We start from the raw sequence: 114,517 nt of genomic DNA, 5'->3' as shown, positions 1-114,517 counted from the left end.
AAGACGCCGGAGAAGGCGGTCTCCTTGACGCCGCCCCGGTAGGCGGCGCCGAGCACCAGCACCCCGACGTCGGTCAGGTCGCCGTACGCGGCGGCGAGCAGGTCGACCGCGTACTGCGGCATCGCGGCGTTGGCCTCGCGGGCCGAGCGCACGACGGTGGCCGCCGGGTCGTTCCACAGGTACATCCGCGGGTAGATCGGGATGCAGTGACCGCCGACCGCGATGCCCGGCGAGTGGATGTGGCTGTACGGCTGGGTGTTGCAAGCCTCGATCACCTTGGTGACGTCGACGCCGACGGTGTCGGCGAAGCGGGCGAACTGGTTCGCCAGGCCGATGTTGACGTCCCGGTAGGTCGTCTCGGCGAGCTTGGCGAGCTCGGACGCCTCGGCCGAGCCGAGGTCCCACACGCCGTTGGGGCGGTTGAGGTCGGGCCGCTCGTCGAAGTCCAGCACCGCCTCGTAGAAGCGCACACCGTGGACGGCGGACCCCTCGTCGACGCCGCCGACCAGCTTCGGGTAGCGGCGCAGGTCGGCGAAGACCCGGCCGGTGAGGACCCGCTCCGGGCTGAAGACCAGGTGGAAGTCCTTGCCGGCGGTGAGCCCGGAGCCCTGCTCGAGCATCGGCGCCCACCGGTTCCGGGTGGTGCCGACCGGCAGGGTGGTCTCGTAGCTGACCAGCGTGCCCGGCTTGAGGCCGGCAGCGATCGCGCGGGTCGCGTCGTCCATCCAACCGAAGTCCGGCACACCCTCGAGGTCGACGAAGAGCGGTACGACCACGACGACCGCCTCGGACTCGGCGACCGCCGCGGCGGTGTCCGTGGTGGCGCTGAGCAGCCCGGCGGAGACGACCTCCTTGAGCTTGGTGTCCAGGTCGGTCTCGCCGGGGAACGGCACCGCGCCGTCGTTGACCAGCTGTACGACCCGCTCGGAGACGTCGGCCCCGATCACCCGGTGCCCCTTCGACGCGAACTGCACGGCGAGCGGCAGTCCGATTTTCCCGAGGGCGACGACGCAGATGTTCATGACTACTACTTTCCTCCTAGTGGAAGCCTGCGCCGCAGGCGGGCCATCAGCCGGCGCGGCGTCACAGGTGCTACGGCGATCACGAGCTGACCCTTGTGGTTCGTCGTGGTGGTGATGACGTGCAGACGGGGACCGCGACGCACAAGGGTACGCTGCGGCACGGGCCGCGCCGTGCCACGCAGGGCCGCCCCGCCGCGGGTGCCGAGGGCCTCGACCTCGGCCCGGATGAGCCGGAGCTCGCCGCCCAGGGCGTTGTCGGCCAGCAACCCGGCCAGGGGGATCCGGGCGCGGACCGTGGTGCCGGTGGCGTCCGCGGTGAGGTCGACGGTGACGCCGACCGTGTCCCCCGCGCGGAGCCGGATCCCGGGCGCGAGCCGCGGGAGGTCCGAGCGCGGGCTGCGGGCGGTGACGGAGAGCGCCCGGTTCCCGTCGAGCGCCACCGAGATGGTGTCCAGCCGGGCGATCCAGTCCGCAGCCGTGTCGGTGATCTCGAACCAGCGGTCGGGCATGCCGAGCCGCTCGTCCCGGAAGCCGGGGTAGCCGGCGTACCAGCGGTCGCCCTCCACGACCGCCGGCGGGATGCCCACCTCGGCGTCCTGCCGGATCACCGCGAGCAGGTCATCCAGCCCGCCGTGCCAGGCGGCGCCGAGGCGCACCCGTGACTCGACGGGCAGCCGGTCGCGAATCTCGTCGGTCAGGTGGCGCTCGCCCAGGTGGCGGACGCCGAGACGGACCTGCTCCTGGGTCTGCCGGTCCAGCGACAGGAAGTCGTTCTCCAGGAGCTTGGCGACCTCCCAGGTGAAATGCCGCAGCAGCACGGCGTCGCGGCGCTTGCCCGGCTCGACGAGGCCGGCCACGAACTCGATGATCGACTCGGCGCAACGGAGGCGTTCCAGGTGCCGGCTGCGGTAGGTGATGTTGCGGGCGTTCAGCCGGCGGACCGCGTAGTAGTAGTCGTAGTCGGCCAGCACCGAGATGCGACGGGCCCGTACGCACGCCTCGATGGTGAACGGCTGGTCGCTTCCGACCGGCATGTCCTCGGGGTAGCGCAGGCCATACCGCTCGATCAGGGCCCGCCGGAAGAGCTTCGTGTTGGACAGCGACCACGGCAGGGCGGAGTCGAAGAGGTCCACGTCCGGCTCGGTGGTGGCGAAGATGGCCTGGTGGATGTAGCGGCTGTTGACCCCGACCGTGCGCCCCAGCACGACGTCCGAGTCGTACCGGTCGGCCGCCCCGACGAGCCGCTCCAGCGACTCTGGGCCGAGGTAGTCGTCGGAGCCGATGAAGAAGACGTACCGGCCGGTGGCCTGTTCCAGGCCCCGGTTGCTCGGCGCGGCCGGGCCACCCGAGTTGGGCTGGTGGATCACCTTGACGGTGCCCGGGTGGAGCCGGGCGAACCGGTCCAACTCCCGGCCGCTGCCGTCGGTGGAGCCGTCGTCCACCGCGATGACCTCCAGCCGGTCCCGGCCGATGGTCTGCTCGACGAGCGAGGTCAGACATCTGGTCAGGTAGGGCATGGTGTTGTAGACGGCGGTGATGACGGTCACGTCAGGCACGGTCACGTGCTGACCCCCACCGCCGGCTGCGCGCCGGTCGTCCCCGCAGTCGTGTTTCCGGCTGCCTCGGCGCGGATCGGCCGGGGCAGGCCGGGCAGCAGCCGGCGGTAGACGTCGTCCATCACCTTGGCCTGGGCCTCCCAGGTCCAGCTCTCCAGCAGACCCGGCTGGTCGTACACCGCGCGGTAGCGTGCGGGGTCGGCCAGCACCGCCCGGACGGCGCGCACGTAGTCGGCCACGTCCTCGGCCCGGAACACCTCGCCCTGACCGGTCGACCGGACGGTGCCGGCCATCGTCTTCACGTCGCTGACGATCAGCGGCAGCAGGGCGTGCGAGTACTCGAAGAACTTGGTGATCAGCGCGATCTCGTGGTTGGGCCAGTGATGGATCGGGATCACCCCGGCGTCCGCCGCCGACAGGAAGGGCACCACCTGCCAGTGCGCCACGTACGGCAGGGCGTGCACACGGTCGGCGACCCCGAGCTTGGCCGCCCGGGCGAGCACGTCGGAGACGTACGGGCCGGTCGGCTTGTTGACCACCAGCGCGACGTGCACTCCGGGCAGCTGCGGGAGCGCGTTGATCATGATGTCCAGCCCCCGCTGCCGCGCGGCGGCCCCGCTGTAGACCAGCAGCGGAACGTCGGCGCCGATACCGCAGAGCGCCCGCAGATCCGGCGCGGGAGCGTCCGGGACCAGCTCGCCGTGATCGGCGGCCGGGGCGTTGAGCACCACGTCTGGCGTCGTGGTCAGTCCGTGCTCACGCTGCAGCAGCTCGGCCAGACCGTCCGAGACGGTCATCACCGCGTCGGCGTGGCGGGCGTACTCCCGCTCGTGCGCCATGTGCGCGGGCAACCAGCGGGCGTTGTCCTGCCATGGCTTGAGCCCGGGCAGGAACTCGTGGGCGTCCCAGACCAGCTTGATCTCGCGCCCCTCGGCGGCGGCGCGGATCTTGGCGCGGGCGCCCACCCCGAGCATGCGGAAGTCGTTGGCGTGGATCAGGTCCGGCCGCAGCTCGTCGATCACCGGCCCGTAGGCGAGTTCGTAGTCCCACAGCCCCGGTTCCAGCCGCCGCCAGGCACCGTCACCCTTGACCGCCTGCCAGAACAGGGTGTACGCCCGGTCCCAGGGGTTACGGAAGCGCCGCCGGCGGTGCGCCTGCGTCAGCATCCAGTAGCGCAGGGAGACCCACTTGCCGACTGCCCGCGCGGCGAGCTCCTCGGCCCGCAACACGCGCCGACGCAGGCCGAGTCGCGGCGTCGCCGAATCGGCTACGGCGAGCTGCGCCGCCCGCACCGCCAGGTCCGCCCGCCACGCCTTGACGCTCTGCTGCCGGTGCGCCGCGATCCCGCTGGGCGGGTACGCCAGCGGCCAACGCAGCCAGGCGCGGCGGAACTCGTGCCGGCGGCGGGCGAGCGGGGCGGGCATGGCCAGCAGGCGCACCTCGGCGCGGCCGAGCTGCCACGTCTGCGGCAGGCTGCCCGGCGATCGGCCCAGCAGGACCACCTCCCAGCCGGCCTCCGCGGCCGAGCGGGCGGCCTTCTGCACCCGAGAGTCACCGTTGACGCCGTTGTCGACCAACATGACAACCCGCCCGCACGGCTGTGCGGCAGCGCGGTCCATCGCCATCGTGCCCGTTACCGCCTCTCTGCGAACCTCTGGTTTGCCTAGGGGACGGCCCGCGCCGACCGGGGCCGTCGACCCCACACGCCGCAGCCGGCCCGCGAGCCCCCGCGAGTCTACGCGAGGCTCTCCCCGACCTGCCTCCACCTCACCTCGCCCTTTGCGGACGATTCGTCGCAACCGGCCTCCCGGTCCGCAGCGGCGCCCGCCACGGACCGGGAGGCGGTCAACGCGACACGGGCTCCGGCGGCACGAGGGATGTGGTGACCATCAGGTCCGGCCGCAGGCGCCCCAACTGCCACGCGATCGACACGCCGAAGACCCCGGCCACCACCACCCGCTCGGTCCGCGAAAGGTCCAGCTTCGGCAGCACGTCCCGGCGCACGATCCGCCACAGCACGTGCGAGCGCACCACGCGGTAGCCGGGGTAGAAGACCGAGGTGTGGAACCACCGGGCGAACGAGCCGTGGGTGCGCTCCAGCCGGGAGACGAACAGCTCCGGCCAGAGCGACTCACTCGCGCGAGCCCGCTTGCGGGTCACGGAGAGGGCCTTCCCCGGCGCCCGGTAGACGAACAGGTGCTCGGTCCAGAGCACCGGCCGCCGGCGCTCTGCGGTGTCCAGCCGCAGCAGGCGGACGCGCTCGTCGACCTCGGAACGGCGCCACTGCAGGGGGTCATTGGTGATCACGTCGACGCCGTAGCCGCGCTCGACGAGGCGCCGGACGTACTGCCGAACGACCTTGAACTGCGGCGGGCTGATCGCCACCAGCACCACCCGCGGTGCGGCCGGATCGTCCGAGCTGGTCGGCGCGGCGCCGGCGATCACCGGGGCGGTCGGCGCGGCCACGTGGCCCGCAGCGGTCGGGACGGAGGCCGGGACGGCCACCTCGACCGGTGCGAGCTCCGGCGCCGCGTACACCTCCCTGAGCCGGGCCGCAACCGCCTCCCGCCCGTACCGCTGGACCAGGCTCGCCCGGGCGGCCGGCAGGTCCAGCTCGTCGATCCGCTTGCGGAGTTCCCGGAAGCCCTCCACGAGCACCGCCGGATCCTCGCTGATCTCGACTAGGAGGCCGGCGCGCCCGTTCAGCCCGCTCAACGTCTCCTGCGGCCCCTCGCTCGCCGCCACCAGGACCGGCGTGCCGCAGGCCACCGCCTCCACCACGGTCATCCCGAAGGTCTCGGCCGGGCTGGCGTGCACCAGCAGGTCGTGCGTCCGCATCAACTCGGGCACCTCGGAAGGCGCGACCGCCGGGCGGAGGTCCATCCGGTTTCCGTACGGGCTACGCGTGATCTCCTCGCGGATGTGCTCGACCAGCGGTCCAGCGCCGACCAGCGTCAGCGTGGCCTCCGGCTCTTCGGCCGCGACCGCGAGGAACGCGGCGAGCAGCCGGTCGACGCCCTTCTGCGCGCTCAGCCGGCCGACGTACAGCCAGCGCAGCAGATCCCGTGGCGGCTTCGGCCGCGGCGCGAATTCGGTGAAGTCGATCGCGTTCGGGATGACGCGCAGCTTGTGGGCGTGGTGCGGGAATGCGTCGCGTACCTGGTCGTGCAGGTGCCGGCTGACGCAGAGGAACACGTCAGCCCGGTGCAGCGCCTCCTCGTAGAGCCGGCGCGCGGCGGGCTGCTTGAAGATCGCCTCCAAGAAGCTGGCGTGCTCTGTGACGACGACCCGGGCGTCGGGCCGGGCCAGCCGCTGGGCAACGACCCCGCCGTAGATGCCGGTGTGGGCGTGCACGAGCGGGGCCTCGATCTGTCCCGTCGGCAGGGTCCGCCGCATGGCCTCGACGTGGCCGAGCGCCCAGGCGGCGTAGTCGCGCCGGGACGAGATGGGCACCGGAACCCGGGTGACCTCCCCCGCCGCCGTGTCCTGAATCAGCGGGCCGACGCGGTCGGTCAGCCGGCGGGCCGCGACGGAGATCGCCTCGACATTCGGTGCGTCGTAGCGGTAGGGCCAGTCCTCGGTGTGCAGGACTGAGATCCGGGGGTGGTCCCGCCGCACCGCCCCGATGGTGGCCTGAACGAAGGCGCCAGCCAGCGCGTTGTTGGCCGACGGGTACCAGGGCGTGACGACGGCCAGGTCCGCGGGGGCCGGGCGGCGCCGCGGCTCCGCCGTCGGTTCGAAGGCGACGGTGAGGTCTCCGCGCCGCGCGGCGGCGTCCCAGGCCGCCGGGAAGGCGTACGGGTCGCCGACCACGAGCAGGTCGGCGTCGTGCAGCGGCCCGTTGCGGTCGCGCAACAGCCGCCGGGCGGCGCGTGACGCGGCGCGCGAGTCGGGGGCGTCGACCGGGTGCACCGGCACGTCCCGCGGCACCTCGACGTCGCTCCACTCGGGCAGGTCGGGCGCGACGAGCACGACCTGCGCACCGTCGGCTGTAAGCTGCGCCATGTGCCGCTCGGCCGCCCGGACCCGGTGCGGGCCCAGCGCCATGAAAACGACCTTACCGGGATTCGCACTCAACGGGACTCCTCCACCAGCGCACGCATCCGGGCCTCCCACGGCTGCAGGGTCGCGGTCCGGGTGTACTTCTCGGCATGGGCCTGGGCGGCGGCGTGCCGGGACGGGTCCAGCTCGCGAGCCGCCTTGGCCGCGGCCACGAACGACTCGGCCACGGACTCCGCATCGAGCCGTTCTGCGGCGAACCAGAGCGGGTAGCCCTCCAGCACCTCGGCGGCGGCGATGTCCGGCCGGTGCACTGAGACGATCGCTTTGCCCGAGGCCATGTACTCGAACACCTTGCCAGACGTGACGTACTTCGCGCCGGGGACGCAGAAGACCAGCGCGTCCGTCTCCCCGTACACCCGTGCCACGTCGGCCTTCCCGAACGAGCCGCGGTAGCGGACCCCGACATCCTCGTGGACGGCCAACTGCTCCCGCAGCGTCTCCGCGGTCTGGGCGAAGAAGCCGAGGTGGCCGTGCACGTGCAGTTCGGCGTCCGCCAGCAGCGGGTCCCTGCGCGCCAGACGCCACCCCTCGAAGAGCTCGTCGAGTGGCAGATACGGGGTCACGGTGCCGAGGTAGCCGAAGCGCAGCGGACGATCCGGCACCGGCGGCTGGAACGCGGGGCGGCCGACGAACTCCGGCTCCCAGCCGTTCGGCACCACGGTCATCCGGTCGGCGGCGAACGGGTACTGCTCGGCGTACCACTGCCGCATGCCGTCGTTGACGAACACGACCTCGGCGGCGTCCCGCACAATCCGGGACTCCCAGCTGGCGGTGCGCGTTCCGGGGCCGAACCGGACCTGCTCGGTGAACTGGTTGAACGTCCACGCGTCGCGGTAGTCGACCGAGTAGGGCACCCGCCACGCCCGGCCCAGGAACCAGGCCGCGGCGAAGGACACGAACGGGTTGCCGGTGGCGATGACCAGGTCGAAACGGCGGCGGGTGTGCAGCTTGAACGCCCGGCTCAACAGACCGGGGATCCACCCGATGTAGTGCTCCGGCAGGAACCATTTCTGCATCCGCCGGTAGAACCGGTCAGCCACCACGGGCACGGCCTTGCGCAGCCGGCTGAACCGGCGGACGTCCGTCTCCCAGTGGTAGTTGTTCATCGGGGGCCGCTCGACGCGCACCCGGGGGTCGACCGTCGCCTCCAGGGTCTCGTCGGCACCACCATCCAGGTAGTAACTGAAGAACTCCCGGGGCGCGGTGATGACGGTCACGTCCCAGCCCGCCTCAGCGTAGTGATTGGCCGTGGCCCGGGCCCGGAAGACACCACTTCCCCGGCTGGGCGGGAAGAAGAAGGCCAGGTAGAGCAGGCGGGGACGGCGACCCTCGCGCCCCGCGGTCTCCTGCGGGCCGGCAGTCGGCGCACTGTCGTCACCGGCGGATCCTGTCGACAGCTCGGCCGCGCTCACTTGTGTGGGGCCGGTCGACTTCACGTCTCGTCGCATCGCGCTTTCTTTGGTCGGTGTCATGGCCGCGGCGGGAACCGGGCCGGCGGTCGGCGAACTCAGGCGGAAAGCGTGCTCCCAGTCTCGACATGGTGCCGCACGTTTGCCGCACCGGCCTCGGCGGCGGGTCCGGTGGAACCGTCGGCCGCGGCGGGCAGGAGCCGCGAGTACAGGTCGTCCAGCACCCGCGCCTGCGCCTCCCAGGTCCAGCCCGACAGCAGTCCGGGCTGCTCGTACGCCGCCCGGTACGGCTGCGGGTCGGCCAACACGTGACGGACCGCACGAACGTAGTCCGCCACGTCCTCCGCCCGGAACACCTCACCCTGGCTCGTCGACCGCACCGTCGACGCCATTGTCTTCACGTCGCTGACGACCAGCGGCAGTCGGGCGTGCGAATACTCGAAGAACTTCGTGATCAGCGCGATCTCGTGGTTCGGCCAGTGGTGGATCGGGATCACCCCGACGTCGGCGCCGGCCAGGAAGGGTACGACCTGCCAATGCGGCACATATGGCAGCACATGCACCCGGTCGGCCACCCCGAGCTCCGCGGCCCGGGCGAGCAGCCCCTGGACGTAGGGCCCGTCCGGCCGGTTGACGACGAACGCGGCGTGCACGCCGTCGAGCTGGGGCAGCGCCTCGACCATCGTACCCAGCCCACGCTGCTCGGCCGCGGCCCCGCTGTAGACCACCAGCGGCACCGTCGGCCCCACCCCGCACCGGGCGCGCACGTCCGGCACCGGTTCGCCGTCGTCCGCCGGCTGATCGGGCTGCGCCTCCGGGGCGTTCAACACCACCGTCGGCAGCTCGGGGAGGCTGTGCGTGGAGCGCAGCAACTCGGCCAGCGAGTCCGAGACGGTCAGCACCGCGTCCGCGTACGGCGCATACTCCCGCTCGTGGGCGACGTGCGCCGGCAGCCACCGGGCGTTGTGCGCGACCGGCCGCACGCCGGGCAGGAACTCGTGGGCGTCCCACACCAGCTTGATCTCGCGCCCCTTGGCGCGGGCCCGGACCTTGGCGCGGGCCCCCACCCCGAGCATCCGGAAGTCGTTCGCGTGGATCAGATCCGGCGCCAGTCGGTCGACCAGCGTGCCGAACGCCAGCTCCCAGTCCCACAGGCCCGGCGCCAGGCGCCGCCACGCCCGGTCACCCATCACCCGCTGCCAGAAGGCCGTGTACGTCCGGTCCCAGGGCCCGTCCAGCCGCCGGGGCGAGCGCTTGTGCTGGGCGACGCGATAGTCGACCCAGCGCTCCAGCAGCCCGGCCGCGAACTCCTCCGCCCGCAGCCGCGGCGACGCGCCGGACCGCGCCGTACGCAGGCGCAGATCGGCCCGCCAGGCGCGCACCCACTGCATGCGGTGGCCGGCCAGCCCACCCGGCGGGTACGCCAGCGGCGCGCGCAACCAGCGGCGGCGGTACTCGTGCCGGTGCTTGGCCAGGGTGGCCGGGACGGGCAGCAACCGGACCTCAGCGTCCCCCAGTTGCCAGCTCTCCGCGAGCCCGGAGGGCGACCGGCCGAGGAGGGTGACGTCCCAGCCCGCAGCGGCGGCGGACCGGGCGGACTTCTGGACCCGGGAGTCACCGGTGACGCCATTGTCCACCAGCATCACGATTCGTCCGCGCCGGGCGCCGTTGGCACCTGTGGACATCATCCGGCCCGCGTCCCTCCCCGTTGTCTCCCGCCCCAGCGGGGGCCTGGCGAGTCTACGGTAGCCACTCCCCGGACTGGCTAGACTCCCACTGTAAGGTAGCCGCAGCGCATGATCAGCGCCGGCCCGCCCACGTCGGGGGCCGGGACGCGCGGCACGACATCGGCCCCGTGCCCGCCCGCAGGACTTGGAGTACCGCCACGTGAAGGTCGTCAGCATCGTCGGCGCCCGACCCCAGCTGGTCAAGCTGGCACCGCTCGCCGGCGCCTTCGCCGGCACGGAGCATCGGCACGTCATCGTGCACACCGGCCAGCACTACGACGCCGACCTGTCCGACGTGTTCTTCACTGGTCTCGGCATCCCCACGCCCGACGTCCACCTGGGGATCGGCTCGGGCAGCCACGGAGCGCAGACGGGGCACGCGCTCGCCGCCCTCGACCCAGTGCTGGCCGCCGAGCGGCCCGACTGGGTGCTCGTGTACGGCGACACCAACTCGACGCTGGCCGGAGCGCTGTCCGCGGTGAAGCAGCACCTGCGGGTCGCTCACCTGGAGGCCGGGCTGCGCTCGTTCAACCGGCGGATGCCAGAGGAGCACAACCGGATCCTCACCGACCACGCCGCCGACCTGCTGCTGGCGCCCACTGAGGAGGCCATGCGGCACCTCGCCACCGAGGGCCTCGCGAGCAGGTCGGTGCTGGTGGGTGACGTCATGGTGGATGTCTGCCTTACCGTGCGGGACACCGTGCTCGCCGGCGGCCAGCCCGCGCCGGCGCTGCCCGCGGGGATCGACCCCACCGAGCCGTACCTGGTCGCCACCCTGCACCGGGCGGAGAACACCGACGACCCCGAGCGGCTCGCCGCCCTGGTCGACGCGCTGGCGGCCCTGCCGGTGCCGGTGGCGCTCCTCGCCCACCCGCGGCTGACGGCCCGGGCCGAGGAGTACGGCGTGAAGCTGGACCAGGGAGCGCTACGGGTCGGCCGGCCGCTGCCGTACGCGGGCATGGTGGCCGCGGTGCTCGGCTCGGTGGGCGTGGTCACCGACTCCGGTGGGCTGCAGAAGGAGGCGTACCTCCTCGGCCGGCTGTGCACGACCCTGCGCCCACAGACCGAGTGGCCGGAAACCCTCAGCGGCGACTGGAACCGCCTCGTTCCCGACCCCCACCTGCTGGGGACGGCGACCTTGGCGGCGACGGCCACCCGCCCGACCCCGACCACCGCCCGCGGCGAGCCCTTCGGCGACGGGCGGGCCGCCCACCGGGTGGTACGGGTCCTGGCCGACGCCCTCGCCTGACCCCGCGCACGACGCCCCTCACCCCAGCCGGAAGAGATCCCCAGCGCACGATGCAGAGCAGACTTCCCCCCCTCGCCGCCCTGACCCTGGCCGGCCGCCGTCGGCCCCGTCGGGGCGCCCGGCCGCATGTCATCTACCTGGCCATCGGCTTCCCGCCGGCGGCGAAGAGCTCCGCCTACCGGATGCGCGAGACCGCCAACCAGTTCGCCGCGGCCGGCTGGGACGTCACGGTCATCACCCTCGCGGACGAGTCCTGGGAGCGGGAGTACGGGCTCGACCACACCCTCTCCGAGGGCGTCGACCCGCGCATCGTCATCGAACGGCTGACGCTCGCCCGGGCGGATCTGGAGACCGACATCCGGGCGTTCTCCGAGGCCCGCTCGCTGCACCCGCAGCAGTGGATCGAGCAGCAGCGCCGGCAGGAGCTGCAGACCTTCCCGGAACCGGTCTTCGGGGGCTGGCGCCCGGAGCTGGAGAAGGCGGTGCTGCGCGTCCACCGGGACCACGCGGCGGACCTGCTCATGACGACCTGCGCCCCGTACGTCAACCTCGCGGCGACCTGGCGGCTGTGGCAGGAGTACCGGGTGCCGTACGTGGTGGACTTCCGCGACGGTTGGTCCGTGGACGTGATCGGCGGCGGGGCGGCCTTCGCCAAGGACTCGCCAGCGGGCCGCTGGGAAGAGAAGGTGCTGGCCGAGGCCCGGGCGGTGTGGTGCGTCAACGAGCCCATCGCCGACTTCTACCGCGAGCGGTACCCGACGCTGCGCGACCGGGTGCGCGTCGTGCGCAACGGCTACGACGAGGACTGCGTTCCGGGGAGCACCCACCGCGCCGACCCCGCCGCGGGGCTGACCTTCGGCTACCTCGGATCGATCAACTTCTCGCCCGCGCTGCTCGACTCGGTGCTCACCGCATGGCGTATGGCCCGCCGGGAGCATCCCCTGCTCGCGAAGAGCCGGTTCGAGGTACGCGGGCACATCGGCGCGGGCGCGCTGCGCGAGGCGAACGCGCACATGGAACTGCTGCGGGCCGCCGCGGGCGACAGCGTCGAGTTCGGCGGGCCGCTGGCCAAGGCGGAGGTCGCCGCCGCCTACGGCCGCTGGGACGCGCTGGTGCTGATGCTGGTGGGTGGCCGTTTCGTCACCTCCGGCAAGGTGTACGAGTACGCCGCCAGCGGGCTGCCGGTGGTGTCGGCGCACGAGATCGACCATGACGCCGCGACCGTGCTCGCCGGCCACCCCCTCTGGACCGGGGCGGTGGGACTGGACCCGCGCCGGCTCGCGGACTCGTTCGCCGTGGCGGCACGGCTCGCCGTCGAGGCGACGGACGAGCAGCGGGCGGCCGCCCGGGCGCACGCCCGCCGGTACACCCGCCGCGCGCAACTCGCCCCCGCCGTCGCCGAGGCGACCGCGGTGGTCACCGGTGCGGCGGCCACCGGCCACGGCAGTGACGGCACCTCCATCGAAGGCGGACAGGCATGACGAAGGTGCTCATCGTGGTCGGTGAGCGGCCACAGCAGAAGTCGGTGCTCCTCGAGGCGCTGCGTCGGTTCCGTGACCAGGGCGCCTCGATCGGCATCGTCGGCGACGTCGACTCTGACGCGCTGGCCCTGGACCCCGGCCTCGCCGACGTCCGCGCGCTCCCCGCCGAGCCGGCGGACCCGCGGCTGCGCCGGGCCCTGGCCCGGATCCCCCAGCCGTCCCGTGCCCTGTGGCTGCGGGCCTGGGCTGATCCGTGGACCCGCCGCTGGGTGCGGACCGCCGACGTGCTGGTCGCGCTCGATTCGACGGCCGTCCACGCGGTCTGGGAGATGGCGCAGCGGCAGCCCCGGGCGGACGCCTGCAACGGGATCGGGGCGGCTGGGCGGATCGTCCGGGCCCGGCAGGAGGGGACGCACCGGGTCGCCCGGCCGGCGTCGGAGCGGCTGTCGGCCCGGGCGGGCATCGTCGTACGCGGGGCGCGGCGGGCGGCGGTGACCGGGGCCCGCGAGTCGCTGGAGGCGGCCATGGCGCCGGCGGTGCTCCGCAGCCGCATCGGCGGTCGGCTGTGGCGCTCGGCGGTGGCTGCCCCAGGTCTGCCGGAGCGGGTACGGGTTGCCCTCGCGTACCGCGTGCACCTGCGGTCGGTGCAGGCGGGTCGCCCCAGCCTCGCGGCCGCGACGACCGCCGCCGCCGCGGATCGGATCGGCGGCCGCAAGAGCCGGGCCGACCTGCTGTCCAGAGAGGCCGCCGGGGAACTCGACCTGGGTCAAGTCCCGGTCTGCCTCACCGAGGCGGTCGCGGCCGAACTCGCGCTCGCCGACGAGCTCCTTCCCCGGCAGAAGGCCCGCGCGGCGAAGTCGTTGTACAAGGCGATGCGGTTGCTGTTCCACCGGGTGCCGCACTTTGATCAGCTCTCCTCACCGCTGGCCGAGCGGCCGGCCGAGTTCCTGGCCCCGCTGCGGGCCAGCGCGACCGCCCGGGCACTGGCCACCCCGCGCGGCCGGGCGACGCCCGCGGCGACGCCCGCGGCGGACCGGCCGCTGCGCCTGCTCCTCATGACCAACGGCAACGCCCATTTCCTGCAGGAGATCAAGCAGCGGTACGCCGAGACGCCCGGCGTCGAGCTGCGCTACCTGCACCTGGCCGACGATCCGGTCGCCGCGCCGCTGACCCGCAACCCGGCCGGCATCGTCGAGCATCTCGTCGCCGGCCAGAGCGAGTACGGCAACCGGGTCGAGGAGTGGCTACGCCCGCACGTGGACTGGGCGGACACCCTCTTCGTCGACTGGTGCGTCGCCGCTGCCGCGATGACCACTCTGGTTGATCCCGGCGACACCCGGGTGGTCATGCGGCTGCACAGCTTCGAGGCGTTCAGCTACTGGCCGCACCTGATCGACTTCTCCCGGGTGGACGACCTGGTCTTCGTCTCGGACCACCTCCGGGACCTGACCTGCGAGGTGGTGCCGGCGCTCACCGGTGAGCAGGCCCCCCGCCTGCATGTCATCCCGAACGCGATGGACCTGCGGCGCTTCGACCGCCCGAAGGCCCCGTCCGCCCGGTTCGCTCTGGGTCTGATCGGCACCAGCGCCGTGGCCAAGGACCCGCGCTGGGCGATCGAGGTGCTCCGCCGGCTGCGGGCGGACGACGAGCGGTACCGGCTGATGCTGGTCGGCGGCGGCCTCGACCCGAAGGCGAGCGAGTCCGTCCGCCGCTACCAGGCGGCGTTGTCGGCGGATCTGGCCGAGCTTGAGCCGTCCGGCGCGGTGATCCGGATCGGGCACGTCGACGACGTTCCCGGGGTGCTGAGCGACCTCGGCGTCATCCTCAGCAGTTCGGTGCGGGAGAGCTTCCACTGCGCACTGGTCGAGGGCGCGGCCAGTGGCGCCGTCCCGGTCGTGCGGGACTGGCCGTTCTTCGCCGGCCGGGAGACCGGAGCCCGGACGCTGTTCCCCGCCGACTGGGTGGTCGGCACCCCGGCGGAGGCGGCGGAGCGGATCCGGGCGGCCACCGCCAGCGAGGACGTCTGGCGGGCGGAGGGCGCCGCCGCGGCCGGACACGCGACGAAGACCTGGGACTGGAGCGTCGTTCAACACGACTTCGACGAGCTGTTCCTGCCGGGCGGCCGAGGGTGAGTGCCGGCCCGACGGGCCGACTGCGGCCGGTCGGGCCGACTGCGCGGAGGCACCACCGGCGGCACGGGGCAGAGTCCTTGCCGGTGACCCGTCAGCCCGCGGCCACTGCCGCCCCGGCGCGCCCCGCGGCCGGCAACGCCAGGTCGGGTCGGACCCGGCGGTAGACGCCTTCCAGCACCTCGGCCTGCGCTTCCCAGGTCCAACTGTCCAGCAGGCCGGGGCGGTCGTATGCGGCGCGGTACCGCGCCGGGTCGGCGAGCACCGCCTGCACCGCGCGGATGTAGTCCGCGACGTCCTCGGCGCGGAAGACCTCGCCCTGGCCGGTCTCCCGGACCGTGTCGGCCATCGTCCGGACGTCACTCACGACGATCGGCAGCCGTGCGTGGGAGTACTCGAGGAACTTCGTGATCAGCGCCAGCTCATGGTTGGGCTTGTGGTGGATCGGGATGACCCCGGCATCCGCGCTGGCCAGGAAGGCCGGTACCCGCCAGTGTGGTACGTACGGCAGCAGGTGCACCCGGTCGGAAACCCCGGCCTCGACGGCCCGGGCCCGCAACGCCTCGGAGGCCGCGTTGCTCGCGGTGGGGTGCAGGGTGACCAGGGCGACGTGCACCTTCTCCAGCTGCGGCAGCGCATCGATCATCAGCTCGACGCCCCGGGACGGGTTCACCCCGCCGCAGTAGACCAGCAACGGCGTCTCCGCGTCGATGCCGCATCTGCTGCGGACGTCCGTGCCGTCGTCGTCGAGGACGCCGGCGACCGGTCGGGGCGGGGCGTTGAGCACCACGTCGGGGCGGACCGGGAGTCGATGGGTGCGTTGCAGCAGCTCAGCCAGGGTTGCCGAGACGGTGATGACCGCGTCCGTCGCCCCGATGTACTCCTCCACGTGCGCGACCTGGGCGGGCAGCCAGCGGGGATTGTCGGCGCGGCCGAGCACGCCGCCGACGAACTCGTGCGCGTCCCAGACCAGTCTGGTGCCGAGCCCGCGAGCCCGCGCCCGCCGGGCCGCCCGGGCGCCCACGCCGATCATGCGGAAGTCGTTGGCGTGGATGATGTCCGGCGCCAGCTGGTCGATGACCGGGCCGAACGCCAACTCGTAGTCCCACAGCCCGCGGTCCAGCCGCCGCCAGCTTCGCGGGCCGAGGACCGCCTGCCAGAACCGGATCGACGTGCGGGTGATGAGGTCGTCGGGGTTCTGCTGACGCAGCCGGAGGCGGTGCAGCTCACCGCCCCGGAACTTGGCCCAGCGGCCGAGCGCCTTGGCGGCCAGCGAGGCCGGAGGGGCGAGGAGGCCGCCGAGGCGCTGGGTGAGCGACGCGGTGCCGGAGCGGCGGGCGACCGCGAGGGCCACCCGCCGTTCCTCGACCGCCGCTTGCGAGGCCTTCATCCGCTGGATCCGGTAGCCGCCGTGCCGCCCGGGCGGGTACGCCAGCGGCCGGCGCAACGAGCGGTGGAACTGGCTGGGGTGCTGGCCGAGTGACCGGGGAACGCGGATCAGCCGGACCCGCGCGTCCCCGATCGACCAGCTCTCCTGCGCACCGTTGCTGAGGGCGGCACCGAGCAGCACGACGTCCCATCCCGCCTCCGCTGCCGAACGGGCCGCCTTCTGGACCCGCGAGTCGCCCTGCACACCGTTGTCGACGAGCATGACGACGCGGCCCCGGGTTGGACGCGACGCACTACCGGCTTCCATCAGTTGCCCTGTCTCCTCGTGCCGTCCGCCGTCAGGACGCGACGGCGGCCTGCAGCGGGTTGGCGCTGTCCGTCGGCGCGACCGAGACGGTCACCCCGGCCGACGCCGACTCCAGCAGCGCGGCAGCAACCTGCACGGTCCGCAGGCCCTGCCGCAGGGTGACGATGTCGCTCTCTTTGCCTTCGACCGCGTCACGGAAGCGCTCATGCTCGACCAACAGCGGCTCCCGCTTCGGAATCGCGTAGCGGATCATGTCGCCGGTCGCGACGCCCCGGAACGTCCGCAGCGCCTCCCACTCCATGTCGATGGCCGCGTTGGCGTAGAAGGTGAGATCGGCGGTGAGCGTGTCCGCGACGAAGCAGCCCCGGTCGCCGGTGATCACGGTGGAGCGCTCCTTGAGCGGGCTCAGCCAGTTCACCAGGTGGCTGACCATCGTGCCGTCGGACAGCTGCCCGACCGCGGAGACCATGTCCTCGTGCAGCCGGCCGCTGCGGGACACCGTCCGGGCCGACACCGAGGTGTACTCCCGCCCGGTCACCCAGCCGGTGAGGTCGATGTCGTGGGTCGCCAGGTCCATGACCACGCCGACGTCGGCGATCCGGTGCGGGAACGGGCCCTGCCGCCGGGTGACCACCTGGTACATCTCGCCCAGCTCACCGGCCTCGAGGCGCACCCGCAGGCTCTGCAGCGCCGGGTTGTACCGCTCGATGTGGCCCACGCCGGCTACGAGGCCGGCCGTCTCGAACGCCTCGACCAGGCGGACCGACGCCTCCACCGACTGCGCCAGCGGCTTCTCGATCAGGGCGCTGACACCGTTGCGGGCCAGCTCCACACCGGTCTGCTCGTGCAGCGCGGTGGGGCAGGCGACGACCGCGTAGTCGATGCCGAGGGCGAGCAGGTCCTCCAGCGCGGGCAGCACCGGCGCGCGCAACTGCCCGCTCGAGTCACCGGCCGGGTCGACGATGCCGACCAGCTCCACGCCGTCCAGGCCGGAGAGCACCCGGGCGTGGTTGCGCCCCATCGCGCCCAGGCCGATCAGGCCGGCGCGCAACCTCTTGCCGCGGCTCATCGGGCGCCCCCGGCGAGGTTCGCGCCGCCGGCGAGGTTCGCGCCCTCGGCGATCCGCTCCAGGTCGTCCGAGCTCAGCGACGGGTGCACGGGCAGCGAGACCACCTCGGCGGCGGCCCGCTCGGTCTCCGGCAGCTCCCAGGGACCGGGCTTGCCGTCCTCCATCAGGTACGGCTTCAGCCGGTGGATCGGGGTCGGGTAGTAGACGGCGTTGCCGATGCCCAGCTCCGTGAGGCGCTTCTGGGCCGCGTCCCGGTCGCTCCGAACCCGGACCGTGTACTGGTGATAGACGTGCACCGCGCCGTCGGCGACCGGCGGGGTCACCATGCCGGTGATCTTCGAGTCGAGGAACTTGCCGTTCGCCTGGCGCTGCGCGGTCCACTCCGGGAGCTGGCGCAGCTGCACCCGGCCGATCGCCGCCGCCACGTCCGTCATCCGCATGTTGGCGCCGACGACCTCGTTGGCGTACCGCTGCTCCATGCCCTGGTTGCGCAGCAGGCGGAGGGTACGCGCGAGACCGGCGTCGGCGGTGGTGACCATGCCGCCCTCAAGGCTGTGCATGTTCTTCGTGGGGTAGAAGCTGAAGCAGCCGGCGGTGCCGAAGGCGCCCACCGGCGTGCCGCCCAGGGCGGCCGCGTGCGCCTGGGCCGCGTCCTCGACCACGGCCAGGCCGTGCCGCTCTGCGATCGGCATGATCCGGTCCATGGCGGCCGGGTGGCCGTACAGGTGGACCGGCATGATGGCCACCGTGCGGGGCCCGATCGCCGCCTCGACGGCCGCCGGGTCCACGCAGAAGCTGCCGGGCTCGATGTCCACGAAGACCGGTGTGGCGCCGACCAGGCGGACGGCGTTGGCGCTCGCGGCGAACGAGAACGAGGGCACGATGATCTCGTCACCGGGGCCGAAGCCGAGCGCCATGAGGGTGAGCTGCAGGGCGGACGTGCCGGAATTGACCGCCACACAGTGGCGGCCGGCGACGAAGTCGCCGAACTCCTGCTCGAAGGCCGCCACCTCAGGGCCTTGGACGACCATCCCGCTTCGCAGGACCCGCACAGCCGCCTCGATCTCGGCCTCGCCGATCACCGGCCTGGCTGGGGGGATGAACTCTGCATTCGGCCCAGACATGGGCTTCCTCCTGTCGGTTGGAACTCGTCCGGCCGCGATGCTAACCGGTACGGATTGGGGTGGGATGGGCGGTACGGATGGGACGTGGCTGCCGTGCGCGTCACTGCTGCTGGGCAAGGAGCCGCCCCTCGTCACCCTGGCTCGGTATGGGCATCTGGCAGGCGGCCTGGAGTGCGCCGGCGACGGCCGCGGCGAGCCGTGGCATATCGGCGGGGTCGAGCGGCACCCGCGCGATGGCCAGCCGCCAGTAGAGCGGGCCGACGATCAGGTCGGTGGCGGCGACGGGGTCGATCGCCGTCAACTCGCCCCGCGCCACGGCGAGTCCGATCAGCCGCTCCCCCAGCGCCTGCTGGTTGTTGCGCAGCACCTGCTGCAGGGTCTGCCCGATCTGCGGGTTGCGGGCGGCCTCGGCCAGCAGATCCGGGATGATCTGTGACGCCAGCGGGTGGCGTAGGGCGCGTGACATGATCATGTAGAGCACCTCGAGGTCGCCGTTGAGACTGCCGGTGTCCGGCAGCAGCAGGCGCTGACCGGCGACCGACGCGACGATCTCCAGGACCAGGTCAAGCTTGGAACTCCAGCGGCGGTAGACGGCGGCCTTGCTCACCCGGGCTCGCCGGGCCACCGCCTCGATCGACAGCCGCGCGTAGCCGCCGACGGCGAGTTCGTGCATGACGGCGTCCCGGATCGCGCTGGTGATGTCGTCTCGGAGCACCGCCGCGCCGGCCGGAGCACGCCTCTTCTCGGTCGCCACGTGGAACAATGTAGCGCAGCGACGGAACGGTTGCGTCGCGACGTGACGATGGACTACCTTGCGTCCAGCGCGAGCGGGCGGGGCGAGGGCTGCCGCGCCCCGCCTTCCGTTGTCGCGCTCATCCCGCACACCGAAAGATCGGAGCGCCTACCCATGGCCCACACGGCGGTGGCCGACCCCGACTCAGGACTGACGCAGGCGCAGCTCGCCGCGCGGTACGGCCTGAGCTTCGCCGGGGCGAGGCCTACTCTGGCCGCGTACACGCGGCAGCTGTGGTCCTACCGACACTTCATCGCGGCGTACGCGAACGCCAAAGTGGTGGCGTCGTTCAGCACTGCCCGGCTCGGCCGGCTCTGGCAGGTGCTGACACCGCTGACCAACGCGGCCGTCTACTTCCTCATCTTCGGTGTGATCCTCAACACCAGGGCCGGCGTCAGCAACTTCATCGGCTACCTCTGCATCGGCCTCTTCGTCTTCACCTTCACGTCGGCCGCGGTCTCCGGTGGGGTGCAGGCCATCAGCGGGAACCTGGGCATGATCCGGGCGATGCACTTCCCCCGGGCCTGCATGCCGCTGGCGGTCGTCCTGACCCAGCTCCAGCACCTGCTAACCGCCATGGTGGTCCTGGTCGGCATCGTGTTGGTGACCGGCGAGCCGATCACCGTGGAATGGCTGCTCGTGCTGCCCGCGATGGCGCTGCAGTCGATCTTCAACGCCGGGCTGGCGCTGGGGATGGCCCGGCTCGGCGCCAAGATCGTCGATTTCAAACAGCTGATGCCGTTCATCATGCGGACCTGGATGTACGCCTCCGGCGTGCTCTACAGCGTGGACAAGTTCGCCCAGAACATCCACAACCCGGTACTGATCGAGATCGTGCACGCCAACCCTCTGCTGATCTACATCGAGCTCATCCGGCACGCGCTGATGGAGACCGCGCCGCTCACCTCGTCGCCCCCCCAGATCTGGGCCCTCGCGGCCATCTGGGCCCTCGTGGTCGGCGTCGGCGGCTACCTCTACTTCTGGCGCGGCGAACAGGAGTATGGCCGTGGCTGAGACCACCATCGCCCCATCCGCCACCACCACGTCCGACGGGCGGCGCATTCCCACCGTGGTGGTCGACGACGCACACGTGATCTACCGCGTGCACGGCGCCGGCTCGGCCGGCACCAACACGCCGGTGGGCGCACTGAAGCGAGTCCTGACCCGGGTCCCCGCCCCCACCGTGCGGGAGGTCCACGCCGTCAAGGGCGTGACCTTCACCGCCTACCGCGGTGAGGCGATCGGCCTTATCGGCAGCAACGGCTCGGGCAAGTCCACCCTGCTGCGTGCGATCGCCGGCCTGCTCCCGGTGACCAGCGGCGCCGTCTACGCCCAGGGCCAGCCCGCCCTGCTCGGCGTCAACGCGGCCCTGCTCAACGACCTCACCGGTGAGCGGAACGTGGCGCTGGGTCTGCTGGCGATGGGCTTCTCGCCGGAGGTGGTCAGGAAGCGGACGGCGGAGGTCATCGAGTTCTCGGGCATCAACGAGCGCGGCGACTTCGCCTCGCTGCCGATGCGGACGTACTCCTCCGGCATGTCGGCCCGGCTGCGCTTCGCGGTCTCCTCCGCGAAGGACCACGACGTGCTGCTCATTGACGAGGCGCTCGCGACCGGTGACCGGAGGTTCCGCCGACGCAGCGAGCAGCGGGTCCGCGAGCTGCGCGAGAGCGCCGGCACCGTTTTCCTGGTCAGCCATCAGCTCAGCACCATCCAGGAGACCTGCGAGCGGACCATCTGGCTGGAGTCGGGCGAGATGCGGGCCGACGGACCGACCGACGAGGTCATCGCACAGTACGAGGGGTACACGAACGGCAAGTAGGCGTGACGGGCACCCCGGCCGGAGGCCGGGGTGCCCGTCACGCGTGGTTCGGGCCGGGCCGAGAGCTATGGTCGTACGACCCGGCGCTCGGCGGACCCGCTCGAACGCGCCCGCACGCCAACTCCGTAATCGCTTGAGCAACATCTGGTGAGGCCCACATGACGCAGCATCCGGCCACGGCGCCGGCCCACGCCCCGTGGCGGCCCAGCCGGACCGTGGCGGTGATCCTGGCCGGCGGCACCGGCACCCGGCTCGGTCTGGGCATTCCCAAGCAGTTGCTCAAGGTCGCCGGCAAACCCATCATCGAGCACACCCTCGCGGTCTTCGAGGCCGCGCCGGAGATCGACGAGATCATCGTGCTGATGGCGGCCGGTCACGTCCACGATGCCGAGCGCATCGTCGAGCGGGCCGGCTGCCGCAAGGTCACCTTTATCGCCGAAGGCGGCGAGACGCGCAACGCCACCACCCGGCTCGCGCTGGACGTGATCGGCCCCGAGGACTGCAACATCCTCTTCCACGACGCGGTGCGACCGCTGGTCAACGGCCGGATCATCCGCGAATGCGTCAACGCGCTCTGGACCTACTCGGCGGTCGACGTGGCCATCCCGTCGGCCGACACGATCATCCAGGTCGACGAGGACGACTGCATCACCGGCATCCCGGCCCGCGCCACCCTGCGCCGCGGGCAGACCCCGCAGGCGTTCCGCTCCGGCAGCATTCGGGAGGCGTACCGGCGGGCCGAGGGCGACCCCGACTTCGCCGCCACCGACGACTGCGGCGTGGTGCTGCGCTACCTGCCCGGCACCCCGATCAAGGTGATCGACGGCGCGGACGAGAACATCAAGGTCACCCACCCGGTCGACGTGCACCTGGCGGACAAGCTCTTCCAGCTCGCCGCCGCGCAGGCGCCCCGGCTCACCGACCACCGCAGCTACACCGAGGAGCTGACCGGCCGGACCATCGTGGTCTTCGGCGGCAGCTACGGCATCGGCCACGACCTCACCGAGCTGGCCCGGAGCTACGGCGCCCAGGTCTTCCCGTTCAGCCGCTCCACCACCGGCACCCACGTGGAACGGGCCGAGGACGTGGCGGCCGCGCTGAAGACCGCCTTCGACGCCACCGGCCGGATCGACCACGTGGTGGTCACCGCCGGCATCCTGGAGAAGGGCGCCCTCGCCGAGATGGACGAGGAGACGATGGACCGCCTCCTGCACGTCAACTTCGTCGGCCCGGTCACCATCGCCCGGCAGTCGCTGCCGTACCTCCAGCAGACCAAGGGTCAGCTGCTGCTCTACACGTCCAGCTCGTACACCCGGGGCCGGGCCCGGTACGCGCTCTACTCGGCCACCAAGGCCGCGCTGGTCAACCTGACCCAGGCGCTCGCCGACGAGTGGGCGGAGTTCGGCGTACGGGTCAACTGCGTCAACCCGGAGCGGACCGCGACCCCGATGCGGACGAAGGCGTTCGGCGAGGAGCCGGAGCACACCCTGCTCACCTCCGAGGCGGTCGCCCAGGCGTCGCTGGACGTGCTGATCTCCGACCTGACCGGCCAGGTCATCGACGTCCGCCGGGCGCCCGGCGAGCAGGTCGCGGCGGTGCCCGCCCAGCCGGGTGCGCACCCGTCCGAGCAGCTTCCCGCCGACGTCGACGCCTGACCCACCGCAACCAGCGAACGGACGACCGACATGCGTGGTGACCTGGTCCGGAAACTGCTCGCCCGGGTGCTGACCACCGGGCTGGCGGTGCTGGCGTTCCTCGTCGTGGCGCTCACCGGGGCGACCGGGTGGGGGCTGGCGATCGCGGTGGCCGCGCTCGCCGCCGCCGCGGTGGAACGCCGGATCCGGCCGGGTGCCGACGGCGTCGCCGAGTCGGTGCTGGTCGCCGCGGGCATCCTGGTCGGGTACGCCCGCCGGCTCGACGACGGCTTCGACCCGGCGCTGGCCGCCACCGCGCTGGTCCTGCTCGGCCTGGTCCTGCTGGTCGGGCCACTGCGCACCGCGGGCGCCCTGGAGATCCGCGCCGCCAACCTGCCGGTGCGCACCTGGACGCCGCTGGTCGCGGAGCGGCTCGGCGACGCGCTGCTGGCGCTGCTCGGGCTCGTCGCGGTCGGCGCCGGTCTCGCCCTGCCCGCGTGGGTGCCGCTGGTGGCCGCCCTGCTGGTCGGGGCCGGCTGCGCGGCGGTCGGCCTGGACCTGGCCCGGCGGCGGTTCCGGCCGCCGGCCGGTGGTGGGCCGGTGGGCCGGGCGCTGCGCCGCCACCAGCCCGAGTTCGTGCTCTACTTCTCCGCCCCGCCCGGGTCGGAGTACCAGGTCACCATGTGGCTGCCCTACCTGGAACGGATCGGCCGGCCGTTCCTGGTGGTGTTGCGCGAGCCGGAGTTCCTGCCGACCATCGCCGCCGCCACCCGCGCCCCGGTGGTGTTCTGCCCGACGCTGAAGACGCTGGACGAGGCGCTGGTGCCGAGCCTGCGGGCGGCGTTCTACGTCAACCACGGCGCGAAGAACAGCCACTGCGTCCGCTTCTCCCAGCTCACCCACGTGCAGCTGCACCACGGCGACAGCGACAAGGCCCCCAGCGCCAACCCGGTCTCGGCGATCTTCGACCGGATCTTCGTGGCCGGGCCGGCGGCGATCGACCGGTACGCCCGGGCCGGCGTGGAGATCCCCGCGGAGAAGTTCGTCGTGGTCGGCCGCCCCCAGGTGGAGGCGATCGAGGTACGCCGGGAGCCGGCGCGCGGCGTGGCCGCCGCGACGGTCCTCTACACCCCGACCTGGACCGGGCACCACGCCGACGCGAACTACTGCTCCCTGCCGGTGGCCGAGACGGTGATCCGTCGGCTGCTCGACCGAGGTGCCACGGTGATCCTGCGGACCCACCCGTACACCGCGCAGAACCCGACCTCGGCCCGGCAGTTGGCCCGGCTGACGGAACTGCTCGCCGCCGACCGGGCGAAGACCGGCCGGGCGCACCTGTGGGGCGCGGCGGCCGCCCGCGAGCTGACCCTGACCGAGTGCGTCAACCGCTCCGACGCGCTGGTCTCGGACGTCTCCGGGGTCATCTCCGACTACCTCTACTCCGGCAAGCCGTACGCGGTGACCGACATGGGCGTCGACGGCGAGCACTTCGTCGAGCGGTTCCCGCTGGCCGGTTCCGGTTACGTGCTGCGCCGCGACATGTCCAACGTGGACGAGGTGCTGACCCGACTGCTCGACACCGACCCGAAGGCGGGGGACCGCTGGGCCACCCGGAGTCGCTACCTGGGCGATTTCCCGGCCGACTCGTACGCGGAGGCATTCCTCGACGCCGCCCGCCGGCAGCTCGAACCGGACTGGAACCTGCCGGCGCCCCGGGCCGCGGACGCCGTCGCCCAGGACGAGTCGTCCCTGTCCGCCACGCCCTGACCGGCACCCCGCCGGGAGGCGGGCGTCAGCGGAACGGGTCGAGGAGGGCGAGGACGGCCTCCGGGTCCTCGATGTGGGCGTTGTGCCCGACGCCGGGCAAGGTGGCCACCGGGACGCCGAACTCCTTGAGCTGAGCGTCGGTCACCATCGGGTCCTGCTCGCCCCGGGCCAGCAGCACCGGCACGTCCGTCGCCGTGAGCAGGGCCGGCAGCGGCGGCTCCCCCACCCCGAACGCGGCCGGATCCATCGCCAGCCGTCAACGGCCGTCCTCCCGGCGCAGCCCGGCGTCGACCACCGGGTGGTCCGGGGCGAAGAGGCCGGCGAGGCCGGAGACGCGCAGGTAGCGGCGGGCGGCCTCGTCCCGGCTGGCGAACCAGGTCACCGGCCGCTCGGCCAGTTCCCGGGCCTTGTCCAGCTCGGCGGGAGACCAGACCGCCTTCACGCCGAGCCCGACCACCGCGTCGACGGGCAGGCCGAGGTGCCGCGCGGCCAGCGCCAACGCCACCACCCCGCCGAGCGAGTGCCCGAGCACCACGAGCCGGTCCCGCGGCCCCAGCCGGTCCGCGACCGGTCCCAGACCCTCCACCACCCGGCGGGCCAGTGCCGCGAAGGTGTAGGCCGGCAGCGGCGGCGACCACCCGTGCCCGGCCAGGTCGGGGGCGAGCCAACGCCCCGCCCACCGGCGCTCCAGCAGCGGCGCCCAGGGCAGCCACACCTCGCCGGTGGCGCCGAGGCCGTGCAGCAGCAACAGCTGGCGGATACCCGTCTCGTCGCCCATACGGCGCAGTGTGCCACCGCTCGGACACGACGCGCGAGAGCCGACGGCGGGCCGGTCCGTCGGGCATACGACGTCGGGCTCGTGCGCGGGGGCCCGACGGGTGGAGCGGGTGGATCAGGCGGAGTAGCCGCGGGTGGCCATCCAGTTCGCCAGGTCGATGGTGCTGACCCAGTACCCCGGCAGCGACGGGTTCGCCGAGTCGGCGATCCGCACGGTCCGACCGTCGTTCTTGTAGCCGACCACGGCGATGTAGTGGCCGCCCGGGAAGGAGTGCCAGCCGCCGTCGGTGTCGGTGGCGTCGCCCGCGATGTTGGCGACGACGCCCCGCCCGTCGGTGATCGCCTTCACCACGTCGGCCTGGAGCTCGTCCATCTGGGCCGGGGTGGCCGCACCCGGGATCATGTGCGTCCGGTACGGGTTGCCCTTGACCATCTGGTTGAGCCCGCGGGTGGTGTCCTCGGCGGAGTTGGTGCCGTTCTCGGTGGCGCCGAGCGGGGCGACCATCGCGTCCTGGGTGGTCTCGACGCCGCTCGCGCTGAGCGCGTTCCGGACCGCGGCCGGGCCGCAGTTCCAGTAGGCGGTCTGCGCCTCGTAGGTGTAGTCCAGGACCTTCGTCGACGGCGGCTTCGGCGCGGCCTTGCGGGTCAGGTCCGGGTCCGGCTTGGCCGAGGTCGCCTTCGCCGACGGCTTGGGGCTGGGCGAGGTCGACGGGGAGGCGGCGATCCGCTGCTGGTTACGGGTGGCCACCTCGCCGAGGCGCGGGGCCAGCTCGGCGACGGCGACGGTGGTGGTCTGCTCGCGGACGGGCGCGTCGTCGGTGTTGGCGAGCAGGGCGCCGGTGCCGGAGGCCAGCACGAGCGCGGCGGCGGAGCCGGCGACGATCTGGTACGGGCGCTCGGTGGCGAGACGCCGCAGCTGCCGCTTCAGGTGATGCTTCACGTTGGTCCTCCACGGGGGGCGGGAGCGGCACACGCCAGCCCGACGCGCGGAGGAACTCACGCGCGACGACGGATCGTGGGCGGGCTGGGCCGCTGGGTAGGGGGCGCGCCCGGTCAACCGGGCGGCAGGGCGGATGCCGGGATCGGCTCGCCGGTCAGGCGAGCGACGGCACCGCGGCGCCGTGGAGGCGGGGGGACGAGCGGGGAATGGGATCGGGTTGCACGAGGAAGAAACTCCTTCCGACACCGCCTACCGGGTTAGCTGACGGATTCGGGCGGGAAGATCGCCCTACCGCGGGCCGAGGCTCGCGGATTCACCCCGGACGTGCACTGGGTCCCCGGTTCGTAAGATCACGATTGAGCGGGTCGGCGCGGCGTCGCCTCTTGCGATCGAAAACCGCACCGGACGCGACGAGACTACCGATGGGTAGCCGCCCTGCCAAGCCGTCCCACCTGCTTAAACCTCGGTCATCGTTACTCTGACCGGAACAGCACGTCACTGACGTCACTCAATGGGACGAGCAGTTATCACGGAACCGTCGGGCGACAATCGGACATCGGGTCGCGAGCGACCCGGAATTGCGGGGGTCGGTGGCCCGAGCTGCTCCGGATGACCGTTTCCCGGATCGGGTGACCCGGCTCACCGAATTTGAGGTCACGATTCAGCCAACCCGCGCCGGCCGCCAACGCGCCGGGCCGGTCGGGGCGGTGCCGGCCACCACCGGGGTGCGGGTCTGGGTCACCGCCTCCGAGCGGCGTACCGGGGCCGGGCCGGGGCGCAGCGCCGCCGCGGCGGCGTACGCCTCGGCGGTGAGGGCGCGGGCCGCCTCGGCCGCCAGCTCGGCGTCCCGCCAGGCCCGTTGCTCCCGCTCGGCCGCCGTGCGGTAGCCGGCCAGCCGGCCGTCGCGTACCGCCCGGGCGAGGACGATCTCCTGCTCCGCCGGGTGCCGGCGCGGGTCCCACCCGTGCCGGTCCGCGAGGACATCGGCGAGCTGCCGCGCCGACAGCTCACCCCGCCAGTGCGCCACCATCGCGGCGTGGTGCAGCCATCGCTCCCGGGCGGCGTACTCGGCCGGGGTCCGCGGGGTACGCGGCGCGGGCAGCGCGGCGGCGCCGGCGAACCGACGGGCGGCGCTCTCCGCCTCGTCGTACGCCCGCCAGGCCCGGTCGACCTCGCCCTGGGCCCGCAGCCACTGTTCCCGCCGTCGACGCGCGGTCTGCGCGGCGCCGGCGGCGGCGACCGCCACCTCGTCGGCGTACCGGCGCAGGTCGGCGAGGCGGGCCGCCTCCTCGACGGCCGGGTCGGGAACCGGCTCGGCGTCGGACGTGGCCTCCCGCTCCGGACGGGCGACCAGCGCGGCGAGCAGGGCCAGGGGGAGCAGGAGCAGGGCCGACCAGATGGCGGCGGCCTGCGGAACCTCGATCAGGAACTGGTAGAGAACGGTTCGCATGGTCGGCACCTCACGGGAGCGATGTGGCGGAGGGGTCCGCACGCCCCGGCGCGGCGGGGCGCGACCGGAACGGGCGCCACCGGGCCGCCGACGGGCGGGTGCGGGGGTGAGGTTCGTGGAGAGCGGCTGCGGGCGCGGCCCGCCGTTCGATCAGCGCGCCGGCGGGGCCCGCGAGCCGAGGGCCGCCGGGGTGAGGCCGACCGGGGCGCGCTCCCCGGAGACCGGGACCACCGCGGTACGCGGCGCCGCCGGCGGGGAGGCGATGCCGACCGGCAGGGCCGGCTGGCCGGTCCCGGTAACGAGGTCGAGGGCCGCCGAGCCGGTCAGGGCCGGGCCGGCGGCGTCGGACTCGGAAGCGGCACGGGCCCCGACGAGGGCCGGCGGGGTCGTGGACCAGGAGGATCCCGGTACGGCGAAGGTGACATCGGCGACCGGGGCTCCGTGAGCGGCAGCGGCCGCGCCGACGGGCAGGGCGGCGGCGCCGAGCGAGCAGGCGACGGCGACGGCGAGCCTGGCCAGCATGCGGGCGGTCCAGCGCGCCACCCACCACAGGGGACAGGTGAGTGCGACCGGAAGCACGGTGCCACGTTACCGCCGACGCCGCCGCGCCGCATCGCCGCCGGGCGGGTCGCCACGAGCCGGATCGGGGCGGCGACCCGGGTGGACACGGCGCGGCGACGCATCCACGTCAGCAGCGCCGCAACGCCGGACGCTCCCACCTCGGCGAGGTGGCGACGATCATCGCCCGCCCCCGGACCGGCGGCCGGAGAGCGCGCGCCGCTCAGGCCGGGTCGCGCCGCCCGGCGTACTCGATCGGCCTGGCCTGCCGGTCGGCCGCCCAGGCGGGTCCCACCTGGGTCGGCACGACGCCGGCCGGGACGGCCTGCGCGCGGGCCCGGCGGGGCGGTCCCAGTCGGCGCATCATCGGCGTCTCGACGTACCGGTGCAGGGCCCCGGCGAGCACCAGGTTCACCAGCAGGAAGCCGAGCACGGCGAGCGGACCCCACCAGCCCGGCAGCCCCACCCCGTAGTGGCCGGTCAGCCGGAGCACGGTGACCATCACGAAGACGTGCACCAGGTAGAAGGCGAAGGAGACCTCACCGAGCCAGATCATCGGCCGGGACCGCCACGGGGTGCGCCGGCCGCGCACGTCCGCGTCGGCCGCGGCCGTGATGACCAGCAGGTACGCCACCGCCAGCAGGCCCGCCCAGAGCTCCGCCCGGATCCACTGCGCGGTCACCGCCCAGGTGGCCACGAAGATCAGACTGGCGGCGGTCAGGCCCGGCCCCCGCCAGCGCCCGCGACGCATCAGCTCGGCCGCGGCCACACCCATCCAGAACTCCAGGGACCGCACCACCGGGAAGACCTGGGTGAGCCACCACCGGCTCTCCTCCGGCACCAGGTGCTGACCGGGCCACAGCGCGACGATCAGCAGCGGGGCGGCGACCACCACCGCCCACAGGGCGGCGGGGCGCAGCCGGCGCAGCACCGGCAGCACGAACGGCAGGCAGAGATAGAAGAACAGCTCGCAGGAGAGCGACCAGCTCACCGTGTTGACGCTGTAGAAGTAGCCGGGGGTGGGGTTCCACGCCTGCACCAGGGCCAGGTTCCCGAGCGCCGCCCAGACATCGACCGGGTCGGCGAACCAGAGCCCGACGAGGAGCACCACCACCCACATCAGCAGGTGATTCGGGTAGATCTTGGCGAGCCGCCGGCGCAGGAAGGTCCGCCGGCGCTCGCCGTCCCGGTACGACCAGACCAGCACGAATCCACTGAGGATGAAGAAGAACTCCACGCCGGAGAGTCCGAGGGTGAACAGCCAGTCGACGACCGCCTTGTAGTCCGGCTCGGCCACGATCCGCATGGTGCCGACGTGGAAGCCGAAGACCAGCAGGGCGGCGACCCAGCGCAGCCCGGTCAGCGACGGTAGCCGGCCGGCGACCGGGGGGGCCGCGGCGGCGCCGGTGGTCGGGGCGCCGGTCATGCCGGAACCCCGACCGTCACCAGGGTCACCAGCATGCGCGTCTCCTCCTCGGCGGGGTCGTCGGCGGGCGGGCGACCGGGACCGCCCACGACGGCGCCCCAGGGTCGACGCCGCCGCCGGGCACCCTACCGGCTGGTATTCCCGACCGCCTCCGGGCCGACTGGCGGTCGGCACGCGGGACGCCAGCCGGGCGTGGAGGTGACATGGGATTTCCGCTCCTGCACGGACCGGCACTCCGCGCGCAGCCGCTGCGCGAGCGGGTCAAGCAGGCGGTGGGCGGCCGGGTCCGCCGGATGCTGCGGCGCTGACCGTCGTACGCCTGTTCGACAGCGGGGTAGGATCGGCGGCGTGTCCGACGTCGCGTACCAGCCCTCGATGCTGGATTTCGCCGAGCAGGGCGCCAGCCTGGGCCCGCTGGCCGGCCGGCTGCGTCGGCACGAGCTGAGCCCCGGCGCCTGGGTCGACCACCTGCCCGGCTGGGTGCGGGGCTCCGACACCGTGCTCGACGCCCTGCTGCACCAGGTGCCGTGGCGGGCCGAGCGCCGCACCATGTACGACGCCGAAGTGGACGTCCCCCGCCTGCTCTGCTGGTACGCGGCCGGCCGAACGCTGCCCCACGCCGTGCTGACCGAGGCCCGGGAGGCGCTGACCCGGCACTACGCGTCCGAGCTGGGCGAGCCCTTCGTCACCGCCGGGATGTGTCTCTACCGCACCGGGCGGGACAGCGTCGCCTGGCACGGCGACACCACGGGCCGGTCCGCGCACATCGACACCCTGGTCGCCATCGTCTCGTTCGGCTCGCCGCGTCCGCTGCTGCTGCGCCCCCGTGGCGGCGGGGCCAGCCTGCGCTTCCCGCTCGGCCACGGCGACCTGGTGGTGATGGGCGGCTCCTGCCAGCGCACCTGGGAGCACGCCATCCCCAAGACCACCCGCCCGGTCGGCCCGCGGGTCAGCGTCCAGTTCCGTCCCGCCGGCGTCGCCTGACCCGCAGCCGGCCCCAGCTGCGAACCGGGGTCGTGCTAGAAACAACCCTCAGGGTCGATCACGCCCCCGTCACCTGACGACGCGAGGGCGCACCATGACCCAGTCCCCCACCGCACCGCGGTCCCGCCGGACCCCGTGGAGCCTCCACGGCGACGGCCGGTCGATCCGACCGGGCGACGTGGTCCACCCCGGCGAACGGCTGTCCTGGCCGCGTACGGTCGGGGTCGGCGTGCAGCACGTGGTCGCGATGTTCGGCGCCACCTTCACCGTGCCGCTGATCACCGGCTTCCCGCCGGCCACCACGCTCTTCTTCTCCGGGATCGGCACGCTGCTGTTCCTGCTGATCACCGGCAACCGACTGCCCTCGTACCTGGGCTCGTCGTTCGCGTTCATCGCGCCGGTGCTCGCCGCGAAGGCCGGCGGCGACATCGGCCCGGCGCTCGGCGGCATCGTGGTGGCCGGCGCGGCGCTGGCGCTGGTCGGTGTGGTGGTGCAGCTCACGGGGGCCCGCTGGATCGACGCGCTGATGCCGCCGGTGGTCACCGGCGCGATCGTCGCGCTGATCGGTCTCAACCTCGCGCCGGTCGCCTGGGACGGCGGCGGCAGCGGCACCGGGGTGAAGGCGCAGCCGCTGATCGCGGTGGTCACCCTGGTCGCGATCCTGGTCACCACGGTGGCCTTCCGGGGCTTCCTGGCCCGGCTGTCGATCCTGCTCGGTGTGGTGGTCGGGTGGGTGCTCGCCGCCGTCCTCGGCCAGCTGGACCCGAAGGCGGTGACCGGTCTGAAGGAGGCCGCCTGGGTCGGGCTGCCGCAGTTTCACGCCCCCAGCTTCAGCCTCCGGGCGGTGGTGCTGGTCATTCCGGTGATCCTGGTGCTGATCGCGGAGAACGCCGGGCACGTCAAGGCGGTGGCCGCGATGACCGGTCGCAACCTGGACCGGCACCTGGGCCGGGCGTTCCTCGGCGACGGCATCGCCACCGTGCTGGCCGGCTCCGGCGGCGGTTCCGGCACCACCACGTACGCGGAGAACATCGGCGTGATGGCGGCGACCCGGGTCTACTCGACGGCGGCGTACTGGGTGGCCGGGCTGGCGGCGGTGCTGCTCGGGCTCAGCCCGAAGTTCGGCGCGCTGATCCTCACCGTGCCGGCCGGGGTGCTGGGCGGCGCCACCACCGCGCTGTACGGCCTGATCGCCGTCCTCGGGGCCCGGATCTGGATCGAGAGCCGGGTCGACTTCCACGACCCGGTCAACCTGATGACCGCCGCCGTGGCGCTGATCATCGGTGCCGCCAACTACACCCTGACGGCCGGCGACCTCTCCTTCAACGGCATCGCCCTGGGCACGGCCGCCGCCCTGCTCATCTACCACGGCATGCGCCTGATCGCGCACCTCCGCGGCACCACCCCCGACTCCCGCCGGGGCCCCGAACCCGAACTCTGACCACCCCTGCGGGTGATCAGTCGCGTTCCACCAGGTGGCCGACGACCGTGGGGCCGAGCATGACGGCGAAGCCGGAGCCGTCGCGGCGCGGATCCGCCGGCGGCAGCTCGACCGGGTCGCCGGTGGCCGTCGCGCCCACCGGACGTGAGCCGATCCAGCCCACGGCCAGGTCCAGCTCGCCCTTGAGCAACCGCTGCGCGCGGACCCCGCCGGTCGCCCGCCCCTTCGCCGGGTACGCCTTGAACGGCGTCACCTTCACCGTGGCCCCGGTCGAGGTAACCACCATCGGCTCGCCGTGCCCCGGGTCGTCGGTGCGAACCGCGGCGAAGAAGACCACCCGCGCCCCGGCCGGCAGGTTGATGCCGGCCATGCCGCCGCCCTTCAGGCCCTGCGGCCGAACCACGGACGCGGCGAAGCGCAGCAGCGACGCCTCGGAGGAGATGAAGGCGAGGGTCTCCGCGCCGTCGGTGAGCCAGGTCGCCCCGACCACCTCGTCCCCCTCGCGCAGGGAGATCACCTCGAACTCGTCGGAGCGGACCGGCCACTCCGGCGCGCAGATCTTGACCACGCCCTGCCGGGTGCCCAGGGCCAGGCCCGGCGAACCCTCGGCCGCGGTGCCGAGCGGGGCCAGGCCGACCACCGTCTCCCCCGGCTCCAGCGGCACCAACTCGGCCGCCGACATCCCGCCGCGCAGCGAGACCGTGCCGGACTGCTCGGGCAGCACCGGCAGCGGCAACACGTCGATCTTGAACGCCCGGCCGGCGCTGGTCACCAGGAGCACCCGGCCGCGCGCCGTGGAGTGCGCAAGCGCGCGTACCGCGTCGTGCTTGACCCGGCCGCTGCGTCGCCGCCCCTCGGCAGCCTCCTCCGACTCGGCCGCGGTCCGAGCGACCAGCCCGGCCGCGGACAGGATCACCTGGCAGGGGTCGTCGGCGACCTCCAGCGGCCCGGCCGGCGCGGAGGCGGCCAGCACCTCCTTGAGGTCGCCGTCGACCAGCCTGGTTCGGCGCGGGCCGCCGAACTGCTTGACCACGGCGGCCAGCTCGTCGGAGACCAGCTTCCGGAGCACCTTCTCATCGTCGAGGATGGTGGTGAGCTCGGCGATCTCCGTACGCAGCTTCTCCTGCTCGGCCTCCAGCTCGATCCGGTCGTACTTCGTCAGCCGGCGCAGCGGAGTGTCCAGGATGTAGGTGGCCTGGATGTCGGAGAGCTTGAACTGGCGCATCAGGCCGTCCTTGGCGGCCTGGACGTCGTCGCTGCCCCGGATCAGCTTGACCACCTTGTCGATGTCGAGCAGGGCGATCAGCAGGCCCTCGACCAGGTGCAGCCGCTCCTCGCGCTTGCGGCGCCGGTACGAGGTGCGCCGGGTAACCACGTCATACCGGTGGGCGAGGAAGACCTCCAGCAGCGCCTTCAGCCCCAGGGTCCGCGGCTGGCCGTCGACCAGGACCAGGTTGTTGACACCGAAGGACTGCTCCAGCGGGGTGAGCCGGTAGAGGTCGGCCAGCAGCGCCTGCGGGTTGACGCCCACCTTGCACTCGATGACCAGCCGGGTGCCGTTCTCCCGGTCGGTCAGGTCCTTGACGTCGGCGATGCCGGTGAGCCGCTTGGTCTTGTTGACCTCGTTGGTGATCGCCGCGATGACCTTCTCCGCGCCGATCCCGTACGGCAGCTCGGTCACCGTGATGGCCTGCCGGCCCCGGCTGCCCTCGAGCGGGCCGATCTCCACCCGGCCGCGCATCCGAACCACCCCGCGCCCGGTCTCGTACGCCCGGCGCACCTCGTCGAGGCCGAGCAGCACACCACCGGTGGGCAGGTCGGGGCCAGGGACGAACTCCATCAGCTTGTCGAGGTCGGCGTCCGGGTGGTTGATCAGCCACCGGGCGGCGGAGACCACCTCGCCGAGGTTGTGCGGGATCATGTTGGTCGCCATCCCGACCGCGATCCCGGACGCGCCGTTGACCAGCAGGTTGGGGAAAGCGGCCGGCAGCACGGTGGGCTGGGTCAGCGAGCCGTCGTAGTTCGGCTCGACGTCGACGGTGTCCTCGCCCAGCTCGCCGACGAGCAGCATCGCCTCGCGGGACATCCGCGCCTCGGTGTTGTGATTGACGAAGCCACCGGCGAGGAACGAGTGATCGTTCGTGTCGACCCGAACCGAATAGACCTCGGCTGGCTCGCAGCTGGTCACCTCGGTGATTCGCTCGAACCTGTACCCCGAATCCATGATCGGCAGGATCGTCGCGAGGACTTCGGGCTCCTTGATCCGATCGATGATTCGAAGGCGTTCGGTTTCCCAACGCTCAGCACGGTCGAAGTTGTGCTGGGTAAGCCACGTTCGGCCGCTCCCTCTCCGATCGAAGTCAAGCGCGCCTCGAACATAGTCGGCAACGAACGGAACGTGATCCTTGCTGAGGCGGTGCGGGCGCAGAGGCGAGTGAACCAACACCTTGTGCAACTGCGCTTGCTTGGTACGAAGGAAGCCGACGCGGTTCGCGAACGCCTTGATGTTCCGTAGTCCCGAGACGATCAGGCGATGCTCCACGGACCCGCTCGGACGGGTGTACTGGCGTCGGCAGGCGATGACACCGAACTCCGCCAGCAGCTCCTGAACTTCCCGAACAAGCCGTTCGCTGTAGCTGGTGTACTGGATGGTGAAGCTTTCCTTCGCTACCCGGACACCGCCGTCGCCTTCGAAGAGGGCCATCAGGAAGGCCCGCTTCACACCCCATCCACCGGTCCAGACGAACTGCGGAACAAACTTGTCCCGCGCCTGATGGCCGATGAACTCACGAAGTGGGCTCGCCCGGAAGGCATCCATCCCCCCGGCGTACTCCTGGACGTCCAGCTCCTGGATGCGCTTGCGGTCGCGACGGGTGTGTCGTTCACTCACGTAACGGCGACCGCCCACGATCTGGTCGTAGGCGTGCAGCACCTCGCCAAAGAAATGTTCGTCGGTGTTGTTGAAACCGGCCCGCGACTCGCTTGCCCAACCCTCGGAAGCCCACGCACCCCCAAGGACCCCGAGCATGTACTCCCTCGCCGTGGGGATGACCTGTGACCACGCGTTCCGCGCAATGCACACGACCATGTCCGGCGTGATCTCGTCGAGTCGCCGCCATTGAAAGATCGGTACACCCAGCGGGGCTTCGAGGCAGAGCACGAGGTGGTTCTCGCTGCCCTGCAACGAGAAGCCCGCCTCTGTACCGATTCGGATGGTGGGATGTACACCGGAGTTGAACACCTTGCTCACCCGGACGGCCTTTCCGTCCCTGTCGAGCACCTCGAAGTCGACGTCAGCCTCGCTGTCCGCCGCAAGATCAACCAGATCCGCGATCTGAGGACTCGATCCGTCAGCCAGGCGGATCCGGGTATCCCCCGTGACGCAGTACCGCGCCGCAGCCGGTCCATCGTCCGGACTTCCAAAGTTTCCATGTCCGTCGATGAGCGGTGCGTTGAGGGAGAAGTCCTGAGCCAGGCGGACCATGGCGTCGTAGATCGCCGTGTCACCGTGCGGGTGATAGCGACCCATCACGTCGCCGACGACCCGGGCCGACTTCACGTGCGCCCGGTCGGGGCGGTGCCCCGCCTCGTGCATGGAGTAGAGGATGCGCCGGTGCACGGGCTTGAGCCCATCCCGCGCGTCGGGCAGGGCCCGGGAGTGGATGACCGAGAAGGCGTACTCCAGGTAGGAGTCGGAAACCTCGGTGACCAGCGGGTTGTCGAAGACCCGCGCGCCGGCCTGGTCGAAGGTGGACAGGTCCGCCTTGGTGCGGTCTTCCTTGCGGCGTGCCATGACTCAGCTTTCCTTCCGAACGAACCCGGTGCTCATGCGTCGATCGCCTCGCGGTCGATCCGGTCGGCTGAGTCGATCAGCCAGTTGCGGCGGGGCTCGACCTTCTCCCCCATCAGCAGTTCGAGGATCCGCTCGGCGGCGTCGACGTCGTCGAGGGTGATCCGACGGACCGCCCGGGTGGCCGGGTTCATCGTGGTCTCCCACAGCTCGTCGGCGTCCATCTCACCGAGACCCTTGAACCGCGGGATCGGGGTGACGATCTGCTTGCCGGCCTTCTCCAGCTTGTGCACCGTCGCCGCCATCTCCGCCTGGGTGTAGGTGTAGATGGTCTGCGGGTTGCGCCCCTTCGTGGTGATCTTGTGGAGCGGCGGCATCGCGGCGAAGAGCCGGCCGGCCTCGATCAGCGGGCGCATGTAGCGGGCGAAGAGCGTGATCAGCAGGGTCCGGATGTGCGCGCCGTCGACGTCCGCGTCGGCCATGATCAGCACGCGGCCGTAGCGCAGCGCGGAGAGGTCGAAGGTACGCCCCGAGCCGGCGCCGAGCACCTGGACGATCGCCGCGCACTCGGCGTTGTCCAGCACCTGCTGGAGGTTCGCCTTCTGGACGTTGAGGATCTTGCCGCGGATCGGCAGTAGCGCCTGGTATTCAGAAGAGCGAGCGAGCCGGCCCGTCCCCAGTGCGCTGTCGCCCTCGACGATAAACAATTCACTTCTGTCGATGCCCGTGGTGCGACAGTCGACCAGCTTGGGCGGCATCGACGCGCCCTCCAGGGCGGTCTTGCGCCGGGCCGCGTCCTTCTGCTGCTTCTGGGTCAGCCGGACCCGGGCCGCGTCGACGATCTTCTGCAGCACCGTGCGCGCCTCGGCCTTGGTGCGCCGGTCCTCCAGCCAGACCTTGAGGTGCTGCTCGACCAGGCCCTGGATCACCTTGGTGATGCCGGCGGTGGAGAGCTCGTCCTTGGTCTGGGAGGTGAACTGCGGCTCTGGGATGCGGACGTGCACCACGGCGGTCATCCCCTCGAGGACGTCGTCCAGGGTGGGCGCGTCCTCCTTGGGGCGGAGCATGCCGCGGGTGTTGCGGGCCGCCTCGGCCAGGGTGCGGACCAGGGCCCGCTCGAAGCCCTTGCGGTGGGTGCCGCCGTGCGCGTTGCGGATGGTGTTGGTGAAGCACTCCACGGTGCGCTCGTAGCCGGTGCCCCAGCGGAGCGCCACCTCGATCTCGGCGCGACGCTGCACGTTGGACTGCATCACTCCGTTGGCGTCGGCGGCGTTCTCCCGGTAGGTGCCCTCGCCGGTGACCAGCAGCGTGCCGGAGACCGGCCGGTCACCGGCCGGGGCGAGGAACTCCACCATGTCGCTGAGGCCGTTGGGGTAGTGGAAGCCCTCCTCGGTGCGCTCCTCCCCCGTCTGGTCGCGCAGCAGGTAGGCCACGCCGGGCACGAGGAACGCCGTGTTGCGGAGCTTGAGCCGGACCGTCTCGGTGTCCAGCCGGGCTCCGGTCTCGAAGTAGCGGGTGTCGTGCCACCACCGGATCGAGGTGCCGGTGCGCTGGCCGCGCTTCATCGCTCCGACGATCTGCAGGCCCGGACCGGGGGTGAAGGGCGCGTCGGGGCCGGGCCCGTCGAAGATCCCCGGTACGCCGTGCCGGAACGACATCGCGTGGACCTTGCCGCCGCGCCGGACGGTGACGTCGAACCGCCGCGAGAGGGCGTTGACCGCCGAGGCGCCCACGCCGTGCAGACCGCCGGAGGTCTTGTAGCCCGAGCCGCCGAACTTGCCACCGGCGTGGAGCCGGGTGAGCACCAGCTCGACGCCGGAGATGCCGGACTTGGCGTGCACGTCGGTGGGAATGCCCCGGCCGTCGTCGTCGACCTGCACCGAGCCGTCGGCGTGCAGGATCACCTCGATCTTGGTGGCGTGACCCGCGACACCCTCGTCGGTGGAGTTGTCGAGGATCTCGTTGACGAGGTGACCCACGCCACGGCTGTCGGTCGAGCCGATGTACATGCCGGGGCGCTTCCGGACCGCGTCTAGGCCCTCCAGGTGGGTCAGGTCGTCGGCCCCGTACCGGGTCTCAGGCTGTGCGGTCAACTGGTCGTACTCCCAGGTCTCGGCGGTGTGGTGCCGCTCACCGTCTCGATCAAGCCCACTCGATCGCCAGGCGCGGCGCGCCGCAGCGAGCCTAGCCCGGCGCTGTGACAACGCCGTGGCACCCGCCGGGTGCGCCGTTTCGCGCCCTCTCGCCGGCACCGCTCCGACCGCCGAGCGGCGGACGGTCGCCGGGGGCGGGGGGGGGGCGTCACTGCACGTCAACGACGCGCCCCGGCGGTGTCTTCCCGTCCGGGGCGGCCGGTGACGGCGGGCCGGACGAGCTCCGCCGGCCGCTCAGCCGCGCCGCAGCCGCGGCCGGGCGAAGTCGGCGTTGTCGACGACCACGTCGGCCCGGCGGACCGGGTCCGCCTCGGCCAGGTAGACCCGGGCGGCGGCGAGGTAGCGGTCCCGGTGCAGCCGTTCGGCCGCCTCGGCGCCCTCCCGGTCGGCGTCCCGGGACGTCCCCCGGCGCACCGACAGCTCGGCGGGCACCTCCAGCCAGATCCGGTGGTCCCAGAGCTCGTCCAGCTCGGGGCGGAACGCGAAGACCCCGTCGACGATCAGCACCGCGTCCGCCGCGGCGAGCGTGACCACGTCGGTGTGCTCGCGTTGGGTGAGCGGGTCGCGCAGGCAGAGCACGCAGCGGCCGGTGCCGGCCGGACCGGCCGGCTCGAGCAGCAGGTCGCGGATCGCCGGGAGATCGAAGGCGTTGCGGTAGTACCCGGGCCCGGAGAGCCGGTCGTACTGGTGGCGCTCGCGCCAGGGGCGCTTGAAGTCGTCCAGGCTGGCCCGCAGGACCGGCCGGCCGGCAGCGGCGATCCGCGCGGCGAGCTCTTGCCCGAAGGAGGTCTTGCCGGCGGCGGTGAACCCGTCGACGCCGACCCGCAGCCGGCCGGGGCCCAGCGCCAGCATCCGGGCCGCGAGCAGGTCGACCAGGGCCCGCCGGGCCGGCGGGGCCGGCGGCGGCGCCGGCTGCTGCCAGGTGGAGACCGACCGGTGTATGAGGGATGCCATGGAGCGACCCTATTGCCGGGAGGTTTACGCCCGTCACACCCCCGTGATCTGATCGCCCATCCAGGGGATCTTCCATACTTCCATTCCTGGATGGAGGCCGCGGATGTCCAACAACAGCGCCGCCGACGGGACGGTCAGCGTCGGTTGATCGCGCGGCGGGTGGGCCCGAGAGCCCACCCGCCGCTCACGTCAGGCGGTCACGACCGCGGACCCGAGGGGGCCGGAGCCCCGGGGCGGTGTGCTCTCGGCCGCTTCCGTCGTGCGGCCCCGGGTCACGGCCGCATCGCCGTGCCGAGCACGTGCGGCGAGGCCGGCATCGGGATGCCGGTCGGTGGGAAGCGGAACCGGTCCAGCTCGACGACGGTGAAGCCGGCGGCGCCGATCGCGCCGACGGTGTCCCGCCCGGTGTGGCACCCGCCGCAGACGGCGGGCCAGATCGTGGCGTCGGCCCAGCGCTGCGCCCGGCGCAGCCTCGGGGTCTCCGCGACCACGTGCTCGTAGAAGCGCAGCTGCCCGCCGGGGCGCAGCACCCGACGGGCCTCCCGCAGGGCGACCGCCTGGTCCGGCACCGTGCAGAGCACCAGCGACAGCACCACCGCGTCGGCGGCGGCGTCGGCGGCCGGCAGCGCCTCGGCGAGCCCGGCCACCACGGTGACCGGCACCGGGGCGTCGGCCGCCGCGGCGTGGGCGGCGGCCCGCAGCCGGGGCTCCGGCTCGACGGCCAGCACCTCGGCCACCGTCGGCGGATAGTGCGGGAACATCCGGCCGTTGCCGGCGCCCACCTCGACCACCCGGCCGGTCAGCCCGGCGACGAGCCGATGCCGGTGCTCGGCGGCGCCGGCGCGGTCCATCGCGACGCTGGCCCGCGCGAAGACCCGCGCGAACACCGGATGCGAGACGGACATCGATCCTCCTCACCGCCGGGACCAGTCACCCCGCAGCCTATGCCGGGAGGCCTCAGCCGTGTGCCCCCGGCGCGTCGAGGGTGAGCAGCAGGGGACCGACGGGGCCGTCGACGAGGTCGCCGAGGCGTACGTCGTCGAGGAAGGCGAGGAAGGCGGCCTGGGCACGGCGCAGCTCGCCGCGCAGCCGGCAGCCGGCGACCAGCGGGCAGGCCGGCTGCTCGCAGGCGACCACCTCGTCGTCGCCCTCGAAGGCCCGGACGACGTGGCCGACGGTCAGCTCGCCGGCGCGCTCGGCGAAGGCCACCCCGCCGGAGCGTCCCCGGATGGTGACCAGGACGCCGATCCGCTGGAGCCGCTGGACGACCTTGGCGACGTGGCTGCGGGGCAGCGCGAGCTGGGTGGCCAGCTCGTCCACCGTGGTACGCGCCGGGGATGCGGCGGTGAGCATGGCGATCCGCAGGGCCATGTCGGTGGACCGGTTGAGCTTCACGGCACCGACCCTAGCCAGCGTGAACGGCTCGCGACACGGGCCGATGGACCGGTCCGCGGATGTGACCCTCGCGACCCCCAACCCGGGACCTTCGACCCTGAAGAGGAATTTCAGATTCCTGTTCAGTGGAGATCGCCAGAACGGATCACTGAAGGAGTAGTCGTGCTCTCGGAATCATCAGCAGCAGTGGTGAAGGCGACCCTGCCGGTCGTGCAGGCGCATGGAGAGGCGATCACGGGCCGCTTCTACCAGCGGATGTTCGACGCCCACCCGGAGCTGCTCAACATCTTCAACCGCGGCAACCAGGCGACCGGGCAGCAGAAGGCCGCGCTCGCCGCCGCCGTCGTGGCGTACGCCGAGCACCTGGCCGGTCCCGAGACGATGCCGTGGGGGCCGATCCTGGACCGGATCGCGCACAAGCACGTCTCCCTCGGCATCACCGCCACCCAGTACACGATCGTGGGCCGGCACTTGATGGCGGCGATCGGTGAGGTGCTCGGCGACGCCGTCACCCCCGACATCGCGGCGGCGTGGGACGAGGTGTACTGGCTGTTGGCCTGCGAGCTGATCGCGCGGGAGGCGCGCCTCTACACCGAGGCCGGGGTGGCTGAGAGCGGGTCGGTATGGCGCGCCTGGCGGGTTACCGGGAAGGCCCAGGAGACCCGGGACGTCGTCTCGTTCACCCTGGTCCCGACCGACGGGGGCCCGGTGCCCAACTTCACTCCCGGCCAGTACACCTCCGTCGCGGTCGACCTCGACGGCGACCGCGGCCAGCAGATCCGGCAGTACAGCCTCTCCGGACGTCCCGGCGCTGACCACTGGCGGATCACCGTCAAGCGGGTACGCGGCACCGGAGGCGCACCCGACGGAATGGTCTCCGGTCTGCTGCACGACCGGGTCGCGGTCGGTGACACGCTGCGGCTCAGCCCACCCTTCGGCGAGGTCAGCGCGGTCGCCGGGGACGGCCCGCTGCTGCTGGTCAGTGCCGGCATCGGGCTCACCCCGGCGATGGCCGCGCTGCAGCACCTCGCGGTCGCCGAGCCGGAACGCCCGGTCGTGCTCGTGCACGCCGACCGCACCAGCGGCGCGCACGCCCTGCGCGAGGACCTGCCCCGCCTCGGCGACCAGCTGCCCAACCTGCGGATGAAGCTCTGGTACGAGGACACCGCCGACGCCGAGCTGGCCGGGCTGGAGGCGGAGATCGCGAGCGGTCTGGTCGATCCGGAGCTGATCCCGCTCTCCCCCGACGCGCACGTACACCTCTGCGGCCCGCTGCCGTTCATGAACGCGGTCCGCGGTGGCCTGCTGCGCCGGGGCGTACCGGCGGAGCGGATCGCCTACGAGGTCTTCGGCCCGGGCATGCTCCGCGGCTGACCGCCGTCGGTCCGGCGGCGCCCGTCGGTCGCTGGGCGAGCTCGTCCATCCCCGCTCCGGCGCCGCCGGCCCGCTCCACGTACTACCGGCTGCTGGCCGACGGACACCGGCAGCGCTGGCGGGAAGTGGTCACCAACCCGTCGCTGGAGTTCCGTACCCCGGACTCGGCGTAGCTTGGACGCTCAGCCGCGGGCGACGGTGAGCAGCACCACCGAGTCCTCGTCGGCGTGCAGGGCGTGCCGGGCGTCCGGGATCACCAGCAGGTCGCCTGCCACGCCCGGCCAGGACCGGTCCTGAGCCACCAGCCGGACCCGGCCGCGTAGCACCTGCAGGGTCGCCGCACCGGGGCTGGCGTGCTCCGCCAGCGCGTGCCCGGCGACCAGGGCGATCAGGGTCTGCCGCAGCGGGGTGTCCAGGCCGCCGTGCACCGTCCGGGCGCTGCGCCCGCTGCCGGACGCCTCTTTGCCCAGCTTCGTCGTTTCACGCGGCCCTGGCCAGGGGCTTTGGTCCCGGACCCGGTCGCCCGGACCGCCGCCGGCCAACCTCCAGAGCCGACGATCGGCTCCGGCGGAGAAGTCGGTGATCTACAGGTTAGGGCGCGAAGGCGAGGGTAGGGACTGCTCATGCGCGTCCTTGAGATCAACGCGATCTTCGGCAACCCGACGGCCGCCCCGGTGGTCGACGGGCCGATGGTGGCCGCCGCCGAAGGGGAGCGGTTCAGCCGCCGCAAGGGCGCTGTGCCGATCTCCGAGGACCGCGACGGGGCGTACCGGCCGGGGGCGCGGGCACGTGAGGTGACGAAGGAACGCTTCGGGCTCGACCGGATCCGCACCCACCGGGACCGGCTGATGGAGGAGGAAACATGCGCATCGCGATGATCTCGGAGCACGCCAGTCCGCTCGCCCTCCTCGGCGAGGAGAACGCCGGCGGGCAGCACACCCACGTGGCGGAGCTCGCGTCGGCGCTGGTCGGCGAGGGGCACGACGTCCGCGTCTACACCCGCCGGGACTCCCCCAGGCTGACCGAGTCGGTCTCCACCGCGGACGGCTACCAGGTCTGGCACGTGCCGGCCGGCCCGGCCCACCGGGTGCCGAAGGACGAGCTGCTGCCGTACATGGGCGAGTTCGGCGGCTGGCTCGCCGACCGGTGGCGGCACGGGGACTGGACGCCCGACGTGGCGCACGCGCACTTCTGGATGAGCGGCCTGGCGACCGTGCACGCCGGTCGGCGCGCCGGGGTGCCGACCGTGCTGACGTATCACGCCCTCGGAACGATGAAGGGACGGCACCAGGGCGGTGGGGACACGAGCCCACCAGGGCGGGCCGGCTACGAGCGCGCCCTGGGTCGGGCCGTCGACCGGGTCATCGTGCAGTGCGCGGACGAGGTCGCCGAGCTGGTCCGCCTCGGCGTGCCCCGGTCCCGGATGGCGCTGGTCCCCTCCGGCGTGAACCAGGACGTGTTCCGCCCGGACGGCCCGGTGGCGCCGCGCGACCCGGCCCGGCCGCGGATCCTTTCCGTCGGCCCGATGGTGGAACGCACCGGCTTCCTGGACGTGGTCCGGGCGCTGCCGGCCGTGCCGGACGCCGAGTGCGTGGTGGTCGGCGGACCACCGGCCGAGCTGCTGCCCGCCGACACCTTCGCCCGCCGACTGTCCGCCCTCGCCGAGTCCTGCGGCGTGGCCGACCGGCTCAGGTTGGTCGGTGGGATGCCCCGCGCGGAGACGGCCGCCTGGTACCGGTCGGCCGACGTTCTGGTCGCCGCCCCCTGGTTCGAGCCGTTCGGGCTCACCCCGCTGGAGGGCATGGCCTGCGGCGTGCCGGTGATCGGCACAAACGTCGGCGGCATCCCCGACACGGTCGTTGACGGGCTCACCGGCGACCTGGTCCCGCCGCGCGACTCCCGCGCACTGGGCGCGGCGATCCGCCGGCTCCTCGCCGACAAGGTCCGCCGCTTCACGTACGCCACGGCGGCGGTGGACCGGATCCGCAGCCGCTACTCGTGGAAGCGCTGCGCCGAGCAGCTCGGCGCGATCTACGCCACGCTGGGCACGGTCGCCCGTCCGGCCGCGGCGGCGGCGGCCTGACGATCGGGCAGCTCGCCACCCTCGACGCGCATCTGTCCGAGCCCGCGACGGGAGCCCGTCGGCGCAGCGGTGGAGCTGTCGACGCCCGTGCTACCCGCGGTAGCTTGCGGTCGTAGGCTGAGCCGGTGAGCGGGGAGCCGGAGTACACCCAGGAGTTCATCGACGTCGACGGCGCCCGGATCGGCGTGCAGACGTACCCGGATCCGGCGGGCGCGCCGGACGCGCCGGTGGTGGTGATCTGGCCGGCGATGGGCGTCCGGGCTCGCTACTACCGCCCGTTCGCCGCCGCGCTGCGCGCCGCCGGCCTCGGCGTCGTCGTGGCCGACCTGCGCGGCACCGGGGCGAGCACCCCGGTCCCCAGCCGCTCCTGCCGGGACGGCTACGCCGAGCTGGCCGGCGACGTCGGCGCCGTGCTGGCGGCGCTCAAGCCCCGGCTGGACGGGCGGACCCGGCTGCTGCTCGGGCACTCCCTCGGCGGGCAGGTGGCGGTGCTGCACCAGGCGCTGCACGACGCCGACGCCGTCGACGGGCTCGCCCTGGTCGCCGTCGGCCTGCCGTGGTGGCGCGGCTATCCGGGCCTGCGCGGCTGGGGCGTGCTGCCGTACACCCAGGGGATCGCGGCGACCGCGCGGCTGCTCGGCGTCTGGCCGGGCTGGGGGTTCGGCGGCCGGCAGGCGCGCGGGGTGATCCGGGACTGGGCGCACACCGCGCGGACCGGCCGCTTCCCGACGCTCGACGGGGTGGACGCCGAGGCGGCCGTCCGGTCGGTGCGTACCCCGGTGCTGGCGATCAGCGTGGACGACGACCAGTACACCCCGCACGCGACACTCGACCACCTCTGCGCCAAGCTCACCGCCGCGCCGGTCACCCGGCACCGGTACACCGTGGCGGAGGCGGGGGCGGCGCTGGACCACTTCACCTGGGTCCGCGCCGCGACGCCGCTGGCGGCCCGGGTCGCCGGGTTCGCCGCCGGACTGCCCGCTCGCTGACCCACCCGAGCCCCGACCCCGGTCCCGATCATGCCCGCTTTCCCGGCGTACCAACCCCGCATGCCTCGACACCCGGCGAACCTGGGTGCGTAGCGCCCCCGATGGTGGGTAAGCGGCACCGCCCGAACACCGCGGAGGGGGATGCAGATGTCAGAACGGCACACCGCACTGCGCTCGATGCACGACCTGGGCCTGGCGGCCTGGTTCGGCGGCTCGCTGATGGGAGCGCTCGGCGTCAACGGCGCGGCGGCACAGGTCAACGATTCGACGCAGCGGCTGCCGGTGGCCTCGGCGGGCTGGGCCCGGTGGACCCCGGTGAACGCCGCGGCGATCGGCGCCCACCTGGCCGGCTCGGTGGGCGAGCTGGTCACCGAGAGCCCACGCATGGCTGCCCAGTCCGGGGTGGCGAAGATGAGCGCGGTGAAGACGGCACTGACGGTCGGCGCGCTCGCGGTGACCGGGTACAGCCGGTTGCTCGGCATGAGGTTGCAGAAGGCCGGCGGTCCGCCCGTCGAGGGGGCCACCGAGCCGAGCTACCAGACGCCGGCGAACGTCGCCTCCTGCCAGCGGCAGATGAAGATGCTGCAGTGGGCCATCCCGGCGCTGACCGGCGCGCTGGTGGTGGTGACGGCGTACATGGGCGAGCAACAGAAGCCCGGGCAGGTGTTCCGGGGGATGCTCGACCGAGCCAGTGGCCTGATGGCCGCGCCGAAGACAATGGGCAAGGTGGCCGCCGTGGCCAAGGCCAAGCGGCGCATGGCGATGTCCGGCCACTGACCCGACCGGGGCGCAACGGCCGGCAGCCCCGCCGGGATGCCGGCCATCCGGCGCTCCGCCGCCGCCGGCGACCGCCGTCGAGGTGGGCGGCATGACCGGCGCGATGGCGGGCAATCAGCGCCGGCAGGGGCTGACCGACCAGGCGAGGTGGCCATGAACAGCAACGACGGACCGGGCACGGGTGGCGAGCGGCGGGGGCCGGAGTCGACCGAGCCGTGGGGCACCACCGACGGGTACGACGCCGACGCGCCGTGGGGCGCGGGCGAGGACTCGCCGATGGACGAGGGCAGCGAGGAGAGCGCGGTGCCGGAGGGCCTGCGCGGCGAACGCCGGGCGGGTGCCCCGGCCGCCGACGGGAACCCGGCCGGGCGGCACGGTTTCGGCCCGGTCGAGCCGACCCGTACGGCGGAGGCGGGGCCCGGCGCGCCGCCCGACCCGGCGCCGAGCAGGCGGACCTTCCCGGACGACCGGGCCGGCGAGGACCTGCCGGACAACGCCCTGGAGGAGTCGACCGGCATGCACCCGGAGGGGGTCAGCTGGCGCGGCTGAGCGGGCCCGGAACAGGCAACGGCCCGACCACGCCGACGGTCGGGCCGTCATCGAGCCGGTCCCGGCCGGCGTCCGCGAACGCCAGGAAGACCGCGACGGCCAGCAGGCGGGTCAGGAGCCGGTCCCGTCTTCCCCCGGCGTCCCCATCGCGGATGGCTCGGGCGCGGCTTCCGGCGACGACCCGGGCCGGATCTCGGGCGAGGTCTCCGGCGCGGGCGCCTCGGTCACCGGGTGACCGGTGTCGTCGACCAGGCCGGGCGCCATGCTGCCGCCGTGCGCCTCCTCGGCTTCCCGGGTCCCTCGGGGGTCCCGGTCGTCCGGCCGACCGGTCGCCGCCTCGTCCCGCTCGCTCACGCGCTCCCCTTCCGTCGTGCCTCGGCACCGCCGGTACCCGTCCCGGTACCGGGGAAACCTCCGGCGACGGCGTCAGGAGGCGGCGGCCCGCGCTCGGGTGACGTCGACGCCGAGCAGCCCGGCGAGCCGGGCGGCGTCGCGTTGGGCCTGGTCGCCGCAGCAGTTGTTCATCAGCACGTGCAGCTCGGCGCACTCCCCGGCCAGCTCGGTCAACAGCACGGACCAGCGGCGCAGCTCCTCCTCGCCGTAGGCGTACCGGAACTTGTCCTGCTTGTCGCCGCTCTCCCAGGCGGTGCTGTGCCCATGGAACCGGACGACGGCGAGATCGGCGGTGGCGACCAGGATTGGCGGCACCGAGGAGGCGTGCCCCTGCGGCATGTCGACGCAGACGTAGGTCAGCCCGTGCTCGCGCAGGAAGGTCACCGTGTCCACCAGGGCGTCCTCGGTGAACCAGGAGGAGTGCCGCAGCTCGACGCTGACCCGCCAGGGCCGGCACCGCCGGGCCAGCTCGGCGATCCGCCGCTTCGCCGCCTCGGTCCGGGCCAGCCACGGCGGGAACTGGAGCAGCACCGCACCGAGCCGGTCGGCCGCCGCGATCGGCGCCAGCGCCGCCCGGAACCGGTCCCAGAGCTCGTCGTACGCCCCGGCGGGCAGGTCCCGCCAGCGGATCCGGCTCGGGCCGCCGGCCGGCCGCAGGTCCGCCGGCAGCGCCGCCACGGGCGTGTGGTGACCGGTGAAGAGGCTGAACGCCTTGACGTCGAAGGTGAATCCCGGCGGGGTGGCCGCCACCCAGCCCTCACTGGTCTCCGGCAACGGAATCGCGTAATAGGAGGTGTCCACCTCCACCAGCCCGAACCGCTCCGCGTACCAGCCGAGGCGACCGGCCGGCGTGTTTGCCGCCCGCGGGTACCAGCCCGAGCGGACCAGCATCTGGTCGGCCCAGGACGAGGTTCCCACCTTGACTACACCCATGTAGTTCAGTGCACCGCGTACCGGGCGGATCGGCAACCGCTGGGGACACGTGGGCGCGTCCGCTGTGGAACGGCCCGGGACTGTCGGTGGCCGGTCATATCGTGGTCGCAGTCGTCGACGAAGGGCAGGCATCATGAGCGTCTCCGATCAGGTCGTCACCGGTGAGCGGGCGGATCTGCTCGCCACGCTGCGGCGGCACCGCCGCTTTCTCCGGCAGACCGTCGACGGGCTGACCGACGAGCAGGCGGCCCGGCGCAGCACGGTCAGCGAGCTCTGCCTCGGCGGCCTGATCAAGCACGTCGCGATCGTCGAGGAGCGCTGGATGCGGTTCGCGGTCGGCGGCGCCGAGGCCATGCAGAGCCAGCCGGTCGACTGGGCGGGCCAGTTCCGGATGCAGGAGGGCGAGACGCTCGCCGGGCTGCTCGACGAGTTCGACCGGGTGGCCGGCGCGACGGACGAACTGTTCGCCACCCTCGACCTGGACGCCGCGCATCCGCTGCCGACCGCCCCCTGGTTCGAGCCCGGCGCGAGCTGGTCGGTGCGCCGGGTGCTGCTGCACCTGATCGCGGAGACCGCCCAGCACGCCGGGCACGCGGACATCCTGCGCGAGTCGATCGATGGGACGAAGACGATGGGCTGAGCGCCCCCGATCCGCCGGACCCCGGAGGCGCGTGATCGATCTCACCTGCGAATACACCGCGTAAGCGGTGTTCCGATGTGACGTCGCGTCGAGCGGCGGCGCTGAGGGACACGAGATGAACGCACACCGCATGGACCAGGAGACCGTTGAGCGACTGCTCGTCGGTCCCGTCGCCGACGCGCCGGACGGTCGCGGTCCGGAGGCGCTCGTCCGGCTCCTCACCGCAGTCCGGGCCGCCCCGCGCCCGCACGAGCTGACCGGCGAGCTGGCCGCCATGGCGGCGTTCCGGACGGCCCGGGCCGGTTCGGTTCCGGCGGTGGCCGCCCGCCCCGAGCGGCGGATCCTCGCCGGACTGCTCGGCGCGAAGATCGCCCTCGCGGCCCTGGTGGCCGCCGTGGCCACCGGCGGCGTGGCGGTGGCCGCGGCCACCGGCAACCTGCCCGGCTCCCTCGGTGGCCACGGCGGGAGCACGACGGCACCGAGCGCGAGCGCCGGTGGGCGCCCCACGCCGACCCGCGGACCCGACGTCTCCCCCACCGCGGGCCCCGGCTTTTCCGCCCGGCCGACCGGATCACCCGCCCTGTTCGGGCTCTGCACCGCCTACCAAGCGGCGGAAGCCGGCGACCGCCACAAGTTGTTGGAGACTCCCCGCTTCGCCGAGCTGGTCTCGGCCGCCGGCGGGCGGGAGCAGGTACGCGACTGGTGCGACCGGCTGCTCGCCGGTCGGGACGACCAGCATGTTCCGGCGACCGATGCGACGGACCGCCCGGGCGGCGCCCCGACCGGCCGGACCACCGGCCGACCGGACCACGCATCGTCCACACCGGACGCGACCGGCAACCCGGCCGGGCGCGCCACCGGCCCGGCGGCGAAGCCGCCGGCAACGACCGGCCCGCGTCCGCGCTGAGCCGACCCGCGCTGAGCCGACCCGCGCTGAGCCGACCCGCGCTGAGCCGACGGGGAGCTGGTCGAGGTCCAGCCGGGCGACTTCCACGGCGGCTGGATCACCAGCGACGTCGCCGCCCGTCCAAGGGTGGCCCTGGCAGCTCCGGCTGGTGACGGCGCGGGCCCGCGGTCACCGGCCGCTTCGGCTGGTGACCGGGACGGGCGCGGCTGATAACTTGCCCCGATGAGTGTGCGGCGTCGACGGCTGGCGGTCATCCTCCGCCTGGCGATCGTGATCAGTGTGCTGGCCGGGATCGTGCTCACCGCGCTCGGTCCGGCCACGGTGACCGGCCTGCTGCCGTACTTCACCATCCAGAGCAATGTGGCGGTAGGGCTGTTCGCCGGCTACGCCGCCTGGCGGGCGTGGCGGGACCGCCCCGAGCCGCCCTCGGCGCTCAAGGGCGCGGTGACCCTCTACATCACCATCACCGGTGTGGTCTACCACCTGGTGCTGGCCAACCCGGCCAGCCCGTTCGCGATGGTCCAGCCGGACCGCGCGTTCGGCGAGGCGCTGGGCAACCAGTTCCTGCACACCGTCGTGCCGCTGCTCGCGGTCGCGGACTGGGCGCTGTTCGACCGGCGCGGCCGGCTGCGCCTGCGGTACGCGGCCTGGTGGCTCGCCTTCCCGCTGGCGTACCTCGGGTTCGCCCTGGTACGCGGGCTGATCGTGCACCGCTACCCGTACCCGTTCATCGACGCCGGGCAGCTCGGCTACGCCGGTGTCGGGCTCAGCTCGCTCTTCTTCGCGTTCACGTTCTGGCTGCTCGGGCTGCTCTTCGTCGGCGTCGACCGGGGACTGGCCCGGCGCGGCACCCCGGGCGCGACGACCGTCGACGACGCAGCGGTCACCGATTCCGTCGCGTCCGCCGTCGAGGGCTGACCGGCCGCTCCCCGACGAACCGCAGCCCGGGGGCCCGCTCAGCGCAGCCGGGCTCGGCGGCCGGCCCGGTCCCGCCCGTAGGCGTCGGCCCGGCCCCAGCGGCCCGGCACGTCGAGCAGCTCGATCCGGCCGAATCCCGCCGGCAACGACGGGTTGACCAGCAGGTCGTCCCCACACGGTCGCAGCCCGAGGATGGTGCCGAGGAGCATCAGCAGCGCCCCGGACGACCACGACTGCGGCCGGCCGGCGGCCGGGAGCTGGACCGGGTACTTCGTGACCGGGCGGGGGTAGCCGGCGATCACCTCCGGCAACGAGCCGCCCAGCGTCTCCACCACCGAGAAGATTCCGGCCGCGATCCGGGCCGCCTCGGCGTCGTACCCGTAGCGGCGCAGGCCTGTCGCGATCAGCGCGTTGTCCGCCGGCCACACCGCGCCGAGGTGCGCGCCGACCGGGTTGTACGGGCGCTGCCCGGCGGCGTACGTCCGCACGCCCCAGCCGTTGAACAGTTCCGGGCCGCACAGGTGGGCGGCCAGCGCGGCGCCGCGTTCCGGCTCCACGATCCCGCTCCAGAGCAGGTGGCCGAGGTTCGAGGTGAGCGCGTCGACCGGGGTGCCGTCCGGCTCCAGCGCCAGCGCGTAGTACTCCCGGTCCGGCAGCCAGAAGTCCCGGTTGAACCGCTGCCGCAGCCGCGCGGCCTCGGCCTCCAGCCGGTCGGCGTACCCCGGGTCGTCCCAGAACTCCCGGGCGAGCCGGGCTCCCCGGATCTTCGCGTCGTACACGTACCCCTGGAGTTCGCAGGTGGCCCGGGGGAACCCCGGCTGCCGGCCGCGCCGGTCCACGATCGCGTCGGGCGAGTTCCGCCAGACCTGGTTGACCAGCCCGTTGCGCGTGTTGCGGCGCTGGTAGCGGAGGTAGCCGTCGCCGCACGTGTCGCCGTAGGAGTCGATCCAGTCCAGCGCCATCCGGGCCGGGTGGCGCAGCTCCCGGACCAGCGCGGCGTCCCCGCTCCAGCGCTCGTACTCGTCGAGCAGGATGACGAAGAGCGGGGTGGTGTCCGCGGCGCCGTAGTAGAGCGCGGTCGGCTGCTCGTCGAAGGCGGCCGCCTCGCCGTAGCGCAGCTCGACGAGGATCTTGCCCGGCTCCTCGTCGTGGTAGTCGTCGAGCTGGCCACCCTGGAGCAGGGCGAGCAGCCGCAGCGTGGCCGGGGTCAGCTCCGGGGTGAACGGCAGCGTCTCCAGGCAGGTGATCATCGCGTCCCGGCCGTACAGCGCCATCGCCCAGGGCAGGCCGCCCACCGGCACCCGCTCGCTGTAGGCCAACGGCGCGTACCGAAGCACCGCCAGGTCGGTCAGCGCGCGCTCGTACGCCGACACCATCGACGCGCGTTCGGCGACGAGCTGCGGCGCCCGGTCGCGCCACCCCGCCAGGTCCGCACCCGTCCCCTGCCGCATCTCGCGCCGATGCGAATCCAGGCTGGCCCGCAGGTCCCGCCCGCCCGCTCCGGCGAGCACCGTGTCGACGTGCAGGTCGGTGCTCCACTTGCCGTTGGCCGCGACCCGGATCCGGAACGTCATCCCGCCCTGGTCGACGTTTCCGGCGGCGGTGCTGGAGACCAGGGTCTCCCGGGTGAACCGCTCCCGCTGGTAGCGCAGCCGCAGCTTGCCTCGGTCGGAGTCGGCGGTGGTCGTGATCCGGCGCGGCGCGGGATTGCGGATCTCGGCGGTGTCGGCGAAGTCGCTTCCGATCGCCATCCGCAGGACGAACTCGGCGGGCTCCGCCGAGTGGTTGAGCACGGTGATCCGCTCGTGGAAGCTGTCGGCGATGGACCGGTGCCGGATCACCGACACGTCAACGTTGACGTAGGGGCTGATGGTGCCGGGCACCAGCACGAACCGGCTCTCGAAGTGGGCCAGGTCGTCCCGGGAGAGGGCGTGCAGCCGCTGCCCGTCGAGGGTGAGCACCCAGCGGGACAGGAACCGGGTGTCGAAGGAGAAGAGCCCCACGGGGGCGTGCGGGTCCACCTCCATGTCGCCCTGCGCGTCGCTGACCGCGAAGGCGTTGCCGGCGATGACGTGCACCCGTTCCTGCTTCATGCCGTCCCGCCCGGCCCGCCGGCCGCCTCCCGCGGGTGCCGGGCGCCGGGCGGGCCCGGGAAGAGCCGCCGCAGCGTCATCAGCAACCGCATGTTCCCCTGCACGGTGAGGTCGTTGCGCAGCAGCGCCGCCGCCACGTGCAGCTGGCCGGCGGCCAGCCGGTCGAAGACCTCGCGGTCGGCGCGGACGATCAGCTCGGCCTCCTCGGCGGAGCGGGCCACCTCGACGTTCTGATGGTCGATGGTCAGGTACCAGTGCTCGGTGTGCACGCCCTCGCGCAGGTCGAGGCGGAGCGTGCCGCCGGTGGTCTCCGGCAGCTCGGGATGCCGGCCCGCGACCCGCCGTTCCAGGTGCTCCACCGCCGAGCCGCTCATCGCTCCTCCTCCCGTCCCCGGTCGTCCCCGCAGGGTGCCCGGTGGTCGGGTGAGTCCAACTCACCCGATCCGGGTGAGTCCTGGCGGTCAGGGGGCTGTGACGGGGGCGGGTTCCGGGTCCGCGACGATGAGCCCCCGGGCGTAGCCCGCCTGACCGGCGTGTTGGAGGTCGTCCTCCAGCAGGCTGACCAGCCGGACGCCGGCGGTCACCGGCGGGTCCCAGTTCTCGTCCACCACCCGGTCCAGGTCCGCCGGTCGCAGCCCGCGCAGGTACGCCCCGGTCCGCTCGGCCACCGCGCGGTGGTAGTCGACCAGCGCCCGCCCGCTCTCCGGCCGGACGGCGAGGACCTGCTCCGTCGTGTACCCGAAGCCGGTGTCGCCCGGGTCGCCGGTCAACCCGAACCGGCCCGCCCAGTCCCCGGTGACCCAGACCTGCTCCGCGCCGAGCAGGTCCGCGACGCCGCTGTCCTGGATCCGGGTCAGATGCCAGACCAGCCAGCCCACCGTGTTGGCCCCCGGCGCCGGGGGCCGCCGCAGCTGTTCGGGGCTGAGCCCGTCCACGGCCGAGTCGACCAGGTCGGGCAACCGGCCGTACGCCTCGGCCAGCAGGTCGTTCACGTCCACGTGCACGCTCCTCCACGTCGGTGCCACCTGGGCGTACCGCCCACGCGGCCGGGCAACCCTCACCTCTAGGGTGAGCGACGTGGTCGCGGCGCTGGAGCTGTATCTCGACACCGACGCCACTCGGCGGATCCGGGTGCTCTGGGACGCGCTGGAGGCCGAGGGCGTGCAGAGCATGCGGTCGCTGCTGGAGCAGCGGCACCGCCCGCACGTCTCGCTCGCCGTCGCCGCCCGCTTCGACCCCGGCCAGGTTGCCGACGCCCTCGCCGGGATGGTGGTGGCCGCGCCGCTGCGGCTGGAGTTTCAGCACGCGGGCCAGTTCGTCGGCCGGGTGCTGTGGCTCGGGCCGACGCCCACCGCCGAGCTGCTCGCCCACCACGCCCAGGTACAGCACCGGCTGGCCCGCGCCGGCATCACGCTGGTCGAGCATTACCAGCCGGGGCGCTGGGTGCCGCACTGCACGCTCTCCATGCGGGTACCGAACGCGCTGATGGCCGCGGCGGTGCGCCGCTGCCTGGAGATGCTGCCGCTGACCGCCACGGTGGTCGGCGCGGCGATCACCGACCACGCCCGGGGCGTCTCCCATCCCCTGCCCTGAGCGTCGCCCTCCCCTGCCGTGAGCGTCACCGCGGCCCGAAGTCGACGAGGAACGTCGGGTAATCCGGCTGCGGGCAGGGCTCGCCCCGGTGGCCGATCCGCTCGTAGAAGGGCGCGGCGCGCTCCCGGTGGGCCTGCCACTCCAGGTAACGGGCCCGCCCGGCGGCCCACGCCGACACCGCCGCCAGCAGCGCCCGCCCCACGCCGTGGCGACGCCGGTCCGGGCGTACGTAGAGGTCGTGCAGCCGGGCCACCCGGTGCGCGTCGCCGGAACGCAGGTGCGGGCCCTGGTCCTGGCCGGCGGCGTAGCCGGTCAGCCCGTCGCCGCCGACCGCCCCCAGCAGCGCCCAGCGCGGGTCGGCGAGCAGGCGCAGGAACCGGTCCCGGTGGGTCTCCGGCGGGTCGGCGCCGACGCCCATGTCGCGCAGCATCGGCCACAGCTGTGGCCAGTCGTCGGCGGTCAGCTTTCGTACGGCGGTCGTCACAGCGGCCAGGATGGAGACCCGCCACGACCCGCGCCAGCGGATTTCGGCCCGGGCGGCCCGCCGCAGCGCATCACCAGGCCGTCCGGTCCGCGCACCAGCGCCGGCGGGTGCCCAGCGTTGGACCAGCGCAGCCGCCAGCCGTCCGCCGTCGGTTCGGGCCAGCACCGCGGTGGCCAGCACGCGCACCTGGAGGCCGCGCGGCCACTCCGGCCGGACCGGAGCCCCGCCGGGCGGCCACGAATGGCGTTCCGCCGGGCGGCATAGACTGGCGCCATGAGGCATACCGCGTGACCAGCCGCGGCGCGCCGCCGACGGCGTACGGTCACGTCTGCTGGGCCTACGACGACCCGGCGGCGCTCGACGCCCGCGCGGTGGCCTTCCTCGCCGCCGGCCTCGCGGCCGGCGAGCGCGTCTGGCTGGCCGCGGCCGGCACACCCGACTCGCTGACCCGCCGTTTGGACGGCCTCCCCGGCCTCGGCGACGCGCTGCGCCGCGGGTCCGCCCGGATGGTCTCCGTCGACGACGCCTACGGGGTCGACGAGGTCATCGACCCGGAGACCCAGGTGCAGCACTACGCGGCGGCGACGGACGGTGCCCTGGCCGACGGCTACACCGGGTTCCGCGTGATGGCCGAGGCGACCCCGCTGGCCCGCACCGCCGCCCAGCGCGACGCCTTCACCCGGTACGAACACCTCATCGACCGCTACATGCGCACCCGGCCGATGTCGGCCGTCTGCGCCTACGACCGGCGGGAGCTGGGCGACCCGGCGATCGCCGAGCTGGCCTGCATGCACCCCGAGACCAACGCCCAGGTGCTGTTCCGCCTGCACGCCGCCGATCCGGACGAGGGCGCGGTCGCGCTGGCCGGCGAGCTGGACCCGTCCAACCAGCGGCTCTTCGCCGCCGCGCTGGAGCGCGCCGACCCGCGCCCGGTCGACGGCCGGCTGGTGATCGAAGGGACCGGGCTCCGGTTCATCGACCACCGCGGCCTGATCCGCCTGGGTGAGCACGCTCGCCACCGCGGCGCCACCGCCGTCCTCCGCACGACCGGGTCCGCCGCGGCACGCCTGGCCGAGCTGCTGGACCTCCCCGACGTGCGGGTGGAGGTCGTGCGATGAGAACGGGCGCCGCCGCCGACCACGTCGGCTACTACCACGAGGCGATCCTCTTCGACTCGGACGAGCACCTGCTCGCCGTGGTGCTGCCCTTCCTGCTCGGCGGGATCGAGGCCGGTGAGCCGGCGGTGGTGGGCCTCGGTGAGCGCAACGCCGAGCTGGTCCGGCGGGCCCTGCCCGTCGACTCGGGCGTGACGTTCCTGCCCGGCGGCGACGTGTACGCCCGGCCGACCGCCGCGATCCGTTCCTACCGCAAGCTGCTCGCCTCGTACGTGGCCGACGGCGCCGCGCAGATCCGGATCGTCGGTGAGCTGCCCCGGATCGCGCTCGGGGCGACCTGGGACTGGTGGGCCCGGTACGAGTCGGCCATCAACCACGCCTACGACGACTTCCCGCTCTGGAGCATGTGCGCGTACGACACCCGGGTCGCCTCGGCGCGGGTGCTGGCGGACGTGGCGCGCACCCACCCCCGGGTGGCCCGGCCGGACGGCAGTCACGTCCCGACCGGCGTCTACACCGAGCCGACGAGCTACCTCGCCGAGCAGCTGCCGATGCTGCTGGACCCGGCGCAGCGGACGGCGCCGGTGGTCGAGCTGACCGACCCGACACCCGCGCAGGCCCGCGCCGCCGTCTACGCCGCGGACCGGGGGCAGCTCCCCGTCGACGACGTCGAGGACCTGGTGGTGGCGGTCAGCGAGATGGTGACCAACGCCATGCGCCACGGCCTCCCACCCACCTTGATGAGGCTGTGGAGCGGCGCCGACCGCATCGTGGTCACGGTGAGCGACGGCGGCGACGGACCGAAGGAACCGTTCGCCGGCCTCCTTCCGCCGGCCAACCGCTCCGACGGCGGCCTGGGCCTGTGGATCTCCCACCAGTCCTGCAGCCACGTGGCGATGCACCGCGGTCCGGACGCCTTCACCGTGCGGCTGACGGCGGGCAACCCGCACTTCCCAGTCTGACCCGGCCCTCCCGCGACGACCGGTCACCGGTCGCCACGCGACGACCGCTGGTCCGCAGCCATGCGACGACCGGTCAGCCGTCGGTGACGACGACGTGCAGGCGGCGGGGGCCGTGCACGCCCTCCACCCGGTTCAGCTCGATGTCGCTGGTCGCCGAGGGGCCGCTGATCCAGGTCAGCGCGCGGCCCGGGGTGAGCCGGGCGACGGCCTCCGGCACGGTGGCCACCACCTGCTCGGCGCGGACCACGCAGACGTGCAGGTCGGGCAGGAGGCTGATGACCCGCCGGCCCTGGTCGGCGGCGGCGTCGAGGACGATCGTGCCGGTCTCGGCGACGGCGACCGCCGCCGCGGTGACCACGGCGTCCAGCTCGGCCAGCCGGCCGGCGGGCAGCTCGTCGTCGATCAGCACCTCGACCTCGCCGGGCCGCCAGCCGGCGGGCAGCCCGGGCGGCACCACGACCGTCGTGGCGCCCTCGGCGGCGAGGATGCCGGCGACCGTTTCGGCCACGGCGGTGTCGGCGGCCCGGTGGACCCGAGCCCGGTAGTCGGTCAGCCGCTCGGCGAGCAGGTCGACCAGCTCCGGGTGGCCGGGCGGCAGCTCCCCCTGCCGGCGGTGGGCCGGCCGGTGGCGTACCGGCACGGGTGGCGCGGCCGCCAGGGCGGTCCGGAGCCGGGCCAGCACGGTGTCGCGGGCGGTCACGACCGGCTCCGCTGCGACCACCACTGCCGGAAGGTCTGCGGCGGGGCGGCCGGCACGTCCCGGCTGGCGGTCCAGCCGCTCAGCGGCGGCGGCAGGGCGCGCCCGGCGACCCGGCCGAGCCCCGCGGCGCGCTGCGCGGCCGCGTACAGCCGGGGATGGTCCATCGTGTACGCGGCCGCGGCCATCGCGATCGCCTCGGCGCTCGGCGTCCGGTGCGCCGCGCGCTGCTCGGCCACGTGCCGGGCACGCAGGTGGACCAGGACGGACGGGATGTCGATCATCACGGGGCAGGCATCGAAGCAGGCCCCGCAGAGCGACGACGCGTACGGCAGCGAGGCGTTCTCCTCGACCCCGGTCAGCTGCGGGGAGAGCACCGCCCCGATCGGCCCCGGATAGACCGACCCGTACGCGTGCCCGCCGGTGCGCTCGTAGACGGGACAGACGTTGAGGCAGGCGGAGCAGCGGATGCAGTGCAGCGCCTGCCGGCCCACCTCGTCGGCGAGCACCGCGCTGCGGCCGTTGTCCAGCAGCACCAGGTGCACCTGCTGCGGGCCGTCGCCGGGGGTGACCCCGGTCCACATCGAGGTGTACGGGTTCATCCGCTCCCCGGTCGACGCCCGGGGCAGCAGTTGCAGGAAGACCCCGAGGTCGTCCCAGGTGGGGATGACCTTCTCGACGCCCATCACGGTGATCAGGGTGTCCGGCAGGGTGAGGCACATCCGCCCGTTGCCCTCGGACTCGACCACGGCGAGGGTGCCGGTCTCGGCGACCGCGAAGTTCGCCCCGGAGACGGCCACCTTGGTGCTGAGGAACGTCTCGCGCAGGTGCCGGCGGGCCGCGGCGGCGAGCGCGGCCGGCTCGTCGGTCAGCGCCGGGTCCACACCGGGCATCTCGCGCAGGAAGACCTCGCGGATCTCGGCCCGGTTACGGTGGATCGCCGGGACCAGGATGTGGCTGGGCCGGTCCCGTCCGAGCTGGACGATCAGCTCCGCGAGGTCGGTCTCGACCGGTTCGATCCCCGCTGCTTCGAGCGCCTCGTTGAGTCCGATCTCCTGGGTGGCCATCGACTTCACCTTCATCACCCGGTCGGCGCCGGTGGCGCGGACCAGGTCGGTGACGATCCGGTTCGCCTCGACCGCGTCGGTCGCCCAGTGCACGGTGCCGCCGGCCGCGGTGACCGCCGCCTCCAGCTGTTCGAGCAGCTCGGGCAGGCGGGCCATGGTGTCGCTCTTGATCGCCCGCCCGGCGGCCCGCAGCTCCGCCCAGTCGGGCACCTCGCCGATCACCGCCGCCGACTTGGCCCGGATGGTGCCGGTGGCGTGCCGCAGATTGCGGCGGAGCTGGGCGTCGGCCAGGGCGCGCCGGGCGGCGACCGGGAACGGCTCGTCGCCGCGCAGGTTGCCGACGCCGGCCGGGGCGGTCGCGGGCAGGCCGAGGAAGGTCTCCGTCATCGCCGCGCCTCCCGCGCCTCGTCCGTCGCCCTCACCGGGCCACCCCCTCGACGTTCCGGCCGGTCCGGTCGCCGGCCGGCCCGGCCTCGGTGCTGGCCAGGATCTCGGCCAGGTGCACGGTCCGTACGCCGGCCCGCAGCCGGGACAGCCCGCCGCCGATGTGCATCAGGCAGGAGGCGTCCCCGGCGGTGCAGACGTCGGCCTGGGTGGCCAGCACGTGGCGCATCTTGTCGGCCAGCATCGCCGTCGAGGTGTCCGCGTTCTTCACGGCGAAGGTGCCGCCGAAGCCGCAGCACTGCTCGGCCTGCGGCAACTCCACCAGGTCCAGGCCGCGGACCTCGCGCAGCAGCCGCAGCGGCCGGTCCCCCACCCGGAGCATCCGCAGCGAGTGGCAGGTCGGGTGGTAGGTGACCCGGTGCGGGAAGTACGCCCCCACGTCGGTCACCCCGAGCACGTCGACGAGCAGCTCCGACAGCTCGTACGTGTGCCGGGCCACCTCCTCGGCCCGGCTGGCCAGCGGCTCGTCGCCGGCCCGTCGGGCCACCATCGCGTGCTGGTGCCGCACCGAGCCGACGCACGAGCCGGACGGGGCCACCACCACGTCGTACGGGGCGAAGGTCCGCACGTGCCGACGCACCAGCCGCAGCGCGTCGTCCGGGTAGCCGGTGTTGACGTGCATCTGCCCGCAGCAGGTCTGCTCGGCGGGGAAGACCACCTGGTGGCCGAGGCGTTCCAGCAGCCGTACCGTCGCCTTGGCCGCCTCCGGGAAGAGGGTGTCGGCCAGGCAGGTGACGAACAGGGCGATCCGCATGTCCAGCCCTCCCAGGTCGCGTCCCGGTGGCCCGCCGCGCGGCTGTTCCGCGATCCGTCGAGTGTCCCTCAGGGACCCGGCGGACGCCACCGGATGCGGCGCGGCGGTTAGCCTCGGATGGTGAGCCCGCGCCGCGGTCCCGGCCCGGACCGGCCTTCCCTGGGGCGGGACCGCTCCTTCGTCACGTACTGGATCGCGCAGGCGGTCTCCGCGGCCGGGGACTCCTTCGCCTATCTGGCGGTGCCGCTGCTGGTGCTGCACGCGACCGGGTCGGTGGCCCGGATGGGCCTGCTCACCGCGGTGGCCGGCGTGGCGTCGGTCGGCGCCGGCGTGTTCGGCGGGGTGCTCGTCGACCGGTGCGACCGGCGGACCCTGATGATCGTCGCCGACCTGGTCCGGTTGGTGCTCTACGGGCTGATCCCGCTGGCCTGGCTGGCCGGCCCGCAGGTCTGGCTGCTCTTCGTGGTGCTGCCGGTCTGCGCGGCGGTCGGCATGGTCTTCCAGGTCGCCTCGGTGACCGCGGTGCGCAACCTGGTCGACCGGGAGCGGATCACGGAGGCCAACGGCCGGCTGCACGCGACGTACGCGGCCGCCGCCGTGGTCGGGCCGCTGCTGGCCGGCCTGGTGTCGGCCCGGTTCGGTCCCACCGCCGCGATCGGCGTCAACGCGGCCAGCTTCGCGCTCTCCGCCGTCGGTCTCCGGCTGGTAAGGCTCCGGCGGCCGGACCCCGGCGCGGCCGCCCCGCCCCGGGGACGGCCGGTGGCTGAGTTCCTGGCCGGCGCGCGGTTCCTCTGGCGGCAGCCGATGCTGCGGTCGCTGACCGTACTGCTGTCGGTCTTCATCTTCCTGACGTTCGGCCTGACCGACGTGCTGATCTACCACGTCACACACGACCTCGGCGGCTCGGACCGCACGGTCGGCACGGTCCTCGGCGTCGCCACCCTCGGCACGGTCGCCGGGGCGCTGCTGGTGGCCCCACTGCGCCGCCGGCTCGGCTTCGGCGTCACCTGGATCGGCGCGATCGGCGTCGGCGGCCTCGCCGTCGCCGCACTCGGGCTGGCCGGCACCGTCCCGGCCCTCACCGTGGCGGCCGCGGTCCACCTCTGCTGCGTCAGCGTGGGCGGCATCTGCTCGATGTCGCTGCGCCAGGAGATCACGCCCGATCACCTGCTGGGCCGGGTGACCTCCGCCTTCTGGAGCACCCACTTCTCGCTCGGACCGGCCGGAGCCGCGCTGCTGACCTGGGCGGCCGGCCGGTACGGCGCCGCCGTGGTCTGCCTGGTGGCGGGAGCCGGCTGCCTGCTGGTGGCCGTCGGTGGGCTCTGTGGCCCGGTCCGCCGGGCGGGAGCGGTGCCGGCGGCCGGCGAGCGGGACCTGCGGCCGGTGCCGGGCTGAGCGGGACCCGACCGAACGGCCACGGCATCCCACCGGGACGGTGGTGGGGCACGCCTACACGCCGTTCCGGGGTGGCGGTACCGTTGCGCCTCATCATGCCCTGCGGGGCGGTCATCCGCCGGCCTGGCGCTGGCGAACCGACGGAGGATGGCGCATGTCCAACGGCGAGGACCCGTTCGCACCACACGACGACGTGTCCGCCCGGCCGAGTTTCGAACTCGCGCTGCGCGGCTACGACAAGCGTCAGGTGGACCGTTACGTCAAGCGGCTGGACGGCGAGGTGTCCACGCTGACCGCCGACCGGGACCGGGCGTACCGCCAGATCCAGGAGCTGACCGTCCAGTTGCAGCGGGCGCAGACCGAGGTGGCGGAGCTGCGGCAGCGCCCGGCGCAGGTGGACCGGGCCTCCTTCCGCGACCTGGGCCCGATGGTCGAGCAGATCCTCGACCTGGCCGAGAAGCAGGCCGGGGTGATCAGCGAGACCGCCGCGAAGCGCGCCGCCGAGCTCCATGTCCAGGCGGAGAAGGCCCTCACCGCGACCCGGGAGCAGGCCGCCCAGGAGCTGCGGGAGCTGGACGAGGAGTTGGACGCCCGGCGCGCCGAGCAGGAGCAGGCGCACGAGGAGCGGCGGGCCGCCGCGCAGGCCGAACTCACCGCCACCCGCGAGCTGGCGGAGAAGCTGCGGACCGAGGGTCAGGCCGCCCACGAGCGCGCCCAGCAGGAGGCCAAGCGGATCACCGAGCAGGCCACCCAGCAGGTCGAGCAGGCCCGCTCCGCCTCGGAGGCGCTGGTAAAGGCGGCCCGTACGCAGATCCAGCAGGAGGTGCAGGCGAACCGCGGCAAGGCCCAGCAGGAGCTGGCCCAGTGGCAGGCAAACATGGCCCGCGAGCTGGAGGAGCAGCGGGCCGCGGCCGAGCAGGAGCTGGCCGACCGGGCCACCGCGGCCGAGCGGGACATCGCCGCGCTCGTCGCCGAGGCCCAGCAGTACGCCACCGAGGTCCGGGACCGCGCCGACGAGCAGACGAGCGCGCACCAGGAGCAGCTCACCACCGTGCAGCAGGAGCTCCAGCAGCGGCAGGAGACGCTGGACCAGCTCCGGGCCGAGCTGGATACCGTCGGCCAGCAGCTCGACCGGTCCCGGCAGGAGATCGCCACCATCGAACAGGAGGGCGCCCAGCTGGAGGAGCGCCTGGTGGAGGTCCGCCGCGACCTGACCGCCGAGACGAAGCGGCTGGAGGACGCCCGCCGGGCCGGTGACCTCGCCGAGCAGCACGCCAAGGAGGTACGCGCCCGGGTGCAGCGCGAGGCGAAGCGGGTGGCCGAACTGGCCTCGGCGGCAGTGATGGCGGCCGCCGCAGGCGGCGGCGAGACCGCCGAATATCCCCAGGTGGGCGTCCGACCGGCCGCCGACCGACCGCCCGCCCGGCCGGTGATCGTCGACCGCGTGCCCGCGCCTCGGGAACCCTTCGACGCTTTCGCTGTGCGGACGCCCGTTGAGGCGACGACCGCCGAGCGGGCCGCCGAGGAGCGGGCCGAGCAGCCCGGCGCGGAGGTTCCGGCCACCGCCTGAGCCGGGATCCCGACCGAACCTGTGCCGCCCTACCTGAATGAACCGCTGCCCGAGCGCCGCTATTCGCCTGCGGCGCTCGGGTGACGCCGCGGCGGGTGAAGAGGAGCGCGGCGCTCACCATGGACACGCCGCTGCCCACCAAGTTGACGAATGAGGCCAGCGCGAGAATGCGCTGAGGTCGCGCGACGGCTGGCGGAGAGCAGGAGCCGCCCGCCGAGTTGGTGAAGACGCTGCGCGCGCTGCTGGACCGGTAAACGCGTTGACGCGCGCCCGGTCTGCCAGCATGCTGCCCGGCATGACAGCGCCGCGCAGCCTCCCGTTCCCCGGTGCCGTGCGTTTCCGCCAGGGCCGCTGACCTCGCAGTAGCGGATCGCACCTCCGGCACCGGGCGCCGATCGGCAGCCCGGGAGTCCCCGCGTGTCCGCGTACCGTCTCTTCCTTGTCGTCAGCGGTGTCGGCGCCTTCGCCGGCAACACCGCCTTCACCCTCAATCTCGTCTACCAGAGCCAGGTCGTCGGCCTGGGCCCGTGGCAGCTGATCCTCGTCGGCACGCTGATGGAGGTCGTCTGCTTCGTGGCCCAGGTGCCGACCGGAGTCCTCGCCGACCTGCACAGCCGCCGGCTCTCCGTGGTGGTCGGCCACCTGCTGATGGGCGTCGGGCTGCTGCTGTGGGGGCTGCTGCCCAGCTACGCCGCGCTGCTGGTCGCCACCGCGGTCTGGGCCGTCGGCGCGGTCTGCGTCGACGGCGCCCAGGAGGCGTGGGCCGCCGACGAGATCGGCGCGCAGCGGGTCGGCGGGGCGTTCGTCCGGGCCGGTCAGCTCGCCCAGGCCGGCACCCTGCTCGGCATCGTCGCAGCGGTGGCGCTGGCCGGCGTGGACCTCGCGCTGCCGATCCTGGTCGGCGCCGGCTGCACGCTGGCCCTCGGCGCGACGCTGGCCCTGGTCATGCCGGAGCGCCACTGGACGCCGCCGCCGGCCGGGCAGCGGACCACCCTCGGCTCGATGCGGGCCCAGGTGGTCGCGGGCGGCTGCGTCGCGCGACGCAGCCGGATCATCCGGTACGTCCTGGTCGGCACCCTCTTCCTCGGCCTGAGCAGCGAGGGTTTCGACCGGCTGGGGCAGCCCCGGTTCGTCGCGGAACTGACGCTGCCGGCGGCCCTGAGCCCGCCGGTGTGGCTCGGCGCGTTCGCCGCCGTGGCGGCTCTGGGCTCGATCCTGCTCACCGGGCTGATCGGTCGGTGGGTGGACGCGACCCGTCCGCGTCGGGTGGGGCTGCTGCTGGTGGCGGTGGAGACGTCGGCGGCAGCCGCGACGATCTGCTTCGGTCTGACCGGCGCGATCTGGCCCGCCGTCTCGGCTTACCTGGCGGCGTCCCTGCTGCGGCACGTCGCCGCGCCCGTGCTGAGCGTATGGCTGGTCGCCGGCACCTCGTCGGGTACCCGGGCGACGGTCTTCTCCATCCAGTCGCAGGTCGACGCGCTCGGCCAGATCGCCGGCGGCCCGCCGGCCGGCGGGGTCGCCCAGCGGGTGTCGATGGGCGCGGGGGTGGTCACCGCCGGCGCGTTCCTGCTGCCGGCGGTGGTCTGCTTCGCGCTCGCGGCGCGCCGGACCCCGGCCGACGCCGGGCCGCCGACCGCCGAGGCGACCCGGGCCGTGGAACCGGTCACCCCTTGATCGACACCACGACACATGGGAATGAACATGCGGACCGGCCCGCACACGTCCTGCGCCCTCCTGGACCGGCTGGGCAGCGGCATCGCCTGCTGACAACCACCGGCGGGCCGCCCCCCGACCCGCGGGCGCTTGGGTCAGGCCAGCAGCAGGTGCCGGACGGCGTCGCCGATCACCGGGTCCACCGGGAATCGCGCCTCCAGCCAGGCCAACGTGGCCCGGGCGGCCTCCCGGTTGGCCCGGTAACCCGGCACCATCGCGGCCAGCGGCAGCACCTCCGGCGGGTACGCCTGCTCCACCCGTCGGCTCGGGTCGAACGGGTCGCGCCGGTGCGCGGCGCCGGGCGAGGTGAGCCGCAGCAGGGCGAGCACCCGGTCCACCGCGTACGACTGGATGAAGCGCGCCGCGGTGAGCCGTTCGCCGCGCAGCTCGCGGTGCAGGCCGACGTAGAGGTTGGTCAACGCCTCGTTCAGGTGGAACTCGACCGTGTCGTACGGCGTCGCCGGCCGTGGCGGGGGCCCGCACTCGACCAGCCCGGCGGGCGCGTCGGGCCGCTGCCAGACCACCCGCGCGCCGGCGATCGGCAACCGGGCCAGCTCGTCGACGGTGAAGACCGCGTACTCGACGAAGATGCCGTCGGCGTAGAGCGCCTTGCGGCCGTTGCGCTCGTTGGCGAAGCTGTACGCCACCGGGCCGGGCGCCACCAGCCAGTCGATCGAGTCGACGTAGCGGGGCACGGCGCCGGCCGCGACGACGACGAAGAAGTCCAGGTCGGAGTGGGCGTCGAGCCGGTCGTGCTCGGCTCCGGCGGAGCCGAGGCCGAGCAGGGCCACCGCGTCCGGCCGGGTGGCGAGGTGGGCGGCGAGGTCGTCCAGACGTCGGAGCATCGGGTGCATGCCGTCGTCCCTTCCATGAAGAGTCGACGTTTCAGCCCGTACGGTCCTGATCACCGCCGGGGTCGCGACACCGATGCCGCCATTGTGGCGGTTGCGGGGGTGGTGGACCAGACCGGCCCGGAGCCGGTGGCGGGCGCACCCGGCTGAGTAGGCGGTCAGCACCGTCGCGTCCGGCAGCGGCTCGACGACCTCGCGGAGGCGCTCACGCGCCCTGGTCAGGGCCGTCGGTCAGCGCCGGGCTGACGGCGGCCGGCAGCAGGTGGCGGACCTCCGGTTCGCCGTCGGCTAGTTGCCGGGCCCGGTCCTCGGCCTGCTGGTCGGCTTCCGTCAGCCGGCCCCCGTGCTGGCGCAGGTGCTCGTCCCAGGACGGCACCATGTAGACCTCCGCGAACCGGACCGGGGTCTCGCCCTCGCGGAACAGTCCCCACCGCATCGCCCCGGTACGCTGCCGCGACCCACGCACGTGCTCCATCGCGTCCAGGAACGCGCCCTCCCGCTCCGGCCGGACGGTGTAGGTCACCACCACCAGCACCGGGCCCACCCGGGGATCCGGTTGGAGCGCCAGTTCCAGGGGCGGCCGGTAGGCGGTCGGGTCCCGGTTCACCCCGCGCAGGTCGGGCAGCGGCCAGATCTGGGACGTCACCGCGCCGATCAGCATAAACGCGGCCGCCACGAAGAACGCGGGGACCAGCCCGGCGGTGTCGGCCACCACGCCCCAGCCGAACGCCCCCACGGCCTGCCCGCCGCCCTGGACCACCTGGTACACGGCCAGGCCGCGGGCGCGTACCCAGCCGGGCAGGAACAGCTGGATCTCGGCGTTGACGTTGGCGAGGACGGTCACCCAGGCCACCCCGGCCGGCAGCAGGGCGACCAGCACCACCGGGACGATCCGGACCGACGCCACCACGATCAGCGTCCCGCCGTAGAGCGCCCCGGCCACCAGCAGGAACTGGTTGGCCGACATCCAGGTCCGGATCTTCGGCAGCAGCAGGCCGCCGGTGATGGCGCCCACCCCGAGCGCGGCCAGCAGCAGGCCGTACCCGCTGGAGTTCATGCCGAGCCGGCGGGCGGCCACCAGCGGCAGCAACGCCCACAACGCGCTGGCCGGGATCACGAAGACCAGCGCGCGGCGCAGCAGCCGACGCACGATCGGCGAGTGCCGCACGTACCGGCCGCCGGCCCGCAGCGCGGCGGTGAACCGCTCGGGCACCTCGACGGCGCGGGCGTCGCCGGGCCGCCACCGGACCAGCGCCAACGCGAAGACCAGGAACGCCACCGCGTTGAGGGCGAAGACCGGGGCCACCCCGGTGCGGGCGATCAGTACGCCGGCCACGGCCGGTCCGACGGCCCGGGCCACGTTGACGCTGATCGAGCCCAGCGCCGAGGCCGACCGCAACTGGTCCCGGGGCACCAGCTCAGGGATCACCGACGCCCACGCCGGCAGGGTCAGGGCCTGCCCCACGCCGAAGGCGAAGGTGAGGGTGAGCAGCAACGCCGGCGGCATCCGGCCGGTCGCGGTGAGCACGGTGAGCGCCACCGCCACCGCGACCAGGAAGAGCTGCACCGAGATCAACAGGTGCCGGCGGTCGAAGGTGTCCGCGAGTGCGCCCGCCGGCAGGGCCAGCAGCAGCGTCGGCAGCAGGCTGGCGGTCTGCACCAGGGCGACCAGCGTCGAGGCGTTCGACTGATGGATCAGCAGCCACTGCGCGCCGACTGTCTGCATCCAGGTGCCGATGTTCGCGGCGAGCAGGGCCAGCCACAGGTTGCGGTAGACCGCCGTCCGCAACGGCGTCCACGCCGAGACCGTGACCTCGGCCGTGGCACCTCCGGGCGTCACCACCGCCCGTCCGCGCGCAGCACCCGCTCGCCGGAGACGTACAGGTCGTCCGGGGCGAGCAGCAGCAGCCGTACGACCTCCGCGGCGACCTGCTCGGGCTGGGCGTAGATCTCGTCCAGGAACTCGTCGCCGACCCGTTCCTGCAACCGGGTCGGCATCGGCCCGGGATGCAGTTGCATCACCTTGATCCGGTTGCTGTGCTGGGCCTCGGCCACCGACTCGACCAGGCTGCTGCCGTAGCTCTTGGTGGCCCGGTAGATCGGGATGCCCGGCCGGGGCTTCGTCACCGCCATCGCCCCGATGTACACCACGTTGCCGTGATCCTGTCGGTGCAGGTGGTACAGCGCCTCCCTGAGCACGTACGTGGCACCGAGCGCGTTGATCTCCACGGCCCGCCGGATCCGCTCCGGGGACAGGTCCGCCAGGTCACCGCCCGCCCACATCGAGGCGCACGCCGCCACCCCGTCGATCATGTCGTACAGGTCGACCACCTCGACGAACGCGTCCCGGACCTGCTCATATGAGGAGACGTCGCAGACCGTGCCGGCGCAGCCCAGGTCGTCGGCCACCGCAGCGACCTCGTCCGGCACGTCGCCGAAGACGGCGACCTGGTGCTCGTCGACGAGCAGGCGGGCCACCGCCAGACCGAGGCCGCTGGTGCCGCCGACCACCACGAAGGTTCTGGCGCCCATGTCCCTCCCGCCCACCGGCTGCCCAACGGCCCTTCCTTCCCGCTGTCGGCGCTTCCACACGTCATGCCCACGGGACGGCGTGTTCGGCCGGGCGGGTCACACCGCAGTGTCCGGTTACTGATCGCGGTCGCCCGAACGCGCACATATGGTGACCGCCGAAGGTCCGCAGCGAGCCCAGCCGGGAGGCACGATCGGCATGACCCTGACCACCTGGGCGTACGCGGGCGGCGGCGAGACGGAGGACGACCTCGTCCGGCTGGCGCACCAGCGCCACGAGGTCGGTGGGCCGCGGGGCGTCCAGCAGTTGGGCGCGCACCGCGATCGGCCGCGCCTCCGACGATCGAGTCGGTGAACCGCCTGGGTCGTGGCTAACGAGTCGCGTCCCGATCTCACACGCCCGTTCCGCCCGCACGCCGAGATCGGCCGTCAGCCGTTTCCGTCAGTCGTCGGCTCGCCAGCGGTAGAACTCGTTGGCCACCGCGTCGTCCGGGCCGTGCCAGGTGTCCGGGTTGTACGGGCTGATGAACGAGCTGAGGTCGTCCATGATCTTGGCGAAGGCCGGCTGGTCGTGGTCGTCCCCCGTGCCGGCGGCCAACGCCGCGTCGGTGCGCTCCAGCAGATGCACGTAGACGTCGTCGATCGAGTACAGCCAGCGCCCGGTGACGCCCAGCTCGACCGGCAGCGGCCCGGCGTCCGATTCGGCGAAGACACGCGCGACGTTGGGCTCGGCGCCGGGCTTGATGTGTCCGACGATGACGGTGAGGTTCCTGCCGGCCGATTCCGGCGCCGGTGCCGAACTCTCGGCCGGCACCCAGCGGTAGAACTCCTTGGCGACCGAGTCGGACGGGTTCTGCCAGTTCCTCGGGTACGGCGTCACGTACGGCGCGATGGCTTCGGCGATCTTCTGGAACGCGGGCAGTCCGCGGGTCTGACCCGACACCCTCGGGTCCTCCCTGCGTTCGATCACGTGGAGGTAGAGGTCGTCGAGCGACAGCAGCCTTCGCCCGATCACCCCGAGGTCCTGCGGTCGGGTCGTCTTGTCGTAGTAACCGAAGACATCGCCGACGATGTCCTCACTGCCAGGAACCATGTGACAGACGATCACGTTTCGGAAGACCATGACTGCTCCTCGGGTGAGTGGGCGTTGACTGAGTGGACGTCGATCTCTTGTGGTGGATCGGAGAGACTGTCGGGCGGGTCAGGCGTTGAAGCGGACCGGAAGCTCCAGCAGGCCACGGAACGGCGACGCCGCCGGCAGCCGGCGCAGCTCGGCGACCGGCACCCCGAGCCGTAGCTCCGGCAGCCGGCGCAGCAGCGCCCCGATGCCGATCTGTGCCTCCATCCGGGCCAGCGAGACCCCCAGGCAGTAGTGGACGCCGTGGCCGAAGCCGATGTGCGGGCCGCGCTCGCGGCAGAGGTCCAGCCGGTCCGGGTCGGCGAAGTGCTCCGGGTCGTGGTTCGCCGCGTTGATCACCACGCCGACGATCGACCCGCGCGGGATGTGCACGCCCTGATACTCGACGTCCTCGGCGGCGATCCTGGGGCTGGCCACCGGCAACGGGCCGTCGAACCGGAGCAGCTCCTCGATCGCCGCGGGCAGCAGTTCCGGCTTGCCGCGCAGCAACTCGAGTTGGTCCGGGTTGGTCAGCAGCGCCACGGTCGCGTTGCCGATGAAGTCCGCGGTGGTCTGGTGCCCGGCGAACAGCAGCAGGAACGAGGTGGTGACGAGCTCCGGTTCGGAGAGCTTCCCGTCGTGGTCGCAGGCCTCGATCAGCGCGCTGATCATGTCGTCGGCGGGGTGTGCGCGCTTGGCCTGCACCAGGTCGGCGAAGTAGTGGTGCAGCCGTAGCTGGGCCTCCTGCACGGCCGCCCGGTCTTCCTGGGGACTACGGCCGGACGACCCGGACGTCCTGATCACCTGGGTCCAGTCGAGGACCCGCTCGTGGTCGGCCTCCGGTATCCCGAGCAGCTCGCTGATCACCTTCATGGGCAGCGGGATCGCGAAGTCGTGCATCAGCTCGGACTGGCCCTGCGGGATGATCTTGTCGAGCAGGTCGTCCACGATCTGCGCCACCCGGGGCCGCAGCGCCTCGATCCGGCGAGGCGCGAACGCCTGTGACACGATCCGGCGCAGCCTGGTGTGCTCCGGCGGGTCCGAGTTGAGCATGTTCTTGTTCAACCCCTCGGAGTTCGGCCCGAAGATCCGGAGGTAGTGCTGGTCGGGGCCGTAGAGATCCTTGGAGAGCCTGGGGTCGGTCAGCGCCGCCTTGGCGTCGTCGAAGCGGGTGATCAGGTAGGAGTCGAACCGCGGCGAACTGACCGGGCAGACGGGTGCGTCCCCCCGCAGCCGCGCGAAGGTGGGATAGGGGTCGGCGGCGAACTCGTCGGTGTACAGCTCCGACGCGGGTACGGCATCATCGGTCATCGCGACTCCTCGGGCTCGCTCCGCACGGTGTGCAGAACCTGGTAGGTGTGCCGTTGCGCGGATTCGCGAAGCTCACGGATCATGCGCAGCAGCCGGTCACGGTGTTCGCTGCGGCCGAAGGCGTCCAACCGCTCGCGGTCCGCCCAGTCGCTGATGATCAGGTAGCTGCGCGGGTCCTCGGCATCGCGGACAAGGTCCTGGTGCAGGCAACCGTCCAGCGTGCGGATCTCTTCAGCCGCCGAGAGCCACTCCGCTTCGAACCGTTCCTCACAGCCTTCCCGGGTACGCATCGCGAGCACGGTGCGTACGGTCGTCATCGCGCGCCTCCGAACACCAGCTGCAGGTTCTTGCTGAGCGCGTCGGCGTCGATCGGCTGGCTACGGAACCCGACATGCCCGTCCGGGCGGACCAGGTACAGGGCGGTGCCGGTGAGGCCGTACGCGGCGCGGAACTCGCCCTCGCCGTCCCGCACCATCGGTGGATCGAGCAGCCGCGGCGCCCGGGCATCCGGGCTGAGCAGCAGGTACACGTCGATCTGCCCGGACGTCTGCCGGCGGACGTCGGCGCACAGTGTCCCCACGGCGGTCAGGGCCGCCTCGTCGGCCGACGCGTCCGCGTAGACCAGCAACGTGTGCCTGGCGCCGCGGGTCAGTTCGTGCAGGCGCAGCGGATGCCCGACGCCGCGCCGGCGCAGGCCGCCGACATCGGGTGCGCGGTCGCCGGGCCCGGGACCGTTTCGCAGGGCGTCGGGAGCGGACAGGGACTCGCCGACGAGCGGGCTGTCCGCGTAGCTGAGCAACATGGACATCTCTTGCAGGAACTGCCGTTTCAGGTCTTCGCGGTCCAGCTCGTCGGTGAAGGCCATCCGCACCGCGCGCCCCACGATCTCCTCGCCTTCCGGGCGCCGTTCGGTCTCGTAGCTGTCCAGCAGCCCGGGCGCGGCGATCCCCCGCACCGCCAGCGCCAGCTTCCACGCCAGGTTCCAGGCGTCCTGGATCCCGGTGTTCATGCCCTGGCCGCCCGCGGGCGGGTGCAGGTGCGCCGCGTCGCCAGCCACGAACACCCGGCCGTCGCCGTACCGGTCCACGATCCCGTGACTGATCCGGAACACCGACGACCAGCGCAGGTTCGACGCGCGGGTGCCGGGCGGGGCCAGTTGGTCGATCGCGGCCTGGACGTCGGCGAGGGTCGGTTCGGCGAGTTCCTCGCTGAACCCGGGCGGGGCGTCCTGCCCGCCGGTCTGCGCGAAGAACCGGGGCGGCGCCAGCGTCGCGATCCGGTACCGGGACTCGCCGCGCAACGGGACGCATACCAGCATGCCGTCCATCCGGCCGTCGGTCTCGTGCATGAACCGGAGCAGGTGGCCCTCCGGCATGTCCCAGTCCACGTCCACGTCGCCGAGCATGAACAGCTGCGGGAACCGGCCCAGTCCACCCGAGAACGTCAACCCGAGCAGCTCGCGGACCCTGCTGTGCGCGCCGTCGCAGCCGACCAGGTACTTCGCGCGCACCGTCTCCTCGGCCCCGCCGGCGGTCGCGAGCGTGGCCAGCACGCCGTCGCCGTCCTGGGTGAACGCGATCAGCTCGGCACCGCGTTGCGGGCGCACGCCGAGCGTGGCCAGCCGTTCGGTTAGGATGCGTTCGGTCTCGTACTGGGGCAGGCCCAGGTGCGCGTACGGCAGCTCCGGCAGCTCCCAGCTCATCCGGTGGGTCTCCGCACCGTTGACGAACACCATGTTTCCGGTCAGCCAGATCCCGGCGTCCATCGCGTCCCGCACGATGCCCTGGTCCGCCCAGATCTCCATGGTGCGGCAGTGGATGCCGATCGCCTTGTCGGCCTGCCCGGGCGGGGTGGCCAGCTTCTCGATCACCCGGCACTCGATGCCGCGCCGGGCCAGCTCGACGGCGACGGTCAGCCCGGTGGGCCCCGCTCCGACGATGAGTACGTCCGTTGTCGTGTGCACGTCGATCTCCCTGCCCGTACTCGGTTCTCGCCTGCTGTCGGGATGGGCCGCGCTGCGGAAGAGGCGGCGCCGGAAGTCGCGGAGCAGAAACGGCGCGATCGGTCCGGCCTCCTCCTGCGCGTGTGCCGGGTTGCCGATCCAGCGGAAGAACTCCGCGTCGGTGGCCCACTCGGCGAAGATGTGGAAGATGTCCGAGCCGGGCTGGCGCAGCAGGTCCTCGCGCAGATAGCCGGGCACCCCCGCCATCCGCGCCCTGACCTCGGCGTACCCGCGTTCGAACTCGGCGAGCCGGGAGGCCGGCACGGTGACCTCGACGTCCACGAAGGCGGTCGACCCCGCGCCGCCGGGATCGCGCATCACCAGGTAGCTCTCCGGCGCGGACCTCTCGCACAGCGGTCGGACGGCGTCGGCGAAGCGCGCGGCGACCGGTCCGTTCTCGTAGTCGCGCAGCGCGGACTCGTCGGTCCACTCGGTGACGATGACGAACGAACGCGGGTCGTTGGCGTCGAGCAGCAGATCCTGCAGAAGGTTGCCGGCCAGCCCGCTGATCTGCCCGGCGACCGTCCGCCACGCGGATTCCACGGCGGGTGCGACGCCCGGGCGCGCGCGTATCCGAAGCATCGTCCTGATCATGGCTTCTCCTTCGACGACCTGCGGAGGACGATCGGGCTGATGAACCCGCCGTGGCCGCGCGCACCGGCCAGGAAGACGTCGACAGCCATCCGGCAGGACTCGCGAACGACGAGCAGCAGGGTGCGGATCATCACGGACCTCCTTCCTGATTCCCGCGGAAGTTCTTGCTCCTTGTGCCAGCAAGGTCCCGACCGCTGGCGTCCGGACCACGACGACGTCGTGCTGCGACCCTGCCGGACGTCGCGTCACCCGGCCGTCATCGGAGATCGGTGCCGGGTCCGCGGCCGTTGACGCCGGGGGGACGGGGCCCCGGCACACTGGTGGCTGCGACGACGCGGCGACCGCCGGCGTCGACGGGAGCGGGTCCGCCGTCCCCCAGGGGCACGCAGGGTGGCCCGGCCGCCTGGGTCCACGAAAGCGGGCGGCCCGCGACACGCGGGTCCGGGCGGGTCGGGGGCGACCCAGGACGGACCGAGCCCTCGGCCGGGCCCCACTAGGCGGGCGCGTGGATCGGCGCGAGCACGTCGTTGATCAGCGCACACATCGCCGTGGAGGGCGCCAGCTGCAGCTCGCGCAGCAGTAGATCCCGATAGGCGAAGAAGGCGTGCAACGCCTCGTACGCGTTGCCCTCCGCCAGGTGCGTCTCGACCACCAGCCGGTGCGGCGTCTCCCGCAGCGGATCGACCGCCATCGCCTCGAGCGCGGCCTGCAACGCCTCGCCGTGCTCGCCGGCGCGCAGGTGTGCCCGGGCCAGCTCGTCGAGCAGGTGCAGCCGCAACCCTCTGAGCCGTTCCCGCTCCAACAGCACCCAGTCGTCGTACCAGCCGGGCAGCAGGTCGTGGCGTCCGGCGGTGAGGATCGCCGCCGCCGGCCGCGGGTCGCCGCCCTGGCTCACCCGGGCGGCGACCCGGGCCAGCTCGTCGACATCCAGGTCGACCACCGGGTGCAGCCGGACCGTGTCGCCGAGAGTGATCACCGGGCAGGACGGGTCTCGGCGCAGCCGCCACAGGGCCGTCCGCAACGACGACAGGGCACGCTCCTCCGACACCTCCGGCCACAGCAGGCCGGCCAGTTGGGTACGGGTGGCACCCGGGCGCAGGCCGATCAGGGCGATGGTGCGTTGCAGCCCGCGCGGCACCACCACCGGCCGCCTGCCGTGCAGCAGCCGAAAGCCGCCGAGCAGCAGGAGTCGGACCGTCGGCTCCACGTCGGAGATTGGCTGTATTCGCCTGCCACCTGTCACGGACAACCGCGTGCGCTGATCAGCGGTCACGATCGAACCCCCTGCACCGGGACCCTGGTCGGTGAGATCCGCGCCTGCCCGAGTGGCCGGTCCGCGACTCCGCTGTCGTGGCGAACCGCGGGCGTCCTCACCGGACCACTCGCCTAGCTGGGAGTCTGTGGGACCGGCGTCACCCCAGCGTCACCGCGCGCCAAAATCTGTGAGCCTCCTGTGACGGTCCGTTGACCCCCACTGTGGGGCGAAGCGAGCGATCGGGTTGGTCAGCGTGCCGGCCAGCTGCAGGCTGGTGGCCGGGTCGGCGAGGTCGGCATCGAGGGCTTGGTCCTACCCGGGCGCTCATCGGAGCTGAGGGATCAGGAAGCGGTCACGCTGGCACCCGTCCTGCCGGCGGGATCGGCGTCGGCCGGGGACGGCGGCAGGGCATGGGACGCCTAATCCTTGAGCTCGGTGCGCGGGAGCATGGCCGGCGGCCAGGTGACCTGGTAGCGAGGGGCGGCGACCCCCTTGGCGAAGGCCTTTGCCACGGCCGGTGAGCTCACGATGCGCCAGTCCAGCTCCTTGTCCACCTCGAACCAGATGAGGCCGATGATGTCCTTGTGTCTGGACAGCATCTGGAAGGTCTGCTTGATCCATTCGGCCTTCCGCCCGTTGGCGTCGGAGGCACCGGTCTCGGTGATGACCATCGGTTTGCTGGTGAAGGTGCGGATTTCGGTGATGGTGGGCTTGAAGATCTCGTCGAAGGACCGGTAGTTCGAAAAAGCCCCCGTGCCGTAGTAGCCCGTGGCGCCCACCCAGTCGACGTAGTCGTCGCCGGGGTAGAGCCCGGCGAGGTTCGCGGTCGTCGTACTCCATCTGGCATTCGGGCTCCACACCCAGATCACGTTGGAGACCCCGGCGGCCCGGAACAGGTCGTGTACGTGGCGCCACGCCTTGACGTACTCGCCCGGCCTGTTGGCGTTGGTCGCCTCGGACCACGGATACCAGTCACCGTTCATCTCGTGCGCGAACCGGATGGCCACCGGGTAGCCGAGCGACTTGATCCCTTCCGCCCAGGAGCGCAGGTAGGGGTCGAAGTCCCCGCGTGTGATGTGGGACAACCGGTAGGCAGGTTGGTTGGACCGAATCTTGTCGATCTTGCGGGCGGGCAGCTTCTCCTTGCGGGCCGCCTGGTCCACCTTGTAGTTCCATGGTTCCCAGCCCAGCATCGGCAGCATGCCCCGGCCACGGATCCGGTCGAAGAGCGTCCGGTCGAACTTGTCGGACGCCCACCCCGAGCTGAAGAGCATCACCTGCGGCTGGTGTTTCGCGGCCGCCGTGAACATGTTCGTCGCGGTGAAGTCGTGCGGGCCCTTCTCGGTCATCACACCGATGAACGCCTTGCCGGCCGGCGGGAAGAGTTCCGCAGCCGGTCGGGGCGGCGCGGCCGGTGCAGCCGTTGCCACCGCCTTGGCTTCGGCCGTCACCGCCGCACCCGACTCGGCCTTCGCAAGCCGGTCGGACGGGCCATCCTCCCGGCCCCCAGACGTGGTGGTCGGTGCGATGGCGAACGCGCCGATAAACAGCAACGCGCCGATCAGCACCATCAGGACCCGCGGAACGGTCAACCTCATCATTACAGAACCCCCTCAGCCGCCACCCGTGACTTCGGCGGGCGGCGTTCCTCGCTCTCGGACGGCCAGCAGCCCCGCGGCGACCCCGGCGGGGGTGTCGTACAGCTTCCGGCCCTGCAGAGCGAGCGCGCCGGCCGCCACCGCCGTGCCGACGATCGAGGGGAACCGCAGCACGAGCGTGGACTCGCCGAAGGCCGTGGTCCAGCACCGCATCGCCACGTAGACACCGGCGCAGCGGGTCCGCTCACCGGGAGGTCGCCTGGCACCGGCGTCGCAGTCACCGTCGTACCCGGGCGCTCACCCGGGTTCAAGGATGGGAAGGTCATCACGTTGACATCCCACCTGACCGGGTGGTCGGCATCGGTCGGGGACGACGGCCAGGGCAACGGCATGCCTACTTCTCCAGTTCCTTCCGCGGGAGCACGGACGGCGACCAGCTGAAGTCGTAACGAGGGGCGGCGGCCCCCTGGGCGAAGGCCTTCGCCACGGCGGGGGAGCTCACGATGCGCCAGTCCAGCTCCTTGTCCACCTCGAACCAGATGAGGCCGATGATGTCCTTGTAGCGCGGCAGTACCCGGAACGTCTCCGTGATCCATTCGGCCTTGCGCCCCTTGGCGTCGGAGGCACCGGTCTCGGTGATGACCATCGGTTTGCTGGTGAACGTGCGGATCTCGGTGATGGTGGGGCCGACGATCTCATCGAAGGACCTGTAGTCCGTATAGACCCCGATGCCGTAGTAGCCCGAGAGGCCCACCCAGTCGACGTAGCCATCGCCGGGGTAGAGCCCGGAGAGTTTCGGCGCCGAGTCGTCCCATCTGGCATTCGGACTCCACACCCAGATCACGTTGGTGGCCCCGGCCGCCCGGAAAACATCATGTACGTGCCGCCACGCCTTGACGTACTCGCCCGGCCTGTTGGCGTTGCTCGCCTCGGACCACGGATACCAGTCACCGTTCATCTCGTGCGCTAACCGGATGCCCACCGGGTAGCCGAGTGACTTGATCCCTTCGGCCCAGGACCGCAGGTAGGGGTCGAAGTCCCCGCCCGTGATGCGGGACAACCGGTAGTTCGGTTGATTGGACCTAATCCTGTCGATCTCGCGGGTGGGCAAACCCTTCTTTCGGGCCGCTTCGTCCAATTTGTTGTCCCATGGTTCCCAGGCCAGCACCGGCAGCATGCCCCGGCCGCTGATCCGGTCGAAGAGCGTCCGGTCGAATGTGTCGGACGCCCACCACGAACTGAAAAGCATCACCTGCGGCTGGTGTTTCGCGGCCGCCGTGAACGTGTCCAGCGCCGCGAAGTCGTGCGGGCCCTTGTCGGTCATCACACCGATGAACGCCTTGCCGGCCGGCGGGAAGAGTTCCGCAGCCGGCCGGGGCGGTGGACCCGGCTCGGCCTTCGCAAGCCGGTCGGACTGGCCGTCCTCCCGGCCCCCAAACGTGGTGGTCGGTGCCATGGCGACCGCGTAGGTCAGCAGCAGCGCGCCGATCAGCACCATCAGGATCCGCGGAACGGTCAACCTCATCATTGCAGAACCTCCTCAGCCGCCACCCGTGACTTCGGCGGGTGGCGTTCCTCGCTGCCGGCGCGAGCGACCGGCTCGGTCTGATCTGGCCGGGCGTGACCTGAGTGGACAGCCCGGCTCCAGGTCGCCCGTCCTGCCGGTGCGGTCGTCGACATCGGTCGGGAACGAGGCAGGGCACGGGACATCTAATTCTCCAGTTTCGTGCGCAGGAGCATGTCCGGCGACCAGGTGACCTGGTAGCGAGGGGCGGCGACCGCCCCGGCGAAGGCCGTGGCCACGGCCGGGGAGCTCACGATGCGCCAGTCGAGTTCCTTGTTCACCTCGAACCAGATCAGCCCGATGATGTCCGGGTAACTGCGCAGTGTCTGGAACGCCTCCTTGATCCATTGGGCCTTCCGCCCGTTGTGGTCGGAAGCACCGGCCTCGGTGATGACCATCGGCTCCTTGCTGAAGGTGCGGATCTCGGTGATGGTCTTCTTGAAGATCTCGTCGAAGGAGAGGTACTGGGCGAAGTCCCACTTGCCGTAGTAGCCCGTAACGCCGAGCCAGTCCACGTAATCGTCGCCCGGGTAGTAAGTGGAGAGCTTGGGGGTCAAGTCGGTATACCTGACGTTCGCGCTCCACACCCAGGTGACGTTCGTGACCCCGGCCGTCCTGAACACATCGTGTACGTGGCGCCAGGCTTTCACGTAGTCACCCGGCTGGTTGCCGTTGACCAGCTCGCACCACGGGTACCAGTAGCCGTTCATCTCGTGGGCGAACCGGATGGCCACCGGGTAGCCGAGTGACTTGATCCCTTCAGCCCAGGACCGCACGTAGCTGTCGAAATCTCCGCCCGCTATGCGGGACAGCCGGTAGCGAGGTTGATCCGACCGGATCCTGTCGATCTCGGCGGCGGTCAGCTTCTGCTTCCGAGCCCCTTGATCCAGCTGGTAGTCCCATGGTTCCCAGCCCAGCATCGGCATCATGCCGCGGTCACGAATCCGGTCGAAGAGGGTCCGGTCGAACGTTGCGGACGCCCAACCCTCGCTGAAGAGCATGACCTGCGGCTGGTGCTTGGCGGCCGCCGTGAACCCGTCCACCGGCTTGAAGTCGTGGGGGCCCTTGTCGGTCATGATACCGATGAACGTCTTTCCCGCTGGCGGGAAGAGTTCTCGAGGTCGGGGCGACGCACTGGGTTGGGCGGGCGCCTTTGCTTCGGCCGTTACCGCCCTGCCCCGGCCCTCGGACGTGGTGGCGGGCGCTATGGCGAAGGCATAGGTCAGCAGCAGTGCGCCGGTCAACACCATCATGACCCGCGGAACGCTCAACCTCATCATTGCAGAACCCCCTCAGCCGGTACCCGTGACTTCGGCGGGTGGCGCTCCTCGGTTGCAGCGGCGCGAGCGGCGGGCTCGGCCGTGTCGTCGTGCTGCTCACGGTTGGCCCGGATGTTCGAGACGAGCGCGATCAGTGGCGGACCGAGACCGGTCAGGAGGGTCAGGACCGGCCACACCCGGAGCAGGGGAAAGCTGTTGTCCAGCACGAAACTCGCGCCGAGCAGGCCAGCCGCGAAGGCCGCCCACCAGAAGTGCAGACGGAAGGTGCCGAGCGACTCGATGGTGCGCAGCTTCCCCTTGGCCGTCACCACGAACCCGAGCTTGCGTCGCAGCAACGCACCGACGCCGGCGGCCACGTAGATCGGCCCGGCGAACAGCGCCAGCGCCATGCCGACCATGCCGATCTCTTCCCGTTCGTGTGGCGCGATGTTGAAGCGGCGGAGCCAGAGCCACAGCAGGAACCAGGTGCCGATGGTCGAGCCCCACAGCACCGACCACACGGTGGCGTCGAGCTGGCTCGAACTCACGCCGGTGAGCAGGTACAGGGCCGTGGCGAGGTTGCCCAGCAACAGGCTGACCGCGACGCTCGGGTAGTAGAACTGGAGCAGGCGGTAGTGCCAGCGCCGTCGTGACCCCAGTTCGCGCGGCGCGCGCAGCTCGGGGCGTACCAGGATCTCGCAGATGCCGGCCGCCCAGCGCTTCTGCTGATTGAAGTAGTCCGCCCACGACGTCGGGCCTTCGCCGATGGCCACCACGTCCGGCGTGTAGACGCCCTTCCACTGGTTGCCCGTCTGCGGGTTGACCGCGGCGTGGATCCGGATGCTGGTCAGGTGGTCCTCGATGATCGAATCCTGGTAGCCGCCGATGGTCCGCCAGGCCGACGGTCGGTAGAGGTGGCCGGTGCCGGTGAGCAGCGGCGCGTCCAGACCGTTTCCGCCCCGGGCGATGAGCCCGTTGTAGAGGTACTGCTGGACCGAGGCGCCGTGCGCGACGAAGTTCTGGTGCATGTTGCCGTAGACCTGCGGCGTCACCACGAAGGCGACGTCCGGGTCGCGGAAGTAGCCGAGCGTCCGTTCGAGGAAGTTCGGCAACGGCACGTGGTCCGGATCGACGTTGGCCACCACGTCGTACTGGTGCTCGTGTTCGGCCCGCCAGGCGTTGTGGTTGCCCGACTTCGTCCGGGCGCGGAACTCGCCGCTCGGCTGGTTGTACCGCGGTTGGTCCTTGCGGCTGAAGTGATGCACCCCGAGCCGCGCGGCAATCTCCCGCACCGCCGGGTCGTCACCCTCGTCGAGGATCCAGACATCGACCCGGCCGCAGTACACGATCTCCCGCAGCCTGCGCAGGGTCCGCTCGACGACGTCGAGCGGCTCCTTGCTGGGCACGATCGTGGTGAGCAGGGCCACCCGCAGGCCGACCGGAGGATCGACCGGGACCGGGTCCTTGGCGTGGAACGCGAACACCCAGACGACCACGTTCTGCGCGAGGCGGATCAGCTCGACGCCGACGACCACGCAGAAGCCGATCCGGGCCGCGATCGTCTCCCAGCCGCCGAGGCCCATCACGCCCGATCCGGGCACGTGCTGAGGCAGCAGCAGCCAACCGAGGAACAACAGCCCGGCCGCGCTGTTGACCAGGACGAGCAGCGTCAGGACCAGCCGTGCCGCGGGCGAGGCGACATGGCGGAACTCGACCGCCGCCTGCGGGTGCCGCGGCGCGACCAGGGGTCCGGCGGTCGCCCCGCATTTCGCGTACGCGAGACGAGCCCGGATGTTGCGTTGACGGCGATCGGGGCTCTGACCGCGTGGCGGCTGAGCCGAGGTGACCACCGGAGGTTCGCCGCTGGACGTCCCCTCCGTTGTGGCTCGAGACAGGCGTGTATCGGCTATGACGCCCACGTTGCTCCCAAGTGTCTGAGTGGTTGCCACTCGACTGTGGCTGATCCTAAGCGTGCGATAATGGCCAAAAGGTGTGGCTTGCTCGAATCACCGCAAAGGCGACGGCGATCCGGTTCCGGGCTGAGTCACCGGTCAGAGATCCGTCCGCTCGTTCACCAGCAGAGCCAGCGTGAGCCCCGTCGGCTGCCAGACCTGCGCCACCCGATACCTCGTTCGCAGCAGCCCCTCCTTCGCGCCACCGATGCCATGCACCGGGTCGGTCCGCTCACCGAGTCGGATCACCCACAGTCGCCGCGCGCCCTGCAGGCACCTGGCGACATCGGCACATTCGGCGACCGGGAGTCGACCGTCGACGCGTTGTGGACCGGCGGCGAGCACGTCTCTCGGCCGACGGTCGGCGGGAAGATAGTGCGCAACCACGTTCCGGCCGACCCATCCACCGCCCGCGTCGGTCGAGCCGTAGACGACACCGTCGCCGGGTTGCAGCCGAGGTTCGATGATCTCCGCGAGCTGACGGGTGGCCTGCCGATGTCCATCAGGTTCCCGGACGGCAAGCTGTGCCGGTGCAGCGAACAAGGCGACTGCCGCCAGCACAGCCGCGGACCATCGAGCGCCAGTCCGGGCGAGGGCGACCGCGCCGAGCGTCGCCCAGGCCGGAAGCGTGAAGAGCAGGCCCTGCGGCAGCCAGATCGGCGCCGCCTGCGCGATGAGCAGCAGCACGAGCGGCGGCACCACCGCCCAGGCGGTGTAGAGGGCAGCGGAGTGCCGCAGCGGGAGGCTGAACAGCGCAAGCGTGAGCAGCACGGCCCCCAGTGCGGCGACGCCGAACAGTTCCCCGGGGGTCGCGGCCAGCACCTTCAGGCTCGGATGCGAAGCCTGCGCGATCCGCCCGCCGTGGGCCGTGGTGAGCCAGAGCAGCGCGGCCGCGGGTAGCGCGCCCATCAGCGCGGCGACCAGCCATCGGACGGCCCCATGGCGCCGGAAGGCGAACACGGCCCAGCCGTGGCCGACGAGCAACAGCAACGCGACGACGTTGCACAAGCCCAGAACCACCACCGCCCCGCCGTAGCCGGCGAAGCGCCAGAACGTCGGCCGGTCGATGGCCGCCACCAGGAGCGAGGTGGCGAGCACCGCAGCGAGCAGGGTCAACGCGTACGGCTGGGCCTCCTGCGCGTACCGCGTCGAGGTCGGCAGCAGCGCGAAGATCAGGCCGGCCAGGACGCCGGTGCCCGGCGCGAACATCCGGGCCGCCAGCGCTCCGACGAACGCTGCCGCAGCGGTCATGGCCAGGAGGGAAGGTGCGCGCAGGGCAAGGTCGGAGGTGCCGAAGACGTCCGCCCACGCGCGCATCAGCAGGTGGTAGGGCGTGGCGGTGACATCGCCGCCGCGGAGCATCGACCAGTTGTCCCGCCAGGACGACGCGGCCCTGCCCCAGGTCGCGAGTTCCTCCGTCCGCAGCCCGGGTACGCCGGCCCGGACCACGCTGAGCGCGCCCATCAGAAGCGCCGGCACCAGCCAAGCGGCGACCCGCCACCGGGCAGTGTCAGTCGCCGGGCGGCCGGGCACGGCGCCGTGCTCTTCTCCCCAGGGGTCCTCAACGCCGATCTCCGCCGGCCCGAGCCGGGGTAGGACCATGGTTTCCGCGTCCATCATCGTGTCTCACGCATCTCCGTGGGCTCCGGCGATCGAGGCCCGGAGCCGCCCCACGGCGACGCCAGACCGGTGTCCTCATGGTGTGCGGACCGAGCAGCTCAGACCGCGCCAGGAATCCTGGGTCGAGTACTGATGTCCTCTTCGAGAATATTGAGGAAGCTTCGACCGAGTGCCGGATGCCACAAAAGATGTGAAACAGGCATTAGTGCCGCAAAGCCGACGCTACCGGTGGTATTCGCCGGGCGATTGACGCAACCAAAGAGTTGCTATACGTTGAATCGCAACCAACTGGTTGCGATAGGAGCTGATCATGCCCATCCCCAACACGATCACCCGCACCCTCGACCTCGCGCACCCGCAGGAGAAGGTCTGGGCCGCCCTCACCACCCTCGACGGCATCACCGGCTGGTTCGGCAGCGACGCCGACGGGGAGATGACTCCCGGCCACGACGTGCGCATGCGCTGGGAGCAGTACGACGACGGGAAGAGGACCCTCGCGATCAAGGTGGTCGACCCGATGTCGGTGTTCGCCTTCAGCTGGGGGATCTCCGGTGCCCCCGAGGGCGATCCGCGCCAGACCTACGTCGAGTTCGCCCTCGAGCCGACCGCGTCCGGCACCCGGCTCACCGTCACCGAGAGCGGCTTCGCCCAGCTCCCGGACGAGTGGTTGGAGCCCAGCTACCAGGGCAACGTCCAGGGCTGGCGGTCGGAGCTCGACGAGCTCGTGGCGTACCTCGATGCCGCCTGATCCTGAGGAGGTGGCGACCGGCGTCTTCACGGCGCTGGCCGACCCCAACCGTCGGGCGATCCTCGCCTCGCTGGCCGAGCACGGACCGAGCACCGCGACCGATCTGTCCCGCCGGTTGTCGATCACCCGGCAGGGCATCGCCAAACACCTCGCGCTGCTCGCCGACGCGGGCCTGGTGACCAGCGACGCCGGCGGCGGGCGACGGGTGCTCTACCGGCACCGGTCGGAACCGATCAAGGTCGCGCAGTCCTACCTGGCCGCGCTCGCCGCAGACTGGGACGGCTCGCTCGACCGGTTGTCGGCCTTCCTGGCCGACCCACCCCGCTGACCGGCGCGGTCAGGCCCACGGGCGGAACGCCTCGATCAGCGCGGCGGTCCCGAACTCGCCCCGACCGCGATCGGTCCGGCCGTCGAGCAGTCGACACACCAGCCGGCCGGGCCGACACGCGCTGGACACCCCCGGCGGCGCATGCCGCAGGTCCGGCTGGGGTGGGTGCGCTGGATCGGGCCGTGGCATGTGAGGATGCGGCGCATGCGTGCCGTGATCTACGACGAGTTCGGTGTCCGACCCGAGGTCCGCGAGGTCCCGGACCCGGCGCCGCAGCCCGGGGGCGCGGTCATCCGGGTCGAGGCGACCGGGTTGTGCCGCAGCGACTGGCACGGTTGGCAGGGGCACGATGCCGACATCCGCCCGCCACACGTCCCCGGCCACGAGTACGCCGGCGTCGTCACGGCGGTCGGCGCCGGCGTACGCGGCTGGCGGCCCGGCGACCGGGTCACCGCGCCCTTCGTCTGCGCGTGTGGGCAGTGCTCGGCCTGCCTCGCGGGCGACCAGCAGGTCTGCGAGCGGCAGACGCAGCCCGGCTTCACCCACTGGGGCTCGTTCGCCGAGTACGTGGCGGTGCAGAACGCCGACGTCAACCTGGTCCGGCTCCCCGACGAACTGGACCACCCGGCCGCGGCGGCGCTCGGCTGCCGCTTCGCCACCGCGTTCCGGGCCGTGGTCAGCCAGGGGCGGGTCGCCGCGGGCGAGTGGGTGGCGGTGCACGGGTGCGGCGGAGTGGGGCTCTCCGCGGTGATGATCGCGGCGGCCTGCGGCGCCCAGGTGGTGGCGGTCGATGTCGCCCCCGGCGCGCTCGAGCTGGCCAAGAGCTGCGGGGCCACGGTCTGTCTGGACGGGAGTGCCCTCACCGGTCCCGGCGCGGTGGCCGCGGCCGTACGGGAGGCGACCGGCGGCGGCGCCCACCTGTCGCTCGACGCGCTGGGCAGTCACGCCACCTGCACCGCCTCCATCGAAAGCCTGCGGCGGCGCGGATGGCACGTGCAGGTCGTACTCCTGCCCGCCGCCCAGGGCCGCCCCACTCTGCCGATGGACCTCGTGATCGCGTTCGAGCTGGAGCTGCGGGGCAGTCACGGCATGGCCGCGCACGCCTACCCGGAGCTGCTCCGGCTGGTCAGCGCCGGCGTACTGCGCCCCGCCCAGCTGGTCACCCGCACCATCGGCCTCGCCGAGGTACCCGACGCGCTGGCCACGATGGATCGGCCCGCTCCCGGCGGAATGTGCCTCATCCGCCCCCGGTGACCAGGCGCCGCAGCAGCGACCACCCGGCTGCCGGTGCCGCGCGCTGCACACCGACCGGTGCCGCGGACAACGCTCTCCGAGTGGGATGCGCTGCTGCATCGATGACCGCGGAGCGGTTTGGCGACGGCAGCGGTTTCCGGGCCCCGCAGCGTGACGGTATCTAGTGTCGGCCGGTCTCGTCAGCCGTTCCGGGGCCGGTGTCCCCGGACACGAACGGGGTGCGCAGGCGGGTCATCGTGGCTGCGCTCACGTCTGCGGCCTGCCCGCGGTCGCGGTCGGCATCGCCTTCTCGCTCTGAGCCGAAGGGATTCAAGGCGGGCGGCGTCATCTCTGCCAAAACGCACTCCAGGATGGACAGGGCAGCGCACAACGGATTCATCGGCAGCTGCAAATCGGGGCGGGGAGCGGGCGGCTGGGCTGGGCCAGCGGCCAGAGGTCATCGCATACCCGCTTCGACAGCCTACCGCTCGCACGCCCCTCTGCAGGCGGTGAGGTGTGACCGGGCGATGGACCATCGCGCCACACCGCACAGCGGGCATCGGATTGGGATGGGGCAGTTGTGGGGCAAGCCCGAAGGAAGAGCCCCGGTCCTTCATGCTGCGGCCACCGACCGGCCACGCGGCGGCCACCGGTGCGGGGTGGCAGGCGGCACGGAGCGTCTCTGGTTTCCTATGCGATCCTCGGCGAGCCGGACATCCGGCTGGCGCTGCCGTCCTGGTCGGTTACGGGGGTGGCGTGCACGTGGCGGTGGAAGCCGCGGCCGAGGGCTGCCCCGCGGACCCGGTGAGGGTGTCGCGGAGCGGTGGTGGGAACCGTGTGCGGCACCTGGCTGACCGGCCTTGACGGGTTGGTCTCCTGGGGTGTCCGTCCCGCCGGACGCTGACCGGCAGATCCCGATGGGGCGTCTGCCGGGGCGGGAACCTGCCGTCGCAAGGGCAGCAGGCGTGAGGTCTTGACCGTTGCAGGTCGGGTCTGCTTCGGGGTGGGTACGGTTTTGCGCCGATCCCGCACCGGCGGGATCGTGGCGGTTCGGGTTGGTCGACGCGTCCGGTGACGGACCGGTGTATCGGTGACTGTCCGGATCGCGGTGTTGCCGTTACGGCCGCGGCGGGTGTTGGCCTGGTTGGCTAGGCCCCGGGCGGCGATCCGTTGCGCCGCGGCGTGGTCACGGTCCATCGACAGGCCGCACGGGCAGGTGGCCCACCGGTACCCGGCGACGCTCCGCTGCGGCGTTTTGACGTGCTTGACCGCACCGCCGCAGCGGGGACAGCCGGACGAGGTACCACGCGCCGGCACAGTGACGACTGCGGTATCTACTTTCGCGGCGAGGTGGGCGATGGCGGTGAACACGGTCCCGCGCACCGCACCAGACAGTCGCCGGTTGAGGCTGCGTGACCCACCACGCCCCTCCAGCGTGGCGAGGTCCTCGACGTAGATGACGGTGCCGCCGACCGCGGTCGCGTGGTCGACGAGCCACCGCGCCGCCGACCAGGCAAGAGCCTTGTTGAGATGCCGGATCCGGGCGCACACCGCCGAGTGCTCGGCCTCCAGGAGGACAAGCTTCGCAGTCAGTGCCGCCTCGGCTGGGGCGTAGGCAGGCCGGCCGTCACGCAGCCGCGTCAATTGGTCAACTTTGGTGTTGAGGTGTTCGCGGTGGCGGCGTAGCCGCACCAGTTTCGCCGACACGCCGGTCGCGTCGAACCGCAACGGGCGGCCCTGCACCACCACCGAGCCGTCCTGGTCGAGGTCGGCCACGGTCGCGGTCAGCAGGGTGTTCACACCCCAATCGACACCAAGCGCCCGAGTGTGGCCGTCCAACGGCGGCCGAGTGCTCGGGGTCTGCCAGGGCAGGTCAACGCGAACCTTGCCATCGCGGGGCCGCAACGTCGGGCTACACACCTTTACCTCGGCTGGCACGATCGCCGGCAGCACCACCTCGAAGGCATGCCACCCCCAGTCGCGGTACGAGGCCGGGGCCGCGCACACCGGAAGCTGCGACCACACCCGCACCCTGCTGTCGTCGACCCGGTCAACGACGACCTGTTGCCGGTCGGCCGCAGCGAGGCTCACCTGCCGAGCCACAGCCGGCGGACCCTCCAACTCGCACAGGTCCGCCGGCAGCCGACCATGCACGCCGATGTATCCGGTGATCTGCCGCGTGCGGTTGCGGACCGTCGCGCTATCGGTTCCTTCGGGTAGCGCCGCCCGCAACGCCGACCATTCCTCACCGGTACGGGCGGACGGATCGGCCGGCCACGTCGCCAGCAGCGCGGCAACGGTCCCACGACGGTGGCACGCCAGACGCAGAACGCGGGCCGCTTCTTCCTCGGCGATCCGACGAACCCGGTCCGACACCACCACCCCCGCCGGCGGCACCGCACCCCAGCCGAGCCGGCGCAGCGCCATCCACCCGTTGCCCGGCAGACGCCTCCCATCAGGGCCGACCCCACCGGCAAGCTCCGCAAGGTCAGCATCCGACCAACGCGCAACGATCACCTCGTCGGCCATGCCCCGAACCAGGTCCGCCAGCCACCCGACCCGTTCGGCGAGCATCCGCCCCGTCACGGGCGCCTGCACGCCCGGCGCGTCGGGCTTACCGCCGCACACCGCCCGGTACGCGGTGCAGGTCGCGGTCGACGTCAGCCAGGAACCAGCCACTACCCCACGCCTTTACCCGCGGCCGCCAGCAGTCGCCGCTTGGCCTCACGGGACCGCAGGCCGTACATCCGGCCGGCGAACGTGGCGACCAGAGACATGAAGTCGTCCACCAGTTCCTCGACCCCACCGGCCGAACCCTTCGCGTGCAGCACCTCGACAGTCACCCCGTCACGGGCGAGCAGAGCGGTCAACCACGCCGTGCCGAACCGGGCCAGCCGGTCGCGGTGGGTCACTCTCACCACAGTGAACTCGCCCGCCGCCGCACCCTTCAACACCCGGGCAAGTCCCGGCCGGTTCTCCCGCAGCCCAGACGCCTTGTCCTTGAACACGCCCACCACCTCGGCGGCAGCAGTAGCCCGCAGTTCCGCCTCTTGGGCCACCAGCGACGTCTCCTGGCCAGTCGTACCCGACACCCGTACATACAACGCCTCACGGCGCGGCCGTTCCACCTCAACCCGTCCGACGAACGCATCGAGCAACGCAGAGTCGAACCGACGCTCCCGACCAACCCACGTCACCGCAACCCGTCCCTCATCCGCCCACCTGCGAAGGGTCACAGGATGGACACCGATGTACTCAGCGGCCGGACCCAGGCGCAGCAACGACATGATCAAGAAAGTACCACACAGGTTCGCTAAGCTAATCAGCCAACAGTTGCACACCCTACGACATCGCGCTGATCGGCGACATGCCGTACGGCGACACGAGCCGGGCTCAGGTCCCCCGGGTCATCGCCGCCATCAACGCGCACCGAGTGGCCTTCACCGCGTTCGACGGCGACATCAAGAACGGCAAGGAGCGCTGCGACCAGCCCATCTATGACGCCGCCGTAACCAGCTTCAACTCGTTCCACAGCCCCTGGTGTACGTGCCAGGCGACAACGAGTGGACCGATTGCGACCGGGCCAACAACGGCTCGTACGACCCGAACGAGCGGCTGGCGCTGATCCGCCGGACGTTCGCCGCCGCTCCGAGGTCGTTCGGTGAGCGGAGCCTGGAGCTGACCCGGCCGGCCGGCTACCCCGAGAACGTGCGCTGGCAGTACGGCCCGGTGACGTACCTCGGTATGAACGTGACCGGCAGCGACAACAACGCGCCGCAGTTCGACGCCACCGGCAAGCAGATCGACGGCGACGCGGCCGAGTACAGCGCCCGCAACGCCGCCAACCTGGACTGGCTGGACCAGGGCTTCGCGGCGGCGAAGGCGGCGAAGGCGGCGAAGGCGTCGGCGGTCCTGATCGTCATCCAGGCCGACATGTGGTCGGCCGGCGACCCGACCACCCACTTCGCCGACCTCAAGACCCGGCTGGCCCAGCTCACCCGGGTGAGACCTTGGCAGCGACCAGAACCACTGGGTGAGCGCGTCCGTGGACGCCCGGGATTCGAACATCTTCACGTTCCACCAGCACATCGTGGCGGCGAACGTCCCCACGTACGTCAAGCCCTGACGTCGCGTCCTCGCCGTCCCGGGCTCATCTACTACATACTTGGTAGTAGAGTGCCAGGACGGCGAGGAGACGTTCATGGACGACAGACGGCGGCCCCGCGGCGGCCTGGAGCAGCAGGTGCTCGCCGCGCTCGCCGGCGCGCCCGAACCACTGACCCCTGCCCAGGTACGCGACCGGCTCGACGGCGACCTGGCCTACACCACGGTGATGACCGTACTGGCCCGGCTGACCGCCAAGGGCGTCCTCACCCGGGTACGCACCGGCCGGGCGTACGCGTACCGCCCGGCCGGCGACGAGGCCGAGCTGACCGCGCGCCGGATGCGCCGCCTGCTGGACGCCGGCGGCGACCGGACGGCCGTGCTCACCCGGTTCGTCGGCGACCTCTCCGCCGACGACGAGCAGCTGCTCGTCGACCTGCTGACCGCCGCCGAATCCTCCGACGAGCAGGACGGATGATCACCGCCGTCCTGGTCGCCGCCACCGCCTGGCTGCTCAGCGCCGGCTGCGCGCCGGCCCTGGCCCGGCGGCTGCCGCCGGCCACGGCGGCCCGCCTGCTCACCGCGACCGGTGCCGCCGTCGCCGGCGGCGGCATCGGGCTCGCCCTGCTGGTCGCGCTCCCCTGGTTCGCCCAGCTCCCGGCGCTGGTCACCCTCGGCCCCTGGTCCGGCGCGGCGCTGCGGGCCGGCGAGCCGGCGCCGGGCCCCGTGGCGGTCGCGCTGGCCGCCGCGGCGCTCGTCGGCGCCGCGCACGCCGACCTCCTCGCGGTCCGCCGGATCCGGGCCATGGCCGCGGTACGGCGGGCCTGCGCCGACCTGCCCCGCGCCGACCGGCTCGCCGTGCTGGCATCCGATCGGCCGGAGGCGTTCAGCACCCCGCCCCCGGCCGGGCGGGTGGTGCTCAGCAGCGGGCTGTTCGACCGCCTCTCCCCGGACGAACTGCGCGTGGTGCTGGCCCACGAGGAGTCCCACCTGCGGCACGGTCACGCCTGGTACGTGCTGGCCGCCGAGCTCGCCGCCGCCGCGAACCCGCTGCTGCGCCCGATCGCCCGATCGGTACGGGACACGGTGGAGCGGTGGGCTGACGAGGACGCCGCCCGGGCGGTGGCCGACCGCCGGCTGGCCGCCCGCGCGCTGGCGCGTACCGCCCTGCTCACCCGCACCGCGGCGACCCCCGTGGCCACCCTCGCCGGCGCGGACCGGGGCGTACCGGGGCGGGTGGCCGCGCTGCTCGGCGCGGCCCCCCGGCGCCGGCTGCTGCCCGCCCTCGTGCTGTCCGCGCTGCTGCTGGTCGGCCTGGCCGCCGCCGGCCTGGTGGAACGGCGCACCGACGCCGTGCTCGACCACGCCCACCTGACGGTCTCGGCCGTCCCGCCGATACCGCCGGACGTCCTGGAAGGAAGCAGATGAGTCACGGCCTGACCTACCCGGAGGCGATCGTCATCGGCGCCCTGCAGGGGGTGACCGAGCTGTTCCCGGTGTCCAGCCTCGGACACAGCGTGATCCTGCCGGCGCTGATCGGCGGCCGCTGGGCACGCGACCTGGACGTGTCGACGCCGGAGTCGCCGTACCTGGCGTTCGTCGTCGGGCTGCACGTGGCCACCGCGTTGGCCCTGCTGGTCTTCTTCTGGCGGGACTGGGTACGCATCATCCGCGGTTTCGTCTCATCGGTACGGCACCGCCGGGTCGCCGGCCCGGACGAGCGTCTTGCCTGGATGATCATTTTGGCTACCATCCCCGTGGGGTTGGCCGGCCTGCTGCTGGAGCACACGTTCCGTACGGTCCTCGGCCGGCCGGCGCCGGCCGCGGTGTTCCTGATGCTCAACGGGCTGCTGCTGCTCGGCGCCGAACGGCTGCGGCGGCGGGCCGCGACGGCGGAGCCGATCGGCGCGCGGGCCGGGGATCCGGTGCCGGTGCTGGTGGGCCCGGAGGACAACGGCGCGGTGTTCGCCTCGTCGGTTGCGGGTGGCCCCGCCGGTACGCAGGTCGCCGTCGACCTGGCCTCCGATCGCCGCCTGGCGGCCGGCAGCATGGGCGGCGCGGTGCTGATCGGCACCGCGCAGATCCTCGCCCTGCTGCCCGGGATCAGCCGCTCCGGCGCGACGATGGCCGCCGGGCTGCTGCGCGGACTCACCCACGAGGACGCCGCCCGGTTCTCCTTCCTGCTGGCCACCCCGGTGATCCTGGCCGCCGGGGTGCTCAAGCTCCCGGACCTCTTCGGAGACCTCGGCGCCGGCATCCGCGGGCAGGTGCTGGTCGGCAGCGTCGCGGCCGGGCTCTCCGCCTACGCCGCGGTGAAGTTCCTGACCCGGTACTTCGAGACCCGCACCCTCACCCCGTTCGCCATCTACTGCCTTGTCGCGGGGCTCGTCAGTCTGGTCTGGCTGAGCGTGGCCTGAGCGGACCCGCTTCGACGGCGGGTCACCCGCGCCGGGTTGCGGTTCATGCCACCGCCCCGCATCGTCGGCAATCCGGGCGCCGTCCCGGCACCGGCGGTTTCGGCATCGCCTGTGGCCCACCCCCACCGTCGGCCAGAAGCCCGATCGACAGGCCACAAAGCTGGTGTGGTGCTCGTGTCCCGCAGGTCCAGGCGTCAGTCGTTTCCGGTCGTGCCCTTCGGCGCCGACGCCGCCTGGGCACGGTCGGGCGGATGAGATCCGGTGGGGGCGGACTGACGGCGGGAGCGGAGCAGTTGGATTCCGATGGGCAGCACGGAGACCAGGACGATGCCGATGAGGATGAACTCGATGTGGGATTTGACGAAGGCGATCTGGCCGAGGAAGTAGCCGAGCACCGTGACGCCGGTCCCCCAGAGCGTCCCGCCGAGGACGTTGTAGATCAGGAACGTGCGGTAGTGCATCCGGCTGACGCCGGCGATGATCGGCGTGAACGTCCGGACGATCGGTACGAACCGGGCCAGGACCACCGAGCGGGCTCCGTACCGGGCGAAGAAGTCGTTGGCCCGTTGCACGTTCTGCTGCTTGAACAGCCGCGAGTTGGGTCGCCGGAACAGGCTCGGACCGACCCGCTTGCCGAACAGGTAGCCCACCTGGTCCCCGGCGGTCGCGGCGACGGCCACCAGCAGGCAGACCAGCCAGAGCGGCTGGTGCAGGTAGCGGCCGTCGGCGACGAGCAGCCCGGCGGTGAACAGCAGTGAGTCACCGGGGAGGAAGAAGCCGATCAGCAGTCCGGACTCGGCGAAGACGATGGCGAGGATGCCGATCAGCCCGAAGGTGGAGATCAACCATTCCGGATTGAGGAAGCTGGGCCCCGCAGCGAGGAGCGCCTGAGGCGTGGACACGGGAACCTCCGAGGAAGACGGGATGTAGCTGAGGTCAAGCGAGGGTGCCCGTGCGGCGGCGGTGCGCCCACCGCTCGTAGACGCGTCCGCCGGCGACGACGACGCTGACTGCGGAGGCGGCGATGAGCGCGCCGACGAGGATGTCCGCTGGGTAGTGCACGCCCGTCCAGACGCGGGCGAATCCGATGACGGTGGCGAGGATCGTGAGCGCTAACCCCCAGCGCCAGGAGAGAAACGTGAAGGCCGCGAACGCCACGGCGAACGCCGCGGTGGCGTGGTCGCTGGGCAGCGATGATCCTGCGGCGTGCGGGATGAGTTGGTGCACGGGGTGCGTCTGGAACGGTCGTACCTCCGTGCTGGCGGCGGAGACGAGCTGCCCGACAGCGAAGGCGACGGCAAGGGTCACCACGACACGCACCACCGCGGCTCGCCCTCGTCGCAGACTGCCCAGCACGGGCACCGTCGCCGCGACGGCGAGGACGTAGATCAGCCAGACCGCCGACCATTCGAAGACGTCGTCGACCGGATCGTTGAGTCCGGCGGCGGAGTTGACGAGCTGGAACAGGTGGTAGTTCATGTCGGGTACGTCTCCGTCGGCTGATCCGGCTCCCCCGGCCGGCTGCCTCCAGCCTGCCCGCCGCCGCCTGAGAGGAGCCTGAAACGGCCAGCGCCCGATCAGTGGGGTCGGGCGCTGAGGGGCAGGAGGATCCGGACGGTCATGCCAGGGCCGGGCAGCACCTGCACGGTTCCGCCATGCGCGGCGACGATGTCCCTGGTGATCGGCAGGCCGAGGCCACTGCCGCCGTCCGTGCGGGCCCGGCTGTCATCGAGTCGGACGAACCTGTCGAAGATGTGCTCTCGTTGGGCCTCGGGGACGCCCGGTCCGTCGTCGGTGACGTCGACGCAACCCCATCCGTCGCAACCGGTTACCTGGAGGACGACCTGCGAGCGCGCGTGCCGGGCAGCGTTGTCGGTCAGGTTTCGTAGGGCCCGGCCGAGGTCGTGGGCGTCGCCGGTCACCCGTGCGGGGGCGAGGTGGGCGCGGACGGTGAGGTCCGGCCGTCGGGCGGCGATGCGGTCCCGCTCGGTGTAGGCGAGGTCGTCCAGGTCGACGTCGTCGCGACGTTGGGTGGCGCCGCGCTCGTCGATCCGCGCCAGCAGGAGAAGGTCGGAGACGAGCCGGCCGAGGCGGTGGGACTCGCGGCGCAGCAGCTCCACGAAGTCGTCGTTGGCGCCGGGCGGGGGTGCCAGCGCCAGGCGGTCCAGGCCGGCTTGCAGGGTGGCCAGGGGGCTGCGCAGTTCGTGGCTGGCGTCGGCGACGAACTGCCGCTGGCTCGCGGCCGCTGTTTCCAGCCGGTCGAGCATGCTGTTCATCGTCTCCGCCATGGCCGCGACTTCGTCGTGGGCGACCGGCACCGGCACGCGGGCGTGCAGGTCGCGGGCGGTGATACCGGCGACCCGGCGGCGGATGGCCTCGACCGCGTGCAGTGACCGTCCGACGAACAGGAAGACCGCCGCGCCGACCACCAGCAGCATGGGCGGCAGCCCGGCGGCCAGGATCGCGGCGACCGCCTCGGTGCTCTCGTTGACGGGCCGCAGCGACTGCGCCACCAGCACCGTCGTGGTACCTGAGCCGGTGGCGACCCCTTGGGCGGCAATCCGGTAAGGGTCCTCGTCGGCGAACGGCAGCAACCGCTGCTCTCGCAGCACCTGGCCGGGGCCGGGACGCAGTGGGGACAACGGCGCGGCGCCGCCGAGCGCGGCCGAGGCTGCCTCGACCCGCCCGGACGGGTCGAGGACCTGCACCAGGGTCTGCTCTCCCGGGCTGGGCTTCAGTGTCTGGGTGATCGCGTCCTCGTCGCCGGCGGCCACCGCCGCGGCCACCTCGGCGGCGCGTTGCCTCGCGGCGGCGTCCACGTTCCCGGTCAGGTCCGCGCGGGCCAGGTAGACGAACGCCGCCGCGCCGACGGCGAAGGCCAACGCCACCACCACCGCGGCGGCCAGCGCCGAGCGCAGCCGCACCCCCACGCGCCTGCGTACCCACCGAACCGGGCCCCCGAAAAGCCCGCGCGTACCCGCCATGACCGCAGCCTAGGCATCGTCGGGCTGAGAAAGCCCTGAGAGACGCTCAGCAAGCGGCAGCCGAGCCGTCGCCGTAGACGCGCCAAAGATCCGGGGCAGCCCCGCAGCGGGGATTGCCCGGTCGCGCCGGCCTCCCCTCATCCGCCGTCGGCCGCCAGCCGGTAGCCCATCCCCCGCTCCGTCTGGATGGCCGTCCGGCCGAACGGTTGGTCGATCTTGCGGCGCAGGTATCCGACATACACCTCGACGATGTTGGGGTCGCCCTCGAAATGCTCGTCCCAGACGTTCTCGATGATCTGCGTCTTGGACACCACGTCGCCTCGGTGACGCATCAGGAACTCCAGCAGCGCGAACTCCCGCGCGGTGACCCGGACCGGCTGCCCGGCGCGGGTGACCTGCCGCCGGGCCGGGTCGACGGCCAGGTCGCCGGCGGTCAGCACCACCGGCCGGACCGGGGCGCCCCGACGGACCAGAGCCCGCAGCCGGGCCACCAGCACCACGAACGAGAACGGCTTGATCAGGTAGTCGTCGGCGCCGAGGTCGAAGGCGTCGGCCTGGTCGTACTCGCCCTCCTTGGCGGTCAACATCAGCACCGGCGTCCAGACTTCCCGGGACCGCAGTTGCCGGCACACCTCGTAGCCGTTGAGACCGGGCAGCATGATGTCGAGCACCACCACGTCGTACGGGTTCTCGGTGGCCGCCCACAGCCCGTCGATCCCGGTGTGCTGCACGTCGACGGCGAAACCCTCGTCGGCAAGACCGGCCCGGATCACCTCCGCCAGGGCGGTCTCGTCCTCGACGACCAGCACTCGCACCCCGCTCATCCCTCCCCGCCCACGGACACCCACGTCCCCGGCCGGGTCCGCATCACCTCCCATCATGGCGCGATGATGGGAGGTGAGACGGCCATCCGCCTGGACGTCGCTGTCACCGCTGCAGTGCGGGACTCGTCTCGTCCGTCGGCACCGCCGGCGACGCGTCTCGCTTGGTGGCGCTGAGATAGACGACCAGTGCCAGGATCGTCGCCAGGAACAGGGCGCTGGTGACGACCGTGCCCAGACCGAGGCCCCCGTCGTCGGGGGACTGCGACAGGTAGTCACCCAGCGACGCACCGAGCGGGCGGGTCAGAACGTAGGCGATCCAGAAGGCCAGGATCGCGTTCAGCCAGGACCGGGAGTATGCGGCCGCGACCACGGCGATCAGGCCGCCGAAGATCAGCCCCGCGCGCCAGTAGCCCAGATCCAGGCCCTCCGCCAGCAGGTCACCCGCCGCCGTTCCGAGGGCGAACGTGAACAGGATCGCCGCCCAGTAGAACCCCTCCCGCCGGGAGGTGACGATCGTGTGGATCGACAGGGTCCCCTCGCTGCGGTACCAGGCCGCGAACGTCGCCGCCAGCGCCACGGCGAAGACGGCCGTGGTGACCTCCAACGGCACCCCGAGGTTGTCGACCAGGTTGTCGGTGATCAACGTGCCCACGATGCTGATCAGGACGACCGCCAGCCAGTACACCCACGGCACGTACCGGTCGGCTCTGAACTGCACGACGAGCACGACAGCCAGCAGCACGACCATCGCCACCGTCGTGCCGGACAGACCGAGGTGCAGATTGACGTTGAGGAAATCCGCCGCCGTCTCACCCACCGTGGTCGCCAGGATCTTGATGACCCAGAAATAGATAGTGACCTCAGGCACCTTGTTCAACATCTGTCGAACTTGAGGCACCGAGGCGTACTGATACTGATTGTCGATTTTCATCCCGGGAGGCTCGCACGGAGATCCTAAGAACAGGCTGAAGCGCATGCCGCCACGAAGGCGCCGGGGCGAGGTTGGCCTCGACGGTCCTCGGGCTGATCAACAGACGCGGGATGCGCCTTGGGCCGTGCGGTGCGTACAGTTCCGGGTCGGACTTGGGGTGGGCCGGGTAGCTCCGGCGCAGGGAACGGGATGAGACAGCGACGGCATGACGGCGGACAACATTACCGAAACCGGTCGACACGGCATTGACCCCAGCCGGCTGGAGACCTGTCTCAGCGTCTTTGAGGCGTTGGAGGACCTGCCTCCCGATCACCCCGACGTGGTGCGGGTGCAACGGGCCACCGCGAAGCTCTACAAGGTGATCAAGCAGCGACGACGCGAGGAACGGCGGGATGCCATCGCGGCGGCCGACCGCGCGGTGACGGCGGCCACCGCCACCGGCGCCCCGGGCCGGATCGACGACGAGACCCAGGGCGTCCCGCTCGCCTCCCCCACCGTGGGCGCCACGGCCGGCGTCCTGCACAATCCGCGCGGCTGCTACGTCTGCAAGCAGCGCTACCGCGAGGTGGACGCCTTCTACCATCAGCTCTGCCCGCCCTGCGCCGCGCTCAACCGGGAGCGCCGCGACGCCCGCACCGACCTGACCGGCCGGCGCGCGCTGCTCACGGGCGGCCGGGCGAAGATCGGCATGTACATCGCGCTGCGGCTGCTGCGCGACGGCGCGCACACCACGGTGACCACGCGGTTTCCACACGACGCGGTCCGCCGATTCGCCGCGATGCCGGACAGCGGGGACTGGCTGCACCGCCTGCGGATCGTCGGGATCGACCTGCGCGACCCCGCCCAGGTGATCGCCCTCGCCGACTCGGTCAGCAGCCAGGGACCACTCGACATCCTGATCAACAACGCGGCGCAGACCGTCCGCCGCACGGCCGGGGCGTACGCGCAGCTCGTCGCCGCGGAGGCGGCGGCCCTGCCCGACGGGCCACTGCCGGAGATGATCACGTTCGCCAAACCGGCCGGCCGGGGCGACCCGGCGGGCAGCCTGACCGCCCCGCCGCAGTCAGCCGCGATCACCCCGCACGCGCTCACCGCGCTGGCGCTGACCAGCGGCTCCGCCTCGCCGGACCGGATCGCGGCAGCCACCGCCATCGACGCCGGCGGTCTGGTGCCGGACCTCGACCCGGTCAACAGCTGGGTGCAGCGGGTGGACGAGGTGAACCCGGTCGAGTTGCTCGAGGTGCAGCTGTGCAATGTGACCGCGCCGTTCGTACTGGTCAGCCGGCTGCGACCGGTGATGGCCGCAGCGACCGCCCGCCGCAAGTACGTGGTGAACGTGTCGGCGATGGAGGGCCAGTTCGCCCGCGGCTACAAGGGGCCGGGGCACCCGCACACCAACATGGCCAAGGCCGCGCTGAACATGCTGACCCGGACCAGCGCCCAGGAGATGCTGGCCGACGGCATCCTGATGACCAGCGTCGACACCGGCTGGATCACCGACGAGCGGCCCCACCCGACGAAGATGCGGCTGGCGGACGCCGGCTTCCACGCCCCGCTGGACCTGATCGACGGCGCAGCCCGGGTGTACGACCCGATCGTCCGCGGTGAACAGGGCGAAGACCTGTACGGCTGCTTCCTGAAGGACTACGCGCCCTGCGCCTGGTGATCAGCGCGCCCACCCGGTCGCTTCACCCTCGTCAGTGGTGGACCGAGATGTGGACGTGGTCCAGATGCTGCAGCGTCGCCACATCGCCGGGCGTGGCGTTGGCGCACTGGGCGCTGGTCAGTGCCGAGTTGCAGTAGTACTGCCAGCCGGAGCCGCCGGCATAGTGGATACGGCCGTACCAGATGATGTACTTGACCTGAAGGGCGGCAGCGTTACGGACGGCCCAGTCGGCCATCTGGTCACCCAGTACCCATACGCTTCACACGGCGTGCACGGGTCAGGATGAGCAGCTGTCACAGGTTGTGGCGGTCGTCGGCCGGCAGGCTGGGCGGCTCGGGTGGCTCGGCGGACTGGTCGGGCTGCCCAAGCTGCGCAACATGAGTCGGGTCGAGGACCCGAGCGAGGAACGAGCGGGTCCGTTCGTGCCGCGGCGCGCCGAGCACCTCCTGCGGCGGACCCTGCTCGACCACCACGCCGCCGTCCATGAACACCACCCGGTCGGCGACGTCCCGGGCGAACGCCATCTCGTGGGTCACCACCAACATCGTCATGCCGTCCTCGGCCAGCTTGCGCATGACGGTGAGGACGTCGCCGACCAGTTCCGGATCGAGCGCGGAGGTCGGCTCGTCGAAGAGCATCAGCTTGGGTTCCATCGACAGCGATCGGGCGATCGCCGCCCGCTGCTGCTGCCCTCCGGAGAGCTGCGCCGGGAACACGCCGGCCTTGTCGGTCAGGCCGACCCGTTCCAGGTTGTCTCGCGCGATCCGCTCGGCCTCGGCGCGGCCGCGCCGGAGCACCCGGCGCTGGGCGATGGTGAGGTTGTCCAGCACGGTCAGGTGCGGGAAGAGGTTGAACGACTGGAAGACCATGCCGATGCCGCGGCGTACCGAGTCGATCTCGACGTCCGGGTCGGTCATCTCGATCCCGTTCACCCAGATCTTGCCGGCGGTCGGCTCCTCCAGCAGGTTGACGCACCGCAGCAGCGTCGACTTGCCGGACCCGGACGGCCCGATGACGCAGACCACCTCGCCGTGGCCGACCTCGAAGTCGATGCCCTTGAGCACTTCGAGCGGCCCGAAGGACTTGTGCAGGTCGCGGATCTCGACGGCGGGCCGGGTTTGGGTAGTCGTCATGCGGGTCACCGAGCCTTGGCGTAGCGGAGTTCGAGGCGTCGTACCACCTGGGAGAGGGGCAGGGTGATGATCAGGTAGGCGAGGCCGGCCACCAGCAGCGGGGTGGCGTTCACCCGATCGTTGAGCATGTCCCGACCGAACTTGGTGACCTCGATGGTCTGCGCCGTCACGCCGAGCACGTAGGCGAGCGACGAGTCCTTGGTGAGCAGGATGAGTTCGTTCGTCAGCGGCGGGATCACGATCCGGAACGCCTGCGGGATGACGATGGTGCGCATCGCGGTGAAGTGCGACATGCCGAGGGTGCGGGCCGCCTCCATCTGCCCCTTCGGCACGGCCTGGATGCCGGCCCGGATGGTCTCGGCCATGTACGCCGCGGCGGTCAACCCGAGACCGATCGCGATCGAACCGAACACGCCGCCCGGAATCTCCCGCTCCGGGAAGGCGATGGGAATGCCGTACCCGACGAGGAAGAGCACCAGCAGCGCGGGCAGACCCCGGAACAGCTCGATGTACGCCGTCGCCAGCCAGCGGTACGGAGCCACCCGTGACAGCCGCATCAGCGCGAGGATGGTGCCGAACACGAGGCCGAAGGCGAACGCACCCAGCGTGTAGAGGATCGTGTTGCGCAGCGCGACGGTGATGATCGTCGGGAACATCGACTCGATGATGTCGACCCGGAAGAATGCCTCTCTCAGCCTGCCCCAGTCCGCGGCAAAGATCGCCACGGCGATGATGGCGATGAAGGCCAGGTACTGGAGCCAGAGGGACAGCCGCTCTCGCTGGCGGCGCCGCAGCTTCACCGTTCGACGCTCCTTGACTGTGCGGAGGTTGCCGACGCGGAGGGCGCGCGCCAGGCACGCGCCCTCCGGCCAGGAGATTGGATCACGCGTTCGGCTGCTTGCCGATCCACTTCTCGTAGATCTTGTCGTAGCTGCCGTCCTGCTTGGCCTTGGCCAGCACCTCGTTGATCTTCTTGAGCAGTTCCGGGTTGCTGTCCTTCTTCACCGAGAACCCGTACTGCTCGCCGGTGTCGAACTCGGCGGTCACCTCGAACCCGCCCTGGTGCTCCTTGATGTACTCGGTCCAGACCGGCAGGTCGTTGACGGCGGCCTCGATCTGGCCGTTGGCGAGGGCCTGCTGCAGGGCGGCGAGATCCTCGAACTCGACGAGTTGCAGGCCCTTCTCCTTCTCGAACTTCCGGGCGTAGTCACGGCCCGTGGTTGCCGCCTGGACGCCGACCTTCTTGCCCTTGAGGTCGTCGAGCGACTTGTACGTCTTGCCGGTCTTGACCAGCATCGCCTGGGTGGCGTCGAAGTAGGGATCAGAGAAGTTCATCACCTTCTGCCGTTCCTCGGTGATCGTCATGCCGGCCGCGGCCGTGTCGCACTTGCCGGTGTTCAGGTCCTGGCCGGACTTGATCCCCTCGAACGGCGTGTCGACGATCGTCTGCTCGACGCCCAGTTGCTTGGCGACCAGGTCCATCACGTCGACGTCGAACCCGATCACCTTGCCGCTGGCGTCCTTCGACTGGAAGGGCGCGTACGGCAGGTGGGTGCAGACGGTGAGCTTGCCCTTCTCGATGAGCTTGACCCCGCCCGCCTGGACCTCGCCCTCATCCTTCTTGGCGCATCCCGCGCTCGCCGCGAGGGCGGCGATCGCCACGATGAGGCCAGCCTTGCGGACGGCGCTATGGAACCTCACGGCAGTGTCCCTCCGATCGACCCCGGTATGACAGGCAGCCAGGGATGGTGCAAAGACGGTGTGACAGGGGACGCTACCTGATCGCCCGAGCCGTACCAAGATCACGACGGGGCGCTGAGCCAAGCTGCAACCGATCCGCTCAGTAAACCCGGCACTCGGCAAGCAAGCGGACGTGGAAAGGCGCCCGCCCGACTCCTCGTGGACCGCAGAAGGGGTCGCTCGGCTGCCGTACTTCGAGGCGACGAGGGATGGGCGCCACCTTGCCGCCAAGGGTTGAATGATGGTTCACTTCTTGCGTGGCCTACCGGAGCACCGAGCGTGTGAAAGCTCGGCTGAGCGCCTCCCGGGAGCGGATCATTGCCGCCGCACTGGAGATCATGGCCGGGCAGGGATACGCCGGTTGCTCGGTCGCCGCCGTCGCCGGGCGGGCCGGCATGGCGACCGGCAGCGTCTACCGCCACTTCCCCACCAAGGCCGACCTGTTCGCCGAGGTGTTCCGCACGGCCTCCCAGCGCGAAGTGGACGCGGTCGCGCGCGCCGCGGCGCTGCAGGCCACCGTCGCCAAGCAGGTGTCAGCCGTCATCGAGACGTTCTCCGGCCGCGCGCTGCAGTCCCCACGGTTGGCGTACGCCCTGCTCGCCGAGCCGGTCGACCCGGCGGTCGACGCCGAGCGGCTCGTCTTCCGCCGTGCGTACGCCGAACTGATCGCCGGGTACGTCGCGGCGGGTGTGGCGAGCGGTGAACTGCCCCCGCAAGACCCGGACGTGACCGCGACCGCACTCGTCGGCGCCCTGGCCGAGGCCATGGTCGGCCCGCTGGCCGCCGGGGTCGCCGGCCCGAGCACCATCCCCAGCCTGATCACGTTCATCCACCGCGCGCTCGGAGTATCGCCCTGACGACACACGAGGTCTTCAACCAGGTTCCCACGCTGACCGGCTACGACGCGGCGGACGACCCGGCACTGCTCGACGGGCTCGAGCGGGAGGGCGCCGGCTGGGCCGCCGCCGAGTTGCATGAGCTCGGCCGGATCGGCGGTACCGAGCAGGCGATCGAGTACGGGCGGCTGGCGAACGAACACCCGCCGGTCCTACGCACCCACGACCGCTACGGCCACCGGATCGACGAGGTGGAGTTCCACCCGGCCTGGCACGAGCTGATGCGCACCGCAGTCACGCACGGCCTGCACGCCGCACCGTGGGCGGATGGCCGGCCAGGCGCACACGTGGCCCGGGCGGCCAAGTTCTACACCTGGCGCCCCGACGCCGGCCACGGCTGCCCGATCTCGATGACCTACGCGGCCGTGCCGGCGCTGCGGCACAACCCGGAGCTGGCCGCGCAGTACGAGCCGCTGCTCACCGCCAAGGCGTACGACTTCGGGCTGCGTCCGCCGCTGGGCAAGCGGGGGCTGCTGGCCGGCATGTCAATGACGGAGAAGCAGGGCGGCTCGGACGTGCGCGCCAACACCACCATTGCTCGCGCCGAGCCGGACGGCACCTACCGACTCCTCGGGCACAAGTGGTTCACGTCGGCCCCGATGTGCGACATCTTCCTCACCCTCGCTCAGGCGCCGGGCGGACTCACCTGCTTTCTCGTCCCACGTGTCCTGCCGGACGGCACGCGCAACACGATGCGGCTGATGCGCCTCAAGGACAAACTCGGCAACCGGTCCAACGCATCGGCGGAGGTCGAGTACGAGCACGCGGCCGCCTGGCGCGTCGGAGACGAGGGCCGTGGCGTGCGCACCATCATCGACATGGTCAACCTGACTCGCCTCGACTGCGTCATCGGCGCGGCGGCCGGGATGCGCCAAGGGGTGATCACCGCCGCCCACCACGCCACCCACCGGCGGACCTTCGGCCGGTACCTCGTCGACCAGCCGCTGATGCGCAACGTGCTCGCCGACCTCGCGGTCGAGTCCGAGGCCGCCACCGTCCTCATGATGCGGCTCGCCGGAGCGACCGACCGATCCGCGCGCGGCGACGCCAGCGAGACCGCGTTCAAACGGCTCGCCCTCGCCGTCGGCAAGTACTGGGTCTGCAAGCGCTGGCCGGCGCACGCCGCCGAGGCCCTCGAATGCCTGGGCGGCAACGGCTATGTCGAGGAGTCGGGCATGCCGCGGCTGTTCCGCGAGTCGCCACTGAACTCGATCTGGGAGGGCTCCGGCAACGTCGCCGCGCTGGACGTACTGCGTGCTATCACCAACGAGTCCCAGGTCATGGAGGCGTTCCGGGCCGAGGTGACCGCCGCCGCCGGCGCCGACGCGCGGCTCGACGCCGCGCTACGCCAGGTGCAGGCTGACCTGTCCGACCACGGCGACCTCGAACTGCGGGCCCGCCGCGTCGTCGAACGGCTCGCACTGGTCCTGCAAGGCTCGCTGTTGGTGCGGCACGGCCACCCCGCCATCGCCGACGCCTTCTGCGCCTCCCGGCTCGGGGGCGACCACGGCCAGGCATTCGGCACACTGCCGAGCGGCGTCGACTTCGCCACGATCATCTCCCGCGCCGCGCCCAAGGTGGGCTGACCGAAACTGTCAGGGCCCACGGCGGTGGCTGCTGACGCTGTGCCTGGCTCCGATCCCGCGCTGGCGGGCTGACCGCGCTCGCCGCCCGGCAAGGAGCCGTCGCCCTGGCCATCGCCGTCGTACCCTCGCTGCTCGCCCTGCTGGGAGCGGGTCGCCGCGGCGTACGGGTGCTGACCACCGCCACCCGCCGCCGGGGCCATCACGCCCGTTAGTCGGCGGTGGCCCCCGCCGTACCCGGTCGCCAGCCTGCTCCGTCGAATCTGGCGACCAAGTCCGTTTCCTGGAACCAACGGCGTGGTCCGCTGCCCTCGTGCGGTCGCGACGACCCTCGTAGGGTGATGGCATGGCTGAGCGATCTCTGACCTTGATGGCGGTGCACGCCCACCCCGACGACGAGGCGACGAGCACCGGCGGTGTCCTTGCCCGCTACGCGGCGGAAGGTATTTCGACAGTGCTGGTGACCTGCACCGACGGGCGGTGTGGCGACGGCCCCGACGGCGTCAAGCCCAGCGACCCGGGGCACGACCCGGCCGCCGTGGTGGCGATGCGGCAGGACGAACTGGAGGCTAGCTGCGCGGCGTTGAAGGTCACCCACCTGGAGACCCTCGGCTATGCCGATTCCGGGATGATGGGCTGGCCGACCAACGATCTGCCCGGCGCGTTCTGGACCACGCCGGTGGCGGAGGCGGCGGACCGGCTGGCGGAGCTGATCCGACAGTACCGGCCGGACGTCGTCGTCACCTACGACGAGAACGGCTTCTACGGCCACCCGGACCATATCCAGGCCCACAGGATCACCATGGCGGCCGTCGCGAAGACCGACATCCCCGCGAAGGTGTACTGGACCACTGTGCCGCGCTCGGCGTTCGCGGAATTCGGCCGACTCATGCAGGAGCTCGGCGTCGAGTGGGCCGAGCCGGACGCGTCGTCGGCGGAGCCGGGGCCGCAGCTCGGCCTGCCCGACGACGAGATCACCACCTGGGTGGACACGAGCAGCTACGGCGCGCAGAAGTTCGACGCGTTGGCCATGCATGCCAGTCAGACCGAGAACATCTTCTTCCTGCAACTGGGCAGGGAGCGGTTCACCGAACTGATGGGCATGGAGACCTTCGTCCGGGTCCGCGACACCACTGGCGCGCCGCTACCCGAGGACGACCTGTTCGCCGGACTGCGCTGACCGGTCCAGGTCGTCCGGGAGACCGGCGTTGGCCACCTTGCTGAACAGCGTGAACATCACGGCACAGGGCAGGAACGGGCGTTGCTGGCGCTCGCCGTCTGAGGCAGGCCGTCCGTTTGGAAGGTGCCTTGATCTGGGCTCTTGGCCTTCTCGACCATGCACTTAGCTGCTGTACCCAAGCAGAAAGGGCACCTCCAGAGACTGGGAAGTGGCCTCTGGCCGGCGTGAGCGATACCCCAGCTGGCCGACCAGGACGCCGACGCCACAGGCAGGTAGCCGACGATGAGCACCAGCCGGACCAGCGCGTACGCCAGGGCGAACCACCGCCCGGTCTGCTCGTCGATGTCGTCCACGGAGGCCGGCCATCCCCACCACCCCGGCCATCGCGGTCAGGGTGAGCAGCCGGAACACCGGCGTCGGTGTCGAAGCGGTTCGCGTACAGGGTGGTGCTGGCCCAGGCCCACCAACCGACGGAAAGAACCGCGGCGAACTGCAGCCCACCGGTCCACGTCTCGTCCGTGGCGAGCAGGTCGGCGCAGCGCGCCACGAAGAGCACGAACGCCAGGTCGAAGAAGAGCTCCAGCCGGTGGCCGAGCGGTTGGACTCCCGGTTGAGCTCGGGCGGACGTACCGGCTCGATCTGCTCGACCTCCTCCTCGTCGAGGCGTCGGCGTTGCTCGCCGTCCAGGTTCTGTCGTACGGCTCCGCCGAGCTGTGAGCCCATTGTGAGCAGAGCGTGAGCGGACGGCGTCAATCTTGGCCCCGGTCGGCAGACCGATGAACTCCAACTGAGAGGTCTCGGGCCATGATGCGGTGGATCGTCGGGTCAAGCGTCAAATATCAACGACTGGTGCTCGCCATCGCCGTCGCCCTGATGGCCGTCGGCTTCGTACAGCTTCGCAACACGTCGGTCGAGGCCCTGCCGGAGTTCGGGCCGGTGCGGGTGGACGTGCAGGTCGAGGCGCTCGGGCTCTCCGCCGAGGAGGTGGAGAATCTGATCACCAACCCGATGGAGAACGAGTTCTTCAACGGGATCCCGTGGCTGGCCAAGCTCGAGTCCCGCATGCTCCCGGGATTGTCGTCGATCGAGATGACGTTCGAGCCGGGCACCGACCCGATCCGGGCGAGGCAGCAGTACGCCGCTGTCCTGGCAGTTCCAGGCCGTCAACACCGGCAGTTTCGACGTCTACGTCGTGCTCATGACCGGCGGCGACTCCACGGCGGGCACCGGCCCGCTGGTGGTGAGCAAGCCGGTACACGTGACGGTGGCCGGAAAGCGGACTCTGACCGCAGGGGGCTCGCTGCCGGTTGCCATCGTCGTTCCGTTCGTGCTCGGTCTGGTGGCCGCAGCCGCCAGATACCGCATTCGGCGTACGAGTTGACACGAGGAACTCACCCTCGGATTCAGGGTTGCCGTGCCGGACATGGAGTACGGGCACCGCTCGAACTTGATGCGGTAACCGGTTACAGTGCTCGGACGGACCAACCGAGAGGCCTGGAGGCGCCCGGTGACGAACGTCAACGACCAGCAGCCGTCCTCCGCTCGATCCGATTGGAAGGCCCGTATCGCCCGGCGCAGCGACGACAGCGGCGTACGACCAGCACCGGAACTGCCGCCGCCGGCCGGGCTGACCGCCCGCGAGGGCGTCGGCCACGTCCGCCTCGCCTGGCAGCCGGTGGACGGCGCCGTGGGCTACCTGGTGCACCGCGCCCCACCGGACGACGGGACACCCGACGGCGGGTTCACCCCGGTCGACCACCTCGGCGGTGACGTCCTCGCCGTGCCCGACACCTGGTACGTCGACACCACCGGCGAGCCTGGCCGGCGATATGCCTACGCGGTCGCCTCCGTGCCGGAGGTGACCCTCACCGGGCCGCTGAGCGAACCGGTGCCGGCCACGGCCCAGCCGGTCGGCGACGAGCCGCCCACGGTGTCGCTGCGGCTGGACGCCGCGGCCGACGGGTCGGCCCTGTACCGGCCATGGCGGCCGATGATCGGCAGTGAGCGGCTGTCCCAACTGCTGTGCCGGGACACCTCGGGCGGCCGGGAAATCGGCATCGAGCTGCTGGCCGCGCTGCGCCGGGTGCATGACGAGATCGGTGTCGACGCCGTCCGCGCGCACGCGATCCTGCACGACGACCTCGGTGTCTACCGCGAGGTGGACGGCCAGCCGGTGTACGACTTCAGTCGTGTCGACGAGGTCTACGACCTTCTCCTGTCCGTGGGGCTGCGACCGGTGGTCGAGATCGGATTCATGCCCCGTGATCTGGCCAGCGACCCCGAGCGCACGGTGTTCGGCTACCGGGGTGTCATCTCCCCGCCCCGGGACTGGGGCCGCTGGGCCAACCTGGTCCGCGCTCTGGTCGCCCACCTGCTCGACCGCTACGGCGAGCAGGTGCTCGGCTGGGACTTCGAGGTGTGGAACGAGGCGAACCTGGAGGTGTTCTGGTCGGGCACCCGGGAAGAGTGGATGTGGCTGTACGACGTCACGGCCCGCGCCGTCAAGGACGTCGACCCGCGCATCCCGGTCGGCGGGCCGTCCTCCGCGGCGGCCGGCTGGGTGGACGCCCTGCTGGAACACGCCGCCACCACCGGCGCTCCGGTGGACTTCGTCTCCACGCACACCTATGGCAGTCCCCCGCTGGACCTGCGGCCCACCCTGGCCCGCCTGGGCGTGCCGGACGCGCGGATCCTGTGGACCGAATGGGGGGTGACCCCCACCCACTTCCACCCGGTCAACGACGGCGCCTCCGCCGCGGCGTTCCTGCTCACCGGGATGCGGTCGGCGGCCGGTCGGGTCGATGCGCTGTCCTACTGGGTGGCCAGCGACCACTTCGAGGAACTCGGCCGGCCGCCCCGTCTGCTGCACGGCGGCTTCGGGCTGATCACCGTCGGGGGAATCGCCAAGCCCCGCTACCACGCGCTGTGGATGCTCGCCCAGCTCGGCGACACCGAACTGCCGGTCACCGCCGACGGGGACGGCGCAGAGGGCCTGGTGCAGACCTGGGCCAGCCGGCGCGACGACGGCAGCCTGGCAATCCTGGTGTGGAACAGCACCCTCGACCAGTCCAAGCGCGACGGCGCCGCGTCGCTGACCCGGCGGGTCCGGCTGACCGTCGGCGGGGCCGCCGGCCGGCCGGCGTTGGTCACCCGGCTCGACCGTGAGCACGGCGACGTCACCACCCTCGCTCAGCGGCTCGCGGTCGGCGACTGGCCCACCGACGAGCAGTGGGAGGCGCTGCGCGCCGTCGACACCCTGCCGGCGGAAAAGGTGCAGTCGGACAGCGACGGCAGCGCCTGCGTCATCGACCTGGCGCTACCGCAACCCGGTGTGGTCCTGGTCGAGCTCGCCGGAGCGTGACCGGGAAAGCGCCACCCCTCAGGCCCACGCCGTCGGGGCCACATCACCCTTGGGCTGGAACCCAACGCCGGAGGCCGTCGGCTACCTGGTGTGCCGGGCCGACTGGCGCCGCGGGCCCGGCGGTCCGCAGCCGGAGCCGGCGAGGCTCCGGCTGCGAACCCCGCTACTGCTCGGCTGGTACGGAGAACTCCTCGATCCGCATCACCGGGTGCAGGAACCGCTCGGCGCCGCCGCGGGTGAACTCCTTCCGCAGGATGTCGCCGCCGTACAGGTTGCCGAGCGCGGCCATGATCATGCCCTGGTCGAGCGCCAGGTACCGCTTCGCGACGGTGCCGCTGCGCACGGCCACGGAGTCGTAGAAGCCGCCGGGCCCGTAGCTGTCGAACTGGTTGCGCAGCCGCGTCAGCTCGGCCTGCGCGTCGGCCGGCGCGTAGCGCATGGCGAGGAACACCGCGTGCGGGGTCACGACGCCATCGCCGTACGCGGTGGGCAGGGGCTGGGCGGGTCGGCCCTCGCAGCCCGCGAAGCCGTAGTCGACGCTGGTGCGTTCCTCGTCGCTGGTGTAGCCGTTGGTGTCGAGCCCCATGGCGTCCACCCCGTACTCCCGGTAGCCGCCCTGGGGGTCCGAGGCAGGCGAGAAGCCCCAGTGGCCGTACTTCGCGTCGTTCATGCCGTGCTCGATCTGGCCACGCACGTAGACCGGGTGGTTCCGGGCCCAGCTGTCCGGGCCCCACTGCTCCTCGGGCACGAACATGTCCGGCATGAGAGCCTCGAACATGTCACCGCCCCAGGTGGGCACGAACTGCAGGCCCCGGTAGCGGTAGGCGCCCTCGAAGACCGGCACCCCCAGGTACTCCCGCCACTCGCCGACCGGACGCATCTCCTGCCAGGACCAGTCACAGGTGTCGGGGAAGGTACGCCAGGGCGCGAAGTAGTGGGCGGGCGGCACCTGGCCGAGCGCGATCGCCACATAGCTGATCATCCGGGTCTCGCTGTTGAACGCCCCGTAGGTGTGGCAGGTGTAGTAGACGTCCGCACCGCGGTGCTCGTAGTTGCCCTTGGTCGAACAGCCGGGGGGCGGCTCGACCCAGAAGCCGCCGCGCATCAGCCCGGCCGGCACATCCGGCCCGCGCGCCTGTGAGTCGTAGTAGAAGCCGAAGTCCATGGCGTCAAGCAGCGGGTCGGACTTGTGGCGCAGTTGCGGCACCCCGTTGTGCACGATCATCAGGGCGGCGGCCAGCCAGGCGTTGTCGACGCTGGACACGAAGGGAAAGACGGTCGAGCCGTTTTCCGGCCAGGTCCGCAGCAGTTGCAGGGTGGCTGGGTCGTACCAGTTGTAGAACATGCCGGAGTCGGGGTGCCGCTCCAACCTGGCGAGGGAGTCGAGGGCGCGCGAGATACGCCGCACCTGCTCCCGCTCTCCGATGACGTGCAGCTTGCGGGCGGTGATCGCCGACCAGATGTACGCGCCGATGTTGGTGGGCGAGGTGTAACGGGCACGGCTCGCCGGAGCGAGGGTGCCGCCGATGTTGTCGGCGGGCAGCCCGGTCTGCGGGTCGGTCATCGCGGCCAACGATCGCCACGTGTCGGTGGACCATGCGGTGATGGTGGACGGGCTGATGGCCGACGTGGCGGCGGCTGACGCCAGGGAGTTGGTCGGTGGCGCCGCGGCGGCGCTGGCCGCGCCGGACGCGGCGAGGATGAGCGAGAGTGCCGCCGCCAGGGCGACACGGTAGGGACGGATCATTGGCTACCTCCGGAGGTCGATGTTCCGGGTCGTCACGCCACCGTCGGACGGCTATTTCAGGCCGGTGGTGGCGATGCCGCGGACGAAGTGCCGCTGCAGCAGGAGGAAGACGATAAGCACGGGCAGCACCACCACCACGGAACCGGCGAGCAGCAGCCCGAACTTGGTCTGGTTCTGGCCCACGCTGAACAGGGCGAGGGCGACCGGAAGGGTGTACTTGTCCTCGGTCGTGGCCACCACGAGGGGCCACAGGAAGCTGTTCCAGAAGGTGAGGAAGCTGAGGATGCCCAGTGCGGCGAGCGCCGGGCGGCACAGCGGCAGGACGACGCGGAGGAAGATTCGGAGCTCGCCGGCGCCGTCCACCCTCGCGGACTCGATCAGTTCGTCCGGTATGGACAGCATGAACTGGCGCATGAGGAACGCCCCCAGCGCCCAGGCCAGGAAGGGCAGCACCAGGCCGGCGTAGGTGTTGGTCAGGCCCATGTTGGCGACCAGCACGAACAACGGCACGAAGGTCACCATGCCGGGGACCATCACCGCCCCCAGGACCAGACCGAACAGCGCGCGGCGGCCCGGAAAGCGGAGCTTGGCCAGGGCATAGCCGACCGCCGAGCAGAACATCAGATTGCCGAGGGTGATCAGGCCGGCGACGACCGCCGAGTTCAGGAAGTACGTGGGGAAGTTCAGCCTGGCGAACAGGTCCCGGTAGTTGCCGAGTGTCGCGTGGTGCGGCCACCAGGTCGTTGGGACGAGCCGGATCTCGCCTTCCGGTTTCAACGACGACAGCAGCATCCAGACGAACGGACCGACCATGACGAGCAGCCCGATCACCAGCAGAACGTGCAGGACGATGCTGGCGACCCGGTCCCGAGGGCGCTGCGTCGTACGCCGTCCGGCTGCCTCCGGGGCCTCGGGCGAGCGTTCCCGCCGACCGGTTGCGGTCACCGGTGTCGACATCGGATCACCTTCCCTCGTCGGAGCGCAGCAGCCGGAACCACAGGATCGACATCAGCACGATCACCAGGAACAGGATGTAGCTCATCGCGGCGGCGTAGCCGTAGTTGCCGAAGCCGAACTGGTTGTAGATGTGGTACGAGACCGACAACGTCGAGTTGAGCGGACCGCCCCGGGTCATCACCAGCGGCTCCTCGAAGAACTGGAGGTAGCCGATGGTGGCGATGACCCCGACGAAGAGCAGGGTCGGGCGCAGCGCGGGCAGCGTCACGTACCGCAACTGTTGCCAGGTGGTCGCCCCGTCGATGCGTGCCGCCTCGTACAGCTCCTGCGGGATGGCCTGCAGACCGGCAAGGAAGATCACCATCTGGTAGCCGAGGTTGCGCCAGGCAGCCATCACGATCAGCGACGGCAGGGCGAGCCGGGTGTCGAAGAGCCAGTTCGGCCCGTGCACGCCGACCATTCCCAGCAGGCTGTTGAGCAGACCGGAGTCCGGCTGGAGCAGGAAGCGCCAGACCACGGAGATCGCCACGATGCTGGTCACGACGGGTAGGTAGTAGCCGACCCGGAACAGGGACCGGAACCGGGTCAGGCCCGAATTCAACCCGAGCGCCGCCGCCAGTCCGACCACCATCGTCAGCGGCACACCGGCGAGCACGAAGATGGCGGTGTTCACCGCGGCCTTGACGAACAGCTCGTCATGTAGCAGCCGGCCGTAGTTGTGCATTCCGACGGCGTTGACGCCGAGCGGGTTCCGCAGGTCAGCGCTACGGATGTCGGTGAAGCTCATCAGCAGCGAGGCGAGCACGGGCCCGGCCATGAAGACCACGAACAGCACGGTGAAGGGAAGGGCGAAACCCCAGCCGGCCGCGGCCCGGCGGAGGCGCAGGCCACTGCGCCCCCTCCGGGTGGACGCGTCGGACGCGACCGCGGTCATGTCAGGCCCCGGTGCCGATCGAGGTGGCTTGCTGCTGCATCGCCTTGGCGGCGTCTTCCGCTTTCTCTCCCGTCTTGCACATCTTCTCGACCTCGGCGTCGATGGCCGCGGCCACCTGCTCCCAGGTGGCGATGGTGGGCGGCGACTTGGCGTCTTCAAGTTGCTTGCCGAACGCCGACAGCTGGGGGTCGCCGCTCAGCGCCGGGTCGTCCCAGCCCTTCTTGACCGCGGGCAGGTCGGTGGCCGTCTTGTACCACTTGGCTTGCACCTCGGGGCGGGAGAGGTAGGAGACGAACTTCCAGGCGCCGTCACGGTTCTTCGCGTCCTTGAACACCGCCAGGTCTCCACCGCCAACGAACGAGGTGCCCGACTGCTTGGTGGGCATCGGCCACAGGTCGTACTTGCCGGTGCCGCCCTGGTCCTTGAGGATGGTGACGTGCCAGGGGCCGGAGACGAACGCCCCGATCTGGCCCTTGACGAAGGCCGGCTCAAGCGCGCCCTGCGGCAGGTCCTTCGGTGCGAGACCCTCGTCGAAGAAGGACTTGTAGAAGGCGAATGCCTCGACCGCCTCGGGGCTGTCGAGGGTGAACTTCCCGTCCTTGGCCACGTCGCCGCCGTTCTGCCAGACGAACGGCATGACGGTCTGCCAGGAACCGGTCTGGCCGGGCTGGAGGTTGACGCCCCACTTGGCGCCGCCCTTGTCCTTGAGCGCCTTGATCGCCGACTTGAACTCGTCCCAGCTCTTCGGTGGGGTGGTGACCCCGGCCTTGGTGGCAATTGCCTTGTTCACATAGAGCAGCCGCGTTTCCACGTACCACGGCACTCCGTAGGAGGTGCCGTCCACGACCGTGGTGTTCCACGCGCCCTCGTAGAAGTCGTCCTTCTTGATCAGATCGGACGGGGTCACGTCGAGCCCGCCGGTCTTGGCGAACTCCCCCATCCACGTGGTGCCGATGAGGCTGACGTCGGGCGTCTGCTTGCCGGCGATGGCCGTGGCGAGCTTGTCGTGTGCCCCGTCCCAGGGAACGGCGGTCACCGTGACCTTCGCGTCCGGATTCTCCTTCATGAAGTCATCGGCGATCACCGAGAGCTTCTCGCCCTCGGTGCCCATCGCCCAGACCGTGATGTCGCCCTTCGCCTTGCCCTCGCCGACGGGCTTGGCCGCCCCCTGGTTGCCCCCGCCACTGTCGCGGCCGCAGCCGGCCAGCGCGAGTACCGCCGCGAGGGTCACGGCGACGCCCCTACGGGCCCCTGTTCTCATCATGGAACCTCCATTTCAATCGGATGTTGTCCGCAGCTCGTGCGGATGACGAGCTGTGTTCGCAGCACCTCTCGCCGTACCGGGAGATGACTGTTCGCCACCCGGTCCTGCAGCCACCGGGCAGCCGTCGCGCCCAACTCGCGCATCGGCTGGCGCACCGTGGTGAGCCCCGCGTACCGGGCGGCCATCACGTCGTCCCAGCCGACGATCGCGACGTCCTCGGGGACGGACAGGCCCAGCTGTTCCGCCGCCGCCAGCGCCCCTAGCGCGACCTCGTCGTTCGCGCAGACCAACGCCTGGGGTCGGGGCGATCCCGCGAGCGCTCGCAGCGCCGCTTCCTGCCCCGCTGGTACGTCGAAGGCGCAGCGCATCGGCGCACGCGGAGGCCGAACTCCGCGGTCGACGAGCGCCGCACGGAAGGCGTCGTAGCGGGCGGTCACGTCGGACGACTCGTCGGGGTCGCCCAGGTAGGCGAACCGCCGGTAGCCGTGAGCGAGCAGATGGGCGATCAGTTCGCGCGCGCTGGCGTCGCTGTCCGTCGTGACGGTGTCCAACTCGCCGACCGGGGGCCGGGCCAGCAGGACGGTGGGCATTCCGGTCGCGGCGACCTGGGCGACCACGCCGTCGGACACGGTCCGGCCCATGATCGCCATGCCGTCGACACGACGGGCGAGATCAAGCACCTTTCGGCCCGGATCCGTCCGCCCGTGCGTGGCCAGGATCAGGACGCTGCTGCCAAGTTCCGCGGCGACTTCTTCGTACCCGAGGATCACCTCGGCGTAGTACGGGCCGGACAGGTCCGGAAAGACGATGCCGTTGGCCGCGTGCCGGCCCTCGGCCAGCGACTGCCCCAGGCGACTGGGTCGGAACTGTAGCTCCTCCACTACCTCGAGGACCCGCCGACGGGTCTCCCCGGCCACCTCGCCGCTACTCCGGAGGGCTCGGGACACAGTGGCGATCGAGACACCCACCCGCTGCGCGACCTCGTAGATCGTCACCTGCCGTCGATCCTGCGGGTTCACCAGGGCCCCCAAAGCGGGATGAAAAGCGGTTACACCTACCGGAAGCGCTTACAGTGGACTCACTGTGGCAGCGGTCACAATGGTTGTCAATCGATCGACCGCGATGCGGCCCAACTGCTCGAACAGGTATGTCGTACGGGCGGGCGAACGGGGGTTCTCCTCATATGCCGGTACCTCCGGTCATGGGGTTCGCCGGACAGCCGCAGCTGCGGCGCAGGACGAGTTCCGTGGGCAGCACGATGTCGCCGGAGGGGGCGCGCCCGGGCTCGTTCACCGCGGTGAGGATCAGCCGGGCCGCCTCGGCGGCCAGCTCGCGGACCGGCTGGCGGACGGTGGTCAGCGCCGGGTTGACCAGGGCGGCGATCGGGGCGTCGTCGAAGCCGGTGATGACGACGTCCTGCGGCACCCGCAGGCCCCGACCGAGTGCTCCGACGAGGACACCGAGGGCGGCCTCGTCGTTGGCGCAGACCACACCGCCAGGTCGGCTGTCGGCGCGCAGCAACTGTTCGGCGGCGAGGACGCCGTCGGCCTGCTGCATGCTCACCGCGACCGGCGAGGCCGGCGGGGTGACCCCCGCCGCCCGGTGGGCGGCGAGGAATCCGGCCCAGCGCTCGCTGACGTCGGGCGACCCCTCGGGGTTGCCCACGAACACCAGGTCGGTCAGCTGATGATCGAGTAGCAGGTGCCGGGTCAGCTCGGCCATGGTGGCGGCGTTCTCGGCCCGTACCGAGGGCACGGCGCCGGGACCCTCGCCGGCGACGACCACGACGGGCACTATCTCCGCCAGCCGGAGCAGGGTCGGGTCGGAGATGGTGCCGCCGATGACCGCCAGCCCGTCCACCCGACGGGCCATCTCCAGCACCTGCGCGTCGGAGTCCGAACGCAGATGTGTGCAGAGGATGTGGACGCTGGCCCGCGACGGAACGGCCTCGGACTCGAAGCCCTGGATCAACTCGGTGAAGTACGGACCGGACAGGCCCGGGAAGACCAGGCCCAGCGCGCCGTGCCGACCGGCGGCGAGTGCGCGACCGAGGTGGTGAGGGCGGTAGCCGTGCTTCTCGATTGCCTCGAGCACCCGACGGCGCATCTCCTCGGACACCTGGCCGGTGCCGTTGGAGACCCGCGAGACGGTCGCGACCGAGACACCGGCCAGTCGGGCGATCTCCCGGACGTTGAGCCGACTGCTGCCCATGACTCCCTCGATCCGTAACGCGCGGTTCACAGAAACCGGTTTCAGGCGACCATATGCAGGCGCGTCGAAGTTCACAAGGGTCGGGTCCACAATCTCCGGCGAGGGAGCCCTGCCCCACAGGTCCACGGTGCTAAGCGAGGACCGCAGGATCGTCATCGACGGCCGCCCGCACCTGCTGCCCTGCGGGGAGGTGCCCGACGGCTCCGTCGACCTGACCGGACGAACACACGAGCAACGCGACTTCGCCGGCTTCCTGGACTTCGCCCACCAGCGCGGGCTACGGGCAATGCAGTTGGTCGTGTGGCGGTCTCCGAGGTCAGCGCTGCCTTCACCCCGCCATCCTGCCAACACCCCAGCGGCGCAGCCGACCCCGCGGCACAGCGGCCCCAGGAGCGTCTGCCCAGCCGGGTCTACTGTTCAGGCCGCTCGCCAGTCGTCAGTCACGCGGGCGGCTTCGAAGTGCCACCAGCACTCCTCCTCCTCCTGACCTCGGAGCAGGATCGCCTTGACCGCTGGGAGGTCAACTGCGAGGAAGCCGGAAAGCAAAGATCGTCAGCAGGGTGGGCGCGCTCCGGCGGGGTCGGGATCTGGCGATGCGGTCCCGATCTTGAGGTCTGTTGTCAACGCCAATGGCGTGTTCTTAGAGGGCGTCTTGGTCGGGTTGGATCTAATACACGCCGGTTGATGCCTTGCTGGGCTCGAGCGGAGCGGTTCGCGATGATCGATGTATGACGACTCCTCGCCGTCCGTATCGCACTGATCTGTCCGA

At 72.0% G+C, this 114,517-nt stretch carries 103 protein-coding genes, 1 pseudogene and 1 riboswitch (1 of these 105 cut by a window edge); of the genes and pseudogenes, 39 read left to right on the top strand and 65 right to left on the bottom strand.

Annotated elements, in window-relative coordinates; translation table 11 throughout:
* From SLP03_RS00520 to SLP03_RS00495, 6 genes are all read right to left on the bottom strand, one after another.
* Positions 1-1,022, bottom strand: the 5' portion of a protein-coding gene (locus tag SLP03_RS00520) for a nucleotide sugar dehydrogenase (RefSeq protein WP_319458452.1). The gene continues 262 nt to the left of window position 1, outside the view; the window shows 1,022 of its 1,284 coding nt (coding positions 1-1,022); its start codon is at positions 1,020-1,022; the stop codon falls past the left edge of the window.
* A gap of 5 nt (positions 1,023-1,027) precedes the next feature.
* The gene (locus SLP03_RS00515) at positions 1,028-2,584 is read right to left on the bottom strand and encodes a glycosyltransferase family 2 protein (RefSeq protein ID WP_319458451.1); all 1,557 of its coding nucleotides are present in this window, start codon (positions 2,582-2,584) and stop codon (positions 1,028-1,030) included.
* On the bottom strand, positions 2,581-4,158 hold the full coding sequence (locus SLP03_RS00510) for a glycosyltransferase family 4 protein (RefSeq protein ID WP_319458450.1): 1,578 nt from the start codon (positions 4,156-4,158) through the stop codon (positions 2,581-2,583). The genes SLP03_RS00515 and SLP03_RS00510 overlap by 4 nt, the downstream gene beginning before the upstream one ends.
* A 265-nt stretch (positions 4,159-4,423) precedes the next feature.
* Positions 4,424-6,625, bottom strand: a complete 2,202-nt coding sequence (locus SLP03_RS00505) for a glycosyltransferase family 4 protein (protein WP_319458449.1) — start codon at positions 6,623-6,625, stop codon at positions 4,424-4,426.
* A 26-nt stretch (positions 6,626-6,651) separates the two neighbouring features.
* A complete protein-coding gene (locus SLP03_RS00500) occupies positions 6,652-8,088 on the bottom strand; it encodes a glycosyltransferase (RefSeq protein ID WP_319458448.1) in 1,437 nt (478 codons plus the stop codon).
* A 59-nt stretch (positions 8,089-8,147) separates the two neighbouring features.
* Positions 8,148-9,692 (bottom strand): glycosyltransferase family 4 protein, encoded by a 1,545-nt coding sequence (locus SLP03_RS00495; protein ID WP_319458447.1) that lies wholly within the window; start codon positions 9,690-9,692, stop codon positions 8,148-8,150.
* A gap of 244 nt (positions 9,693-9,936) precedes the next feature.
* On the opposite strand from SLP03_RS00495, the gene wecB reads away from it, so the two are divergent.
* Genes wecB through SLP03_RS00480 form a run of 3 tightly spaced genes read left to right on the top strand, consistent with a single transcriptional unit; the run spans position 9,937 to position 14,638 of the window.
* Positions 9,937-11,025: a non-hydrolyzing UDP-N-acetylglucosamine 2-epimerase gene (gene wecB, locus SLP03_RS00490; RefSeq protein ID WP_319458446.1), complete on the top strand. Its 1,089-nt coding sequence runs from the start codon at positions 9,937-9,939 to the stop codon at positions 11,023-11,025.
* Positions 11,026-11,075: 50 nt separating this feature from the next.
* Positions 11,076-12,506, top strand: coding sequence for a glycosyltransferase (locus SLP03_RS00485; RefSeq protein WP_319458445.1), 1,431 nt, complete (start codon positions 11,076-11,078; stop codon positions 12,504-12,506).
* On the top strand, positions 12,503-14,638 hold the full coding sequence (locus SLP03_RS00480; RefSeq protein ID WP_319458444.1) for a glycosyltransferase: 2,136 nt from the start codon (positions 12,503-12,505) through the stop codon (positions 14,636-14,638). The genes SLP03_RS00485 and SLP03_RS00480 overlap by 4 nt, the downstream gene beginning before the upstream one ends.
* A gap of 91 nt (positions 14,639-14,729) precedes the next feature.
* Here the strand turns inward: SLP03_RS00480 and SLP03_RS00475 are convergent, their stop codons facing one another.
* From SLP03_RS00475 to SLP03_RS00460, 4 genes are all read right to left on the bottom strand, one after another.
* Positions 14,730-16,286 (bottom strand): glycosyltransferase family 4 protein, encoded by a 1,557-nt coding sequence (locus tag SLP03_RS00475; protein ID WP_413644062.1) that lies wholly within the window; start codon positions 16,284-16,286, stop codon positions 14,730-14,732.
* A gap of 76 nt (positions 16,287-16,362) precedes the next feature.
* Positions 16,363-17,400: a Gfo/Idh/MocA family oxidoreductase gene (locus SLP03_RS00470; RefSeq protein WP_319458442.1), complete on the bottom strand. Its 1,038-nt coding sequence runs from the start codon at positions 17,398-17,400 to the stop codon at positions 16,363-16,365.
* A complete protein-coding gene (locus tag SLP03_RS00465) occupies positions 17,397-18,524 on the bottom strand; it encodes a DegT/DnrJ/EryC1/StrS family aminotransferase (RefSeq protein WP_319458441.1) in 1,128 nt (375 codons plus the stop codon). The genes SLP03_RS00470 and SLP03_RS00465 overlap by 4 nt, the downstream gene beginning before the upstream one ends.
* A gap of 100 nt (positions 18,525-18,624) precedes the next feature.
* Positions 18,625-19,278 (bottom strand): TetR/AcrR family transcriptional regulator, encoded by a 654-nt coding sequence (locus SLP03_RS00460; protein ID WP_319458440.1) that lies wholly within the window; start codon positions 19,276-19,278, stop codon positions 18,625-18,627.
* A gap of 153 nt (positions 19,279-19,431) precedes the next feature.
* Between SLP03_RS00460 and SLP03_RS00455 the strand changes: the two genes are divergently transcribed.
* The 4 genes from SLP03_RS00455 (at position 19,432) to SLP03_RS00440 (ending at position 24,537) form a co-directional block, all read left to right on the top strand.
* The gene (locus SLP03_RS00455) at positions 19,432-20,331 is read left to right on the top strand and encodes an ABC transporter permease (protein ID WP_319458439.1); all 900 of its coding nucleotides are present in this window, start codon (positions 19,432-19,434) and stop codon (positions 20,329-20,331) included.
* A complete protein-coding gene (locus tag SLP03_RS00450) occupies positions 20,318-21,136 on the top strand; it encodes an ABC transporter ATP-binding protein (RefSeq protein WP_319458438.1) in 819 nt (272 codons plus the stop codon). The genes SLP03_RS00455 and SLP03_RS00450 overlap by 14 nt, the downstream gene beginning before the upstream one ends.
* 158 nt (positions 21,137-21,294) lie before the next feature.
* Positions 21,295-22,791 (top strand): bifunctional cytidylyltransferase/SDR family oxidoreductase, encoded by a 1,497-nt coding sequence (locus SLP03_RS00445; protein ID WP_319458437.1) that lies wholly within the window; start codon positions 21,295-21,297, stop codon positions 22,789-22,791.
* Positions 22,792-22,821: 30 nt separating this feature from the next.
* Positions 22,822-24,537 carry a CDP-glycerol glycerophosphotransferase family protein gene (locus SLP03_RS00440; protein ID WP_319458436.1) on the top strand — a complete coding sequence of 572 codons (1,716 nt, stop codon included), beginning with the start codon at positions 22,822-22,824 and terminating at the stop codon, positions 24,535-24,537.
* Between the two features lie 25 nt (positions 24,538-24,562).
* Here SLP03_RS00440 and SLP03_RS00435 read toward each other — a convergent pair whose 3' ends face one another.
* The 6 genes from SLP03_RS00435 to SLP03_RS00410 form a co-directional block, all read right to left on the bottom strand.
* Complete coding sequence (locus SLP03_RS00435; protein WP_319458435.1) at positions 24,563-24,784, bottom strand: hypothetical protein; 222 nt, start codon at positions 24,782-24,784, stop codon at positions 24,563-24,565.
* 9 nt (positions 24,785-24,793) lie between these two features.
* Positions 24,794-25,315 carry an alpha/beta fold hydrolase gene (locus SLP03_RS00430; RefSeq protein ID WP_319458434.1) on the bottom strand — a complete coding sequence of 174 codons (522 nt, stop codon included), beginning with the start codon at positions 25,313-25,315 and terminating at the stop codon, positions 24,794-24,796.
* Positions 25,316-25,429: 114 nt separating this feature from the next.
* Positions 25,430-26,254 carry a C39 family peptidase gene (locus tag SLP03_RS00425; protein ID WP_319458433.1) on the bottom strand — a complete coding sequence of 275 codons (825 nt, stop codon included), beginning with the start codon at positions 26,252-26,254 and terminating at the stop codon, positions 25,430-25,432.
* Between the two features lie 231 nt (positions 26,255-26,485).
* A riboswitch (cyclic di-AMP (ydaO/yuaA leader) is annotated at positions 26,486-26,627 on the bottom strand.
* 288 nt (positions 26,628-26,915) lie between these two features.
* Complete coding sequence (locus SLP03_RS00420; RefSeq protein WP_319458432.1) at positions 26,916-27,704, bottom strand: hypothetical protein; 789 nt, start codon at positions 27,702-27,704, stop codon at positions 26,916-26,918.
* Positions 27,705-27,854: 150 nt separating this feature from the next.
* Positions 27,855-28,283: a hypothetical protein gene (locus SLP03_RS00415; protein WP_319458431.1), complete on the bottom strand. Its 429-nt coding sequence runs from the start codon at positions 28,281-28,283 to the stop codon at positions 27,855-27,857.
* Between the two features lie 202 nt (positions 28,284-28,485).
* Positions 28,486-29,688 carry an acyltransferase gene (locus SLP03_RS00410; protein ID WP_319458430.1) on the bottom strand — a complete coding sequence of 401 codons (1,203 nt, stop codon included), beginning with the start codon at positions 29,686-29,688 and terminating at the stop codon, positions 28,486-28,488.
* A 348-nt stretch (positions 29,689-30,036) separates the two neighbouring features.
* Between SLP03_RS00410 and SLP03_RS00405 the strand changes: the two genes are divergently transcribed.
* Together SLP03_RS00405 and SLP03_RS00400 are read left to right on the top strand one after the other, a co-directional pair.
* Positions 30,037-30,672: an alpha-ketoglutarate-dependent dioxygenase AlkB gene (locus SLP03_RS00405; RefSeq protein WP_319458429.1), complete on the top strand. Its 636-nt coding sequence runs from the start codon at positions 30,037-30,039 to the stop codon at positions 30,670-30,672.
* Positions 30,673-30,766: 94 nt separating this feature from the next.
* A complete protein-coding gene (locus SLP03_RS00400; RefSeq protein ID WP_319458428.1) occupies positions 30,767-32,113 on the top strand; it encodes a uracil-xanthine permease family protein in 1,347 nt (448 codons plus the stop codon).
* Between the two features lie 16 nt (positions 32,114-32,129).
* Here SLP03_RS00400 and SLP03_RS00395 read toward each other — a convergent pair whose 3' ends face one another.
* From SLP03_RS00395 to SLP03_RS00375, 5 genes are all read right to left on the bottom strand, one after another.
* A complete protein-coding gene (locus tag SLP03_RS00395; protein ID WP_319458427.1) occupies positions 32,130-35,906 on the bottom strand; it encodes a DNA gyrase subunit A in 3,777 nt (1,258 codons plus the stop codon).
* 32 nt (positions 35,907-35,938) lie between these two features.
* Complete coding sequence (locus SLP03_RS00390) at positions 35,939-38,155, bottom strand: DNA gyrase/topoisomerase IV subunit B (RefSeq protein ID WP_413644054.1); 2,217 nt, start codon at positions 38,153-38,155, stop codon at positions 35,939-35,941.
* Positions 38,156-38,290: 135 nt separating this feature from the next.
* Entirely contained in the window at positions 38,291-39,010 is a 720-nt protein-coding gene (locus tag SLP03_RS00385; protein ID WP_319458425.1) for a uridine kinase, read from the bottom strand.
* Positions 39,011-39,282: 272 nt separating this feature from the next.
* On the bottom strand, positions 39,283-39,915 hold the full coding sequence (locus SLP03_RS00380) for a class I SAM-dependent methyltransferase (protein ID WP_319458424.1): 633 nt from the start codon (positions 39,913-39,915) through the stop codon (positions 39,283-39,285).
* Positions 39,916-39,967: 52 nt separating this feature from the next.
* On the bottom strand, positions 39,968-40,405 hold the full coding sequence (locus SLP03_RS00375; RefSeq protein ID WP_319458423.1) for an Rrf2 family transcriptional regulator: 438 nt from the start codon (positions 40,403-40,405) through the stop codon (positions 39,968-39,970).
* 162 nt (positions 40,406-40,567) lie between these two features.
* Here SLP03_RS00375 and SLP03_RS00370 point away from each other — a divergent pair, with 162 nt between their 5' ends.
* A complete protein-coding gene (locus tag SLP03_RS00370) occupies positions 40,568-41,779 on the top strand; it encodes a globin domain-containing protein (RefSeq protein WP_319458422.1) in 1,212 nt (403 codons plus the stop codon).
* Positions 41,780-41,961: 182 nt separating this feature from the next.
* Here SLP03_RS00370 and SLP03_RS00365 read toward each other — a convergent pair whose 3' ends face one another.
* Complete coding sequence (locus SLP03_RS00365) at positions 41,962-42,207, bottom strand: cupin domain-containing protein (RefSeq protein WP_319458421.1); 246 nt, start codon at positions 42,205-42,207, stop codon at positions 41,962-41,964.
* A 195-nt stretch (positions 42,208-42,402) separates the two neighbouring features.
* Between SLP03_RS00365 and SLP03_RS00360 the strand changes: the two genes are divergently transcribed.
* From SLP03_RS00360 to SLP03_RS00340, 5 genes are all read left to right on the top strand, one after another.
* Entirely contained in the window at positions 42,403-42,657 is a 255-nt protein-coding gene (locus SLP03_RS00360; RefSeq protein ID WP_319458420.1) for a hypothetical protein, read from the top strand.
* Positions 42,642-43,862: a glycosyltransferase gene (locus SLP03_RS00355; RefSeq protein ID WP_319458419.1), complete on the top strand. Its 1,221-nt coding sequence runs from the start codon at positions 42,642-42,644 to the stop codon at positions 43,860-43,862. The genes SLP03_RS00360 and SLP03_RS00355 overlap by 16 nt, the downstream gene beginning before the upstream one ends.
* Before the next feature lie 125 nt (positions 43,863-43,987).
* The gene (locus tag SLP03_RS00350) at positions 43,988-44,851 is read left to right on the top strand and encodes an alpha/beta fold hydrolase (RefSeq protein WP_319458418.1); all 864 of its coding nucleotides are present in this window, start codon (positions 43,988-43,990) and stop codon (positions 44,849-44,851) included.
* A 141-nt stretch (positions 44,852-44,992) separates the two neighbouring features.
* Positions 44,993-45,628, top strand: coding sequence for a hypothetical protein (locus tag SLP03_RS00345; protein ID WP_319458417.1), 636 nt, complete (start codon positions 44,993-44,995; stop codon positions 45,626-45,628).
* Between the two features lie 153 nt (positions 45,629-45,781).
* Positions 45,782-46,177 carry a hypothetical protein gene (locus SLP03_RS00340; protein ID WP_319458416.1) on the top strand — a complete coding sequence of 132 codons (396 nt, stop codon included), beginning with the start codon at positions 45,782-45,784 and terminating at the stop codon, positions 46,175-46,177.
* A 111-nt stretch (positions 46,178-46,288) separates the two neighbouring features.
* Here the strand turns inward: SLP03_RS00340 and SLP03_RS00335 are convergent, their stop codons facing one another.
* Complete coding sequence (locus SLP03_RS00335) at positions 46,289-46,531, bottom strand: hypothetical protein (protein ID WP_319458415.1); 243 nt, start codon at positions 46,529-46,531, stop codon at positions 46,289-46,291.
* Positions 46,532-46,603: 72 nt separating this feature from the next.
* Positions 46,604-47,503 (bottom strand): DUF72 domain-containing protein, encoded by a 900-nt coding sequence (locus SLP03_RS00330; protein WP_319458414.1) that lies wholly within the window; start codon positions 47,501-47,503, stop codon positions 46,604-46,606.
* Between the two features lie 133 nt (positions 47,504-47,636).
* On the opposite strand from SLP03_RS00330, the gene SLP03_RS00325 reads away from it, so the two are divergent.
* From SLP03_RS00325 to SLP03_RS00315, 3 genes are all read left to right on the top strand, one after another.
* Positions 47,637-48,143, top strand: a complete 507-nt coding sequence (locus tag SLP03_RS00325) for a DinB family protein (RefSeq protein ID WP_319458413.1) — start codon at positions 47,637-47,639, stop codon at positions 48,141-48,143.
* A gap of 115 nt (positions 48,144-48,258) precedes the next feature.
* Complete coding sequence (locus tag SLP03_RS00320; protein WP_319458412.1) at positions 48,259-49,050, top strand: hypothetical protein; 792 nt, start codon at positions 48,259-48,261, stop codon at positions 49,048-49,050.
* 222 nt (positions 49,051-49,272) lie between these two features.
* Positions 49,273-49,968, top strand: coding sequence for a Pr6Pr family membrane protein (locus SLP03_RS00315; RefSeq protein ID WP_319458411.1), 696 nt, complete (start codon positions 49,273-49,275; stop codon positions 49,966-49,968).
* A 38-nt stretch (positions 49,969-50,006) separates the two neighbouring features.
* Here SLP03_RS00315 and SLP03_RS00310 read toward each other — a convergent pair whose 3' ends face one another.
* The 3 genes from SLP03_RS00310 to SLP03_RS00300 all read right to left on the bottom strand — a co-directional run bounded on the left by SLP03_RS00310 (position 50,007) and on the right by SLP03_RS00300 (position 53,059).
* Positions 50,007-52,061, bottom strand: a complete 2,055-nt coding sequence (locus SLP03_RS00310) for a glycogen debranching N-terminal domain-containing protein (RefSeq protein WP_319458410.1) — start codon at positions 52,059-52,061, stop codon at positions 50,007-50,009.
* Positions 52,058-52,435, bottom strand: a complete 378-nt coding sequence (locus SLP03_RS00305) for an SCP2 sterol-binding domain-containing protein (protein WP_319458409.1) — start codon at positions 52,433-52,435, stop codon at positions 52,058-52,060. Before SLP03_RS00305 ends, SLP03_RS00310 begins: the two co-directional genes overlap by 4 nt.
* Before the next feature lie 87 nt (positions 52,436-52,522).
* Complete coding sequence (locus SLP03_RS00300; protein ID WP_319458408.1) at positions 52,523-53,059, bottom strand: mycothiol transferase; 537 nt, start codon at positions 53,057-53,059, stop codon at positions 52,523-52,525.
* A gap of 79 nt (positions 53,060-53,138) precedes the next feature.
* Between SLP03_RS00300 and SLP03_RS00295 the strand changes: the two genes are divergently transcribed.
* Complete coding sequence (locus SLP03_RS00295; RefSeq protein ID WP_319458629.1) at positions 53,139-53,654, top strand: 2'-5' RNA ligase family protein; 516 nt, start codon at positions 53,139-53,141, stop codon at positions 53,652-53,654.
* Between the two features lie 25 nt (positions 53,655-53,679).
* Here SLP03_RS00295 and SLP03_RS00290 read toward each other — a convergent pair whose 3' ends face one another.
* Complete coding sequence (locus SLP03_RS00290; RefSeq protein WP_319458407.1) at positions 53,680-54,318, bottom strand: GNAT family N-acetyltransferase; 639 nt, start codon at positions 54,316-54,318, stop codon at positions 53,680-53,682.
* Between the two features lie 107 nt (positions 54,319-54,425).
* Between SLP03_RS00290 and SLP03_RS00285 the strand changes: the two genes are divergently transcribed.
* Both SLP03_RS00285 and SLP03_RS00280 read left to right on the top strand, forming a co-directional pair.
* The gene (locus SLP03_RS00285; protein ID WP_319458406.1) at positions 54,426-55,256 is read left to right on the top strand and encodes an MEDS domain-containing protein; all 831 of its coding nucleotides are present in this window, start codon (positions 54,426-54,428) and stop codon (positions 55,254-55,256) included.
* Positions 55,253-56,215 carry a sensor histidine kinase gene (locus tag SLP03_RS00280; RefSeq protein ID WP_319458405.1) on the top strand — a complete coding sequence of 321 codons (963 nt, stop codon included), beginning with the start codon at positions 55,253-55,255 and terminating at the stop codon, positions 56,213-56,215. Before SLP03_RS00285 ends, SLP03_RS00280 begins: the two co-directional genes overlap by 4 nt.
* Positions 56,216-56,288: 73 nt before the next feature.
* Here the strand turns inward: SLP03_RS00280 and SLP03_RS00275 are convergent, their stop codons facing one another.
* Genes SLP03_RS00275 through SLP03_RS00265 form a run of 3 tightly spaced genes read right to left on the bottom strand, consistent with a single transcriptional unit; the run spans position 56,289 to position 59,177 of the window.
* Complete coding sequence (locus tag SLP03_RS00275; RefSeq protein ID WP_319458404.1) at positions 56,289-56,915, bottom strand: LutC/YkgG family protein; 627 nt, start codon at positions 56,913-56,915, stop codon at positions 56,289-56,291.
* A complete protein-coding gene (locus SLP03_RS00270; RefSeq protein ID WP_319458403.1) occupies positions 56,912-58,366 on the bottom strand; it encodes a lactate utilization protein B in 1,455 nt (484 codons plus the stop codon). The genes SLP03_RS00275 and SLP03_RS00270 overlap by 4 nt, the downstream gene beginning before the upstream one ends.
* Before the next feature lie 31 nt (positions 58,367-58,397).
* Positions 58,398-59,177 carry a (Fe-S)-binding protein gene (locus SLP03_RS00265; protein WP_319458402.1) on the bottom strand — a complete coding sequence of 260 codons (780 nt, stop codon included), beginning with the start codon at positions 59,175-59,177 and terminating at the stop codon, positions 58,398-58,400.
* A 120-nt stretch (positions 59,178-59,297) separates the two neighbouring features.
* Between SLP03_RS00265 and SLP03_RS00260 the strand changes: the two genes are divergently transcribed.
* The 3 genes from SLP03_RS00260 to SLP03_RS00250 all read left to right on the top strand — a co-directional run bounded on the left by SLP03_RS00260 (position 59,298) and on the right by SLP03_RS00250 (position 63,816).
* Positions 59,298-60,572 (top strand): MFS transporter, encoded by a 1,275-nt coding sequence (locus SLP03_RS00260; RefSeq protein ID WP_319458401.1) that lies wholly within the window; start codon positions 59,298-59,300, stop codon positions 60,570-60,572.
* Positions 60,573-60,726: 154 nt separating this feature from the next.
* Entirely contained in the window at positions 60,727-62,142 is a 1,416-nt protein-coding gene (locus SLP03_RS00255; RefSeq protein ID WP_319458400.1) for a hypothetical protein, read from the top strand.
* A gap of 417 nt (positions 62,143-62,559) precedes the next feature.
* Complete coding sequence (locus SLP03_RS00250; RefSeq protein WP_319458399.1) at positions 62,560-63,816, top strand: MFS transporter; 1,257 nt, start codon at positions 62,560-62,562, stop codon at positions 63,814-63,816.
* 134 nt (positions 63,817-63,950) lie between these two features.
* Here SLP03_RS00250 and SLP03_RS00245 read toward each other — a convergent pair whose 3' ends face one another.
* The 3 genes from SLP03_RS00245 to SLP03_RS00235 all read right to left on the bottom strand — a co-directional run bounded on the left by SLP03_RS00245 (position 63,951) and on the right by SLP03_RS00235 (position 67,238).
* Positions 63,951-64,700: a hypothetical protein gene (locus SLP03_RS00245; RefSeq protein WP_319458398.1), complete on the bottom strand. Its 750-nt coding sequence runs from the start codon at positions 64,698-64,700 to the stop codon at positions 63,951-63,953.
* A 211-nt stretch (positions 64,701-64,911) separates the two neighbouring features.
* The gene (locus SLP03_RS00240; protein ID WP_319458397.1) at positions 64,912-66,549 is read right to left on the bottom strand and encodes an MFS transporter; all 1,638 of its coding nucleotides are present in this window, start codon (positions 66,547-66,549) and stop codon (positions 64,912-64,914) included.
* Positions 66,543-67,238, bottom strand: a complete 696-nt coding sequence (locus SLP03_RS00235) for an SDR family oxidoreductase (RefSeq protein WP_319458396.1) — start codon at positions 67,236-67,238, stop codon at positions 66,543-66,545. The genes SLP03_RS00240 and SLP03_RS00235 overlap by 7 nt, the downstream gene beginning before the upstream one ends.
* A gap of 196 nt (positions 67,239-67,434) precedes the next feature.
* Here SLP03_RS00235 and SLP03_RS00230 point away from each other — a divergent pair, with 196 nt between their 5' ends.
* Positions 67,435-67,590: a hypothetical protein gene (locus SLP03_RS00230; RefSeq protein ID WP_319458395.1), complete on the top strand. Its 156-nt coding sequence runs from the start codon at positions 67,435-67,437 to the stop codon at positions 67,588-67,590.
* A gap of 87 nt (positions 67,591-67,677) precedes the next feature.
* Here SLP03_RS00230 and SLP03_RS00225 read toward each other — a convergent pair whose 3' ends face one another.
* From SLP03_RS00225 to SLP03_RS00170, 12 genes are all read right to left on the bottom strand, one after another.
* Positions 67,678-68,358, bottom strand: a complete 681-nt coding sequence (locus SLP03_RS00225; RefSeq protein WP_319458394.1) for a TcmI family type II polyketide cyclase — start codon at positions 68,356-68,358, stop codon at positions 67,678-67,680.
* Positions 68,359-68,436: 78 nt separating this feature from the next.
* Entirely contained in the window at positions 68,437-69,663 is a 1,227-nt protein-coding gene (locus SLP03_RS00220) for a cytochrome P450 (protein ID WP_319458393.1), read from the bottom strand.
* Entirely contained in the window at positions 69,660-69,962 is a 303-nt protein-coding gene (locus SLP03_RS00215) for a putative quinol monooxygenase (RefSeq protein ID WP_413644041.1), read from the bottom strand. Before SLP03_RS00215 ends, SLP03_RS00220 begins: the two co-directional genes overlap by 4 nt.
* Before the next feature lie 14 nt (positions 69,963-69,976).
* Complete coding sequence (locus SLP03_RS00210; protein ID WP_319458392.1) at positions 69,977-72,259, bottom strand: FAD-dependent monooxygenase; 2,283 nt, start codon at positions 72,257-72,259, stop codon at positions 69,977-69,979.
* Positions 72,256-72,390 (bottom strand): hypothetical protein, encoded by a 135-nt coding sequence (locus SLP03_RS00205; protein ID WP_319458391.1) that lies wholly within the window; start codon positions 72,388-72,390, stop codon positions 72,256-72,258. The genes SLP03_RS00210 and SLP03_RS00205 overlap by 4 nt, the downstream gene beginning before the upstream one ends.
* Positions 72,391-72,752: 362 nt before the next feature.
* Complete coding sequence (locus tag SLP03_RS00200) at positions 72,753-73,475, bottom strand: bacterial transcriptional activator domain-containing protein (RefSeq protein ID WP_319458627.1); 723 nt, start codon at positions 73,473-73,475, stop codon at positions 72,753-72,755.
* A gap of 458 nt (positions 73,476-73,933) precedes the next feature.
* A complete protein-coding gene (locus SLP03_RS00195) occupies positions 73,934-75,112 on the bottom strand; it encodes a glycoside hydrolase family 26 protein (RefSeq protein ID WP_319458390.1) in 1,179 nt (392 codons plus the stop codon).
* A 15-nt stretch (positions 75,113-75,127) separates the two neighbouring features.
* Positions 75,128-75,331: a hypothetical protein gene (locus tag SLP03_RS00190; protein ID WP_319458389.1), complete on the bottom strand. Its 204-nt coding sequence runs from the start codon at positions 75,329-75,331 to the stop codon at positions 75,128-75,130.
* 175 nt (positions 75,332-75,506) lie between these two features.
* Positions 75,507-76,610 carry a glycoside hydrolase family 26 protein gene (locus SLP03_RS00185; protein ID WP_319458388.1) on the bottom strand — a complete coding sequence of 368 codons (1,104 nt, stop codon included), beginning with the start codon at positions 76,608-76,610 and terminating at the stop codon, positions 75,507-75,509.
* A 212-nt stretch (positions 76,611-76,822) separates the two neighbouring features.
* A complete protein-coding gene (locus tag SLP03_RS00180; RefSeq protein WP_319458626.1) occupies positions 76,823-77,953 on the bottom strand; it encodes a glycoside hydrolase family 26 protein in 1,131 nt (376 codons plus the stop codon).
* The gene (locus tag SLP03_RS00175) at positions 77,953-79,785 is read right to left on the bottom strand and encodes a glycosyltransferase family 2 protein (protein ID WP_319458387.1); all 1,833 of its coding nucleotides are present in this window, start codon (positions 79,783-79,785) and stop codon (positions 77,953-77,955) included. Before SLP03_RS00175 ends, SLP03_RS00180 begins: the two co-directional genes overlap by 1 nt.
* A 201-nt stretch (positions 79,786-79,986) precedes the next feature.
* On the bottom strand, positions 79,987-81,507 hold the full coding sequence (locus SLP03_RS00170; protein ID WP_319458386.1) for a glycosyltransferase family 39 protein: 1,521 nt from the start codon (positions 81,505-81,507) through the stop codon (positions 79,987-79,989).
* 310 nt (positions 81,508-81,817) lie between these two features.
* Here SLP03_RS00170 and SLP03_RS00165 point away from each other — a divergent pair, with 310 nt between their 5' ends.
* The 3 genes from SLP03_RS00165 to SLP03_RS00155 all read left to right on the top strand — a co-directional run bounded on the left by SLP03_RS00165 (position 81,818) and on the right by SLP03_RS00155 (position 83,837).
* A complete protein-coding gene (locus SLP03_RS00165; protein WP_319458385.1) occupies positions 81,818-82,255 on the top strand; it encodes an SRPBCC domain-containing protein in 438 nt (145 codons plus the stop codon).
* Positions 82,245-82,583, top strand: a complete 339-nt coding sequence (locus SLP03_RS00160) for a metalloregulator ArsR/SmtB family transcription factor (protein WP_319458384.1) — start codon at positions 82,245-82,247, stop codon at positions 82,581-82,583. The genes SLP03_RS00165 and SLP03_RS00160 overlap by 11 nt, the downstream gene beginning before the upstream one ends.
* Positions 82,584-82,787: 204 nt before the next feature.
* The gene (locus SLP03_RS00155) at positions 82,788-83,837 is read left to right on the top strand and encodes a zinc-dependent alcohol dehydrogenase family protein (protein WP_319458383.1); all 1,050 of its coding nucleotides are present in this window, start codon (positions 82,788-82,790) and stop codon (positions 83,835-83,837) included.
* Between the two features lie 669 nt (positions 83,838-84,506).
* Here SLP03_RS00155 and SLP03_RS00150 read toward each other — a convergent pair.
* The 3 genes from SLP03_RS00150 to SLP03_RS00140 all read right to left on the bottom strand — a co-directional run bounded on the left by SLP03_RS00150 (position 84,507) and on the right by SLP03_RS00140 (position 87,814).
* Complete coding sequence (locus SLP03_RS00150) at positions 84,507-86,495, bottom strand: transposase (RefSeq protein WP_319458382.1); 1,989 nt, start codon at positions 86,493-86,495, stop codon at positions 84,507-84,509.
* Positions 86,495-87,103, bottom strand: a complete 609-nt coding sequence (locus SLP03_RS00145) for an IS607 family transposase (protein ID WP_319458381.1) — start codon at positions 87,101-87,103, stop codon at positions 86,495-86,497. The genes SLP03_RS00150 and SLP03_RS00145 overlap by 1 nt, the downstream gene beginning before the upstream one ends.
* Before the next feature lie 408 nt (positions 87,104-87,511).
* Positions 87,512-87,814: a hypothetical protein gene (locus SLP03_RS00140; protein ID WP_319458380.1), complete on the bottom strand. Its 303-nt coding sequence runs from the start codon at positions 87,812-87,814 to the stop codon at positions 87,512-87,514.
* A 203-nt stretch (positions 87,815-88,017) separates the two neighbouring features.
* Between SLP03_RS00140 and SLP03_RS00135 the strand changes: the two genes are divergently transcribed.
* Genes SLP03_RS00135 through SLP03_RS00125 form a run of 3 tightly spaced genes read left to right on the top strand, consistent with a single transcriptional unit; the run spans position 88,018 to position 90,337 of the window.
* Positions 88,018-88,398 carry a BlaI/MecI/CopY family transcriptional regulator gene (locus SLP03_RS00135; protein ID WP_319458379.1) on the top strand — a complete coding sequence of 127 codons (381 nt, stop codon included), beginning with the start codon at positions 88,018-88,020 and terminating at the stop codon, positions 88,396-88,398.
* Positions 88,395-89,348, top strand: a complete 954-nt coding sequence (locus SLP03_RS00130) for a M48 family metalloprotease (protein WP_319458378.1) — start codon at positions 88,395-88,397, stop codon at positions 89,346-89,348. Before SLP03_RS00135 ends, SLP03_RS00130 begins: the two co-directional genes overlap by 4 nt.
* The gene (locus SLP03_RS00125) at positions 89,345-90,337 is read left to right on the top strand and encodes an undecaprenyl-diphosphate phosphatase (protein WP_319458377.1); all 993 of its coding nucleotides are present in this window, start codon (positions 89,345-89,347) and stop codon (positions 90,335-90,337) included. Before SLP03_RS00130 ends, SLP03_RS00125 begins: the two co-directional genes overlap by 4 nt.
* 194 nt (positions 90,338-90,531) lie before the next feature.
* Here SLP03_RS00125 and SLP03_RS00120 read toward each other — a convergent pair whose 3' ends face one another.
* The 5 genes from SLP03_RS00120 to SLP03_RS00100 all read right to left on the bottom strand — a co-directional run bounded on the left by SLP03_RS00120 (position 90,532) and on the right by SLP03_RS00100 (position 95,013).
* Positions 90,532-91,239, bottom strand: coding sequence for a DedA family protein (locus SLP03_RS00120; protein ID WP_319458376.1), 708 nt, complete (start codon positions 91,237-91,239; stop codon positions 90,532-90,534).
* 34 nt (positions 91,240-91,273) lie between these two features.
* Complete coding sequence (locus SLP03_RS00115; RefSeq protein WP_319458375.1) at positions 91,274-91,816, bottom strand: phosphatase PAP2 family protein; 543 nt, start codon at positions 91,814-91,816, stop codon at positions 91,274-91,276.
* A 98-nt stretch (positions 91,817-91,914) separates the two neighbouring features.
* Complete coding sequence (locus SLP03_RS00110; protein ID WP_319458374.1) at positions 91,915-93,261, bottom strand: HAMP domain-containing sensor histidine kinase; 1,347 nt, start codon at positions 93,259-93,261, stop codon at positions 91,915-91,917.
* Positions 93,262-93,458: 197 nt separating this feature from the next.
* Complete coding sequence (locus SLP03_RS00105) at positions 93,459-94,136, bottom strand: response regulator transcription factor (protein WP_319458625.1); 678 nt, start codon at positions 94,134-94,136, stop codon at positions 93,459-93,461.
* A gap of 112 nt (positions 94,137-94,248) precedes the next feature.
* Positions 94,249-95,013 carry a hypothetical protein gene (locus SLP03_RS00100; protein WP_319458373.1) on the bottom strand — a complete coding sequence of 255 codons (765 nt, stop codon included), beginning with the start codon at positions 95,011-95,013 and terminating at the stop codon, positions 94,249-94,251.
* A gap of 268 nt (positions 95,014-95,281) precedes the next feature.
* Here SLP03_RS00100 and SLP03_RS00095 point away from each other — a divergent pair, with 268 nt between their 5' ends.
* Positions 95,282-96,742 carry an SDR family NAD(P)-dependent oxidoreductase gene (locus SLP03_RS00095; RefSeq protein WP_319458372.1) on the top strand — a complete coding sequence of 487 codons (1,461 nt, stop codon included), beginning with the start codon at positions 95,282-95,284 and terminating at the stop codon, positions 96,740-96,742.
* Positions 96,743-96,773: 31 nt separating this feature from the next.
* On the opposite strand, the gene SLP03_RS00090 is transcribed toward SLP03_RS00095, so the two are convergent.
* The 4 genes from SLP03_RS00090 to SLP03_RS00075 form a co-directional block, all read right to left on the bottom strand.
* Positions 96,774-96,977: a hypothetical protein gene (locus SLP03_RS00090; RefSeq protein ID WP_319458371.1), complete on the bottom strand. Its 204-nt coding sequence runs from the start codon at positions 96,975-96,977 to the stop codon at positions 96,774-96,776.
* Positions 96,978-97,035: 58 nt separating this feature from the next.
* Positions 97,036-97,875 carry an amino acid ABC transporter ATP-binding protein gene (locus SLP03_RS00085; protein WP_319458370.1) on the bottom strand — a complete coding sequence of 280 codons (840 nt, stop codon included), beginning with the start codon at positions 97,873-97,875 and terminating at the stop codon, positions 97,036-97,038.
* Positions 97,876-97,880: 5 nt separating this feature from the next.
* Positions 97,881-98,675, bottom strand: coding sequence for an amino acid ABC transporter permease (locus tag SLP03_RS00080; protein WP_319458369.1), 795 nt, complete (start codon positions 98,673-98,675; stop codon positions 97,881-97,883).
* A gap of 82 nt (positions 98,676-98,757) precedes the next feature.
* Positions 98,758-99,576 (bottom strand): basic amino acid ABC transporter substrate-binding protein, encoded by an 819-nt coding sequence (locus SLP03_RS00075; RefSeq protein ID WP_319458368.1) that lies wholly within the window; start codon positions 99,574-99,576, stop codon positions 98,758-98,760.
* 296 nt (positions 99,577-99,872) lie between these two features.
* Between SLP03_RS00075 and SLP03_RS00070 the strand changes: the two genes are divergently transcribed.
* From SLP03_RS00070 to SLP03_RS00060, 3 genes are all read left to right on the top strand, one after another.
* Entirely contained in the window at positions 99,873-100,472 is a 600-nt protein-coding gene (locus SLP03_RS00070) for a TetR/AcrR family transcriptional regulator (RefSeq protein WP_319458367.1), read from the top strand.
* The gene (locus SLP03_RS00065; RefSeq protein WP_319458624.1) at positions 100,469-102,097 is read left to right on the top strand and encodes an isovaleryl-CoA dehydrogenase; all 1,629 of its coding nucleotides are present in this window, start codon (positions 100,469-100,471) and stop codon (positions 102,095-102,097) included. The genes SLP03_RS00070 and SLP03_RS00065 overlap by 4 nt, the downstream gene beginning before the upstream one ends.
* A gap of 343 nt (positions 102,098-102,440) precedes the next feature.
* Entirely contained in the window at positions 102,441-103,274 is an 834-nt protein-coding gene (locus SLP03_RS00060) for a PIG-L family deacetylase (protein WP_319458366.1), read from the top strand.
* Here SLP03_RS00060 and SLP03_RS00055 read toward each other — a convergent pair.
* Positions 103,180-103,821 (bottom strand): hypothetical protein, encoded by a 642-nt coding sequence (locus tag SLP03_RS00055; protein ID WP_319458623.1) that lies wholly within the window; start codon positions 103,819-103,821, stop codon positions 103,180-103,182. The two genes, SLP03_RS00060 and SLP03_RS00055, sit on opposite strands and share 95 nt — an antisense overlap.
* Positions 103,822-104,078: 257 nt before the next feature.
* On the opposite strand from SLP03_RS00055, the pseudogene SLP03_RS31460 reads away from it, so the two are divergent.
* The 3 genes and pseudogenes from SLP03_RS31460 to SLP03_RS00040 form a co-directional block, all read left to right on the top strand.
* A pseudogene (locus SLP03_RS31460) lies at positions 104,079-104,354 on the top strand (efflux RND transporter permease subunit); the annotation flags it as partial.
* A gap of 118 nt (positions 104,355-104,472) precedes the next feature.
* On the top strand, positions 104,473-104,655 hold the full coding sequence (locus SLP03_RS00045) for a hypothetical protein (RefSeq protein WP_319458364.1): 183 nt from the start codon (positions 104,473-104,475) through the stop codon (positions 104,653-104,655).
* A 126-nt stretch (positions 104,656-104,781) separates the two neighbouring features.
* Positions 104,782-106,635 carry a GH39 family glycosyl hydrolase gene (locus SLP03_RS00040; RefSeq protein WP_319458363.1) on the top strand — a complete coding sequence of 618 codons (1,854 nt, stop codon included), beginning with the start codon at positions 104,782-104,784 and terminating at the stop codon, positions 106,633-106,635.
* 163 nt (positions 106,636-106,798) lie between these two features.
* Here the strand turns inward: SLP03_RS00040 and SLP03_RS00035 are convergent, their stop codons facing one another.
* Entirely contained in the window at positions 106,799-108,199 is a 1,401-nt protein-coding gene (locus SLP03_RS00035) for a glucoamylase family protein (protein WP_319458362.1), read from the bottom strand.
* A 19-nt stretch (positions 108,200-108,218) separates the two neighbouring features.
* Between SLP03_RS00035 and SLP03_RS00030 the strand changes: the two genes are divergently transcribed.
* Positions 108,219-108,371 (top strand): hypothetical protein, encoded by a 153-nt coding sequence (locus SLP03_RS00030; RefSeq protein WP_319458361.1) that lies wholly within the window; start codon positions 108,219-108,221, stop codon positions 108,369-108,371.
* Between the two features lie 62 nt (positions 108,372-108,433).
* Here the strand turns inward: SLP03_RS00030 and SLP03_RS00025 are convergent, their stop codons facing one another.
* From SLP03_RS00025 to SLP03_RS00005, 5 genes are all read right to left on the bottom strand, one after another.
* On the bottom strand, positions 108,434-109,339 hold the full coding sequence (locus SLP03_RS00025) for a carbohydrate ABC transporter permease (RefSeq protein ID WP_319458360.1): 906 nt from the start codon (positions 109,337-109,339) through the stop codon (positions 108,434-108,436).
* Positions 109,340-109,343: 4 nt separating this feature from the next.
* Positions 109,344-110,273 carry a sugar ABC transporter permease gene (locus SLP03_RS00020; protein WP_319458359.1) on the bottom strand — a complete coding sequence of 310 codons (930 nt, stop codon included), beginning with the start codon at positions 110,271-110,273 and terminating at the stop codon, positions 109,344-109,346.
* Between the two features lies 1 nt (position 110,274).
* Complete coding sequence (locus SLP03_RS00015; protein ID WP_319458358.1) at positions 110,275-111,537, bottom strand: sugar ABC transporter substrate-binding protein; 1,263 nt, start codon at positions 111,535-111,537, stop codon at positions 110,275-110,277.
* On the bottom strand, positions 111,534-112,532 hold the full coding sequence (locus SLP03_RS00010) for a LacI family DNA-binding transcriptional regulator (protein WP_319458357.1): 999 nt from the start codon (positions 112,530-112,532) through the stop codon (positions 111,534-111,536). Before SLP03_RS00010 ends, SLP03_RS00015 begins: the two co-directional genes overlap by 4 nt.
* A 184-nt stretch (positions 112,533-112,716) precedes the next feature.
* Positions 112,717-113,748 carry a LacI family DNA-binding transcriptional regulator gene (locus tag SLP03_RS00005; protein WP_319458356.1) on the bottom strand — a complete coding sequence of 344 codons (1,032 nt, stop codon included), beginning with the start codon at positions 113,746-113,748 and terminating at the stop codon, positions 112,717-112,719.
* Positions 113,749-114,517: the final 769 nt, after the last annotated feature.

Origin of the sequence: Micromonospora sp. RTP1Z1 (assembly GCF_033804685.1) — a bacterium.
Lineage (GTDB): Bacteria > Actinomycetota > Actinomycetes > Mycobacteriales > Micromonosporaceae > Micromonospora.
Note: the sequence above shows the minus strand (reverse complement) of the source record. Positions and strands in the feature narration are given on the sequence as shown.

Bases quoted from the DNA above. Each gene is read 5' to 3' on its own strand.
- SLP03_RS00510 (WP_319458450.1), bottom strand. From the start codon at position 4,158: ATGTTGGTCGACAACGGCGTCAACGGTGACTCTCGGGTGCAGAAGGCC.
- SLP03_RS00505 (WP_319458449.1), bottom strand. From the start codon at position 6,625: ATGGCGCTGGGCCCGCACCGGGTCCGGGCGGCCGAGCGGCACATGGCG.
- SLP03_RS00500 (WP_319458448.1), bottom strand. From the start codon at position 8,088: ATGCGACGAGACGTGAAGTCGACCGGCCCCACACAAGTGAGCGCGGCC.
- SLP03_RS00495 (WP_319458447.1), bottom strand. From the start codon at position 9,692: ATGCTGGTGGACAATGGCGTCACCGGTGACTCCCGGGTCCAGAAGTCC.
- SLP03_RS00485 (WP_319458445.1), top strand. From the start codon at position 11,076: ATGCAGAGCAGACTTCCCCCCCTCGCCGCCCTGACCCTGGCCGGCCGC.
- SLP03_RS00480 (WP_319458444.1), top strand. From the start codon at position 12,503: ATGACGAAGGTGCTCATCGTGGTCGGTGAGCGGCCACAGCAGAAGTCG.
- SLP03_RS00475 (WP_413644062.1), bottom strand. From the start codon at position 16,286: ATGCTCGTCGACAACGGTGTGCAGGGCGACTCGCGGGTCCAGAAGGCG.
- SLP03_RS00470 (WP_319458442.1), bottom strand. From the start codon at position 17,400: ATGAGCCGCGGCAAGAGGTTGCGCGCCGGCCTGATCGGCCTGGGCGCG.
- SLP03_RS00465 (WP_319458441.1), bottom strand. From the start codon at position 18,524: ATGTCTGGGCCGAATGCAGAGTTCATCCCCCCAGCCAGGCCGGTGATC.
- SLP03_RS00455 (WP_319458439.1), top strand. From the start codon at position 19,432: ATGGCCCACACGGCGGTGGCCGACCCCGACTCAGGACTGACGCAGGCG.
- SLP03_RS00450 (WP_319458438.1), top strand. From the start codon at position 20,318: ATGGCCGTGGCTGAGACCACCATCGCCCCATCCGCCACCACCACGTCC.
- SLP03_RS00445 (WP_319458437.1), top strand. From the start codon at position 21,295: ATGACGCAGCATCCGGCCACGGCGCCGGCCCACGCCCCGTGGCGGCCC.
- SLP03_RS00440 (WP_319458436.1), top strand. From the start codon at position 22,822: ATGCGTGGTGACCTGGTCCGGAAACTGCTCGCCCGGGTGCTGACCACC.
- SLP03_RS00435 (WP_319458435.1), bottom strand. From the start codon at position 24,784: ATGGATCCGGCCGCGTTCGGGGTGGGGGAGCCGCCGCTGCCGGCCCTG.
- SLP03_RS00430 (WP_319458434.1), bottom strand. From the start codon at position 25,315: ATGGGCGACGAGACGGGTATCCGCCAGCTGTTGCTGCTGCACGGCCTC.
- SLP03_RS00420 (WP_319458432.1), bottom strand. From the start codon at position 27,704: ATGCGAACCGTTCTCTACCAGTTCCTGATCGAGGTTCCGCAGGCCGCC.
- SLP03_RS00410 (WP_319458430.1), bottom strand. From the start codon at position 29,688: ATGACCGGCGCCCCGACCACCGGCGCCGCCGCGGCCCCCCCGGTCGCC.
- SLP03_RS00400 (WP_319458428.1), top strand. From the start codon at position 30,767: ATGACCCAGTCCCCCACCGCACCGCGGTCCCGCCGGACCCCGTGGAGC.
- SLP03_RS00395 (WP_319458427.1), bottom strand. From the start codon at position 35,906: ATGGCACGCCGCAAGGAAGACCGCACCAAGGCGGACCTGTCCACCTTC.
- SLP03_RS00385 (WP_319458425.1), bottom strand. From the start codon at position 39,010: ATGGCATCCCTCATACACCGGTCGGTCTCCACCTGGCAGCAGCCGGCG.
- SLP03_RS00380 (WP_319458424.1), bottom strand. From the start codon at position 39,915: ATGTCCGTCTCGCATCCGGTGTTCGCGCGGGTCTTCGCGCGGGCCAGC.
- SLP03_RS00360 (WP_319458420.1), top strand. From the start codon at position 42,403: ATGCGCGTCCTTGAGATCAACGCGATCTTCGGCAACCCGACGGCCGCC.
- SLP03_RS00355 (WP_319458419.1), top strand. From the start codon at position 42,642: ATGCGCATCGCGATGATCTCGGAGCACGCCAGTCCGCTCGCCCTCCTC.
- SLP03_RS00345 (WP_319458417.1), top strand. From the start codon at position 44,993: ATGCAGATGTCAGAACGGCACACCGCACTGCGCTCGATGCACGACCTG.
- SLP03_RS00340 (WP_319458416.1), top strand. From the start codon at position 45,782: ATGAACAGCAACGACGGACCGGGCACGGGTGGCGAGCGGCGGGGGCCG.
- SLP03_RS00330 (WP_319458414.1), bottom strand. From the start codon at position 47,503: ATGGGTGTAGTCAAGGTGGGAACCTCGTCCTGGGCCGACCAGATGCTG.
- SLP03_RS00325 (WP_319458413.1), top strand. From the start codon at position 47,637: ATGAGCGTCTCCGATCAGGTCGTCACCGGTGAGCGGGCGGATCTGCTC.
- SLP03_RS00320 (WP_319458412.1), top strand. From the start codon at position 48,259: ATGAACGCACACCGCATGGACCAGGAGACCGTTGAGCGACTGCTCGTC.
- SLP03_RS00315 (WP_319458411.1), top strand. From the start codon at position 49,273: ATGAGTGTGCGGCGTCGACGGCTGGCGGTCATCCTCCGCCTGGCGATC.
- SLP03_RS00310 (WP_319458410.1), bottom strand. From the start codon at position 52,061: ATGAAGCAGGAACGGGTGCACGTCATCGCCGGCAACGCCTTCGCGGTC.
- SLP03_RS00305 (WP_319458409.1), bottom strand. From the start codon at position 52,435: ATGAGCGGCTCGGCGGTGGAGCACCTGGAACGGCGGGTCGCGGGCCGG.
- SLP03_RS00280 (WP_319458405.1), top strand. From the start codon at position 55,253: ATGAGAACGGGCGCCGCCGCCGACCACGTCGGCTACTACCACGAGGCG.
- SLP03_RS00270 (WP_319458403.1), bottom strand. From the start codon at position 58,366: ATGACGGAGACCTTCCTCGGCCTGCCCGCGACCGCCCCGGCCGGCGTC.
- SLP03_RS00265 (WP_319458402.1), bottom strand. From the start codon at position 59,177: ATGCGGATCGCCCTGTTCGTCACCTGCCTGGCCGACACCCTCTTCCCG.
- SLP03_RS00255 (WP_319458400.1), top strand. From the start codon at position 60,727: ATGTCCAACGGCGAGGACCCGTTCGCACCACACGACGACGTGTCCGCC.
- SLP03_RS00245 (WP_319458398.1), bottom strand. From the start codon at position 64,700: ATGCTCCGACGTCTGGACGACCTCGCCGCCCACCTCGCCACCCGGCCG.
- SLP03_RS00235 (WP_319458396.1), bottom strand. From the start codon at position 67,238: ATGGGCGCCAGAACCTTCGTGGTGGTCGGCGGCACCAGCGGCCTCGGT.
- SLP03_RS00230 (WP_319458395.1), top strand. From the start codon at position 67,435: ATGACCCTGACCACCTGGGCGTACGCGGGCGGCGGCGAGACGGAGGAC.
- SLP03_RS00225 (WP_319458394.1), bottom strand. From the start codon at position 68,358: ATGGTCTTCCGAAACGTGATCGTCTGTCACATGGTTCCTGGCAGTGAG.
- SLP03_RS00220 (WP_319458393.1), bottom strand. From the start codon at position 69,663: ATGACCGATGATGCCGTACCCGCGTCGGAGCTGTACACCGACGAGTTC.
- SLP03_RS00210 (WP_319458392.1), bottom strand. From the start codon at position 72,259: ATGATCAGGACGATGCTTCGGATACGCGCGCGCCCGGGCGTCGCACCC.
- SLP03_RS00205 (WP_319458391.1), bottom strand. From the start codon at position 72,390: ATGATCCGCACCCTGCTGCTCGTCGTTCGCGAGTCCTGCCGGATGGCT.
- SLP03_RS00195 (WP_319458390.1), bottom strand. From the start codon at position 75,112: ATGAGGTTGACCGTTCCGCGGGTCCTGATGGTGCTGATCGGCGCGTTG.
- SLP03_RS00185 (WP_319458388.1), bottom strand. From the start codon at position 76,610: ATGGTGCTGATCGGCGCGCTGCTGCTGACCTACGCGGTCGCCATGGCA.
- SLP03_RS00180 (WP_319458626.1), bottom strand. From the start codon at position 77,953: ATGAGGTTGAGCGTTCCGCGGGTCATGATGGTGTTGACCGGCGCACTG.
- SLP03_RS00170 (WP_319458386.1), bottom strand. From the start codon at position 81,507: ATGATGGACGCGGAAACCATGGTCCTACCCCGGCTCGGGCCGGCGGAG.
- SLP03_RS00165 (WP_319458385.1), top strand. From the start codon at position 81,818: ATGCCCATCCCCAACACGATCACCCGCACCCTCGACCTCGCGCACCCG.
- SLP03_RS00160 (WP_319458384.1), top strand. From the start codon at position 82,245: ATGCCGCCTGATCCTGAGGAGGTGGCGACCGGCGTCTTCACGGCGCTG.
- SLP03_RS00155 (WP_319458383.1), top strand. From the start codon at position 82,788: ATGCGTGCCGTGATCTACGACGAGTTCGGTGTCCGACCCGAGGTCCGC.
- SLP03_RS00145 (WP_319458381.1), bottom strand. From the start codon at position 87,103: ATGTCGTTGCTGCGCCTGGGTCCGGCCGCTGAGTACATCGGTGTCCAT.
- SLP03_RS00135 (WP_319458379.1), top strand. From the start codon at position 88,018: ATGGACGACAGACGGCGGCCCCGCGGCGGCCTGGAGCAGCAGGTGCTC.
- SLP03_RS00130 (WP_319458378.1), top strand. From the start codon at position 88,395: ATGATCACCGCCGTCCTGGTCGCCGCCACCGCCTGGCTGCTCAGCGCC.
- SLP03_RS00125 (WP_319458377.1), top strand. From the start codon at position 89,345: ATGAGTCACGGCCTGACCTACCCGGAGGCGATCGTCATCGGCGCCCTG.
- SLP03_RS00115 (WP_319458375.1), bottom strand. From the start codon at position 91,816: ATGAACTACCACCTGTTCCAGCTCGTCAACTCCGCCGCCGGACTCAAC.
- SLP03_RS00095 (WP_319458372.1), top strand. From the start codon at position 95,282: ATGACGGCGGACAACATTACCGAAACCGGTCGACACGGCATTGACCCC.
- SLP03_RS00090 (WP_319458371.1), bottom strand. From the start codon at position 96,977: ATGGCCGACTGGGCCGTCCGTAACGCTGCCGCCCTTCAGGTCAAGTAC.
- SLP03_RS00085 (WP_319458370.1), bottom strand. From the start codon at position 97,875: ATGACGACTACCCAAACCCGGCCCGCCGTCGAGATCCGCGACCTGCAC.
- SLP03_RS00060 (WP_319458366.1), top strand. From the start codon at position 102,441: ATGGCTGAGCGATCTCTGACCTTGATGGCGGTGCACGCCCACCCCGAC.
- SLP03_RS00045 (WP_319458364.1), top strand. From the start codon at position 104,473: ATGACCGGCGGCGACTCCACGGCGGGCACCGGCCCGCTGGTGGTGAGC.
- SLP03_RS00035 (WP_319458362.1), bottom strand. From the start codon at position 108,199: ATGACCGACCCGCAGACCGGGCTGCCCGCCGACAACATCGGCGGCACC.
- SLP03_RS00025 (WP_319458360.1), bottom strand. From the start codon at position 109,339: ATGTCGACACCGGTGACCGCAACCGGTCGGCGGGAACGCTCGCCCGAG.
- SLP03_RS00020 (WP_319458359.1), bottom strand. From the start codon at position 110,273: ATGACCGCGGTCGCGTCCGACGCGTCCACCCGGAGGGGGCGCAGTGGC.
- SLP03_RS00015 (WP_319458358.1), bottom strand. From the start codon at position 111,537: ATGATGAGAACAGGGGCCCGTAGGGGCGTCGCCGTGACCCTCGCGGCG.
- SLP03_RS00005 (WP_319458356.1), bottom strand. From the start codon at position 113,748: ATGGGCAGCAGTCGGCTCAACGTCCGGGAGATCGCCCGACTGGCCGGT.